The sequence below is a fragment of the Xanthomonas citri pv. mangiferaeindicae genome (genome assembly GCA_002240395.1).
Lineage (GTDB): Bacteria > Pseudomonadota > Gammaproteobacteria > Xanthomonadales > Xanthomonadaceae > Luteimonas > Luteimonas citri_A.
Genome location: CP016836.1, coordinates 2,964,313 through 3,079,655, shown reverse-complemented (window position 1 = coordinate 3,079,655; position 115,343 = coordinate 2,964,313). Strand labels below are relative to the sequence as shown.

Below are 115,343 nucleotides of genomic sequence, written 5' to 3'. Positions count from 1 at the left end.
ACCCAGAACAACAGGAACGGCCAGCTGCGGGTCCAGGCGTAGACCAGGAACGTGCTCTTGAATGGCTCGATCTCGGCTAACCGCTCGGCCAGCGCCATCGAGTGGAACGAGGCGGCCACCAGCACCGCCAGCACGACGTACTTGAGCCAGCGCAGCCGATGGTGCCAGCGCGCGGGCAGCGCGAACTGCCAACGCCGCAGCCCCAGCCGACCGGCCGTCTTGTGCAGCAGCTCGCTCAGCGAGCCGTACGGACACAGCCAGCCACAGAACACGCCGCGTCCCCAGATCACGATGGTGATGGCGATGAAGATCCAGAACAGGAAGATCAGCGGATCACTGAGGAACAGATCCCAGCGCCAGCCCTCGACCACGGTGTGGATCAGCGTCAACACCTGGACCACCGAGGGCTGCGCCATCTGCCCGAATCCGACGAACAACAGCGCGGCCAGCCAGACCGCGATATGGGGCCACAGGACCCAGCGCTTGTCGGTGCGACGCGCGCGTGCGGCCCAGACCCGATGGGTGGCGTAGAACGCAGACGTGAACAGCAGCAGCGCGACAAATGCGGCGATCTCCCACCGCTTCGCACGCCAGATATTCTTCCAGGCAGGCTCCGGTGTGTCGATCGTCGGCCGTCCGCCTTCCAGGTAGCGCCCCGGCAACCAGTACTCGGCATCGAAGTTGGCGAACGCATCGCTGCCGTCGAGCTTGGCCAGGAACGTCAGCTGCCAGGGGTAGGCGGCCGAAAAGCTGCCGCCATGCAGCACGAAGATGCCCGACTCGCCGTACGCCGGCGCGCCTGCGGCCTGGACCGAGTGGAGATTGCGATAGTCGCTGTCGCGGAACGTGTAGAGATCGGGGGACTGCGACACCTGGATGCGGTCGTAGATGCCGCCGCGCACGAACGCCGAGCCCTTGAACGAACTGGCACCGCTGCCGATCACGAAGATCGCATGGTCGTCCGGACCCAGCTCGTCCATCAGCCGGCGCCATCCCGTCTCGCCGAGCACGCTGATGCCCACCGCGGGCGCATTGAGGTAACCGAACCACAAGTCGATGAACGGTTCGCCGCGATCGTCGGCGCCGACCTGCGCCGGCGTGACCACCAAGTGCTGCACGCTGCCTTCAGCGACCAGGCTTGCCCAGTCGCGCGGAGTGGTGTCCTCGATGAAGCGTGCCTGTGGGCGAGCCACCGCTTCGATCAATCCCACCTGGCGCGCCACCGCATAGCTGCCGCGGCTGATCATCTGGTTTTCGGCGATGACCGTGACCGTCGCACCGCTGATCGCCTTCATCGCGATATGGTCGCCCTCTGCGCGGCCGAGCTCGTAGCGCGCGCCCGGCGGCGTGCCGGTGTACTGGGCGATGTAGCTGTCCAGCCGCGACTCGGGAATGCCGGCCAGCAGGATCGGTTCGCTGTGCTTGAGGATTCGCGCACCGGCAATGCGGCCCTGGGCGTCCATGCCCACCAGGGTCACGATCGGCTTGCCGGAGTACCCGACCACATCCGGCGCCACGTCAGTGGACAAGAACACATAGCCGACGGTCCGTTCGCCGTCCGTCTCGTCGCGCACGCCGCGGACGAAGGCCGGATTGCCCTCACGCAACGAGAACCGCTGCGCGTCAGGCAACACGCTCGCGCACGGCGCGTGCCGGCACAGATCAGGGTCGACGAACAACGCCTGGGCCAGTTCGGCCTCGTAGGACGAGCCCGCGTGCGCGACACCGGCGACGACCGCCCATAGCCCCAGTACGATCCAGGCCAGCCGCCTGGCGCAGGCATGCCACCTGCGTTGCGTCGCCATCGCGTCGCCCTCCTTCAGTCTGCCGCGCTACTGCGCCTTCGACACCATGTGGTCGACCGCAGACTTGACCTCCTCATCCGACAGCGCCGGATTGCCGCCGCGCGCGGGCATTGCACCACTCTCGCCGACAAAGCCCTCGAGTGCGTGCTGATACAGCGTATCGGTGCCCTTCGCGATGCGCGGCGCCCACTCCTCCTGGTTGCCGACCACGGGCGCGCCCATGCCAGGGGTGGCGTGGCAGAGCGCACAGGCCTTCTGGAACACCTCTGCGCCCGGGCCATCGGCAGCAGGCGCCGCGGCGGGCGCAGCCGCAACTTCGGGCGAGGCCGGAACAGGTGCAGGTGCAGGCGATGCCTCTGCATTGGCCGGGGCAGGTGCCGTCGAGTCGGTGGTTTCAGCCCGATCGCCGCCACAGGCGGCCAACGCGAGGGCGAGGATGGCGCAGACAGCGAGGCGGGGCGACGACAGATGCATTGCTTTCTCCGGAAACCGATTGGGCGATGTCCGCGCCACGTCGGGCGCCGGAGATCGAGCGAGAGATTGGCGTCCTCACACCCGATTCACCTTGATCTGGATCAGGGAAAAGTGAATAGGCCGTTCATAGACTCCGTCGCGCATATCCCCGATGCCCACAGGAGGCGTCATGACAAGCAGCGAAGACGTAATGAACAGTCCCGGGAGACGTAAGTTTCTCGGCACCACAGCGCTGGCCGGGCTCGCAGGCACCGGCCTGAGCTTGATCGGCTGCGCAAAAGACGGCGCACCGGCCGCCGGTACCGCGACGTCAGGCACGGCCGCTTCGGCCGGCAGTCCCCACGGCCGGTACGAAGTTCCTCCCGGCAAGCTGGACGAGTACTACGTGCTCTCGTCGGGCGGTCATTCGGGCGAGATGCGCATCTACGGGTGCCCGTCCGGACGCACGCTCAAGCGCATCCCGGTGTTCAACATCGATCCCATGGTCGGCTGGGGCATCACCAACGAATCGCGCGCAATCATGGGAACGCGGCCCGATGGCCAGCTCAAATATTGGACCGGTGACACGCACCACGTGCACGGGTCGTACGCCGACGGCACCTACGACGGCAAGTACTTCTGGGTCAACGACAAGCTGCACAGCCGCATTGCCCGCATCCGCGGCGATACCTTCGAGGTCGACCGCATCACCGAACTGCCGAATGTGCAGGGCCACCACGGCATCTTCACCGACAAACGCGACCCGGTGGACGCTTCGGTCAATCACACCACCCGGGTATTCGCCGGTGCCGAGTTCCACATCCCGCTGCCCAACGACGGCCGCGACATGGATGCCCCCGACAAGTACGGCTGCCTGTTCTCGTGCGTCGATGCGGAGACGATGGACGTGCGCTGGCAGTGCCAGGTCGACGGCAACATGGATCTGGTGGCCACGTCCTACGACGGCAAGTACGCCGCATCGAACCAGTACAACACCGAAGGCGGAATCCACTACGAGGACATGATGTCCGCCGAGCACGATGCCTGCGTGTTCTTCGATGTCGCGCGGATCGAAGCGGCAGTCGCCGAAGGGCGCTTCATCACCATCGGCGAATCCAAGGTGCCCGTGGTCGATGGGCGCAAGGCGGCCAATGCGGACCCGAAGACGGCACTGACCTGCTACGTCCCGGTCCCGAAGAACCCCCACGGCGTGAACGCCAGCCCGGACGGCAAGTACTTCGTATGCTCGGGCAAGCTCTCGCCGACATGCTCGGTGATCGACCTGTCGAAGGTCGAACAGTGGTTCGCCGGCAGCCTGACCAACGCGCGCGATGCGGTGATCGCCGAGCCCAACGTCGGCCTCGGTCCGCTGCACACCGCCTTCGACGGACGCGGCAACGCCTACACCACGCTGTTTCTCGACAGCAAGATCGTCAAGTGGAATGTCGATGCTGCCATTGCCCAGTTCGCCGGCGATGCCAACGCGAAGGTGATCGTCGACAGCGTCGATGTGCACTATCAGCCGGGCCACGGCTACACCTCGATGGGCGAAACGAAGAACGCCGACGGCAAGTACTTCAACTCCGGCAACAAGTTCTCCAAGGACCGCTTCCTGCCGGTCGGCCCGCTGCATGTGGAGACCGAACAGCTGATCGACATCTCGGGCGACAAGATGGTGCTGATTCACGACCACACCGCCTACCCCGAGCCGCACGATGCGCTGCTGGTCCATGCCTCGGTCATCAAGACGCGGCAGATCTACGATATCGATGATTTCCCCAACGCGGTGAAGACCGAAGCCGATGTCGGCATCGAACGCAACGGCAACAAGGTGCACGTACGGATGAACTCGCGTGCACCCGCCTTCGCGCTGCGCGAATTCACGGTCAAGAAGGGCGACGAGGTCACGCTCACCCTGACCAACCTCGACAAGGTGGAAGACCTGACGCACGGCTTCGGCATTCCGCGCTACAACATCAACTTCATCGTCAATCCCCAGGAAACCAAATCGGTGACGTTCATCGCCGACAAACCTGGTGTGTACTGGTGCTACTGCACGCACTTCTGCCATGCACTGCACCTGGAAATGCGTTCGCGCATGATCGTCGAGGGCTGATCCCCCCTGGCCGAGCCCAACGCCCCCGCCCCCGGCGGGGGCGTTTTGCGTGGTGGCCCGGAAGAACAATGCACGCGCACCTCACGCCTTGCGACGCAATGCCTCTGCGTTGACCAAGATCATGGCGACACGCATCACCGAAGCAGAAGGTGCGCATACCCCACACGAAGACACCGACATGTCGCCTTGCACCCTCCGCCGCCGTGCCCTGCCGCTGCTGCTCGCCGCCCTGCCCCTGGCCGCCATGGCCGCCGACGGCCCCGGCCCGTCCCTTGACCTTCGCTATCGCTACGAGCACGTCGAACAGGACGGCCTGGCGCGCAATGCCGATGCGCACACGCTGCGCGCGCGCGTAGGCTATCTGACGCCGCAATGGCACGGCTGGTCTGCGCTCGGCGAAATCGATGGCGTCGCCCACCTGGGATCGGACCGCTTCAACGACACCCGCAACGGCGCGCGCGCGTACCCCGTGGTCGCCGATCCCGATGGCGCCGCGGTCAACCAGGCCCTCGTGCGCTGGGCCTTCGGCGGCGGCAGTGCCACCTTCGGTCGCCAGCGCATCAACCTCGGCAACCAGCGCTTTGTCGGCGGCGTGGGCTGGCGCCAGAACGAGCAGACCTACGACGCCGTCCGGTTGCAGCTCGCGCCGCTCGACCGGCTCACGTTCGACTACACGATCATCGGCCGCATCCACACCATTTTCGGCCCCGACGACGGCCGCTTTGCCACCCGCGCCAACCCCGCGAAAATCGATGGCCGCAGCCACCTGCTGCAGGCGGGCTTGCGCATCGCACCGGCGCTGTCGGCGACGGCCTACCACTACCGCCTCGATCTGGACGGCATCGCCGTGTCGGCGTCCGCGCCCCTGGGCACCCTGTCCAGCCACACCACCGGCCTGCGCCTGGAAGGTGCGTCCGGCGCCTGGCGCTACGCGGCCGAAATCGCGCGCCAGCGCGATCTGGGCGACAACCCCTGGGACCTCGACAGCCGCTATGCACTCGGCGAGCTGGGCTACCAATGGCGCGGCACGATGTTCAAGGCCGGCTACGAATCGCTCGGCGGCGGCGACGGCAGCGGCAACCGTGCCTTCCAGACCCCGCTGGCGACCAAGCATGCCTTCCAGGGCTGGGCGGATGTATTCCTGACCACACCCGCCGCCGGCGTGGTCGACCGCTACGTCGGCGCAACCGTCCCGCTGGGCGGCGGCAGTCTGCAGGCCTGGTACCACGACTTCTCACCCGAACGCGGCGGCGGCGACTATGGCAACGAGGTCGACCTGTCCTACGCGCACGCGATTCCCGGCGTGAAGGGCCTCAACGGCCTGCTCAAGCTGGCGCGCTACCGCAGCGACGACGCCACGCGGACCGCCGACACCGACAAGCTGTGGGTGCAGGTGCAGTACACGTACTGAGGCGTTGGCGGCCCGTGCGCGGCGGATGGACCGCCGCGCAGGCGGCAGCATCAGCCCAGCGTTGTCTTGAGCGAGTCGGCGGTCGCGCGGTCGATCACGCCAGCTGCCGCGGCATCGTCGATCGCCGAGGCCGCCGCCTCGGCCCATTTGCCGCCGTACCCGGCGAGGTGGTCGACCCACATCTCCAGACGTCCATCGCGCGCGAGCAGACCGATCATCTCGGCGCGATAGGCGGGGTCGTCGTTGCGGATGAGGTTGTTGGCGAGCGTCAGTTCGAAACTCGGGCTGGCGCCGTCGCGCTCGTAATCGACCCGTGCGTTCTCGCGCTGTCGTGCAGCGTCGCCGAACAGCTCCGGCGACGCGGTCTTCGCCAGTTCGAAGGCCTGCGGGTAGTTGGCTTCGAGATAATCGCGCAGCATCGCGTCGCGGCCAGAGGGCGAGGCGGGCAACGACGACTGGATGCCGAACAGGTCCCAGGCGAAGTTGGGATTACTTCGCGCCAGGGCGTTGGCGAAGTCCTGTACCTGATCGGAGGGAATCCCCGCCGCGGTCGCAAGGTCTGCGAAGGCGGCAAGATGGCCCGGCGATTCCGCGATCTCGGGATGCGCAGCGATCAACGCCTGAAACGCCTTCGCATCGAGGCCGAGGTCGGCGGCCACTTCGTGCGCCTTCTCGCCGGCGAACAGCATCTGCTCGATCACATCGGGCGCGACGCCAGCCGCTTCCAGGTAGCCGCGCAGCTCCTCGCGCGTCTGGTGCTTGTCGATGGCATCGCCGATGAAGCCGCCGAGTGTCGAGATCACGGTGCCGATCGCGTTGACCAGCACACCGGGCGCTTGCCCGCCCGGAAATGCGGACACCGCACTGCCCATGACGCTGAAGGCATCACCGATCGCTGCGATGGCGAAGCCAACGTTGTGGTGCTCACCGGCCTTCTGCGCATTGAGCACCATCGAGGTCGCGCTGGCGACCACGCCCAGTGCAGGAGCCAGACGTGTGGCGAACGCCGCAAAGCGTGCCGCGTCGTCGCCGTACTGCGCCAGCCGGCCTGCGTCGGCGAAGTGCTTGGTCGCACCGGCCAACAGGTTGAGACCGCTCTCGCCTGCCGACGCGAAGCCCTGCACCGCTTCGAGGTAGTTGCCGTCCGATCCGTTCTCGGCGGCCTTGACCGCGCCGATGACCACACCGGCTGCCGACAGTGCGCGCTGGAACGGCGAGGCGTCTGCAAAGCCATCGGCCAACTTCTTGAGCGCATCGAAATTGCCGTCGCCGGCCTGCTCGAGCAGGCGGAAGCCCTCGACGAAGCTGTCGACGCCCCCCTTGAGGTTCTTGAACAGCGAGTGCGCGTCCTTGAACGGCTCGAACAGCGCCTTGAGTTCGGCAATCGCCGCATCGAGGTCGCCTTCGTGCTTGCCGACGATCTCGATTGCGGCGGCGCTCGAGATCCGCTCGAACAACTTGCCCTGCAAGGTCTCGGCATGCGCGGCGAACGCCTCCCCCAGCGCCGATGTCGGCGCAGCACCGATCTGGCTCAGCAGTTCGAGTGCCATCTCGCCATGGCCCGAATCGGCCAGCCGGCCGAGCATGTCGACCACCTGCTGGGCGACAGCGGGATCCCGGATCGCGCTATCGAGCAACGCGTCGCGATGCTGCTCCACGTACTGCGCCAGTGCGTTGCCCGCCTCGATCTCGGCCGCATAGACCTCCGCATGGCCCTCGGCGCTACGGAATGCCTCGATGAAATCGGCCTGCTGCTCCGGCGTCAGTGGCCCGGCTCGTAACAGGAACGTATTGAGCTCCTCATCGAGCTTGTCGACCGCCTTCTTGGCGTCGTCGTAGTCCTTGCCCAGCGACTCGAGCGTCGCCGCCGCGTCATTGCTCGCCTGGGTGCGCCCGACGTTGTCGATGCCCAGCCGGCCCGCGACATCCGCCCAACCCGCACTGTCGGCGGCAGCATGCCGAATGCCACCCTCGCTGAGCACGCCACGCTCGACCGCGACGCCGAGCGCATGCGTCATGGCCTCGCGCGCGGCATCGCCGTCGGCGCCGCCGAACGCGTAACCGCCTCCGGAGTCGCGGCTGTAGAGCCCGTGGAGCGGCGCAACGACCGACGCCAGCAGATCGGCATCGTCCGCCAGCCGGACCAGTTCGGCAAGGTAGGCGGGCTCGGTCGCGTGTGTGCGCGCCAACTCCGACAGCTGATAGGGCCCGCTGATCGCACCAGTGTCGAGACCGGCCGCCGCGAAATCGTCCTGCGCCCGCTGGCGCTGCTGTGCCTCGATCCGCGCGATGTCCATCGGCGGCAGCGCGGGGCCCGCAGTGGACGCCGCGGGCGTCGTCCCGCCCGACGTCGCCTGGTACGCCTCGCGAACCTCGGCCGGCGCGCGCATGTCGACGGCCGATGCCACCGCGTCCTGTCCGAAAACATCGTGCAGGCGTGTCAGATTGCCGGCGTCGAGCCGGGTCACCAGTTCGTTCAGCAGCCCCTGCCGCTCACTGGCCGGCAGTGCCTGGACGTCGCTGCGCAGCGTATCGATCGCGGCGGCGTCCATGCCGGCGACAGCGGCATTGGCGGCGTCGCGGGACGCCCCCTGCAATGTATCGACAGCCGGCGACGGCGGATCGAAGGAACGGTGGGCCGAGACCTGGGCATTCATGGCGAACTCCGCGAGACGGACGCCCGGGTCTGGAGCGAATGCCGGGCCTGGAACCCGGACGGTAGCAACCGTGGCCCCGCCGCTCCACTGGGGACGACCCTAGCAGCTCGTCTGGGCAGGCCCGTGCCCCCACCCGGCGCCGGAGGCGCCGACCTCCCCCGCCCTGCGGGGAGGTAGCGGCTCGGTGGCACTACCCCCTCCCCCGCACCGCGGGGGAGGGTTGGGGTGGGGGCGCTGTTCGCCGCGCCGCTCAGTCCAGCGTGCGTTCCGGCAGGTCCAGCGTCGCTGCTCCCTCCCCGCATCACGGGGGAGGGTTGGTGTGGGGGCGCTGTGCGCCGCGCCGCTCAGTCCAGCGTGCGTTCCGGCAGGTCCAGCGTCGCCGTCTCGGCGGTGTCGGCAGCCGACTGCCCGAGCGCAATGCGGTAGCGGCCGGCGGGAATGCGCCAGCTGCGCGTGGCCGGGTCGTAGTCGGCGAACAGGCGCGGCGCCAGCGCCACCTCGATGCGGCGCGACTCGCCCGGCTGCAGCTCGAGCTTGTCCCAGCCGGCCAGTCGCAGCGGCGTCGGGTGGCCTTCGGGCAGGTGCACATACAGCTGTGGCACCGCGGCGCCGGCACGCGCGCCGGTGTTGCGGACGGCGAAGCGTGCGATCAGGCGGTCGCCGTCGGCATGCACGGTCAGATCCGACAGCGCGAACTGGGTATACGACAGGCCATGGCCGAAGGCGTAGCGCGGCGTCAGCGCTTTGGCCGCGAACCAGCGGTAGCCGACGTTCGCGCCTTCGATGTCGTAATCGATCGTGTCTTCGGGCTTCTGCGGCGGATTGAACCCCAGCCCGGGCACGTGCGGCCGTGGCAGTTGCGCGACATCGACCGGCCAGGTGACCGGCAGGCGCCCGGATGGATTGGCCGCGCCGGTCAGCAGGCGCGCGATCGCCTCGCCACCGCGGATACCCGGGTACCACGCCTGCAGGATCGCCGGCACGCGATCGGCCCAGGGCAACGCGACCGGGCCATTGGTCTGCAGCACCACCACCGTCCGCGGATTGGCTGCGGCAACGGCGTCGACCAGCGCGTCCTGGCCATCGGGCAGCCGCATGTCCGGCAGGTCCACCGACTCGGCCGACCACTGAGTCGCGAACACGATCGCCACATCGGCCTCGCGCGCCAGCCGCGCCGCGGTGGCGCGGTCGCTGCCGTCGGCGTAGTCAACGCGCGCCTGCGGTGCCGCCTCGCGCAAGGCCGACAGCGGCGAGGACGGCTGGAACATCACCGGCCCGGGCCAGGTGGTCGGCTTCACGCCCGGCACCGCGTTGGGCCCGCGCGAAGTCCAGCCGACCATCGATGAGCCTCCGCCGGCGATCACGCCGCGGTCGGCATGGCCGCCGATCACCGCGATCCGGCGCACATCGGCGCCGAGCGGCAGCAGCTCGCCCGCATTGCGCAGCAACACGGCGCCCTCTTCGGCGGTGCGCTGCGCGACCGCAAAGCCCGCCGCGTCGAGTTCGGCATCGGGCGGCTGGCGCTGCGGCGGATGGTCGAACGCGCCGACCGCGATCAGGCTGCGCAGGATGCGATGGGCCATATCGTCGACCCGCGCCTGCGGCACGACGCCGGCATCGACCGCCATGCGCAGCGGGCGGTCGAAGTACACCGCCTTATCGAACACCTCACCTGCAGATTGCTGGTCCAGCCCGGCGAGCGCCGCCTTCGACGCGCTGTGCACTCCACCCCAGTCCGACATCACATAGCCGGGGTACTTCCAATCGCGCTTGAGCACATTGTTGAGCAGCTCGTCGTGCTCGCAGCCATAGACGCCATTGATGCGGTTGTAGCTGCACATCACCGAGCCCGGCTCGCCGATCTCCAGCGCGATGCGGAACGCGAGCAGGTCGGATTCGTGCATCGCGCGATCGCCGATCTGCGCACTGTGGAAATTGCGATGCGTCTCCATGTCGTTGAGCGCGTAGTGCTTCATCGTCGAGAGCACGTGCTGCGACTGCACGCCGCGGATCGACTCGCCGACCAGCGTGCCGGCCAGCAGCGGATCCTCGCCGGCGTACTCGAAGTTGCGCCCGTTGCGCGGATCGCGCTGCAGGTTGACGCTGCCGGCCAGCAGCACATTGAAGCCTTGCCGCCACGCTTCGCGGCCCATCGTCTGGCCGCCCAGGAATGCGACCTCGCGGCTCCAGGTCGATGCGGTCGCCGGGCCCGATGGCATCGCGGTGGCATGGTCGCCTTCGCGCGCGCCACCAGGGTTGGTGACGCCCAGGCCCGCATCGACGAGCCCCTGGGACGGGATGCCCAGGCGCGGGATCGGCGCCACATAGCCGGCTGCAGTCAGCGCCTCGGCCGGCTTGTTCTCGCCGATCGCGAAGCGGCTGCGCAGCAACTGAAACTTCTCGTCCTGGGTCATCGCCGCGACCAGCAGCGCGGCGCGCGCATCCGGCGACTTGTCCGGGTCCATCCACGGCATGGCGGCCGTTGCGTCTTGCGCGGTCAGCGCCGGGCCGGGAACGGCAATGGCCAGCGCGCACAGCAACGCGCGGCCGAGTCTGGTGGTGGTCATCCCGCCGATGTCTCCTCGTGTGATGTCAGCGATCCCCACGATGCGTCGCGCAGCGCGGGGAATGATGCAGTGGGTACGGTCGTGGCTCAGGGCGACGCGGGAATCTGCACGCGCACCCGCGCACCCGCGCGCGCGATGCGCAGTTCATTGCCCTGCCAGTGCGCCGCCTGGCCGTCGATGGTCGTCGCCCCGGGCACGTTCGGATACGGCCACTGCAGCACCAGGCCGCCGGGCGGCAGGCCGGCATCGGCATCGACGTCGAGTGCCAGCACGTCGTGCTCGCGCCGCAACCGGTAGCCGAGCTTGCCCCGCGGCGTGCGCATGCCGTGCAGCCGCACCCCAATGCCGTCGAACCAATCCGCCGGCACGCCTGCCGCCAGCACGATGCTGTCGTCGACTTCGCGCACGTAGGCGAACATGTCCAACGCCGAGCGCACGAAGTCCGACCCGACCCAGGCGTGCGGCAGGTCGCCGAGGAAGAACGGCTTGCGCGGCGTCGGCGTGACGACCTCGCCCCACTGGTTCCACGCCAGCGGCGCGCGATGGCCGAAGAACCATTCGCGCACTTCGTTGGCGCGCTCGCGCCAGCCCAGCCGCACGAACGCCGCGACGTTGCGCCACTCGTACGGCGTGTAGTCCTTCCACGGCTTGCGGCCGTCGCGGCGATCGGCGAACAGCGTCCAGTAGCGCTCGAAGGTGTTGACCAGCAGGTCCTCGGGCAGCCGCCCCTGCTCGCCACCGGGCGCCAGCGCGATCGTCGTCGAGGTGGGATCGAAATCGCCGAGTTCGGCCGCGCCGGGGAGATAGTCGATCCCATGCAACCTGGCCGCGGCGCGCAGCGAAGCGTCGAGGTCGGCGCGGAACTCGTCGCGCGCGGCGGTCATCCTGGCCACGTCCTCGGTCTTGCCCAGCGCCTGTGCGATCTCGACTGCGTCCTTGTAGCCGCGCAGTGCCCAGAAGTTGTCCCAATACGAGTGCATCGGCTTGGCCGAGTAACCCTCGTGGCTGATCGAGACCGGCATCATGCCGTAGAAGGCCTCGTTGACCTTGCGGTTCGCCTCGGTGCGCTCGCTGGCGCGCAGCGTCTCCATGTAGTCGAATGCGCCGAGCACGTGCGGCCACATGCGCGTCAGGAAGGCGTCGTCATGGGTGTAGCGCCAGTACTCGGCGATGTTGAAGATCAGCTCGCCGTGGCTGTCGTTCTCGGGCACCGGATCGCTGCCGCGGTCGTCCACGCAGCACGGCACCATGCCATTGTCGAACTGGTAGGGGGCGTACCACTCGACGTAGTCCTTGACGACTTCGGGCCGCCCCATCCGCAGCAGGCCTTCGGAGATCATCGCGCCATCGCGGATCCAGCTGCGCGCATACGAGCGCGTGCCCGGCTGCAGGCGCGGTCCGATGCGCGAAATCAGCATGTGCGCCAGCGAGGTGCGCAGCGTGTTGGCCAGATCGCGCCCGGCCTCGGGCACCTCGATGCCGACCTCGCCGAGCTTGCCGTGCCAGGTGCGCGCCATTTCGTCCTGCCATGCCTGCGGCTGCCACTGGCCTGCCGCGAGCGAGGGCGCGGCGCCGGTCATCGGGATCAGCAGGTCGAACTCGCGCGCCTGTCCCGGTTCGAGCCGCACCGTGTAGACCAGCGCGCCGGAGGCCAGCCCCTGTGCGTCCTCGACTTCGGTCGTCGCCGGCAGTGCACCGGCGGCCAGATGCTCGATGTCCATGCCGCTGTCGAAGGTCGTCGCGAACACCTGCTGCGCCGGCTCGCGTGCGAACACACGCGGCACGCCGTCGACGCTGACCCGGTCGGGCGCGACCGCCAGCCTGTGCAGCGGGCTCACACCGCCCTTGATGTTGAGAAACTGCGTCGGCGGGTTGACTTGCATCGGCCGCACCGCCAGCGCGAACTGGAAATCGCGCGGCTGGCGGCCCGAGTTGGTCAACCGATAGCGGGCGACCAGCTGCGATGCCTCGGGTGTACCGCGGGCAAAGCCGGTCACGCGCAGCGACACCGCGTCGTGGACCCAGTCCACGCTCGGAATCGGCAGATAGCCATCCTGCAACGACTGGGTGATCCGGGCATCGGCCCACGTCACCAGACCGTCGCCGGCGCGGATGAAGGGCTCGATCGAGAAGCCACCGGCCGCAACCTCGATCGCACCGTCCTCGCCGATCAAACCCTGCTCGGTGCCGCCGTCCAGACCCAGGATCGTCCAGTACGGCTGTTCACCGCTGAAGCCACGCGGGAACTGGCCCTTCGGTCGCTCGGCCGCGACCGCCTTGAGGAAATCGTTGGGATGGTTGGACACCGCGACCGGTTGCAGCGCCGCCTCGGCAAGCGCGAAGCCCTGCCCCGGACCGGCCTGCAGGTCCAGACCGACATAGCGGGCCTCCGACTCGGGCAACGACAACCAGTCCACGCCGCCATTGCCGCCGGCGACCTCACGCACCTGCGTCCACTGCTCGCCGTCGGTCGACAATGACACCGTGTAGTCGGCCGCATGGCGCCCGTCGAGCCACTGCAGGCGCAGCGCACCGAACTCACGCACCTTGCCCAGATCCAGCACCAGCTTCTGTGGCGCGGCGCCGGCCTCCCACGCGGTGCCGGCATTGCCGTCGACCGCCTTGCCGGTGCCATCGGGCGTGGTCGTCGAGGCCGCGCTGACCGTCAGCGGCGAGTCGTCGTCGGCCGGCAGCGGCTCGAAAGTCAGCGTATCGAAGCACACGCTGCCCTTGCCGCCGGCGTTGTTGTAGATCGTGAACTCGACCTTGTGGCTCGCGCGCAAGGTCTTGTCCGGATCCGGCCCCCAGGCCTTGTCGATATGGCGCTTGCGGTACTGGACCTGCGTCCACTCGGTCGGAAAATCGTACCTGGGCCGGTTGACCCACCACACGTTGTCGCCGCTGGCGTCGATCAGCTTGAACTGCAGATCGTTGGCCGGCGACTCGCCGCGCAGCCGGAAGCCGAAGCGGTAGTTGTCCGGATACTCGAGCGGCAGTTCGCGCTGGATACCGACATGGCCGGACACGCCGTTGTAGTCGTAGTCCAGGCACAGCGCGCCGCCGTCCTCGCCGTCGACCCTGCGCAGCGTGCCGGTGACCTGGTTGGAGGTGACCACCGTCCAGGCGGACAGGTCCTCGAACTCGTCCAGCACACGGGCACCCGCGTCGCCCGTCGCGCCGGTCTCGCTGCCCGGCGACGGTGCCACGGAACAGGCCGCCAACGCGGCGGCCAGCATTGCCATGGTGGCGGCTCGGCGCGACAGGACGGCGTGGGACCGGCCATCGACTGAAAGGACGTCGCCGGCGGGCGTCATGTCGGTATCGGCAGGCGCGCAATCGGCGCGGGTGTCGAGGATCTTCATGCGGGACGGTGACTCCGTGGTTCGCGTGTTGCGGTGATCGGATCAGACGCGCGTGCGCGCGTGTCGCAGCGGCATCCGCATTGCAGATGCGAGGCGGGCGTTCGGGCGCATGCGAAGCAGTGCTTCGCAAGCATGCGCCCTCACCCCTTCACGCTGCCGAGCAGCAGGCCCTGGATGTAGTAGCGCTGCAGCGCGATGAACAGTACGAGCACCGGAATCACGGTCACGACCGCACCGGCCATCATCATTTCGACGTCCTGGATGTGCTCGCGCGACAGCGCCGCCAGCGCCACCGGCAGGGTGTAATTGCTCTGGTCGGTCAGCACGATCAGCGGCCACATGAAGTCGTTCCAGGCGGCCATGAAGGTGAAGATCGTCAGCGTCACCAGCACGGGCTTGAGCATCGGCAGCACGATCTGGAAGAAGATCCGCAGCTCGCCGGCCCCGTCGATGCGCGCAGCCTCGAGCAGTTCGTCGGGGATCGAGCGCGCGTACTGGCGCACCAGGAAGATGCCGAACACCGTCGCCAGGCCTGGGATGATCACCGCACCGAAGCTGTTGACCAGGCCCATGCCCTTCATCATCAGAAACAGCGGCAGCATTGCGACCTGCGCCGGAATCACCAGCGCGGCCAGCAGCAACTGGAACAGCCGCTCGCGCCCGGCGAAGCGCAGCTTGGCGAACGCGTAGCCGGCCATGGTGTTGATCAGCAACGCGCCGAGCGTGATCGCGCCCGAGACCAGCAGGCTGTTGGTGAAGTAGCCCACCATGCCCCCGCGCAGCAACAACTGCTCGTAGTTGGCCGTGGTCAACGAAGAAGGCAGCAACGGCGGCGGAAAGCTGCTGGCCTCGCCGGTGGGCATGAACGAAACCGACAGCATCCACAGCAGCGGCGCCAGTGCGATCAGCGCCAGCACGACCAGGCCACCATTGACCAGCCAGCCCGACCAGCGCGACGCGCCGACTTCGCGTTGCACCGCGCTCATACCATCTCCTTGCGCCGGCCGGCGCGCAGCAGCAGCGTGGTCACGCCCAGGATGATCAGAAACAGCATGAAGGCCACCGCCGAGGCACGGCCCAGGTTCCACCACATGAAGCCTTCTTCGTACATGAAGTACAGCACGCTGACCGTGCTCTGCAGCGGATCGCCGCGCGTCATCACGTAGGGCTCTGCGAACAACTGGAAGTAGCCCGAGACCGTGATCACCGCCACCACCAGCAACACCGGCCCCAGCATCGGCAGCGTGACGTGGACGAACTGCTTCCAGCGCGATGCGCCGTCGATGCGCGCGGCCTCGTACAGGTCTTCGGGAATCGCCGCCAACCCCGCGACGAAGATCACCATGTTGTAGCCGAAGTTCTTCCACACCGCGAACAGAATGATCGTCGGCATCGCCCAGGTCGGATCGCCCAGCCAGTCGATCGGCGCGATGCCGACATGGCCCAGCGCCCAGTTCACCAGGCCGTAACTGGTGTGGAACAGATAACGCCAGATCACCGCGACCGCGACCAGCGTGGTCACCACCGGCGCGAACAGCGCGGTGCGAAACAGCCCCTTGAACCGCGCCACCTTGGCATTGAGCAGCAACGCCGCCCCCAGCGACACCGCGATCGACAACGGCACGCCGATGACGACGAAGTACGCCGTATTGCCCAGCGACTTCCAGAACAGCGGGGTCTGCAGCAGATCCAGATAATTGCCCAGCGCGACGAAGCGCAGGTTCGAAGTATCCGACAGCGCGTAGAGATCGAAGTCGGTCAGGCTCAGCAGCAGCGCCGAGGCCACCGGGATCCCGAAGAACACCCCGAGCAGGATCAATGCCGGCCCGGCAAACACCCAGCCTGCGGTACTAGCGCGCATGGGCGGCCTCCGCGCTCGGATGTGCCGCGCCTTCCGCCGCCTGCGCGCGCACCCAACGCCGCTTCTCGAGCAGCGTGTCCACGCGCGCGTCCAGCCCCTGCAGCGCCTGGTCCTGCGGCATGCCACCGCGGACCACGCGCTCACTGGCCAACCGCATCTCCTGCACGATCCGCTCCCATTCGAGGACCTTCGGCGTGGGCCGCACGCGTTCGAGCTGTTCGCGGAACGCCAGCGCCTCCTCCCCGTACTGCATCTCACCCGACGCCCAGGTGCTGCGCCGCGGCGGCAGGTTGCCGATCATCTGGTAGAACCGCGCCTGGATATCGGGCCGTGACAGGAACTCGACCAGCTGCCAGGTCGCTTCCTTGTTGGGCGAATCGCGGAACATCACCAGCGACGTGCCGCCTGCGATGCCCACACCCGGCCCCTCTGGCCCAGGCAGCGGCGCGGTCGCCCACTTGTCCTGCAGGTCGGCCGGCAACCGCGTGCGGAACTCGCGGATGTTCCAGGGGCCCGACACGTAGAAGGTGAAGAAGCCGCGGCCGAACTCGTCCCAGACATTGGAGATCTGCGTCTCCGACATCCGCGGTGCCCAGCCCTGCTCGAACATGTTGGCGTAGAAGCCCAACGCGCGGCGAAAGCCCGGGCTCTGGAAGTTGCCGCGGCCATCATCGTCGCGCAGCAACGGGTCGTTCTGTTGCAGGCCGAACGACAGCAGCTGCTCGAACTCGTTGAGCGGCAGCATCACCGCATAGCGCGACGGCCCGACGTGGCGCTTGACCGCCGCCATCGCCGTTTCCCATTCGGTCCAGGTCTGCGGGAAGCGCGTGACACCGGCCGCCTCGAGCAGGTCGCGGCGATAGAACACCAGGCGCGTGTCGACGTACCAGGGCACGCCGAGCAGCGTGCCGTCGACGACGTTCGTATCCCAGATGCCCGGGAAGTAGTCCGCCTGGTCGATGATCGCCGAGGCGTCGACCCGCGATTGCAGCGGCTCGAGCGCACCGAGCACCGCGAATTCCGGCACCCAGGTATTGCCGAGCTGGCACAGGTCGGGCAGCGCGTCGGCCGCGTAGGCGGTCAGCAGCTTCTCGTGCGCAGAGGTCCACGGGATCTGCTGGATTTGCACCCGGATGCCCGGATGCTGATCCTCGAATTCACGCACCAGTTCGGCGACCACCTCGGCCTCTCGGCCCATCGCCCAGAACCGGATCACGGTCTCGTCGGACCGCCGCGCGCAACCGGCCAGAACCAGCACCAGCGCACACAACAGCCAGGTACGGCGGATCAGGGACGTCATGCCCGCCCTGCCCGTGCACGCCACGCGCGGCGCCCGACGCGACTCACTCGACCGGCACCGGGTCGGACGCGCGCGCAGGCGCGGGCGCCGGCGCCGGCGCATCGCGCGGCGGCGTCTGATTGGCACCGCGCGACTCGGCGATGCCGACTGCACGCGCCGTCGCCGCATCGGCATCCGGCGGCCCGGAGTCCTTCGGCTCGTCCTCGCCGGCGAGCCAACCGCCGGTGAACCCTGCCCGCTCCAGACCGGCGCGGATGTAGGGGTTCTTCTTCATCACGTTCCAGACGAAATCGTTGCGGTAGTTGGCGATCATCGCCAGGATCGGCCCCTGGTCGATGGCGATGTAATCGCTGGCCACCCAGCCCTTGCCCGGCACGATGCGGCCCGTCTTCAGCGGCACGTCCTCATAGGTAAAGCTCGGGTTGAACGCGTCCAGGAAGCCGTAGCTCGAGTACAGGAAGTCGCCGTAGCGACGGTGCATTTCCTCGGTCGCCGGGATCACGATCTCCGGCGCGAACGCGATCGAGGCGATCGCTGCGGTCGGCGCGATCGTGCCGTCATCGAACGCGCCGTCCAGGCCTGCGCCGCGTGCGGTGTAGTGGCGGAACTCGCGCTGCTCGCCGTTGTAATCCTGGTCGGTGCGCTGCGGCCCGTCGCTGGCGGTGAGACCCCAGACGTTCTCGCCATAGTCCTTCCAGCCCATCGGATTGTCGATCGCGTACTGGCGCTGCGCATAGGTCGCCCGGCGGCTGTTCTCGAAATAGTCGATGCCGCGGCGGCGCATGTAGTCATCACGGATACCGCGGAAATCGACCCAGACATGGCTGTACTGATGGCCGAAGTGCGGCGCGAAGCTCAGGTACTCCTGGCCGCGGAACACACCCCACAGCCGGTCGTAGGTGCGCGTCCACACCTCCCACGCCTCGGGACCGACCGGATGGGTCGGCGAGCCGAGCGCGAGGATGTAGACCAACATCGCCTCGTCGTAGCCGGTCCAGTCGTGCTCGATGAAGCCGCTTTCGGGGTACCAGCCCATCGAAATCAGCGGCTTGCGCTGCTGCAGGAACGGCCAGCGCACATTGCGGTAGAGCTGATCGGCGAGCTTGCGGATCTCGGCTTCGCGCGGATCGTCACGGTCGTAGTACGACTGCGCGAACAGCACGCCCATCATCATCAGGCCGGTGTCCACACTCGACAGTTCCACCCACGGCTCGACCCGGTGGCCCTTGTCCATGTCGATGAAGTGATAGAAGAAGCCCTGGTGGCCACCGGTACCGGTGGCCTGCGGCCCCATCTTCACGTCGCGGAAGAACCGCAGCGTGGTCAGCGTGCGGTCAACCGCCTGCGTGCGGCTGACCCAGCCGCGCTCGATGCCGATCGGATACGCCGTCAGCGCATAGCCGACCGCGGCGACGCTGGAGAACGGCCGCGACGGGAAGCGGTCAGGCGTCAGGCCGTTGACCTCGTTGGTGGTGTCCCAGAAGTACTGGAACGTCCGGCGCTCGATATCGGCGAACAGCGGCGGCAACTCCGGCGGCCCCTTTTCTTCGGGTTCGGGCTCGGGTTCGGGCACCTGCGCGATGGGTCCCGGCTTGGGCGGCGGCACCGCCGGTTCGGCAGGCTCCTGTTTGCCGCAGGCGGCCAGGAACAAGGCCGCGATTGCGACGAGCATCAGGAGTTGGAACGCACGGAGACGGGATCGCATCGTGAAGGAAACCTCGCGGTGAAATCGTTTTCAGGGTGGAGTATAAAACTGCCGGTCTCCCGAGGGGGACCGGCAGCGGGGTGACTTACCAGTCGATGCCGAACGACAGCTTGAAGGTGCGGGTCGGCAAGCGGATCGCGAGGTTGTGCTGACCGAAGTTCGCGCTCGTCCAATCGTCGTTGTACGACTCCCAGTTGTAGCGGTTGGTCACGTTCAACACGTCGGCGCGCACACGCAGGCTGATGTCGTCGGAGGCGTGCCACACCTTCTGGGCCGCCAGGTCGAGCTGCAGATGGCCGAAGGTGCCATCGGGGCGATACGAATCGAAGAAGGCCTCGCCCTGGCTACGATTCACACCGACGCGCTCGCGCTGGCTTTCGAGCGTCAGCTTGCCCGAGTACGTGATGCCGCCAGGACCATCCCAGATGCCGGTCGTGACGAAACGGTGCCGCGGAATCTGCGAAACCGGCAGGTAGCCGTAATAACCCGCGTAGGGCCAATCGAAGATTCCGGCGCCGTCTTCATTCGAGTTCCGCTCGGCATCAGTGTACGTGTACGCGGTCGTGACCCCCAGCCCGATGCATTGGTATAGGGCTTGTCGAACTTCACCAGCAACGAGTTGGTGCGGGTCTCGAGCCCATTGTCCAACAGCACCAGGCGGCCGAACGGCGGATCGTAGTTCCACGGCGGACCGAAATTGCTCCCCGGCTCGAAGAAGCTGCCGTCCGGGCGACGGTTGCCCAGGCGCACGGACAGGCCGTCGCGACTCCGGACATGGGCGACGGCGACCTCGCTGTTCCACGTCGTTTCGCCGAAGTCCCAGGCGTTGCGAATGCCGAGGCTGAACTGGTCGGAGTACGGCACCTTCAAATCGTTGTTGATCAGGTAGTACTCGCGCGAGACCTGGCCCGAATTCACCAGCTGGTCGCGGCCGGCCTCGGTCAGATAGCTGTCGTCCCAAGCGACGCATCCGCCGCCATTGCGGCACTGGCCATCGACATCGGTGAACCACACGCGATACGGCGCGGCGTAGGAGACCGTCTGCTCCTCCTTCTGCAGATTGGTGAACAGGTTGCGGTCGTACGACCGACCTGCACCACCGAAGATCACATGCCGCTGGTCGCCCGCCAGATCGTAGGAGAAGCCCAGGCGCGGCTGCCATGCGCCCTTGTAGGCGCTGCGGTTGCTGCCGTTGCTGATGTAGTTCTCGACATTGATGTCGGAGTTCTGCAGGTTCGGATAGTTGCGCAGGTTGGCGGCCAGACCAGCCGGGGTCACGTAGTCCTCGTAGGCCGGCGTGGTCTCGTAGTCGTAGCGCAGGCCGAAATTCAGCGTCAGGTGTTCGTTGACCTCCCAGTCGTCCTGGACGTAGATGCCGAACTGCTTGTTGTCCGACTTCGAGACGCCACCAGGCGTGCCGGGAATCGCGCGACCGAACTCGATCCGGTACGGCTGGTCGGTGCTCTGCGCGATGTCGTAGTACAGCTGCGGGTTGGTGAAGTTGCGCTCGGTCGACAGCAGATCCACCTGCTTGAACTTCACGCCCATCTTCAGGGTGTGCGCATCCCAACCACTGAACGTCAGATCGTTCTGGAACGACCAGCCCTTCTGGCCCTTGTCCTGGTTGCCCGAGCCGGGACCGGAGCTCACGATGTTGCGCGTGTTCTCGCGGAACCCGCTCGTGGCGTTGTAGTCGGACACAGTCAGGATGTACCCGTTGCCGCCGACCAGCGGCTGCTGCACCCAGGCCGAATCCTCGTAGGTGAGGTGCATGTCGTTGAGCCAGCGGTCGCCGCTGTACTGCCAGCGCAGGTCGTAGCGGCTGACATCGTTGTCGATGAAGCTGGCACGGTCGACAGTGAACTCGCCGTTGTTGCGGATCGTCTCCTCCTCGCGGCGGATCTGCGTCGACAGCTCGATCAGGTTGTAGTCGTCGACCGACCAGCTCAGCTTGCCGAAGTACATGTCCTGCTTGAACGGCGAGTTCGCCGGGCCGATGCCGGCGACGAGTTCGGCCGGAACATCGGCCTCGTCGTAGCGGCTGTCATCGAGCAGTTCGAGCGTACGCGGGGTGTTGTATTCCTTTGCCTCGTAGGCGACGAAGAAGTGCAGACGATCCTGCAGGATCGGTCCGCCGAACGACACACCGTACTGTTCTTCCTTGGACTCGGACTTGGTGCCGTTGTCGAGCTCGGCCGGGGTCCGGGCCCGCCATTCGGCGGCGGTGTGATCCCAGAAGAAGCTGCCTTCGAACTCGTTGGTACCGCTGCGGGTCGCAGCCACAACTGCAGCGCTGCTGATCTGGTCGAACTCGGCCTTGTAGTTGGACGTGATGACCTTGTACTCACCGATCGCCGACTGCGGGAACGGGTTGCCACGGCTCGAGTCCTGGCCGGGCACGCCGCCGGGCATCGTGTAGCTCTTCTGGCCGACGCCGTCGATGAAGACATTGATGTTGTTGGCCGACTGACCGCCCGAACGCAGCTTGGCGTTGCCGTTGCCATCCTGCTGGAACACCATGCCCGGCACGGTGTCGGCGAAGGCGAGGAAGTTGCGCGTCGCCTGCGGCAGCGACTCGATCTGCTTCTGCGACACGTAGGTCGCCACTTCCGAGGTCTTCGTCTCGACCAGGGCTTCGGCGGTCACGCGCACGGCATCCATGTCGGTCGCCTCACCCGCGGTGGCGGTCTCGGCGACACCGCCCACGCCCAGATTCAGCGTGGCGGTCTGGCCGACGGCCACGGTCACGTTCTGCGAGCTGCTCTGCCCATTGGCCTCGACCTGCAGCCGGTAGGTGCCCGGCGGCAGGCCGGCGAGGTTGTAGCTGCCGTTGGCGCCGACCGCGACGCTGCGGGTCAGGCCGGTCGCGGTGTTGATCGCGGTCACGCGCGCGTCGCTTGCCGGCGCCGAATCGACCGTCACCTGGCCGCGGATGGTCGCCGCCGTGGACTGCGCCAGCACGGCCGGCGCGGCCATCGACAGACAACCTGTCAATGCGATGCTGAGGAGGGAACGCGAGATCAGACGCGAGCGTTGGCGAAGGGGTTTCATCTGGGATTCTCTGAAGAAAGGATCGGGGATTCGGAGAGCAGAAACAAAAAAGCGGGGGGCAGCGGCCGGATGCGCGGTCATGCGCAGGGCGCGAGAGACCGTCACCCGGACAGGAAATGGCCGGGCAGGTCTCGTGAGTGCGTGCGGATCGTCATCGGCGCCCCTCCCAAGGTGCCTTGCATGGCGTGGCGGTCATTGCGGCGACCGGCTGCCGCAGGAATCGCGGACCACCAGCACGGGGCGCAACAGCGCGTCGTCGCCGGGCGGCGCGCACTCGACATGCGCTTCCAGAGCCACGAGCGCCTTGAGCGCGCGCGCGCCGAGTTCAGCGATGTCGACGCGCATCGTCGTTAGCGCCGGGTGAACGTAGCGTGCAAGCGGGATATCGTCGAAGCCAACAATTGCGACCTCGTCCGGCGTGCGGACCCCACCCCGGCCCAGCGCATACAGACAGCCGATCGCCATCATGTCGTTGGCCGCGAACACCGCGTCGGGGCGCTCGTCCATCGCCAACAAGGCCTCGCCGGCCCGGTGGCCGGAATCCTCGTCGAACTGGCCCTTCAGTTCCCAAGGATCGTGCCCGAGGCCGGCCGCGGCCAGACCGTCGCGATAGCCGCGCAGGCGCTCGCGCGCATCGTCGTTGTCATCGGGACCGGTGATGAAGGCGATGCGGCGGTGCCCCGCGGCCGCCAGGTGGCGGACCATTTCGCGGGCGCCGCCGTAGTTGTCGATGCCGATCGAGCGGTAGGCACTCTCGCCTGCGGCGTTCATCAGCACCAGCGGCAGGCTGATGTCGACGTTGCGCTCCAGGAAGTCGGCGTCGTGGACATAGGGTGACATCAGCAACAGCCCGTCGACGCGGCCGCGCATCGCCCGCAGCGCCGCCCCCTGCGCTTCCGGATTGCCGTGATAGCTCGAGACCAGCAGATGCAGCCCCCGCGTGCGTGCGACCTGGTCGACGCCGCGCATCAGTTCGGAGAAGAACTCGCCATGCAGGTCGGGCAGCACCACGCCGACGGTCTGCGTGCGCCGGCTGCTCAGGCTGCGCGCCGCGTGGTGCGGGCTGTAGCGCAACTGGGCCGCCGCCTCGGCCACGCGCCGACGCACCGCATCGGCCACGTTCTGATGGCCGTTGAGGGCGCGCGACACCGTGGCTACCGACACGTTGGCGGCCTTCGCGACGTCCTTGATGGTGACGCTCATCCCCACTCCGCTATACGCGATTGCCGCGGAATGTAAGCGTTTTCATCCACTCGTGTAATGCTGCGGCGCAACAGATACAGGGCGCGCGGCGGACGCGTGACGACCTGCAGCCTGCCTCTTGTTCGCACGCTCCGTTATCTCCGCGCCGGATCACCTCGGGCCAGTGCGTGTGCCATGAGACATAGGGCGCTGGACACGGCCGGGGCGCTGCGCGTACCCTGTGCCCAGCAACCCCGGCCCCGTTCCGCCGCGGCGGCGCGTCGCTCCAGACGCCAGCCCGCCCGCGGTCGTCGCACCGGTCCGGGTCCGACGCCTTCCGATCTCCGCGCCTGTCGCCTGCAGACGCGCTTCGCGCTTGGCGTACGGTCCGAAGACGTCCTCGCAGCACCGTAGTCCCTCGCGCCGGCCGATGCCGCGCACCCGATCGGACCCGCGCCGCAGTGGCCGCCGTCCTGTCGCCACGCCCTGCCAATGATGCCTCGCCAGTGATCCCGCTCCCGAGCGACCCGATGCGGCCGCGCCCCGAATGAGCCAGCCCGAGACCGCGCCCGCGGCCCCCGGCCCCTCGCCCCAGCAGCAGGAAATGCCGCTGGCGCTGGTGCACGGCCAGCCGGTGCTGCAGATCCCGCAGGACCTGTACATCCCGCCGGACGCGCTCGAGGTGATCCTGGAGGCCTTCGAAGGGCCGCTCGACCTGCTGCTGTACCTGATCCGCCGCCAGAACCTCGACATCCTCGACATCCCGGTGGCCGAGATCACCCAGCAATATGTCGATTACATCGGCGTGATGCAGGAACTGCGCTTCGAACTGGCCGCCGAGTACCTGGTCATGGCCGCGATCCTGGCCGAGATCAAATCGCGGATGCTGTTGCCGCGGCCGGCGATCGAGGAAGGCGACGAGGGCGACCCGCGCGCCGAACTGGTCCGGCGGCTGCAGGAGTACGAACGCTTCAAGCAGGCGGCCGAAGACATCGACCGCCTGCCGAGACAGGACCGCGACACCACCCCGGCGCAGGTCGCCCTGCCCGAGCGCCCGGCCAACCGCGAGCCGCCGCAGGTGGAGTTGCGCGAGATGCTGCTGGCCCTGCACGACGTGCTCAAGCGCGCCGAGCTGTTCACCGGCCATGCGATCCGGCGCGAGGCGCTGAGCGTGCGCCAACGCATGGGCGAGGTGCTGACCCGGCTGGCCGGCGGCGCGTTCCACCGTTTCGAGTCGCTGTTCGAGCCCGAAGAAGGCCGGCTGGGCGTGGTGGTGACGTTCCTGTCGATCCTCGAGCTCACCAAGGAACGCCTGCTCGACATCGTGCAGGAAGCGCCGCTGGCGCCGATCTACATCAAGTCGCTGGCCAGCGCCGACGGCGAAGCGCCGCCGACGCGCTTTTCCAGCGAGTTCGACGACGACGTCCCCGACGCGCCGCAGTCCTGACCCCTTCTTTTTCTGGATCTTCCGACCGCCCGATGGACCAGACCCTGATCAACCGCATCGTCGAGGCCGCCTTGCTGGCCTCCACGCAGCCGCTGACTGTCGCCCAGCTCGGCGCGCTGTTCACGCTCGACGAGGCGCCGCCCGACGAGCGCCTGAAGCAGGCCCTGGCCGAGCTGCAGGCGGCTTGCGCCGAGCGCGGCGTCGAGCTGGTGGAGCTGGCCTCGGGCTGGCGCTACCAGGTCAAGAGCGACGTCCACGGCTGGGTGGCGCGGCTGTGGAGCGAGCGCCAGACCAAGTACACCCGCGCCACGCTCGAAACGCTGGCGCTGATCGCCTACCGCCAGCCGATCACCCGCGGCGAGATCGAACAGGTCCGCGGCGTGGCGACCAACAGCAACATCATCAAGGCCCTCGAAGAGCGCGAGTGGATCCGCGTCGTCGGCCACCGCGACATGCCCGGACGCCCCGAACTGCTGGGCACCACCAAGGCGTTCCTCGATTACTTCGGCCTCAAGCGGCTCGACGAACTGCCCCCGCTGTCCGAGCTCAAGGATTTCGCCGAGCTCGACCCGCAGCTGCGCCTGGCCGGCGCCGAGGGCGACCGCGACGAGGGCGCGCGGGGCATCGGCGGCATCGCCGGGCACGACGACGCTGCCGATCCCGCCTCCAGCGACGATGCCGACAGCGCCCCGGCGCCCGAGGCCTCGGACGCCGCCCCCGACCCATCGGACGAGGCCTCGGCCTCGTCGCAGGACGCACCGCAAGACCTTCCGCCGGACGCCCCGTCCGACACCGCACCTTCCACGAACACTGACGAAGACCCCGCCCTCGCCGCCGACGGCGACAGCGACCGGAGCCCCACATGACGCAGCAACGCAACACCGAAAAACCCGCACGCACTCTGTCGCTCAAGCGCGGCGAGACGCCTGACGCCGAGGCCGCGCCGCGCCTGGAAGAACGCCTGCACAAGGTGCTCGCACAGGCCGGGCTGGGCTCGCGCCGCGCACTCGAGCAGCGCATCGCCGACGGCTTGGTCAAGGTGAACGGCGAGGTCGCACAGACCGGCATGTCGATCAAGGGCGGCGACCGCATCGAGCTCGACGGCAAGGTCTTCGTCGCCAGCGCGCTGACCGAGCCGGCGCGCGTGCTGATCTACAACAAGCCCGAGGGCGAAGTCACCACGCGCGAAGACCCCGAAGGCCGGCCGACGATCTTCGACGCCCTGCCCGCGCTCAAGGGCGCGCGCTGGATCGCGATCGGCCGCCTGGACATCAACACCACCGGCCTGTTGCTGCTCACCACCGACGGCGAACTCGCCAACGCGATGATGCACCCCTCCTACGAGGTCGAGCGCGAGTACGTGTGCCGCGTGCGCGCCCCCGAGGGCGAGGACACGGTGTCGGAGAAGATCGTCGACCGGCTGCGCCGCGGCGTCGCGCTCGAGGACGGGCCGGCGAAGTTCGACGAGATCGAGCGCATCGGCGGCACCGAATCGCACGACTGGTTCCAGGTGCTGCTCAAGGAAGGCCGCAACCGCGAGGTTCGCCGGCTGTGGGAATCGCAGGGCTGCCAGGTCAGCCGGCTCAAGCGCGTGCGCTACGGCCAGGTCGTGCTGCCGCAGCCGCTGCTGCGCGGCCAGTCGCAGGAACTGCCCGACGCGCAGGTCGAGGCGCTGCGCAAGGAGCTCAAGCTCGAGGAAGGCCCGCCGCCGGCGCTGACGCTGCAGCCGGTGATCGGCCAGCGCAAGGCTGCCAAGTCGACGGTGCACCTGGGCAAGGGCGGCGCCGGCAAGGCCTATGTGAACGGCCACACCAGCGGCGCCGACGAAGGGCGCGAGCTGCGTCGCTTCGACCACGTGCGCGAGGATCGCGGTCGTGGCCGTGGCGGCCCGCGCAAGCCCCATGGCGGCCTGACCGTCAGCGGAGACGCCGCCGCCAAGCAGTCGCACAAGCCGTTCAAGCAACGCGCAGACAAGGGTGCGCGCGCCCTGCCCGAGGGCAACCCGGCCGCGTTCCGCACCTGGTACGTGCCCGATGGCGTGGAGACCGGCCCCAGCGGCCATCGCAACGCCGACGGCCGCGGTCCCAAGAAGCCCTACGGCGGTGCCGGCGCGAAGAAGCGCGGCCCCGGCGGTCCGGGTGGACAAGGTCCGCGCGGCGGCGGCCAGGGCCCCTGGTCCTCGAAGCCGGCCGGCGCCGGCGCAGGTCGTCCGCGCGCGCCGTATGGCCATCCCGACAGCGCCCCGACGTTCCCGTCCGACCACGCCAACCCCGGCAGCTTCAACCCCAACGCCGGCCCGCGCGGCCCGCGTCCGGGCGGCAACCGCGGCCCGAAGGGGGCAGGCGCCCGCGGTCCGGGTGGCGGCAATCGCGGACCGGGTGGCCCAGGCGGCGGCCGCGGCCCCGGCGGTCGTCCGCCCGGCGGCGGCAATCGCGGTCCGCGCGGTGGCGGTCGCTGAGGCCAGCGACCAGTACTGCGTCAAACACGGGGCCTTCGGGCCCCGTGTCGTGTCTGGACCCTATTAGCGGCCGGAAAGCCTCTCTCCCTCCCGCGCTTGCGGGGCATTGCGCCCTTTACAGGTGGAGGGCTGGGGTGGGGGCCAGCTTTCCAGGCAAAGCCCGTGCCCCACCCGACGCGCGCTGCGCGCCGGCCTCCCCCGCCCGCGATCGGCACCTCCCTGCGCGCGATCAATACCCTCCCTGCGCGCGCGATCGAAGCCCTCCTCCGCTTGCGGGGCATTGCGCCCTTTACGGGTGGAGGGTTGGGTGGGGGGCGATTTCCAGGCAAAGCCCGTGCCCCACCCGACGCGCGCTGCGCTTCGCCTCCCCCGCTCGCGGGGGAGGCGAAGCGCATCGGGCATTTGCGCTGGGAGCCTCGCGTCGCCCTTCCCGCTTGCGTAGCATCGCCCTCCTTGGCGAGCGCTCGCGACGATCAGGCGTCGAGGATCTCGAAGCGGTCCGCGTCGAGCATCGCGGGGAACCGTTCGCGGTGTGCGGCCAGTTCCGATGCCAGCAGCGTCGTGGTCGAGACGACTTCCGCATCCGTGCACTCGCTCAGCGGGGTGCCGAGGAAATCGAGCACGGCACTGTTGCCGCTGTAGTCCAGGCCGTTGCCGTCGCGGCCGACCCGGTTGACGCCGACCACGTAGCACAGGTTCTCGATCGCGCGTGCGCGCAGCAGCGTCTTCCAGGCATAGGCGCGTGCCGCTGGCCAGTTCGCCACGAACAACTGCAGGTCGAAGTCCAGTTGCCCCGGACGCTCGACATCGAAGCGGTTGCGGCAGAACACCGGAAAGCGCAGGTCGTAGCAGACCTGCGGATTGATCCGCCAGCCTTTGAGTTCGACCGTCAGCCGCGCCCGGCCCGGCGCGTAGCGCTTGTGCTCGTTGGCGTAACGGAACAGATGCCGCTTGTCGTACCACTGCAAATTGCCATCGGGCGTGGCCCAGAGCATGCGGTTGTAGACGCCATCGCCGTCGCGCAGTTGCACGCTGCCGGTCACGGCCGCATCGAGCGCGGCGGCCTGCGCGCGCATCCAGGCCACGGTGGGCCCGTCCATGTCCTCGGCGCGCTCGATCGCGTCATTGCTGAAGCCGCTGGTGAACGTCTCGGGCAGCACCACCAGATCGCTGAGGCCACGCAGCGGTGCGATCAGGCCGCCGTAATACTCGCGATTGGCCTCCGGGTCGTGCCAGATCGTGGCGCCCTGGACGATGGAAACGCGGAGGTTGTGCATGCTGCGGCCCTGTCGACGACCGCGACGCGGCCGGACTCCCGATTCTCGTCCGCGCCGCCTGCCGACTCAAGCCAGCAGGCAGCAGCGGCGCCTGCGATCACTCAGGCGCGGCAACGCGTAGTGGCTGCTCGGCCCAGCGCTCGATCGAGCCGTCGCGGCCGACGATCTCCAGCCCCAGCCAGTACAGGCCCGGCGGCCGATCGCGCAGATCGAGCGTCGCGGTAAAGGCGATGTCCGGCTGCCCAGGATCGCGCGAGCGTCCCTGCAGGAAGCCGCCGACGAACGTGTTGCGCAGCCCATAGTGGGTGGTGGCGACAGGCGCGCCGTCCAACGTCACCACGACCGACTCGACACCGGCCACGTCCTTGATCGCCCAGCCACTCACGTCGACCTGCCCGGCCACGCGGGCGCCCGGCGCCGGCGCATCGATATGGGCCACGGCAGGCGTGATGCAATCAGCGGCCGGCGCAGCGTCGCGATCGAAGCGCAGCAACACGAAGCGCTGTCCCCCGCGATCGACGTTGACCACACGCGTCACCGGCAGGCTGCCCAGCGTTGCGCACAACTGCTGATAGCGCTCGAGCAGCGCGCTGAACTTCACGTCGGTCGCGCCGACCACCACCAGCGCCGGGCGACCATGCAACTGCGCGCGGTCATCGAGTTGCAGCCCCCACAGTTGGAGCTGCGGCGCGCGACCGTGATGGCGGTTGAGCGGGTGATCGAGCACGCGGATGTCCGGATCACCCAGCGCGAAGCCGAGCTCCGCGCCGATCTTGAAGTTGTCGGCGACCAGCACCGTGTCGTCGGGCATCTGCGCCCGCGTCTCGCGCACCGCATCGGCCAGTTGGTCCCAGCCGGCGAAGTTCGATGGATACCACTTCAGCGCCGTGGCACGCTCGCGCACCTGTGGCGAGGACACCGCGACGTAGTAGCCATTGACCAGCAGGAAGCCGGCGACCAGCGTCACCCAGGTCAGCATGCGCAGCCAGCGCGGCCAGCCGACCAGCACGAAGCCGGCCAGCGGCAACAACGCCAGATAGCCCGGCAGCGGCCAATGGAAGCTGACGCGCTCGGTATCGGCGACGAAGCCCAGCGCGAAGAACCCGACGACGATCAACGCGCCGCACAGCGCGAGGAAGCGCGCGGCATCGTCGGGCATGCGGCGCATGCGCCAGGCCGCGAGTGCGAGCACCGCGAACACCAGCGGCGTCACCAACCCCGCCTGGATCACCAGGAATTGCCAGCCATCGAGGTGGAACGCCCACGGGTGACGGTCGACCATCTGGAAGCGCAGCCCAGCCTCGGCGTTGGCCAGATTCCAGGCCAGCAGCGGCCCCCAGGCCGCGGCGCCGAACGCGATCGCGATCCACACCCGAGGGTCCCGCAAGGCCACACGGCCGGACGGCAGCGAGGCCAGCGCGACGATGCCCACGGCGATCACCGCGATGAAGCGGTAATGGCTCAACGCGCCCAGCGCCAGGCCGAGCGCGAGCAACAGCGACGCGCCGTAGGTCACCCCGCGCAGCAGCCGCGTGCCGGCGTCCAGGCACAGCACCGTCGCCAGCGCCAGCACCGCATCGGGCAAGGCCATCACGCCGAGCGAGCCCAGCAGGGGCAGCAACAGCGCCAGGCAACCGGTGGTCCACGCCGCATCGGCGTCGAACTCACGCGCGGTCAGGCGCACCAGCAACCACGGCACCAGCGCCGAGATCGCGACGAACGGCAGGCGCACCGCCAGCAGCCCATCACCGAACAGCTCGGTGCCCAGCCGGATCAACCAGGCGGTCAGCCCCGGCAGATCCGAGTACGCCCAGGCCAGCCGCTGCCCCTCGAGCCAATAGAAGGCCTCGTCGACGAACAGCGGCAAGCGCATCGCGATCGCCAGCTTCAGCGCGACGACCAGCACCCACAGCGCAACGAACACCGTGCGCATTTCGATCCGCCGCATTGCACCCGACCTCGCTACACTCGGAGAAGAACGTCGCAGGGAAGACCGCGCATGCCCGATCCGTCCACGACCCGCGCCATGCTAACCGACGCACAGCGCAACGCTCTGTCGTCGGCGCGCGCCCAGGTCAATCGCCTGGTGCTCGGCAAGGAGACCGCGGTCACCATGACCTTCGTCGCGCTGCTCGCCGACGGCCACCTGCTGATCGAGGACCTGCCGGGCCTGGGCAAGACCACGCTCGCGCATGCGATCGCCGCGACCGTCGGGCTCGGCTTTCAGCGCGTGCAGTTCACCTCCGATCTGTTGCCGTCCGATGTCGTCGGCGTCTCGGTCTACGACGGCGCCGCGCGGCGCTTCGAGTTCCACGGCGGCCCGGTGTTCACGAACGTGCTGCTGGCCGATGAGATCAACCGCGCGCCACCGCGCACGCAGAGCGCGCTGCTCGAGGCGATGGCCGAGCACCAGGTCACCGTCGATGGCACCACGCACGCTCTGCCCGACCCGTTCTTCGTCATCGCCACGCAGAATCCGGTGGACCTGTCGGGCACCTATCCGCTGCCCGACTCGCAACTCGACCGCTTCCTGATGCGGCTCAACCTCGGCTATCCCGACCGCGACGCCGAGCGTGCGCTGCTCGCTGGCGAGGACCGGCGCATCCTGATCGCCGGCACGCTGCCGCAATTGGGGGAAGCCGACCTGCATCAGATGCGCGCAGCCGCCACCGCCGTCCACGCCAGTGCTGCGCTGATCGACTACGTGCAGGCGCTGCTCGCGCGCAGCCGCCACCACCCCGGCGTCCGTGTCGGCCTGTCACCGCGCGCAGGGCTGGCCCTGCTGCGCGCCGCACGCGCGCTGGCCTTGCTGGAAGACCGCACGCACGCGTTGCCCGACGATGTGCAGCGGCTGTTTCCGGTGATCGCCGCGCACCGGCTGGTCGCCGACGACGCCGGCGATGGCGATGCGTTGGCGACCGGCATCCTGCAGGCCGTGCCGGTCGACTGACGCGATGGCAGCCACCGGCCTGCGCCGTCGCCTCGAACGCTGGATGCGCCCGCGTCACGCCGAAGCGCTGCCGGTGCGCATCGACCGTCAGCTCATCTACGTGCTGCCCACCCCGTTCGGCGGCTTCGTCATCGCGCTGCTGGCGACGATGGCGGCCGGGGCGCTGAACTACAACAACAACCCGGCGCTGCTGCTGTGTCTGCTGCTGGGCGGCGCGACGCTGGCCAGCCTGCTGTGGACGCAACTGCAACTCAGCGGCCTGGAGGTGCGCACCGTGCGCGGCGAACCGGTCCCGGCCGGTCGGCCGATGTTGCTGCACGTGCACGTGGACGCCGCGCCAGGGCGCGAGCGCCGCGGCCTGCGGGTCGATTGCGAGGACGCCGTTGCCGCGCCGCTGTCGCTGGACGAGACCGGCGGCGAGGCCACACTGGCACTGCCGACGCAGCGCCGCGGCTGGATGGCCGCGCCGCGCCTCCGCATCTCCAGTACCCGCCCGCTGGGTCTGGCCCGCGCCTGGGCCTGGGTGCGCCCGGATGTCCCGCTGCTGGTGCATCCCACACCCGAGCCGCACGGTCCGCCGCTGCCGCTGGGCGCCGGCGAGGATGCACAGGCGCGCCTGCACCCGGCCGGCGACGACCTGCACCACCTGCGCGACTGGCGCCAGGGCGATGCCCGGCGCGCGATCGCATGGAAATCCTCGGCCCGACGCGACGCCCTGGTCGTGCGCGAGTTCGAGCGGCCGCAGGGGACCGACGTCGTGCTCGACTGGGCGACGCTGGGTGGCCTCGCTCACGAGGCACGCATCGGCCGGCTCGCGCGCTGGGTCGACGCCGCCGAGCGCGACGGCGTGCGCTGGCTGCTGCGCGTGCCCGGCCATCCGCCGCTCGGCCCCGACCGCGGCGCGCACCACCGCCAGGCCTGCCTGCGCGTACTCGCGCTAATGCCCGACCGCCCATGACACGCACTACGGGCCAGCTGCTGGACGACCGCGGACGCCACCGCACGCTGCTGGCCGCGGCGGTGTGCCTGCTGCCGTTGCTGCTGCAGCTTGCGCTACCGGTGGCGATCGTCGTCGCCGCGGTCGGGGTCCTGGTCACGTCGGTCTCCGGCCGCCGCCAGCTGCCGGCCTGGCTGCGCGGCGCCGCCGCCCTCGCTCTGCTCGGGTGGGTGCTCGCCCAGGCCGGCGGCACGGTCGGACGCGAGACCGGATGCGCCCTGCTCGCGGCGATGCTGGCGGTCAAGCCGTCCGAGCTGCGCACGCTGCGCGATGCCCGCAGCCTGCTCGGCTTCGCGCTGTTCGCGCCGTTCGCCACCTTCCTGCTGGATCAGGGCCCGCTGTCGCTGCTGCTGGGCCTGGCCGGCACGCTGCTGGTGGTGGTCGCCCTGCTCGCGCTGTCGGATGCGGAATCGGGCCTGGCGCCGGACAGCGACCGCCGCCGATGGGGCACCGCGCTGCGCCTGATCGCGCTCGGCCTGCCGCTGGCGCTGGCGGTGTTCTGGTTGTTCCCGCGGCTGTCCACGCCGCTGTGGGGCGTGCCGGACCGCGCCTCGGCCACGCCGGGGCTGTCGGACGAGATGGGCACAGGCCAATGGCTCGACCTGCTGGCCGACGACTCACCGGCGCTGCGCGCGGCCTTCACCGGCCCCGAGCCGGCGGTCTCGCAGATGTACTGGCGCGGGCCGACGCTCACCGACTACGACGGCCGGACCTGGACGCGCTCACGCCGGCGGCCACCGCCCACCCCGGACCTGGTCGTCCACGGCACGCCGACCTGGGACTATGAGGTCGTGATCGAACCGACCGGTCGCGACCTGCTGGTCGCGCTGGATCTGCCGACCGCATTGCCCAACGGCGTGCGCGGTACGCGCGACTACACCCTGCGCAGCCCGCGCCGGCTCGACAGCGTCAGCCGCTGGCGCCTGCGCTCGGCGCCGCCGCAACAGTTCGAGGCCGAACTGCCCGCGCTCGCACGCGCCGAGGCCCTGCGCGTGCCGGCCGGCCTGAACCCGCGCACCCGCGCGCTCGCCCGGCAGTGGCGCGCCGACACCCCCGACGACGCGGCGCTGATCGCGCGCGCGCTGGCCTGGATCGAGCGCGATTTCGCCTACACCCTGGACACCCCGCTGCCCGGCCGGCACGCGATCGACGACTTCCTGTTCGACCAGCAGGCCGGCTTCTGCGAGCACTTCAGTTCGGCCTTCACCGTGCTGATGCGCGAGGCCGGGATTCCCGCACGCGTGGTCACCGGCTACGTCGGTGGCCGCCGCAACGCCTACGGCAACTACTGGCTGGTGCGACGTATGGACGCCCACGCCTGGAGCGAAGTCTGGCTCGCCGGCCGCGGCTGGGTGCGGGTCGACCCGACCGCCGCGGTCGCGCCCGAACGCATTTACGACACGCTCGAGGACCGCCTCGCGGCCGGACGCATCGGCGGCGCACGCTTCGCCCCGATCTTCGACCTCGGCGACTGGGCCAGACGCGGCTGGAACGACTTCGTCCTCGGTTTCGATGCCGACCGCCAGCAGACGATGCTGCAACGGCTCGGCCTCGGCGCCCTGGGCGCGAGCGGCCTGGTCGTGCTGCTCACCGTCGTCGCGCTACTGGCGCTGGGCGCAATGGGGTGGCTGATCGCCCGCAGCGAACGCGAGCGCGACCCCGTGCTCCGCGCCTGGCACCAGCTCGGCCGGCGCTATGCCCGCCGGGGCCTTGGCCGCCTGCCGCACGAGCCCGCCTCGGCCTGGGCGGCGCGCATTGCGCCGGCCACCGGCGACGCCGTCGAATTGGCTGCACTCACCCGCCGTTTCGTCGCCGCACGCTACGCTGCCGCCCCGGCCGACCCCACGCTGGCGCGCGACCTGCGCGCGCATCGCCCCACCGCAACGCCCGCTGCGAAGGAGACTTCCCGATGAGCCCCGCCCGTCTGTTGCCCATCAGCGCCCTGGCCCTGCTGCTGGGCGCCTGCGCCTCGCAGCCCAGGCCGCTGCAGGGCGGCTTCGCCGAATCGCCCACGCCGCATGCCGCCGTGCAGGGCGACTACACCGGCACCGCAGTGCGCTGGGGCGGACGCATCGTCCAGGTCGAACCACGACCCGACGCCACGTGTTTCGAGATGATCGCCACCCGGCTCACCGCGACTGGCCGCCCGTACTGGGCCAGCGACGACACCAACGGCCGCTTCATCGCCTGCCGCGCCGGCTTCTACGACCCGGCGGTGTTCGAGAAGAACCGCGAAGTCACCTTCACCGGCCGCATCGCCGGCTATGACACCCGCCGGATCGGCGAGTACGACTACCGCTTCCCGCGCCTCGACGCCGACGTGGTCTACCTGTGGCCGGTACGCGAGACGGTCGACGTGCTGACCCGCCCCGCGCCCTGGCCGTGGTGGGGCTACTGGTAAGCCCGCGCCCACGCGCTTACGCGGGCGTGCCGAACCGCCCAAGCGGCGCGCCGGCGAGCAGGTGCAGATGGATCTGGTACACCGTCTGCCCGCCGTGGTCGTTGCAGTTCATGACGATGCGATAGCCGTCCTTGTCGAACCCCTGCGCCTTCGCATAGCGCGCGGCGGCGAGCGCGAGCCGGCCGATGACTTCCGGCGCGTCCTCGGGCACATCGTTGAGCGTCGCGTAATCCTGCTTGGGCACGAACAGCACATGCACCGGCGCCTGCGGGCCGATGTCGCGGAACGCGATCAGGTGCTCGTCCTCATAGACGATGTCGGCCGGGATCTCGCGGCGGATGATCTTGTGGAAGATGGTCATGAAAGCCGTCACTCGTGATTCGCGATGGCGCAGAGCATACCGCTGTCGCGCCTTCGGCTCAGACCGAACGCAGCCCCGCGCGTGGATTACGAATCGCCGATTTCGCTGCGGCTGCCGAACGCATGCGACAGCGTGCCGCGATCGACGAACTCCAGTTCGCCGCCCAGTGGCAGGCCATGCGCAGGACGGCTGGGCCGCACACCGTGCTGGCGCGCGATCTGCGCCAGGTAATGCGCAGTCGCCTCGCCCTCGACTGTGGGATTGGTGGCGATGATCAACTCGCGCACCTCGCCCTCGGCCAGCCGCGCGGCCAACAGATCCAGGCCCAGCTCGCGCGGGCCGATGCCATCGAGCGGACTCAGCCGGCCCTGCAGCACGAAGTAGAACCCGCGGTAGCCGGTGGCCTGTTCGATCGCCAGCCGGTCAGCCGGCGTCTCGACCGCGCACAGCGTCTGCGCATCGCGCGACGCGCTGGCGCAGGTCGGGCACACCGGCGTCTCGCTGAAGTCGCGGCACCGCGCGCAGTGGCCGATCTTCTCGACCGCCTCGGCCAACGCCGCGGCCAGCCGCGCGCCGCCCTCGCGCCCGCGTTCGAGCACGTGATAGGCCATGCGCTGCGCCGACTTCTGCCCAACCCCGGGCAGTACGCGCAACGCATCGATCAGTTGTTCCAGCAATGCGGACATGCGCGACGAAGGTCAGAAGGAAGGGCCACGATGCGCGTGCCGCAGTGAACCGCGGTGCGCCTCGGCGAACGGAGCGCGCCGAGGCGCCCCGCCCTAGAGACCGCGGGCCTTAGAACGGCAGCTTCATGCCCGGCGGCAGCGGCATGCCGGCGGTGGCGCCCGCCATGCGCGCCTTCGATTCCTCGTCGACCTTGTTCGACGCGTCGTTGAACGCCGCCGCGATCAGGTCTTCGGCCATCTCCGGGTCCGACAGCACCGACGGATCGATGCGCACCTTGCGGCAAGCCTTGGCGCCGGTCAGCGTGACGCTGACCATGCCGCCGCCGGCACTGCCCTCGACCTCGAGGTTGGCCAGCTCTTCCTGCACGCGCTGCATGTTTTCCTGCATCTTCTGGGCCTGCTGCATCAGCTGGCCGATATTTCCACGCATCATCAAAGTCCTTGTTCGTCGTAGGGGCGAATGGAATCCGGCACCACGCGCGCGCCCTGCTGCGACATCAGGCGCTGCACGTCCGGATCGGAGAGGAAATTCTGCTCGGCCGCCGCCTGCAGCGCATCGCGCTGCTGCGCATTGCGCTCGTGCAGCGTCGGCGCGGTGCGCGCGGCCGCGGTCTCGAAGCGGATCTGCGGCGTCGCGCCCAGCGGCCCGGCGAGCGCAGACGCCAACTGGTGGACCATGATCGGCGCCTTCAGGTGCTCGTCGGATTCGGGCAACGCCAGCTTGAGCACATCGCCGTCGAGCGCGACGAAGGCCGCACTGGCCGCCAACTCACGCACCGGGCCGCGCAACGGCAGATCGGCCACGAGGTCCAGCCAGCCGTCGGCATCGAGCGTCATCGACGGCTTGGCCGCCTGCGGCGCCGGTTCGGCGCGCGGCGCGGGAGCCGCAGGCGGCTCGGCACGCGGCGCAGGGCTAGGTTCGGGGACAGGTGCAGCCGGAGCGGCCGGCGGCGCCTTGCGCGGCATGTCGATGCCCTGGCCGGCAGCCGCCATCGGCACCGCATCGACCGGCGCACGCGGCACCGGACGCGCCAGCATTGCGGCCTCCGGCGCCGATGCGGCCGCCCGCGGCGCCGCCGCGGACGCATCGCCCAGCGCGGCCCGCGCCGCAGCCGGCCCGGATGCCCGGCCCTGCCCGGCACCGCCGCCCGTCGGGGCACCGGCATTGCCGCCTTCGGCCGGGCGGAACGCGAACATCCGCAGCACCGTCATCTCGAAGCCCGCACGCGGACTCGGCGCCAAAGCCAGATCACGGCGGCCATTGAGTGCCATCTGGTACCACAGCTGCACGACCTCCGGCCGCACCGACGCGGCCAGCGTATCCAGATCCAGACCATCGGCCTCGATGCCAACCTCGGGCACCAACTGGCGAACCTGGATGCGGTGCAACGCTTCGGACAGCGCATCGAGCACGCCCGACCAGTCCGGCGAGAACTCGGCCAGCGCCGCGACCTCGGCCATCAGCCGCGCGCCATCGGCCTGCGCCAGCGCGGACAACAGGTTGCCCACCCGTGTGCGGTCGACACTGCCGAGCATCGTCGCCACCGCCGCATCGGCGAGCGCACCGCCCTCGCCGCCCGCACCGGTGTAGGCGATCGCCTGGTCGAGCAGCGACAGCCCGTCGCGCAGGCTGCCATCGGCCGCCTTGGAGAGCTGCCGGATCGCCGCCGCATCCGCCGCGATGCCCTCGGCCGCGAGAATCCGGGTCATCTGGCCCTGGATCTGGTCCTCGTCCAGCCGCTTGAGGTTGAACTGCAGGCAGCGCGAGAGCACGGTGACCGGCAGCTTCTGCGGGTCGGTCGTCGCCAACAGGAACTTCACATGCCCCGGCGGCTCCTCGAGCGTCTTGAGCAGCGCATTGAACGCCGACTTCGACAGCATGTGCACTTCGTCGATCAGGTAGACCTTCACCCGGCCGCGCGAGGGCATGTACTGCGCGTTGTCGATGAGCTCGCGCACATCGTCGACGCCGGTGTTGCTGGCCGCGTCGATCTCCAGCAGGTCGATGTAGCGCCCCGCGTCGATCGCCAGGCAGGTCTCGCACTCCCCGCAAGGGTCGGACGAGGTGCCCCGCTCGCAATTCAGACTCTTGGCGAAGATGCGCGCGATCGTCGTCTTGCCGACGCCGCGGGTGCCGGTGAACAGGAAGGCGTGATGGACGCGGCCGGTCTCCAGCGCGTTGGTCAGCGCACGCACGACGTGCTCCTGCCCGACCAGCTCGGCAAACCGCTTCGGACGCCACTTCCGGGCGAGGACGAGATAGGACATGCCGCTATTCTGCCACGGCCGTCCCCCTTCCTTGTGACCGGGCCCCGGCCCAGCTAGAATGGCCGGCCCGCGGCGGTCCAGCCGTCGCAGCGTGCCGCCCCGCGGCCCGCGCGGGACAGATCCGGAGAGGTGTCCGAGTGGTTGAAGGAGCACGCCTGGAAAGTGTGTAAGCGTCTAAACCGCGCTTCGGGGGTTCGAATCCCCCTCTCTCCGCCAGAAATGCAAAGCGCCCCGCAAGGGGCGTTTTGCGTTTCTGGGTGTGCGGGGACTTGATAAGAGCCCCGGCTCGACGGGTTCGCCTGGAGCGAGTACGGACAGCCGAATGAGCTGTCCTTCGTAGTTCTTCGTCCCGAAGGGGGCGCGACGCTTGAATTGAGCTAGTCGAACATTAACGCCGTTCCTCTCAGTGCTTCACAGGACGCTCCACGAGCAACCCATTTCGAAGCTCCAAAACCCCGCCCGCTACAAGCGACTCAGCCCTCTCCACCAGCGCTGCACGCAGTTGCGCGCTTGTTGTTCGGAATCCCAGTCGGCGCGAAACGTGAAGGGCAATCTCGTGCAGCGAAGCGCCCAGGTTGTTACGCACCAATTCCAAGATAGCGATATCCATCTCTATAGGTGGAAGCAACTCGGGGCGTCGCAGGGTGAGCGACTGAACGTCGCTTCGGTCTCGAACCCGGACAGAGCGGCCTGGCCACATAAGGAACTCACCGTCCTGCAGCACCACACCATCCTCGACGGCACACCTGATGCCTTCTTCGACTGCACTCTGTATGCGCCCTCCCGTCCGCTGTAGGCCCCACAGAGACCGTATGCGCACCACGACCTCTGAGCGATGGATGGGGCCCTCAGCACGCACCACTTCCCGAACGAAGTCCGCCATTCGTATTGCCGGGACCGTGTGCAGTTCCTGCTGCGGGTTGGGCACTGAGAAATTGGCTTCCACGTAAGGATCGGTGTCCGGCAACGCATCAGAGCTCACCAGTCCCACCTCAACGAAGTCGTCGTGATCCACGCTCTCGATGTCGATCGGAACAGCTCGCGATCGGGAGGCAGCTTCGACCTCGAATGAATCTGGTTCTAGTTTCGCGGCCTCAATGACCCGCACCAGTGCATCGAGTTCCGCAGCGGGCCGCAGGAACCACTCGGCACTCCACACCCGGTGGACCTGCCAACCCTTGTCGCGGAGCGCCTGCTCCCGCAGACGATCTCGATCGCGCGCGCCCTTCGACCTTCGGTAAGAGTCTCCGTCGCACTCGATGCCGATGACATAGCGTCCTGGCTTCTCCGGGTCCGCGATGGCGATGTCGACGAAGAACCCGGCTACGCCTACGTGCATATGGAGGTCGTAGCCGCGGGCAATGAGCGCCTTGGCAACCTCCTGTTCGAACGTCTTCTTGCGCTCCTCAAGGGCTTCGGTCGCAATGTGGAGGCGTCCCGTGCGGGCGTAGTGCAAGAACAGCTTGAGCGCAGCCGTGCCTTTGCCCTTGCCTCGGGTGAGATCGATGTCTTCGTCGGTGATGGACGAGAAGACCTCGCAACGCGACTTGGCCCGGCTGATGAGCACGTTGAGCCGACGCTCGCCGCCCTCGTTGCTCACCGGCCCGAAATTCATGCTCACTCCGCCCCGCGCATCGCGTCCATACCCGATCGAAATGAAGATGACATCGCGCTCGTCGCCTTGGATGTTTTCCAGGCTTTTGACAAAGAATGGCTCGTGGGCGTGGGCAGTGAAAAAACCTTCGGTCTCGGGATGTTGGCGTCGCAGCAACTCCACTTCATCAAAGATGGCGCGCCGCTGTTGGGTCGAGAACGCCGCAACGCCCAAGGTGAGGTGTGGGGTCGTTTGTGCATGGGCGATGACCGCCATGGCCACCGTCTTCGCTTCACGAGCGTTGGTGCTGGTGCCACCACGGTCGTAAACGGCGTCCGGCAGGTGGTGGAATCGAAGACCGACCCCCGCCTCGCTCGTGTAGGGGCTCGGAACGATCAGCAGCCTGTTCTCGTAAAACTGGCTGTTGGACACCGCGATCAAGGACTGGTGGCGGCTCCGGTAATGCCACTGGAGCATTCGGTCCGGCAACCCACGCGCCAAGCACAGGCCCAGGATGCTCTCGACGTCGGCCGGCGCCGCGGCGTCATCCAGCGGTGCTGAGGAATCGCCCAAGGCTCTTGAGAAGAACCGAGTCGGTGGCAATTGACGCTCGTCGCCCACAATGACCAGTTGCTTGGCACGCGCGATGGCACCTAACGCATCGATCGGCTGAACCTGGCTAGCCTCGTCAATGACCAACAGGTCGAACTCCAGCACACCGGGCGGCAGAAACTGCGCCACCGACAGTGGGCTCATCATGAAGACGGGCTTGAGCGCCTGGATGGCGGGCGCTCCCCGTTCCACGAGCTGCCGAATAGGCAGATGACCCCTCTTCTTCGCCATCTCGCCAAGAAGCACCGCCACCGGTCCCGCCGCCCCGCTTTTCGAAGGGATACGTTCTCTGTGGGATTGCGACACCTGACGTCGAGCCAAGTCGATGCGTCCCCGGTCCAGCTCGCAGAACGACTCGACGAGCTCGGTTTGCTTCTTGCCGTCGAACGTTGCGAGCTCGGGTTCCCTGGCCACCATCGCCGACAGGACCGCCTCGTAATAGGCCAGATCGAACGTCCCTCTGGCCTCGTCGGGTACCAGGGTGCCCGTCGCCAACGCATCGACGAAGTTCCTCAGCCCACGGCGCTTGGCTACCTTTGCTTGGGCGATGTATGCGACCCACTGCGGGAGACCTTCCGGGTCCGCTTCCCACGCCCGAAGCTGGCGTATTGCGGCATCCACAGAGACGTGGGCAGGGTCCGATGCAACCTCATCGTTTCCGGCAAAGCGCAGGGTGGCGAACAATTCGGACAGTTTTCCACCCAGCCTCCCGCTTCTTTCAAGGTGCTGGGTCGCCTGATCCAGCTTTCGCTGAGGGTCGACGATGCGCGACGCCAGCATCCTCAGGCCCGCGTTGGTGATCATCCAGCGAGAGGCTTCTTCGAGCGCAGCGACGTCCGAAGCAAGGCCTCCCCACAGGCCACCAAACGCGGCTGAGCCTTGCGAGTCGATTTGAGTGAGTGCGGCAAGCGCTGCCTGGGTGTCGGTCAGGGTGTTGATGCGCTCCAACGCCTGCGCTGTGGTTAGCGCCTCCGCGTCTTTCAGCGAATCGCAGGCTTGGATGGTCTGCGCGAAGGGCGCTGTGACGTCTGTCAGTCGACGCAGCGGCACCTTCGGAAGCGAAGACTCCTCCCCGCTCCACAGCATCTGTCCTCCGGCCAGCAGCGACTCGTGGACTAGCGAGAGGTGAGCCTGCACTTCAGCAAGCGCAGGCCGCAGCCGAGCCGCCAGTTCGGCTGCCAAGCCACGGTCACCGATCGCGGCGACTTGATCGCGAGCGCCAAGCCCGAGCGGACGCATGCCACGCATCCAAGTTACCACTCCTCTCAAGAACGCCGTATCGGAGCGATCGCGCTCCCAGTTGGCGCCAAACGCTTCCTCGCCCTGAGCATTGCCCTCCTCGACCCGACGAAGTGCCGCCTGTGCGTCGAGGAGCTTGTCCAACGCCGGCAGCAATTGATCGGCCGGGAGCTTGGGGTTGCGGAGCTGCGCACGAACCAGCCGATTTGCGGCCCGCCACTCGCCACTAAAGAAGCGGAAGAAGCTCCCACTGCGGCTGGCGATTTGAAGCCGAGCATCTTCCAGATCAGTCGACCACGCAGACTCGCGAAACACCTCGCTCAGTTCACGGCGAGCCAACTGAACCTGCTGGACCCAGTCGACCAGGTTCTGGACCGAGTCGACCCCTCGATCCCAGATGCGGGCAACCAACGCGTCGCGGTCGATCTGGGGCGCCGAACTCGCGCGCTCCGCGAGTGCGCACATGTGGGCCACGACTTCGAACGTTAGTGGTCTCTGTTCGCCCACCAACTGGGCGAGCCGAGCAAGGTCGGACTCCGTGCCCGAAAGCTTCTGGTGGGCGTCGCGCAGCACCAACACTTCCTTGCCGAGAACAAAGTTGCTAGGAACCTTAGTCAACTCGTGGCTCGTCTGTCCCCAGGTCTGTTCGAGCGCAGACTCAGCTGCCAATTCCAAGCACGCTTGGCGCAGGTCCTGCCCCCGTCGCAAGTCTTCGATAAGGCCTTCTGGGCCAGCGGGGTCCTCCCACGAAGGGTGCGCGAGCGCCTCGGCCCCAAGGGGCGGCGCCGTCAACAGCAACTTGGCTCGGTCGATTGCCGCTTGTGGGGCATCGAGCCGGTCCGAGAACTGCAGGTCCAGCACGTCGGTCAGCTCTGCGGCGCTTTGCCGCCAGTCGTCCAGTTTCCTGGCGAGGTCAGCGATTTCCCGAATCAGGCGATCCCGATCGTTCGGAAGCAGCGTTTCGTTCTCCACCCCCGCCCAGGCGTGCTGGTCTGGGACACCCATGGTGCGCACGCGATCGCAAAGGTCTTGAAGCAGTTTCTGATTTTCGCCCACCCTGTCCCACGCCCACTCCAGCGGCGATTCGAGGCGAATGCGTGCCGTGACGTGGCCCTCTCGGCGCAGTCGAACGAGGTTGCCGAACACCTCGTAGGGCGTCAGCTTCGAAGGAAGCAACTCTTGGTGGAGGCGTTGCGCGTGCGCGTTGAGGGCATCGCGCCGCTCAGTTAGCTGGCGAACGATGGGCCCGCCGTCTTCGGGAGCTAGCGGGTTCAAGTTCCACGTAAGCCGCAGTTCTTCGAGCAGGGCGCGTTTGTTCGCCTTGTTGCTGTGCAGCTCGAGACAGGCCGCGCCGAGGCGAACTTGATCCAGGCGTCGCTTGACGACTTCAAGGGCCGCCAGCTTCTCCGCCAGGAATAGCACGCGCTTCTTCTCGGCGATTGCTCCCGCGATGATGTTAGCGATGGTCTGGGACTTGCCGGTGCCCGGCGGCCCTTGAACAACGATGCTCCGCCCCTTGAGCACGTCGTGGACGACGAGGGACTGGGAACTGTCGCTGTCGACGACGTGGCGCATCCGCTCCGGGCTGACCGTCGCGTCAATGTCCTCGTCGTTCGTTGAAATAGCCGCGCCGGGGAAGCCGTCCGATACAACGCCTCGAAGCGTGGGGATGGCCTCCAAACCGCCAAACTGCTCCCAGCTAGCAGGATCCAAGTCCCGATACATCATGAATTTGGCGAACGAGAAGAGGCCCAGAACAGCGTCGTCCGGAACCACCGCCCAATCCGGCTTGCCCTCGATCAGCGCGGCAACCTTTGCCAGGTAGTCATCGATATCGAGGCTCTCGAACTCCTCGATCTCGGGAAGCTTCATCTCGAACTGGCGTTGCAAGAAGAGCTGGAGCGAGAGGTTGGCGACGATCTCGTCACCCTGCCAACGCAGGTGGAACTTTTCGCCCGCGTTGCTGCGCTCTAAGGCGACGGGCACCAGCACGAGCGGCGCATACCGGTCGATCTTAGGCGTGGTCGGCGCTCGCCATTTCAAGTAGCCGATGCCGAGGTAGAGCACGTTGATGCCCTGCTCTTCCTGAAGCGTCCGGGCGTCGACGTAGAGGTCCAGAAGGCGCTTCTGGAGCCCTGTCGGCGTCAAGCGCGTCATCAGCTGAGCATCCCAGTGACTCAGTTGGCGCCCTTGCTCGTCCAGTTCGAGATTCGGCTGCGCCAGCAGCTCGGGGTCGTCCGGCTCTTCTTCGAGCAGTGCGTGGTCGGCTTCTGCGTCGACGGCACTGGCCTCAGCCAGACCGGCTTGGCCCGGCCCGCCGCCTTCCTCCCCTACCGTTTCGTCTGCAGCCGTCTTAGGGTCGGCCCTGCCGGCGACGAAGGTGAAGCGCTTTCCGTCGATGACGAGCGTCTGATACATCGCTCGCGCAAGCTCGTTGACTACCTCCACGGTCTTGGCATGCCCGGACCGGGGGACGCTCAGCAGCCGGTTGCGGGTCGACAGATCCAATAACTCCAGGCGGGCTCGATTGACCTTATCGATCAGCGAGCCGCGCTCCCGGAGCACAGACCCGCTCTCCGGCGCATCGACCGTCCCTTCTTCCACCGAGCTTTCCATGCCTTCCCCCTGTGGCCCGCATCTGGGGCGCCAACGCTATAGTGCCGCCATCTGGGTCGGCCTTCCAGCCGGCGAGAGAGGGGCTCCATGGACGGCCTGCGTCCGAGTGAAATCCACTGGATCGTCAACCATTACATCGGGGTATCCGGCGGCTACCTGGGCGATTTCAGCTACGCGTCCCACCGGGAGTTCTACGCTGCCTACTGCGATCTGAAAATTGATCCGGAGGACTACCCGGGCACGACGCGTCAGCGCTTCTTGGCCGTGCTGTCGTCCGCAGACCCTCGGTGCCAGGCGGCGATCGTCCGAGGGGTCGCTAGGCGCTTTCCTCATGGGTCAGAGGTCCAGCGAAGCCAGGAAGCGCACGCCAAGCTGTTAGCAATAGCCAATCGCTGCGGCCAAGTCGCTGCCGTGGAGCCGACCTCCCCGAAGGTAGCCAGCGAGCTTGTGCGTCAAGCATTGGCAGACGCGCAATCATTGCTGGAGGCGCAGGGACCTACGAGCGCCCTGGATCGCGTCCACACCGCTCTTCATGGCTACCTGAAAGCGGTATGCCGGTCGGCGGGATTGGATCTGACTGTCTTGCCAGCAGACGCTGGAATTACCCAAATCTTCAAGTTGATGCGCGAGCGACATCCAGCGTTACGCAACCTGGGCGTTCAAGACGAGGCGATGCGCAAGGTCATCTTCTCGATCGGAAACATCTTCGACGCGCTGAATCCGCTTCGAAATCGGGGGAGCCTGGCACATGCCAACGATCAACTACTCCATCGTGATGAGGCACTGCTTGTGGTCAACCTAACGCGCAGCATCATTCAATACCTGGACGCGAAGGTGACCGGATTACCTTCCACTGCTGAGGAAGTTGCCTGATGGAAAACCCGGTTGGTGCAACCGATGCATCCGTCGCTGTTCTTGTCGACTGCGACAATGTGCCACCCGAAATCGTAGAGCACGCGCTCTTGATGGGTGCTCAGTTCGGGCGCGTCGTTCTCCGTCGGGGCTACGGGAACAGCGGAACCTTGGCGCACAGATGGCAGGAAGTATTAGTGAGGCAGGCCTTCACTCCCTGCCTGCAGTATCAATACGCTTCCGGGAAGAATACGTCTGACCTGGCCTTGGCTCTGGACGCTCTTGAAGCGCTCTTCGACAAGCGAGCCGATGTGTTCTGCATCGTGACGAGCGACTCAGACTTCGCCTACTTGTGTCGCAAACTGAGAGAGCGCGGCGCTGCGGTATGCATCATCGGCGAGCCAAAAACACCCGACGCACTGCGTAACGCTTGCGACCAGTTCTTCGAATGGTCTCGCCCCACGTCCGGAGAGCCTGTTACGCCCACAGTCGAGCCCAAACATTCAACTGATGCCACGCCTTCGCCGGATGAGCCGCCGAAGCCGCTCCCGAAACGCCGTCCGCGTTTCGTGGTTGAAGCCGTCGCCCTTCTTGCGGATGACACCTATGAAGGCGAGGTTCGCCTTAGCGCGTTGGGGGCCTATCTCAAACGCGCTGATCCCGCCTTCTCGCCCAACGCACACGGCCATTCAGGCTTGCTGAGCATGATCAAGACTTACGATCTCTTGAGCGTTCGGCAGGATGGACAGCATTGGTGGGTAAGGCTTGCGGACCCTGTTTCGAAGGACGATAGCCAGCCTTAGTGAGGCATAGCTGTTAGGCACTTCACCATCGATCTGCCTTCGCTCAAGCGCGCTCAGCCTTGAACCCCCATTTCCTGATTGAAGATCAATACAATGGCGGGACACACCTCCAGGACACCTCCTGGTTTGCGTCTTGCTAGGAAAGTCAGGGACTTAGGTCGACACCGATCCGATCCCCTCTCTCCGCCAGATCGATCGAAGAACCCCGCTCATTGCGGGGTTTTTCGTTTCTGACGCCAAACATCCCCATCCACCTACCCATCCAGCGTCACTGAGTCTGACGCAGCCTGTTTTGGCGATCACAGCGCACTATCTTGCCCGCGGTTCCATTGCTCTGCAGCCGGAAGTCGATACCGACACGAAGGAGCGCGGTGCCGACAAGGGGCATCCAACCGGACTCGTTACTGACTCGATGGCGAGTCTGTACGATCACGACATTCCCATAACCGAGCGTGCAAATGACTGAGCCATTATACAGCGGGCGACCAACGCTCTCTTCGGCGATGGTCGCTCTTGTCGCCTCGGCGACCCTGGCGTACGGCTACATGATCGGAGGGCTCTACCTGATTGTTTATTGGGGTCGGTTCGGGCTGAGGCCGTTCCAGCATGGCGGCGCTGCTGACATGCTCCCAGCTGGAGTTGCCGCAATGGCAGTGACGCTCGTAGGCGTTTTCTCGGGTGCATGGGTGGGCACCCTGATAGGAAAAGGTCTCGCACACGAGAGGGTTCCGCGTTGGGTACCAATCGCGGTGCTGATCGTGATAGCCCTAGGGTTTGTATCGTTTCTGATTTGGGGGCCAGCCCAGCGTTTCTGGGTAATCGCGGGGATCGCGTTGGTTTTCGCGCTGGTAGCAATGATCAAGCGAACCATTGCACTGCCGGAGAAGCTTCGTGCTCATGATGCCGCGATGGGCATTGCCGTCGTGTTGGTCTATGCCCCCATGGTGGCCGCGTACATCGCCCACCTCGATGCCGACCGCGTGGTTTCCCTAGATAAGGGAACAGTCGTCGACTTGAAGCTGAGTGCTCTGGAATTGGCACCAGGCCTCACTAAGTACGCGGGCCGGCTTCAGGGCGAAACTGTGGTCTACCAACCGTGCACGCAAATGACGTGGATTGTCCCGGCTTCAGCACACAGCTCGCTCGCTCTGCGACGTGGCGACGTATCGGACAGTCAATGTGAGACCGAGAAGCAAGCGAAATAAGCTGGGGATCAATTAGGAACGGGTGATGGGCGCCTCTCCCCTTGATTCTGCGGCGCGCCAGTGAGGCGTCGAACCTGTAACGCTCGCACAGTTCCGGGTGGGCGTGCTCCGGCGACGTTCCCCCGACGCCCCCCCCAGTTGAGTAGCGCGCCGCGTCGGAGTCCAACCCGACCGAGCTTGTTCCGCTGCGCCAATTCTGCGCATCGGCGCGAGCGCAGGTTTTCTTCTCACCGTCCAGACTTCTTCGTCAGTGCTCCATATCGCTTGACAACCGCGAATTCCGCTAGCAATATCAACCCCGGAGCGTAGAAACTCCTCAGACAGCGGTGCCCACCTCCGACAACCTGGTGGGTTTTTTGTGTCCGGCACTTTGCGGACACAACCGACGCGATGCCTGCGTCGGGAGGGCGGCTAATACAACACCCTTCGGGGAAATACGCCCGCCGTCTGTCTGCGGTTTCTAACCTCCCGACTTCCCGTCCGCCATTCGGTGGGCGGGTCACTTCGATGGAATGAAGGAGGCAACATCATGTCGAACCGCGAATCGAACGACGACAACGACACCCTACGGGCTGGCTATTTCCTGCCGGAAGACGACAGGACGCGGCTGACGAAGCTGCGCGACCACATGGAATTCCTGTCGCGCCTGGCGGAGCCGCGCACCTACGACGAGGAGCAGGACGATCCGCCCGAAGTCAGTCACGGCGAACTGGCCACATGCCTCGCCATGCTGGCCGAGCAGGCGGAACTGGTGCTGGAGGCGATGGCATGGCGGCCGTCGCCGAGCGCGCGGCCTGAGAGGCGGGCAGCCGCCGAAGCAGACGACCCGACGATTGACGCCGACGAGACGCCACACGCGAGGCAGGAGACAGCGGCCGCACAGCCGACGCCGGCAGCCAGCGTGCCGGATGGCTACGTCTTTGGCGTCACGATGGACCAGGCCGACGCGCTCGACCGGCTGGTCCAGATGCTGATGGCGCACGGCGATGTCATCGCATCCGGGCATGAAGACGACCTTGCGGATGACACCGTGCCGGCCCTGGGGCTGGCGATCTCGGAAGGTGCGGATGCAGTGCGAGAGATCCTGGATCAGGTGCAGGAACAGTTGATCCAACCTGCAACGACATCGCGTTGCAGCGTACGTGAGGAACGGGCGGCGTATGGCCCGGTACCGAAGCAGGTCACGCGTCTTTCGCTGCACTAGCTGAGTAAGGGTGGCGGGCTCGCTGGCGGCAATACTCAGCGATTGCCGACCGGCGTGCCCGCCCTCCCAGGATGCGAGCGAAGCCAGATCCCTACTCTTCAATACTGAATTGCGGGGCCGGCATAACTCGTTCCGGCTGCTCCTCTTGACTCGCATCCTTCTCTGGCGGAGGCGCATGCATCGTGAAGTGCTCTGCCACCACGAACGCCGGCGGCTGTATCGGCGGCGGCTCCAGGGTGGCCGACGTTTGAAGCACCATGCTGAGCATGCTCTGCAGCGCGGCCTTGTCGATCGATTCATTCATCGCCATTTGGCAGATGTAGAACAAGCCAAACGATAGGAAGGTCGTCCGCTCTGTCGCAACAAGTGCCGATGTCGCATCCGATCTGAAGTCGCCTGCGCCACCGCCGCCTGCGTTGACCTCCCCCGGCACATTGATAGTCCCCGCGCCGCCCCCAGACGTACCAAGGTTGACCAGTCGCGTCGGCAACTGCATGCACGCCTTGTCACCCAATACGACTGCGGCGGCTTTATCAGGACTCCAAGTCGTGACTGTGCCGATCGTCCATTCATTCTTGCCATAACCCCGAACGATCGGCTCGCTTTTAAGGGTCGAGCATCCCGCACTCGCTATCGCAACAACAACCACAGCCGTGATCGCTTTCATGTTGCCCCCTGACCGGCAGCGTCATGCCACCGCTGAGGCGTTTTACCACAGCCGGATCCGGCGTTTTGGCGGTTCTGCGGGGCCACTTTTGCAAAACCGTCTTGCCCCTGAAATCAGGCTTCTCGCGCTACTAGACACCTCCGCCCTCAATCCCCCCGCCCCGAACGCCCCTCCCTGGGCGTTCGATCGAGCTTGGCGCTTACTCTTCTTCTTCACTCTGTCCCGGCTGGCCGGGCTCGCGCTGGTTGTCGTCCTGACGCTGCTCGCGGCCACCCTGCTGCGGGTTCTGATTCTGGCCTTCGCGCTGGTTCTGATTGTTCGGACTCATGGTCGTCTCCTTGCGGCGGACATTCGCCACAGTCGCGACGCTGCGCCGCCGGGTGTTATCCGGGTGCGAGGGCGCCGCATTCATCGGCTGCGGGTTTTGCCGGCTTTATGAACCAGCGTGAGCGCGCGAAGCACAGTCGTCCGAGGCTACGGACAAGGGTGGCGATCTTGCCGACTACGCCGCGCACACGCCTGACCCGCTCACACCGCATTGCGGCCGTGCTTGGTTGCATCCGGGCTTTGCCCCAAGGAGATGCAATGAAAGCCCTGACCTATCACGGCACGCGGGATGTTCGGGTCGAGACGGTGCCCGACCCCGCCCTGCGCGAGCGCGACGACATCCTGCTGCGCGTCACTGCGACGGCGATCTGCGGCTCGGACCTGCATCTGTATCGCGGCAAGATCCCTGAAATCCACGACGGCGACGTCCTGGGCCATGAGTTCATGGGCGTGGTCGAGGACGTCGGCGCCGATGTGACCTCGGTGCGCAAGGGCGATCGGGTGGTGATCCCGTTCGTCATCGCCTGCGGCGACTGTTTCCATTGCCGGCTATCGGAGTTCGCGTCCTGCGAGACCACCAATACCGGTCAGGGCGCGTCGCTCAACCGCAAGGGCATCCGGCCGCCGGCGGCGCTGTTCGGCTACAGCCATCTGTATGGCGGCATCTCCGGCGGCCAGGCGGAGTTCGTGCGCGTGCCCAAGGCCAATGTCGGCCCGCTGGTGGTGCCGGAGGTGCTCAGCGACGAGCAGGTGCTGTTCCTGTCGGACATCCTGCCCACCGGCTACCAGGCAGTGATCGATGCCAAGGTCACCAAGGGGTCGACGGTCGCGATCTTCGGCGCCGGCCCGGTCGGGTTGATGGCGGCCGCATGCTGCCGGATGCTGGGCGCCGAGCGCATCTTCATGGTCGATCGTTATCAGTATCGGCTCGACTTCGCGCAGGCGACCTACGGCGTCATCCCGCTGAACTTCGAGGAGATCGACGATCCGGCCGATGTGATCGTCTCGCAGACCGAGGGGCGCGGTGTGGATGCGTCGATCGATGCGGTCGGTTTCGAGGCCAAGGGCAGCAAGGCCGACACTGTGCTGACCGGGCTCAAGCTCGAGACCAGCAGCGGGGCTGCGATCCGGCAGTGCATCGCAGCGACGCGGCGCGCGGGCACGGTCAGCATTCCGGGCGTGTATGCGGGCTTCATCCACGCGTTCATGCTGGGCGATGCGTTTGACAAGGGGCTGACCTTCAAGATGGGCCAGACCGATGTGCAGCGCTACATGCCCGAACTGCTGACGCGCATCGGCAATGGCGACCTGCAGCCAGACGTCATCATCTCGCACCGGATGAAGCTCGAAGACGCGGCGCGCGGGTACGAGATTTTCGACGGCAAGGACGAACGCGATGCCTGCCGCAAGGTGGTGCTGACGCCTTGAGCCGGCTGTGGCGCCGGTCCGCCGGCGCCGCGATGCGTAGCCCTGGACAAGGCGATGGCCCCGCCGACTGACCTCGGCGCCCGCATCGACCGATACCGTTGCTGCCTTCCGGCCCTGGCGGGATTTTCGATCTAGCGTCGCGAGGGGCCGACGGGGCCACCATGGAGACACGCGCCGGCCGAGCCGGCCCCGCAGCAGCGGGACGGGGATTCTAGCAGGGCAGGCGCGCTTGCGCCTATCGGCTGTGCGTCATTCGCTGCGCTCGACCACCGGCACGCCGTCGTGCTGGCGGAATCGGATTGCGTACGAGAGCCGGACCGGGGTCAGCGTTTCGGTCACGCCCGGCGCGGCGCAGGGGTCATCGCCATCGAAGCTGTCCGGCGCGGTGCACAGCGCCGCCGGCCAGTACGTCCAGGCGCGGATGGCGGCCAGCGTGGGCGTCACGAATGCGGCGCGATCGGGCACGCCGTCCGGTGTCGCGCAGCGCGCATCCGGGCGCTCGGCCGCGGCGACGACCTGCCCGTCCGTGCCGACGACGACATCCACGCAGATTTCGATCGGCGACAGGCGCAGCGGGAGCAGGTCTGCCGGATAGTCGGGCAAGGCGGCGGGTTGTTCGAGCGTGGGGTAGACGAAGCGCTGGTGGCGGGCGAGCGCCATGCGGTTGCTGTCGCCGTCGGGTGCCAGCAATGCCGCACCGACTTCGCCGTGCGCAGCCGGCGCGGGTAGCGGTTCCGGCGGGACAGGTGCGCTGGCACACGCGGCCAGCAGCACCGCGAGGATGCCGGCCGACACAGCGCGACTCATCGCGGCGCCCCGCCCTCCCCGGCTCGGGGTGCAGCCAGGTGGCATCGCCGTCGGCGTAACGCTCGTGCTTCCAGATCGGCACGCGGTCCTTGATCTCGTCGATGATGTAGCGGCAGGCGTCGAACGCCGCGCCCCGGTGCGGGGCGGAGACGCCCACCCACACCGCCATGTCGCCGATCGCCAGGTCGCCGATGCGATGCACGCACACCGCCGCGCACAGTGCGAACCGCTCGCGCGCCTCGGCGATCACCTTCGCGCCTTCGGCCTGCGCCAGTGCGACGTAGGACTCGTAACGCAGGCCGAGCACCGGACGGCCGTCGTTGTGGTTGCGCACCCAGCCCTCGAAGCTGGCGAAGGCGCCGGCGCGGTCGTGTTGCAGACGCGCGCGCAGCGGTGCCAGGTCGAGCGGCGCATCGGCCAGCCAGAAATCGCGGTCGTCCATCGTCAGCCTCCGCTGACCGGGGGAATGAAGGCGACCTCGCTGTCGCCTCGGACCGCATCGTCCCAGCGTGCGAAGGCACCGTCGACCGCGACCCGCAGCCGCTCGGCCGGCAGCGCGAAACCGTGCTGCGCACGCACTTCGGCGTACAGCGCGCGCAGGTCGGGCGCGGTGGTCTGCCAGGTTTCCTCGCTGCGGCCGGCGGCATCGCGCAGGCTGGCGAAGTACAGCAGTCGGACATCGGTCATGGCGTGGCGCCTCCTTCGATGGTGCCGACGTCGCGCTTGCCGCCGCGCTTGCCGACCAGCTTCGCCGGTCCGAGCACGATGGCGTGCGAGAGCGCCTTGCACATGTCGTAGACGGTCAGCGCGGCGACGGTGGCGCCGGTCAGCGCTTCCATCTCCACGCCGGTGCGGTGGGTGGTCTTGACGGTGCAGTCGATGCGCAGCTCACGCTCGCCGCTCCAGTCGATCGCGATCCGCACGCCGTCGATCGGCAACGGGTGGCAGAACGGGATCAGCTCATGGGTGCGCTTGACCGCCATCGTGCCGGCGACGATCGCGGTATCGACGATGCCGCCCTTGGCGCTGCGCAGGCCGCTGGCGCGCAGTTGCGCGGCCACCGGCGCGGGGAAGCGGACGCGGCATTCGGCACTCGCGGCGCGGGCGGTCACGGTCTTGGCCGAGACGTCGACCATGGTCGGTCGGCCGTCGGGGTCGATGTGGGTCAGCGCCGGGGATGCCGGGGATGTACTGCGGGCCATGGCGCCTGCGTCGTGACTGCGGACCTCAGATGGTACCGGCCCCGGTGTCCGGCGTCCCCTGATGGAAGACCATCCGCCAGGCGCCATCGGCATCGCGACGCCACCACGAGCCGCGCAGCGAGCGGCGCATGTCGGTGCCGGCGCGGCGAGTGACGCCGTACGCCACACGCACCACGTCGTCGGTCACCGCATGCACGCGCATCCGCCCGGTCTCGAAGGCGATGCCGTGCTGGTCGGGCAGTTCGCCGAGGACCTCGGCCTTGCCGAAGACCGCGCCCGAGGCGCCGATTTCCATGAAGTCGTCCGCGATCAAGGCGTCGAGGCGCGCGTGATCGGCGCGCACGCCCGGGTCGAGCAATGCGCGCTCCAGCGATTCGAGCAGCGCTGCGGTCTCCGGTGCCACGCTCAGCCGCCGACCAGGAACATCTCGACGTGTCGGCGCGGCGCGCGCGTGCTGCCGCGCAGCTCGCTGTAGCGGTCGGCGCGGCGCGACCACAGGTCGGTCAGGCGCGAGGCGAACGCGGCTTCGCCCTCGGCCAGCCAGCCGCGCAGCGGCTGCCCCTGGCCGGCGAACAGGCAGGTGTAGAGGCTGCCATCGGCCGAGACGCGGGCACGGTGGCAGTCGCCGCAGAACGGCGCGGTCACCGAGCTGATGAAGCCGATCTCGCCGGCGCCGTCGGCGTAGGCATGGCGCTCGGCGACCTCGCCGCGGTAGTCGGCATCGAGCGCGCGCAGCGGCCAGTGCGCGGCGATGCGCGCATGCAACTCGCGCGAGGGCACCACCCGCGCGCGGTCCCAGCCGTTGCAGGTGCCCACGTCCATGTATTCGATGAAGCGCAGGACGTGTCCGGTGCCGCGGAAGTGCGCGGCCATGCGTTCGACTTCGTGGTCGTTGACGCCGCGCTGGACGACGCAGTTGAACTTGATCGACGAAAAGCCTGCGCGCTCGGCCGCGGCGACGCCGGCCAGCACTGCGTCGATGTCGCCGCGTCCGCCCGACAGCTGATGGAACAGCGCAGGGTCGAGCGCATCGAGACTGATTGTCAGCCGCCGCAGGCCGGCATCGCGCAGCGCCTGGGCCTGGCGGGCGAGCAGCGCGCCGTTGGTGGTCATCGCCAGGTCGTCGATGCCGGGAATCTTGGCCAGGCGCGCGATCAGGGTGGGCAGTTGCTTGCGCAGCAGCGGCTCGCCGCCGGTGATGCGCAGCTTGCGCATGCCCAGCCGCGCGAAGCCGCGCACCAGGGTCTCGATCTCGTCGAACGACAGCCGTCCGGCTTGGTCGAACCCGTAGTCGTCGGGCACGCGGTCGGCCGGCATGCAGTAGCCGCAGCGGAAGTTGCAGGCCTCGATCACCGACAGCCGCAGGTCGTGCAGCGGGCGGCCGAGCCGGTCCAGCGGGGCCTGGGGCAGTTGCGGCAATGCGCTCATGCGCCGACATCCTGCACCGGCGCCGGTGCACGCAGTGCGAACCGCTCGCCCGGGCGGGCCACGCGATGGCCGCGCGCGCGCAGCGCCTCGCCGTCGGCGTCGCAGGCGTAGTGGTAGAGCACGCAGCGCGCCAGCAGCGCTGGCGGGTACTCGCGCTCGAGATCGTCGACGCCGCTGTGCGAGGGGTTGCCGTGCAGGCCGCAGTCGTGGGCGATCAGCTCGTCGCGATCGGCATACCGGGCCAGCATCTCGGGAATCGGCCGGGTGTCGCCGCTCCACACCAGGCTGCGCGGCAGGCGCAGGCCGTAAGCGGTCTCCGGCCAGTGGTGGCGCACCGGGAACACCTCCAGGCGCACACCGTCGTGCCAGAACGCATCGCCGACCGGGATCAGCCGGAACGCGTCCCAGAAGTTCGCTCCGCCCTCGGCGAGCACATTGGGATAGTCGGCCACGCGCCGGTGCAACAGCGGCACCACCGGCGCCGGGACGTACAGCGGCATCGCGCCGCGGCGCGCCGGGTCGAAGTAGCGGTCGACGAACAGGCGCTCGAAGCCGCCGACGTGATCCAGGTGCACATGGGTGACGAACAGCGCGCGCGGCGCCTCGCCGTAGCGATCCAGGTGCGCGGTCAGGCCTTCATTGCCGCAGTCGATCGTCAGCCACGGCGCGCCATCGCGCTCGATCGTCGCCATCGGTGAGCCCAGCGCCACCGCCGAGGCGTTGCCGACGCCCAGAAACCGCAAGGCCCAGTCCATCAGATGCCCCGACTCCAGAGCACGTCGTAGGAGCGGCGCAGGCGTGCGAAGTCCGCCGCCACCGCGTCCTCGCTGCGCGCCCCGCGCAGTTTCTGCAACGAGCGCTCCAGCCGCGCGAGGTTGCGCGCGCGCCAGCGGGTCTCGGGAATCCGCAGACGGCCGCGGTCGAGGTCGATCAGCCAACCCTTGCCCAGGCTGTCGAACAGGATGTTGTGGGCATTGAGGTCGGCGTGGTCCAAGCCTGCGCGGTGGAAGCGCGCGATCAGGCGGCCGGTCTGCTCCCACGGTGCGTCGTCCGGCGATTGCGCCACCAGCTCGGCCAGCGACCGCACGTCCACCAGCCGCTCCATCAGGATCCAGGCGCGGTAGGTCAGCCCGCGGCGCAGGTAGCTCGCGGCGATGGGCTGCGGCACCGGCAGGTCGCGCCGCATCAGCTCGCGCAGCAGCCGGAACTCGACGAAGCTGCGCACGCGCGGACCGCCCCGCCACAGGTGCCGCTCGTGGTTGACGCGGCCGACCATGCCGCCGCGCAGGTACTGTCGCAGCACGCAGGGGCCGTGCGAGGCCTCGATGAACCATGCGCCGCCACGCCCGCTGCCCGAGACCCGCTGCGCGCGCTCGCCCCATTTGGCCGGATCGAACCAGCGTGGGTCGGCTTGCCGCAGCTGCGTGCCGTCGAACAGAATGGCGCCGTACTCGCCCGTGCGACCGTCCGCCGGAATCGGCGTCAGGCTTTCGCTGGGGTCGAATCTGCTCATCCAGCGAGTCTATCAAGCCTTGGCCCCTGCCCCGACCGTCGTTTCTCCCGTGCCCACCGGCCAGGCGCCTGCTTTCAGGCCCCAATCGGTGTGTCTGCTGCGCCTGTCGGCGCTCGGCGATGTGACCCATGTGCTGCCGTTGATCGCCACGTTGCGCCGGGCCTGGCCCGATCTCGCGCTGAGCTGGGTCATCGGCAAGGGCGAGCATCGCTTGCTCGAAGGCCTGCCCAACGTCGATTTCGTTGTCTACGACAAGAAGAGCGGGCTGGCCGGCATGCGCGCGATGCGGCGCGAGTTGCGCGCGCGGCTGGGCGATGCGCGCCGGTTCGACGCGCTGCTGCAGATGCAGGTCGCCGCGCGCGCCAATCTGCTCTCGGGTTTCGTGCCGGCGCGTCGCCGCGTGGGCTACGACCGGGCCCGGTCCAAGGACCTGCACGGCCTGTTCGTCAACGAGCGCATTCCCGACCGACCCGGCATCCACGTGCTCGACGCGATCGGCAGCTTCTGCGAGCCCTTGGGATTGCGCCAGGACACCGTGACCTGGGAGATGCCGGTGCCCGACGACGCGCACGCCTGGGCACGGGCGCAGTGGGACGACGATGGCCGGCCGGTGCTGATGATCTCGCCGTGCTCAAGCCACGTGCGTCGTAATTGGTATCCCGACCGCTACGCCGCCCTCGCCGACCATGCTGCGGACGCCGGCTGGCGGGTGGTGCTGTGCGGCGGGCGCAGCGAACTCGAACGCAGCACGGCCGACGCGATCCTGGCGGCGATGCGGCACGAGGCGCTGGACCTGGTCGGCAAGGACACGCTCAAGCAATTGCCCGCGCTGCTGGCGCGCGCGCAGTTGCTGGTCACGCCCGATTCGGGGCCGATGCACATCGCCAATGCCATGGGCACCAAGGTGTTGGGCCTGCATGCGGCCAGCAATCCGGTGCGCAGCGGCCCGTACTCGGACCTCCGGTTCTGCGTGGATCGCTACGACGACGCTGCGCGCCGCTTCCTCGGCAAGCCGGCGGCCGATCTCAAGTGGGGCACCAAGATCGAGTTCGACGATGTCATGGCGCTGGTGACGGTGGACGACGCCATCGCCGCGTTCGAGCGGCGGCGCGCCGACCTGGGGCAAGCCTGAGCGGCGAGAGAATCAGGGGGCGGCGTCGCCGGTGCGGTAGTCGGCGTAGGACTTTTCTTCAACGTAGGCTGAGCCCAGCGCGAGGTTGATCGCCTTCTTGATGCGCGCGCGTTCGTCGTTCTCGATGTAGACGCTGCGCGCCAGCCGCACGAAGTCGGCGTCAAAGGCCTGGGCCTTCTCCTTGAGCCGGATCTCGTCCTCGATGTCCCACAGCCGCTCGTTGACTGCCTTGAGGTCGGCACGCAGGCGCACGATGTCGTGCCCGGCGCCCGGATGCGCCATCCAGGTCTGCTCGAGTGCGGTCAACTCGCGGCGTACATTGGCGAGCTTGGCGGCATCGGTCATACGCTCGGACTTGATCTGCAGGATCGAGATCTTGTCGAGCAGTTCGCCGAAGGACACGGGCACGGAAATCTCGGACATGGGGACTGCCGGAACAGATGGGCCGGCCAGTGTACCGCTGCCGCGGATGGGCCGACGGCGGGCGCTGCCCCACCCAACCCTCCCCCGCTCGCGGGGAGGGCTGTTCGCGGTCTCGATCAGAGATCGCGAGCGTTGGCAGCGCACCACCTCCCCCGCTTGCGGGTGGAGGTCGACGCCGAAGGCGGCGGGTGGGGGCCGGGGCTTTAACGACCAAGGCCGAAAACATCGCGTCGACCTGCGCCCCCACCCAACCCTCCCCCGCTTGCGGGGAGGGCTTCAACGAAAAAGGGCTGCGTCCAGGACGCAGCCCTTGTCGATTCTGGCGGAGAGGGGGGGATTCGAACCCCCGAGGCGCTATAAACGCCTGCCTGATTTCGAGTCAGGTACATTCAACCACTCTGCCACCTCTCCGGTGGTCCCGGGCCTGCGTGCAGAACCCGGGGGCGCAATCATACGGGGGCGGTGCGTGGCCGACAAGCGGGCGACGCCGAATGGGCGGTCGATGGCCAATGGCTGGCGGCGACGTCGGGGCAGTCGGTCGAACGGCTGCCCTCTTTGCATCAGCGGCAAGCGCCGTGCACCGCACCCCCGTCGCCGCCTCTTTGTCGCCACACGCGGCGTTGCGCAGCGCATTCACACTCAGGCGCTGACCTGCCCTGCCCCTCGACGCCCCATTAACTGCGCTCTGCCTAGAGTCGAGATTTTCCCAGTACGGACCCCTGCCATGCCGCAACCTACCGTGCTGATCCTCGACGACGATGGCACGTTCTCCCGTGCCGCCGGTCAACTCGCGTTCGCCGCCGGGCTGCGCGTGCAACTGGCCGAGACACTCGCCGAGGCCCGCGGTTATCTCTCCCGCGCCCGCGCCGATCTGATGCTGCTGGACCTGCAGTTACCCGACGGCTCGGGACTCGACTTGCTCGACGACATCGACCTGGCCGAGCATGGCCAGATCGCGATCGTCACCGGTCGGCCGACGGTGGAATCGGCCGCTCGCGCGGTCGCATCGCCGGTGATCGAATACCTGGTCAAGCCGCTGGATCCAGCGCAACTGCGACGGCTGATGGAGCGCGTGGTTGCGCGCTATCAGCCGCCACCGTCTTCCGACGTACCAGGCGCAATCAGCGAGATCGCGGGCAACTCGCCGCAGATCCGGCGGGTCGTGGATCAGGTGCTGCGCATCGGGGCCACCGACGCGCCGGTGCTGGTGTGGGGCGAGCGCGGGACGGGCAAGACGCTCGTGGCGCGTGCGCTGCATACCGCGAGCGGGAGGCAGGGGCCGCTGGTGACGGTGGACTGCGGTGCGACCGACCCCGACCAGCTCGCCGCCGAGTTGTTCGACAAGGCAGGCGGTCTGGGCGATGCGTTCTCGCGGGCGCGGGGCGGCACGTTGCTGCTGGCCGACCTCACGGCGATCCCGATGGCCTTGCAGGCCCGATTGCTGCGCGCACTTGAAGCCGGTCCGGCGCTGGCCAGTCCGCAGACGCGGTTGATCGCCAGCACCCATCGCGATCCGCACGAGGCGATGCGCGACGGCTCGCTGCGCGACGACCTCTATCACGTGCTGGCGCCGCTGCCGCTGCCGCCGCTGCGCGACCGTGGCGAAGATGCGACAGTGCTCGCCCAAGTGTTTCTCGACAAGCTCAACGCGCATTACAGCCGCAACAAGCGGCTGGCCGCCGGGGCTGAGTCCACCTTGCTGCGCCACGATTGGCCGGGCAACGTGCGCGAGTTGCGCAGTGCGGTGCAGCGCGCCTATCTGTTGCAGCAGGACGACGACCTGTACATCCGCCCCACCCTGCCCAGCGAAACCGTGCTCAAGGAGTCGGAGACGTCGATCATGTTCTCGGTCGGCACGACCCTGGCTGAGCTCGAGCGGCGCGCGCTGCTCAAGACGCTGGCGCATTTCAACAACGACAAGACCGCTACGGCTCGTGCGCTGGGCATCAGCGTGCGCACCGTGCACAACCAACTGGCGCGGCTGGCCGGGCAGGATGCGGACGTACGCAAGGCCGCCCCGTGAGTGCGGCTGTGCTCGAACCGGGGGCGGTCGATCCCGAATGGCTGCACGCGCTGCGCAATGCCGCCAACGCCGCGACCATCGCCGCGGCCGCGGTGCGCAGTGCGCTGGATGCGGGCGACCCGGCGCGCGCGTCTCAGTTCCTCGATGAGGCCGATGCGGCCTGTCGACGTCTGCGCACGCTGCTGACGCCGCCCGCACACCACCGCTGACATGCGCTGTGGGCAACGCCGCAACGCTCAGAAGCCCAACTGTTGGAGCGCTTGGTCGAGGTCCACCGGCTTGAGGCAATGCGGGGACGCGGCGAATTCGCTCGGCAGCATGGCCAGGTCGTAGCCGGAGGCGAACACGAACGGAATCCCCACGCGCTGCAGGCGTTGCGCCAACGGGTAGCTCTTCTCGCCATCGAGGTTGACGTCGAGGATGGCCGCGTCGAAATCGGGCTCGGGCTCCAGCAATGCCAACGCCGCGCCGAGCGTGGCGACCGGGCCGACCACCTCGATCCCGCGCGCGCACAGGCCGTCGTGCAGGTGCATCGCCAGCATGTACTCGTCCTCGACCACGAGGATCCGCGGCGTCGTCATGCTGCGCGTTCCCGCAGCACCGCGCGCGTGCCGTCGAGCGGCACATCGATGCGGCACAGGATGCCGTCGGCCAGCAAGCGGTGGGTCGTCCGCGCGCCCAGCTGATAGGGCAAGGCGTGCTCGATCAGTTCGCGGCCGTAACCGGCGACGCTATCGGCGACCGCCATGCCGGCCACGCCGTGTTCGTGCCAGGTCAGCCGCAGCTCGGTCGACTGCTGGGCTTCACCGGGCACGATCTCCCAGCGGATATCCAGCTGCCCGCCCGCATCCGATAGCGCGCCGTGCTTGAAGGCGTTGGTCGTGAGTTCGTGCAGTGCGAGCGCGAGCGTCTGCACCACGCGCGAGCGCAGCGGCACGCCTGCCGGTCCAATGCGTGTGACCCGGAGGTCGTCCTCGCCCACGCCGTGGGCCTCGAGCTCCTGGCGCAACAAGGCATCGAACGTGACACGGTCCAGCGCGGCGCCCTGCGACAACAGGCCCTGGACCCGCCCGAGTGCGTCGAGCCGGGCGCGGAACCGGCTCGCGAACGCGGCCAGGTCCGGGCTGCCCTGCAACGTGCGGCGCGCCAGCGACTGCACCACCGCGATCAGGTTGCGGGTGCGGTGCTGGAGCTCGGCAACGAGCGTTTCGAGCAACACCGCGTGCTCGCGCTCGGCGGTGATGTCGCGGCCAATGCCTGCAATCCGTTGTACGCGACCGGCATCGTCGAACAGCGGGAAGGCGGTGTTGCGCACCCAGATCGTGCGGCCGTCGCAGGGGCGTTGCACGCGGAACTCGAAGTCGGCGCGGCCGCCATGGCGCACCTTGCGCATGCGTGCGCGCACCTCGGGCAGGTCGTCGGCATGCACCGTCGACATCCACAGGCCCGGGTCGCGGATGGCAGCCTCACGCGCGACGCCGTAGATCGCTTCGAACGCCGGGCTCAGATACTCCAACGCCAATGTCTCGGCATTGCGAATCCACAGCACATCGGACGAGGCGTCGCTGAACTGCCGGAACCGCGCTTCGCTTTCGCGCAGCGACAGCTCGGCCTGGCGCCGACCGGTGATATCCATGCTGACCGCCAGGCTGCCGACGATCGCGCCGTCGGCATCACGCCACGGCACCACCGACAGCCGCAGCCAGTACGGCTTGCCGTCGACGACGATGCGCTTTTCCACGGCGTTCGCCGCGCCCTCGTCCAGCACGCGCTGCAGCAGCGCGGCGCTCTCGGGCCAGTCCTCGGGATGCGTGAGCTCCTCGATCCGCTTGCCGACCAGCGCTTCGCGCGGCGCGCCGACCGTCCGGCAGTACTGCTCGTTGACGTAGACCAGACGGGTGTCGCGGTCGGCGATCGCCACGCCGATACCGGCCTGCTCGACGACTGCGCGATAGCGCTGCTCGCTGGACGTCAGCGCGATCTCGGCAGCGGCCCGCTCGGAGGCCGCGCCCGCGCGCTCGCCGACTTCGCGCAGCAGGTTCAACTCCGCGGTGGTCCAGTGCCGCGGCGTGCGCGCAGCCGCAACGAAGACCGATGCGCCCTGCTGTCCGCGCCCGGCGCGCACGGTCATCACCAGCGCGGCGACCTCCTGCATCCGCAGCGCCGAGCGCGACGCCGCATCGAACGTGGTGTCGCGTTCGACGTTGTGGCTCACCACATCACCGTGACCGGCGACCCAGTCGGGCAGCCGCAGCACCGGCGCACGGGGATCGCGGCTCCAACCTTCCCGCACGCGCAGGCCGCCCACCGGATCGGCGGTCGCCAGGCCGACGCGATCGAGGCCGAGGTGCTCGCCGATCCTGCGCGAGGCCACGCGCAGGATCTCCGCCGGTGCAGACAGCCCGCGCAGTTCGTCGCCCAGCGCCAGCAGGAAGGCCTCGTGCCGGCCCGCCTCGCGCGCGGCGGCCAGCATGGACTCGCGGGTCAGCTCACGAATGATCGCCAGCATGCCGGCAGGTCGCCCCTGCTCGTCGCGCAGCGGCGAATAGTCCGCGTCGAACAACGCTCGCTCGGGCACGCCGTTGCGCATGAGCTCCAGCGGGTGGCCGCGCAGTTGCAGCGAACGCCCGGCCAGGGTTTCGCTCAGGATATGGTCGACGAACGCTTCGGCCTCCGGCCAGGCCTCGATCAACGGCAGGCCAAGCTGGCGCGGATGGCGGGTGCCGGCCACGTCGCGATGGGCGTCGTTGTAGAGCAGCAGTCCACTCGGGCCCCAGGCGATCGCCATCGGCGCTGGCGAATCGAGCATCGTCGCGACCGCCTGGCGCAGCGCCGCGGGCCAGCGCTCGATGCTCCCGATCGGCGTGGACCGCCAGTCGAACGCGCGGATGCGCGTGGCCATCTCGCCATCGTTCCAGTGCCACGGGACATCGGGTGCTTGCATTGCGGGGTCGGGGACAGACAAGGCCATCACGATACGGCAGCCGGCTGCGCCCGCAAGCCCGCCTACACGGGATCGGTACAGGTGCCGGCCTATGCTGGCGGGCCGACCGGCGCCACAATGCCCCATGCGCGCCCTCACCCCGCCTCCGAGCCTTGCCGCCCGAGCCCTTTCCTGCCCCGGTCCGCGCCCGGCCCGGCGGCGTGGAGACCCCGCATGATCGAATTCGGACATCTGACCCACGTCGGCCTGCGCCGCGAGCTCAACGAAGACACCTACTACGGCGACAGCGAGCTTGGGCTCTGGCTGGTCGCCGACGGCATGGGGGGCACGAGTACGGCGAGGTCGCCAGCGCGCTGGCGCGCGAGGCGATCGTGCGCGAGATCCGTCAGGGGCGCTCGCTGCCGCAGGCGATCCGGTTGGCGGACGAGGAGATCATCCGCGCATCGCGGCGGCGTAGCGACACCCTGCCGATGGGCACCACCGTGGTCGCCGCGCGCGTCACCGGCAGCCGTTTCGAGGTCGCCTGGGTCGGCGACAGCCGGGTGTACCTGTGGCGCGACGGGCAACTGGCGCAGCTGTCGCAGGACCACAGCTATGTGCAGGCGCTGATCGCCCAGGGCGCGCTGAGCGTGGACCAGGCGCGGACCCATCCGCAGCGCAATGTGGTCACCCAGGCACTGGGGGTCACCGACCCGCAGACGCTCAATGTCGAAACGCTGGCCGGCGAACTCGCGCCGGGCAACCAGTTGTTGCTGTGCAGCGACGGGTTGACCGAAGAAGTCGACGACCGGGCCATCGCGCAGGTGCTGGCGCATGCCGAATGCAGCGCGCAGGAGTGCGTCGACGGTCTGGTGGCCGCGGCGCTCGACGGCGGCGGCTCGGACAACATCACCGCGATCCTGATCCGCCGCCACTGAGCGGCGCGGCCGAGCCGGTCGCCGCCTTAGACGGCCTCGGCCACGACGGGCGCGTCCCACAGGCACTGGCCGGCCTTGCGGCGGATCGCCTCCACCCGCGCGGCATGCAGTGCGAGGTCGGCCTCGGGCACCACCAGCGCCGGCCGCACGCCGGTCGGCTGCACTGCGGTCACCTGCACGGTCGCCCGGGTCTCGACTGGCGCGGCGAAGCCGATCTCGTGCTGGCCGGCGGTCAGCGCCAGGTAGACCTCGGCCAGCAGCTGCGCGTCGAGCAGTGCGCCGTGGAGCTGGCGGTGGGTGTTGTCCACCCCCAGCCGCTTGCACAGCGCGTCGAGCGAGTTGCGCTGGCCGGGATAACGCTGGCGCGCCAGCAGCAGGGAGTCCTCGACCGTCACCCGGCTGCGGATGTCACCGTAGTGCGGGCCCAGCCGGGACAGTTCGTAGTCCAGAAAGCCGATGTCGAACGCAGCGTTGTGGATGACCAGCTCGGCGCCGTCGATGAAGGCCAGGAAGGCGTCGGCGATCGCCTCGAACGGCGGCTTGTCGGCCAGGAACTCCAGGCTCAGGCCGGTGACCTCGGCGGCGCCCTGCTCGAAATCCACATCGGGTCGGATGTACTGATGGTAGGTGCGGCCGGTCGGGCGGCGCTCGACCAGTTCCACGCAGCCGATCTCGACGATCCGGTTGCCTTTTTTCCACTCCAGGCCCGTGGTCTCGGTGTCGAGCACGATCTGTCGCATCGGTCGGAATTCCTTCTTGTCGTCGGTCAGGCGACCGCGGCGCGTTGGGCGCGCGCGGCGGCGGTGGCGAGCGCGTCGGCACGCTCGTTCTCCGGGTGACCGGCGTGGCCCTTCACCCAGTGCCAGGCAATCTCATGGCGTTGGCAAGCCTGCTGCAGGCGCTGCCACAGGTCCTGATTCTTGACCGCGCCGCCGCCGGCGGTCTTCCAGCCACGCCGTACCCAGTTGGCCAGCCATTCGGTGATGCCCTGACGCACGTACTGCGAATCGGTATGCAGATCGACACGGCAGGGCTCGGTCAGCGCCTCGAGCGCGGCGATCGCGGCCATCAACTCCATGCGGTTGTTGGTGGTCTGGGGCTCGCCGCCACTCAGCTCGCGCTCGGTGCTGCGGTAGCGCAGCAGCGCGCCCCAGCCGCCGGGGCCGGGATTGCCGAGGCAAGCGCCATCGGTATAGATCTCGATCGACTTCATCAATGTCCTGTTGCGGATAGGTCAGGCCGCCGGCGCGGCGGCCGGCAGGGCCAGCGTGCGCGGCTGGCGGACCGGGGTCAGCGGCAGATGCCGCTTCTGGCAACGCATCGCGTAGGCGGCACGAAAGCCGGGGCCGTGCTGGAGGGTCGGTGACACCACCGGCCGCCAACTGGGGCCGACGCCGCGCGAGACGGCGTCGGGTGCAAGCCCGGCTTCGCGCAGCCGCCGGCGCCAGGCCAGCGGCTCGGCGCTGGCGATGCCGCTGCCACGCCAGCGCCAACGGTAGGGCGTGAGCGGGTTGAGCAGCAGCAGCCACAGGTGACCACCAGGGGCGAGCACGCGCGCGGCCTCTTCGAGCAGGCCACGATCCTCGCCGTGCGGGCCGACCACGTGCTGCAGCAGCACCGCGCCGAAGGCCTCGCTGGGCAGCGGCAACGGCCAGGCGCAGCGCACCGGGCCGTGCAGGCCGCCGCCGCCGCGCACCAGACACAGGCCGCGCCCGTCGATCTCAATCTCGGGCGCGACTGGCGTCAGCCACAGCCAGGGCAACCCGGGATGCCCGCCCAGCGCCTCGGCCACCAGGGCGTGTTCGCTGTCGAGCACCGCGCGTCCGGCCGGGGTCTGGAACCAGTCGCCGACGCTGCCGGGTTGACCGGATGGAGAAATCGCGGGCATGGTCCGCATTGTAAGGCCTCCGGCCGCCACCGCCTTCCCGACCGATGCAACTGCAGGCGCTGCGTGCGTTCGAGGACAACTACATCTGGACGCTCGCGGCCAACGATGGCGCCGCGGTGGTCGTCGACCCCGGCGATGCCGGGCCGGTGCTGGCGGCCGCGCAGCAGGGCCTGCGCCCGGCGCTGGTGCTACTGACGCATCACCACAACGACCACATCGGCGGCGTCGCCGCCCTGCGCGAGCGCTGGCCGTCGCTGGAGATCGTCGCGCCCGACGACGCCCGCATCCCCCTGGCCACCCGCCGGGTGGGCGACGGCGAGCGGCTTGAGATCGGCCCCTGGGCCTTCGACGTGCTGGCCGTGCCGGGCCACACCCGCAGCCATATCGCCTTCGTCGGCCACGGCCACCTGTTCTGCGGCGACACGCTGTTCAGCCTCGGCTGTGGGCGGATGTTCGAAGGTAGCGCGGTCCAGATGCTGGCCTCACTCGACCGCCTGGCGGCGCTGCCCGCCGATACGCTGGTTTGTTGCGGCCATGAATACACCCGGTCCAACGCGGCATTTGCCCGCGTTGTCGATCCGGACAACGCGGCGCTGCGGCGCCGCGAACAGGAGATCGTCTCGATGCGCAGTGCCCACCGGCCCACGCTTCCCGTTCCCCTGCAGGCCGAGCTTGCCTGCAATCCGTTCCTGCGCGTCGACGCCCCGGCCGTCCGGGCCGCGGCCTGCGCGCATGCCGACCTCGCCCCGGGCGCCGGCCGCGCCGACGTGTTCGCCGCGCTGCGGCACTGGAAGGACGGCTTCCGCGCATGAGGGCGGGCCCTCGTACCCGGCTCGTGGCGGGCCTGCTGGCCGCCGCGGTCTCGGCGCTGTGCCAGGCCGGCAACGCCCCCAGCCCCGCCGAGCCGCCGTCCTCAGCGCCTACCGGTGCCCTGGCGCACCTTGCGACGCCCGCGGCGCCCCCGGCGCCGCCTCAGGCGACGACGCGCACCGGCCGGGAGATCTACCTGCGCTTTCGCGACGGACTGGCCGAACAGGATTGCAGCGACGATGCCAGTGAGCGCTGGCGCTCACAGTTCGCGCATGTCCCGCGTCAACTGGTCTCGCGCAACACCGATGTCCTGCCGCTGTTCGGCTACGTGGTCGATGCGGTGCGCGAGGCGCACCTGCCGACCGAGTACGCGCTGATCCCGTTCGTCGAGAGCGGCTATCGGCCCGGCGCCCGCAGCGCGGCCGGGCCGGCCGGACTATGGCAGTTCATCGCGGTCACCGCGCGCAACCACAAGATCCCGATCCGCGCCGGCTATGACGGCCGGCTGTCGCCCGCCGATTCCACGCGCGCGGCGGTGCGCTATCTCAAGACCCTGCACGGCATGTTCGCCGGCGACTGGCGGCTGGCGGTGATGGCCTACAACGCCGGCGAGTACCGCGTCTTCGGTGCGCTCGAGCGTGCCGGCCAGGTCGCGGCCAATGCCGACCCGGAGGCGCTGCCGATGCCCGCGCTCACCCAGGCTTACGTGCGCAAGCTGCATGCGCTGTCGTGCCTGATCAAGGAAGCCGAGACGCGCGAGGACTGGATGGCCGCGCTCGATCGCGAAGTGCCGATCCTGCAGGCAATCCCCGTCCCCGACGGCATCCGCGACCTCGACGGGCTCGCATCGCGGCACGAGACCGACGCCGCCCAGCTCAAGCGACTCAACCCGGCCCACACCGACGGCCGCATCGCACGTATCGGACAGCCCACCCAGGTCCTGGTGCCACAGGCCGCGGCGACCCCACCGGTGTTCCTGGCTGAAGCGCCGCCGGAGTTCGAACCGCTGCCGCCGGCCACAGGCGCGTCGCAGGCGGCACCGACGCGCAGTGCAGCGCCGTCGGTGCATACGGTGACGCGCGGCGATTCGGTCTGGTCGATCGCACGCCGCTATGGCCTCAGCAGCCAGGAGCTGCTCCGCCGCAACGGGCTCGATCCGCGCAGCATCCTGCGTCCGGGCATGGAATTGCACATCGGCGAGGCGCACTAGGCGCCAAGGTGCATGGCCTGCCTGCGGGCTCGGTCACCCGGATGCGTGCACATTCGCGCATATCCGGCATCGATGCGCACGTGCGTGCTGCGCCCTCGGCCGAGGGCTGTCGCTGGACGCGGCGCGTAGCCCGACGCACGAACATCTCCGCGGCTGTGCAATCGCGCATCTCAACCGAATCGAAGCCGTCGCCTGCCGTCTGCTCCATGCGGTGACGGCATCGCGATGCACACGGCGCGCCCAACCGAGCTTGTGAAGCACATAGCAAAACGCCCGGCATGGCCGGGCGTTTGCTCGATCTCGGTGCCCGGACGGCGCATGCGCCGCCGGGTTCGAAGGGTAACGTCAGAGCCGCTCTTCGTTGACCGTGATCTTCATCTGCCGGCGCAGGGCCCTCTGCAGCACATCCGCATCCTCGTTGCCGAGCAATGCGCCGAGCTGCTGCTTGAGCATCGCCTGCTGCTGCGGCGGCGCCTGCGCCGGATCGCCCGGCACCACGCGCTCGACGACGAACACCACTGCGCTGCCGTCGGGCCGCAGCGTGCGGCCGGCTGCCGTCTTGCCCTCGGCCGGCGGCATCGTCTGGAAGTAGGCCGTGTTCGACGCCGGGTCGGGCACCGGCGCGCCACGCGGGATACCCGGCACCGACTGCGGCTCCAGGCCATGCGCCTGCGCCACCGCCTGCAGGGTCTTGCCGGCCTTCAGCTCGGCGACCATGGCATCGGCCGCCTGTTCGGCCTGCTGGCGCATGCGATCGGTGCGGACTTCTGCGGTCACGCGGTCGCGCACCTCGTCCAGCGTCTGCGCGCGCTCGGGCGTGTGTGCGGTGACGCGGATGAAGACCGTGTGGTTGGGCGCGATCTCGATCGGATCGCTGACCGTGCCGTCCTGGGTCAGCGCCTCGGAGAACGCCGCCTGCTCCACCGCGCGGTTCGCCGCGATGCCGGTGCCGGCGCCGCGCGCGAACGGTGCGACCGTGTGCACCTCGAGCTGCCCCGCGGCCGCAGCCTGCTCGAGCGACATCGGGTGGCGGTTGATCTCGTCCACGATCCGGCCGACCTGCTCGTTATAGGCACGCGCACCCTCGCCGTCGCGGACTTCGCGTTCCATCTCGTCGCGCACGTCCTCGAACGCGACCGGCTTGCCGGCCTCGATCTCGCGCAGCTGCAACACATGCCAACCGAAGTCGGTCTTCACCGGCTGGCTGACCGTACCGGCCTGCATGCCGAACAGCGTGTCCTCGAACGGGCCGGTCATCATGCCCTTCTCGACCCAGCCCAGATCGCCGCCGTTGTCGCGCGAGCCTGGATCGTCGGAATGCGCACGCGCCAGCGCGGCGAAATCGGCGCCCGGTTGGGCGGCCTGCGCGGCAAGATCCGCTGCTTCCTTCTGCGCCGCCTGCTGTGCGGCCGCGTCGGCACCGGCCGGCACTTCGACCAGAATATGCGAGGCCAGACGGCGCTCGGTAGCCGCAAACCGCGACTTGACCTGCTCGAAATGCGCGCGCGCCTCGGCTTCATCGACCTCGCCGGCACCGGCCTGCGGCTGGGCGAGCACTTCGATGTACTCGAGCGCGACCTTTTCCGGTTCGCGGTAACGGTTGGCGTTCTTCTCGAACCACGCCTGCAGATCCGCATCGGCCACCGGCGCCGCATCGACCGCCGGCGGCGGCACGACCACGAACGCGACGTCGCGACGCTCGTCGAGCAGACGCATCATGCGTTCGGCTTCCGACGGCGTGACGAATGCCGATTCGGCGATCGCCTGCGGCACCAGCGCACGCTGCAGGTCGCGACGGATCGATGCCTGGAACTCGGCCGGAGTCCGCGGCGGCTGCCCGGACTGCAGCGTCATCTGGTAGCGCTGCGCATCGAAGCGGCCATCGACCTGGAAGGCGGGAATCGACGCGATGATCTCGCGCACCTGCGCATCGCCGACGACGATGTTGGCGCGCTCGGCGGCCAGGCCGAGCACCGCGCGGTCGATCAACTGCTCGAGCACTTCGCGCTTGCTGTCCAGGGTCTCGAACGCACGCGCATCGAAGTTCTCGCCTTCGTCCTGACGGCGCTGCTCGCGGACCGAGTCGAACGCCTGGCGGAACTCCTCGGGCGTCACCTCGGTCGAGGTCCAGGCCAGCTTGCGCACCAGCCACATGTCGGGCGCCGAGCGCCACCAGGTCGGCGGCGCCTCGACCTTGGCCGCATAGTCGGCATTGTTCTGGAACAGGTAGTGCTCCATCCCGAAGAACGCGAACGGCACCGCCAGCAACGCAACGATGGCGATGGCGATCCAACCACTGGTCTTTTCTCGAAGCGCTTGCAGCATGAGTCGGGGCACGGGATGGGCGAGCCGGGCAGTTTACCCGCAAGCACGGACCCGCGCAGGACCGGGCCCCGCCGCGTCCTCGGCGGCCCCATCGGGCAGCCATTCAGGCCGGCACCCGCAAGGTCGTAATCGACCGGGGGATCGCGTACCATGCGCGTCCGACCGGCGCCGCCCGGCCGGCGGCGCCGTGCATGCCGGCTCAGCGTCCAGACGCTCAACGTCGAATAATTAAAAGAGGAATTCACTGATGGCCCTTAGCAAGAACGATGTCCTGGCTTCCGTCGCCGAGAAGGCCGGCCTGTCCCGCGCCGACGCTGGCCGTGCGGTCGACGCGCTGCTCGACACCATCACCGAAGCGCTGAAGAACGGCGACGCGGTGAACTTCGTCGGCTTCGGTTCGTTCGTCGCCCGTCCGCGCGCCGCGCGCACCGGCCTGAACCCGCAGACCAAGGAAACGATCCAGATCCCCGCCTCGACCGTCCCGGCATTCAAGGCTGGCAAGGCGCTCAAGGATGCGGTAAAGTAAGCGGCTAGGCTGTTCCGCATGGGTGCTTAGCTCAGCGGTAGAGCGTCTCCCTTACAAGGAGAGGGTCGGGGGTTCGAAACCCTCAGCACCCACCAAGCAACAGGTTTCCAATGTGGAGCGGTAGTTCAGCTGGTTAGAATGCTGGCCTGTCACGCCGGAGGTCGCGGGTTCGAGTCCCGTCCGCTCCGCCACTGGTTGAAGAAGAACCCCGCCTTGGCGGGGTTTTTTTTGCGCGTCTGATGTGGAATGCAGGCGTGGCGCGATGTTGAATATGGGCGTCGAGTCCGACTTCGCGTGTCCTGCCCCCACCCAACCCTCCCCCGCACGCGGGGAGGGCTTCCGCGCTTTCGATCGGATCGCGTGAGCGTCGAATTGCGCGACACCTCCCCCGCGTGCGAGGGCGGGCTTTTTTGCGGTTGGATCAAAGGGCACGGGCGTCCGATGGCGCATCACCTCCCCCGCTTGCGGGCGGAGGTCGACGCCGAAGGCGTCGGGTGGGGGCGCGGGCTGTTTGCGCTGTGGCAGATTCGAGACGCGCACTCGCATGACGCCACTCTCGACGCGCGTACCGAACAGCGACCACGCCAACGCGGCGACCTCGCCCCCCGGACCGACGATCCACATATGCAGTGACATCGCCCATCGCACCACCTGTCCGACACCGCGGACCGTTGGCACATCACGCAGGCCACGCACGTCGAGCAACGCAGCGCATGTGTCTTGCAGACGCGTTGAACGGGCAGCACGCGCATCGACGAAGACACGATGAAAAAAAGATCGCGCCCCCCCCCTTCCCAAGCGCGTGAATTCGCGTAGAATCTCGCGCCTCGGAGCGGTAGTTCAGCTGGTTAGAATGCTGGCCTGTCACGCCGGAGGTCGCGGGTTCGAGTCCCGTCCGCTCCGCCAGTGTTACGAAAACCCCTGCAGCGATGCAGGGGTTTTTTCGTTCTGGTCCGCGCATGCAGTATCGCCGCCGACAACGATGCCGCGCCTCGCTCAATTGCAGTCGCCGATGCGCACCAGTGCCAGGTCTTCGAAGTCGTAGCTGAAGTCCGCATCCGGATCGACCTTGGCCATCTGCAGCGAGACCGTGCGGTCGTTCGCCGACGTCGGTCGCAGCCAGGCATCGACGTCGACATCGGGCGCGCGCCAGCGCACCTGGAGCCCGCCATCGACCGCGACGACGTCGCCATCGAGCTTCGGCGAACGCATCGAGATCCAGCGCAGGTCGCCGTCGCGCGGACACAGCGCCACATCGCCGAACCACGGATCGCGGTAACGGCCGGCAAGCGAGACCGCGACTGTTGGCGCCACGGCAACCGCATCGTCGGTCTCCGGCTGCGTTGTGGGGTCCAAAGTGCCCCGCTCCGCCTCCAGCCGGCCGGCATAGTCGTCGATGTCGTGCGCGCCGCCGTCGGTGGCGACGAACTGCTTGACCAGCGCTTGGGTCAGCACGGTGCGCGCCTCGTCGGCATCGCCGTTGATCAGCACCACGATACCGACGCGCTGCTCGGGCAGCAGCGCCAGCGAGGACACCATGCCCGACAGCGTACCGGTGTGCGACACCTTCGCGGTGCCGTCGACATCGGTCAGCCGCCAGCCATAACCATAGGCCGAGAAATGGCTGCGGTCCCAGGCACGCATGCGTGCGGTCAGCGGCATCGGCATGTGCGCGGTCCAGGCAGTCTCGCGCTGTGCGGCCGACAGCCAGGGCCGGCCCGGCGCACCGACCTCGGGGTCGAGCCAGGCCTGCGCCCAGCGCAGCATGTCATCCAGGCTGCAACGCAGTCCGCCGGCCGCCATCATCGGTTCGTCGGGAATCGTCGCGTCGTCGCCACGCACGACGGCATTGCGGCCCTCCAGGCGGGCATGCGGCTGGGCGACGTTGCCGACCGCATCGCGCTCCCAGGCGCCGGCCTGGCAGCGGGTCATGCCGAGCGGCTCGAAGACCTCGCGGCGCACCAGCACGTCGTACGGGGCGCCGCCGGCCGCGGCCGCGACTTCGCCGGCGACGATATACAGCGTGTTGTCGTAGGCGTAGCGTGCGCGGAAACTCCAGCGCGGCCGCAGGTGGCGCAATCCCTCGATCACCTGCGCGCGGGTGAAGGCGTTGGGCGACGGCCACAGCATCAGGTCGCCGGCCCCCGGGCCCAGGCCGCTGTTGTGGATCAGCAGGTCGCGGACCTGGATCTCACGCGTGACCCAGTCGTCGTACATACGGAAATCCGGCAGGTACCGCACCACCGGATCGTCCCAGCGCAGCCGCCCGGCATCGACCAGCCGTGCGAGCACAGCACCGGTCATCGCCTTGCTGTTGGAGGCGATCTTGAACAGCGTTTCGGCGTCGACGGCCTCGCCCTCGCCCGCACGCAACTCGCCGCGCGTGTGCCGCAGCACGACCTCGCCATCAACTACGACGCCGACCGCGATGCCGGGCAGCGTGTAGCGCTCGGCCGCGGCGTCGACCAGCGCCGCCAGGCGCGCAGGTGAAACGGGGGCAGCGGCGGCTGCGGGCAGGCCGGCGACCAGCCAACCCGCCAGCGCCCAGCCTAAACGCGCGGCGCGCATGTCTCAGAAGTCGAAGGTGATGTTGGCGAACACCTGGCGCCCGATCGCGCTGTAGGAACTGGCGAAGTACGGCCAGGCGGTGTGCGAATCGTCGCGCGGCGGCATCTCGTCGAGCAGGTTCAGTACGCTCACGCCGAGCGTCACGTTGTCGGTGATCGCATGCGACACATCGGCGTTCCAGATCACATAGGCCGAAGTCCTGCCCGGAATCGCGGTGCCGTTGTAGTTCGGACGACTGCCGTAGCGGTAGCCGTAGAGACTGGCGTTCCAGTCCGCATTCGACCAGGCGGCGCGCCAGTTCGCACGACTGCGTTGGCTGTTGTACTCGACCGTGCTGCGCACATCGCGCGGCGCCTCGTCGCCGAACTGCGCGACCTCGAACTCGAGCACGTGGGTATAGCCGGCCTGCAGGTTCAGATCGCCCCAACCGCCAAGATCGAGCCCGTAGCGTAACGACGCATCGAGCCCTTCGGTGCGCATCAACGCAGCATTGATCGGATAGGTCGCAAAGCGGGTGATGCGGCCGTCCGGGTTGAGGTCGGAGACCACGCGCTCCACCGCGCTGGCATAGAACTGGCACGACTGCGACCCGGTGTCGACGGCATTGCCGTTGCGGTCCCGGCCGAGCCGACAGTTGGCCTCCTGCTCCAAGTAGTAGCTGTTGGACAGCGCCTGTACCCGGCCTTCGAGTTCGATGCGGTACCAGTCGACACTGACCGACAGATTCGGCAGTGCGTCCCAGACCACGCCCAAGGTCGTGGACTTGCCCTTCTCCTCTTCGAGCAAGGGATTGGAGGACTGGGTCATGTAGGTCTGGTAGTTGTACGCGGCCGTGCACTCGGGCGTTTCGGCGGCGATGCCGTTGAGGCGACACAGGTACTCGTCGTCGACGAAAGGATTGGAGCCGGTCGTGCCGGCGTACACCCAGAGCAGATCGGGGGCGCGGAAGCTCGTTGCGTGCGCGCCGCGCAGCAGCAGCGTCTTGAAGGGACGCCACTCCAGACCGGCCTGCCAGGTGATGGCGTCGTCGACCGAGGTGATGTCGTCGTACTTGTCGTAGCGACCGGCGAGCGTGGCCTCCAAGCGCGAGAAGACCGGCACGCGGAGCTCGAGGCCAGCCGCGTATCGGTTGCGCGGGCCGCCACCCGGCGTACTGGTCAGATTGTAGACACGGTCCGGACCGGTGTAATCGACGGTGGTGCGCGGGTCGGGCGTGAGCGAATACGACTGCTTCGCCGCTTCGACGACGGCCGCCATCTGCAGTGGGCCGGCCGGCAGATCGAACAGCGGACCACTGAAGACGAACTGCGCCTGGTCGGACTTGGACACGCCGCTGCTGACCACGGTGGTGGTGAGCTGGTCGTACAGCGCGGCCGAGCCCGGCGCGAACAGGCGGTCGGTGTAGAACTCGCGGATCTCGGTGCCATCGGCGGCGTGGCCGAGCACCGGGCCCATGTAATGATCGCGCACCGCGCGGGTCAGGAAGCGGGGGCGCGTGGTGGTGATCTCGAAGCGCGACGAGGTGACACTGGCGTCCCAGTCGAAGCGGCCGTCGCCGAGTGTGCCGCGCAGGCCGGCGTTGATGGACCAGGCGCGCTCGTCGTATTCGATGTACTTGGTGCCGCCGACTTCCTCGGGCAGGAAGATGCGCTGCGCAGTCACCAGGCCACGCGTCGGGTCCTGCACGGTGAACGGCCCTTCGCCGATGTAGTAGTGCGTCTGGCTCGAACTCTTGTCGTTGGAATCGCTGCCGAGCAGTTGTACGTAGCCGGTCAGCGTGTCGCTGAAATCGAAGCTGCCCGACAGATAGCCGGAGGTCTTGCCGTAGGCGTTCTGGATCGAGCGTGCGTTGTAGTAGTCGAGCGCGCCGCAGCGATTGGGCACGGCGACGCTCGATGCCGAATGGAAGGGCACGAAATTCGGGTTGGTCGCCTCGCAGGCCTCCAGCATCGCTGGGTAGGATGGCGACAACGCGCCCGCATCGGTCCGCCATAGATAATTCTGCCCGGCCCGGAAATACACACCGCTGATCGATGCCGTCGGACGCTCGGGATTCGTGCGGTACTGCGGATGCGCCAGATAGGTCAGATCGCGCTGCGAGGCGACGATCTCCTCGCGATCCAGCCGCTCAAGCGCATAGGTCAGGCTCCAGCGATCGCCGGTCCGCCCGCCGGTCCACTGGAACAGCCCACTATCGCCGCCGCCCCCGGACGTGGTGCCACCGCGCAGGCGGATGGTGTCGCCGCTGAAGTTCTCCTTGGTGATGATATTGACCACACCGGCGACCGCATCGGACCCGTAGATCGCCGACGCGCCGCCGCTCATGACCTCGATGCGCTCGATCGCCGCCGCAGGAATGCTGCCCAGGCTCACCGCAGTGCCGTTGGAGCCGTAGGGCTGCGGATAGTCGGCCAGGCGCTGGCCGTTGAGCAGGATCAGCTGGTAGCCCGGGCCCAGGCCACGCAGGTTCATGAACTGGCCGTTGGGCGCGTTACCGGTCTGATCCGACTCGTTGAGCGTATTGCCGGTGAACTGGGTGAGCGTGCCCAGCGACTCCCAGACCGTGCTGAAGCCTTGCTTCTGGATGTCCTCGGCGGTGATCACCGTGACCGGCGCCGGGCCTTCGATCTCGGTCCGGGCAATGCGCGAACCGGTGACCTGCACCTGGTCGAGCGTGTTGACGCGGGCGTCGGTCGATTGCGCCGCAGCCGGCATCGCGATGGCCGCCAGCAACGCAAGGGCGAGCGGACAACGGCTCGAGCGGAGGTGTCTGGACGATACGGGCATGCGGCATTCCCCTGGCGATGGCGTGGCGGGCGCAGCCGGCGGCAACGCGCGCGTTCACGCATCGATGCCGGCCTTCCGTGTATGTGTCCGCTCCCCACGGCGCGACACGATGACATCGTGATTACACCGCGCCCTTGGACCTTGTCAATCGCCGTCGGCCGGCTTGTCGCCCGCACCAAAACACCTATGCTCGAATGCGTCCCCGCAGCCCGCGCGGCCGCCACGCAGGAGCTTTGGATGCACACGACAACGGTCACGACACAGACGCGCCGCGGCGCCTCAGCCGCACGCCTGCGTCCATGGCGGCGTGTGACCGGCGCGATCCTGGCATCGCTGCTGGCGGCGGGCGCATCGGCGACGACGCCGGCGATTCCCGGCATGACGCGCGCGCAGCTCGATCCGCAGTACTGGATCGACCGGCTCGACGCACCCGACGCCCGCCTGCTCGATCGCGAGGCGATCGCAGCCCAGAACGCCGCGATGCGGCGCGACGATCCCTCGATCCACGCCGTGCTCGCGCTGCCCGCCACGCTCGACCGCGCCACGGTCACCGGTTGGATCGAGGCAGTGTCGACGCGCCCGTCGCAGCCCCGCTACACCCTCGATGGCCGCGTGCTGGATGCAGCGGCGCTCGACCGCCTGGTCGCCGATGTCGACCTGGCCGCCCTGCCCGCCGCGCCATCGCCCCGCTTCGGACTGGTCGTGCGCCGCGCCGACCTGCGTGCATTCCCGACCCGCACGCGGGTGTTCAGCCGCCCCGACGACACCGACATCGACCGCTTCCAGGAAGATGCCTTGTTTCCAGGCACGCCGGTCGCGGTGGTGCACACGAGCCGCGACGGCGCCTGGTACTTCGTCGTCAGCGAGCGCTACGCGGCCTGGATCGACGCCACGCAGGTCGCCCTGGGCACACGCGAGGCAGTCGCCGACTACGTCGCGCGCGCAGCGCGCGGGCCGATCGTCACCGGCGCGACCGCGCGAACCGTCTACACGCCGCAGGCGCCCGAGGTCTCCGATGTGCAGTTGGAGATGGGCGTACGCGTGCCCGCGCTCGACTGGCCGGGCAACCGCGTGCTCAATGGCCAGATCCCCTGGTACGGCCGCGTCGTGGAGCTGCCGGTGCGCACCGCGACCGGCGATCTCGCGTTCGCACCTGCGATGCTGCCGCAGTCAGCCGACGTCGCCGACGACGCGCTCGCGTTCACTCGTGCGCAGTTGATCCGGCAGGCGTTCAAGTTCCTCGGGGAGCGCTACGGTTGGGGGCATTCGTACAACGCGCGCGACTGCAGCGGCTTCGTCTCGGAGATTTACCGCAGCATGGGCATCCTGCTGCCGCGCAACACCAGTGCGCAGGCCACGAGTCCGGCGCTGGACCGGGTCGCGTTCGCGCCGACGATGTCGCCCGAGGCGCGCCTGCGCCTGCTGCGGCAGACCGATGTCGGCGACCTGGTGTTCATCCCGGGCCACGTGATGATGGTGATCGGCCACGTCGACGGCGATCCCTACGTGATCCACGACACCGCCGGCACTTCGCTGCGCAGCGCCGACGGTCAGCTCGCACGGCTGGCGCTCAATGGTGTGGTGGTGACCCCGCTGCTGCCGCTGCTGAGCGGCGACGGCGCGCCGACCATCGAGCGCATCACCAGCCTCCAGCGCGTGCGCTGACCGCCCTGCCCGGACCTGCCGCCATGAAGATCACCGACATTCGCCTGCACATGTTGCGCGTGCCGCTGCGGACGCCGTTCAAGACCGCGCTGCGCACGGTCGAACGGGTCGAGGACGTCGTCGTCACGATCCACACCGATACCGGTCACGTCGGCCACGGCGAAGCCGCCGCAACCGCGGTGATCACCGGCGACACCCACGGCGCGATCGTCGCGGCGATCGCGCAGGTCATCGCGCCCCGGCTGGTCGGCCAGGAGATCGGCGACCTCAACCGCCTCGTGCGCCTGGTGCAGACCGCGCTGGTCCGCAACACCAGCGCCAAGGCCGCGGTCGAGATCGCGCTCTACGACCTGTTCGCACAACTGCACGGTGCGCCGCTGTACCGCATCCTCGGCGGCGGCGGTGAGCCGGTACTGGCCACCGACCTCACGATCAGCGTCGGCGATGTCGACACGATGGTCGCCGACGCCCAGGCCGCGCTCGCGCGCGGTTTCCGCGCGCTGAAGGTCAAGGTCGGTCAGGACACCGCGCTGGACCTCGAGCGCATCCGCGCGGTCCACGCCGCGGTCGACGGTCGCGCCACGCTGCGGCTCGATGCCAACCAGGGCTGGTCGCCCAAGCAGGCCGTGCAGACGATGCACCGGCTGGAGGCGGCCGGCATCCAGCCCGAACTGCTCGAGCAACCGGTGCCGGCGCACGACCTGCAGGGCCTGAAGTTCGTCACCGACCGCGTCGCGGTTCCGGTCATGGCCGATGAAAGCGTGTTCGGCCCGGTCGAGCTGATCGAACTGATCCGGATGCGCGCGGCCGACATCGTCAACATCAAATTGATGAAGACCGGCGGGCTGTCGAACGCGATCCGACTGGCCGACATCGCCGCTCTGCATGGCATCGATTGCATGATCGGCTGCATGCTCGAGAGCAGCATCAGTGTCGCCGCGGCCGTGCACCTGGCGGTTGCCAAGGCCGATGCGATCACCAAGGTCGATCTCGACGGCCCGTCGCTGTGCGCCTACGACCCGGTCGAGGGCGGTGTCCGATTCGATGGCCCGAGCATCACCCTCGGCGATGCGCCGGGCCTGGGGATCGTGTCGATCCGCGACCTCGTCCCGCTTCCCGCCTGAGTCCATTCGCCTCCGGGCGACAATAGGGCGTCCTGCCCTTGTGTGGAGTTGTCCGATGGTGCTTCCTGTCGATCCGGTGCCCGCCGCGCGCGACGCGACAGCCGCCGATCGCGCGCATGTGCTGGCGATGATGCGTGCGTTCTATGCGGAGGACCGCCTGGTGTTCGATCCGGTCCGCGTCGGCGCCGGGCTCGATGCGCTGTTGGCCGACCCCACGCACGGCGCGGTACTGCTGCTCGGCGATGACGGCGACGACGGCTATCTGGTGCTCACGCGGGGCTTCAGCCTCGAACAGGGCGGCGCGTTCGCGCTGCTCGACGAACTCTATGTCGCGCCACAGGCGCGCGGCCGCGGCCTGGGGGCGCAGGCGCTGGCCCTGGCGGCCGAACGCAGCCGCGCCTGGGGCGTGGCGATGCTGCGGCTGGAGGTGCATCACCACAACCCGCGCGCCAAGGCGCTGTACCTGCGGGCGGGCTTCGTCGACGACCATCGGGACATGCTGACGCTGCCGCTGGACGCAGCCACGGCGCGATGACCGACCGGCATCGCACACGGCCGTCGACATGGCATGCTCGCCGGGCCCGCCCCTGCCGACTCGACCGATGACGCCCAGCCCGTCCGCGCCCGCCCGCTTCCGTCTGTCGATGCCCGCGCGCGTGCTGCTCGCGCTGCTGGCCGGTGCCGTCATTGGACTGGCGCTGGCCGCCTGGGACCCCCAGGTTGCGGTACGCACCGCCGACATCGCCCAGCCGATCGGCACGCTATGGCTGCATGCGCTGCAGATGACGGTGGTGCCGCTGGTCGCGGCGCTCGTGGTCGTGGGGGTCAATGCCGCGTCCGATGCCGCCGCGTCCGGGCGCACCGCGCGCCTGGCAATGGGCACCTTCGTTGTGATGCTGGCGCTGTCGGCAACGTTCGCCGCACTCGCCGCGCCGGCGCTGCTGTCGCTGGTACCGCGCGACGAGTCCCAGGCCGCGCTGTTCCGCGCCGCGATCGGCGCGCCCGAGGTGCTGCCGCAGGCTCCGGCGTTCGGCCTGTGGATCACCAGCCTGATTCCCAGCAACGCGATCGCCGCCGCGGCCGCCAGTGCGATGCTGCCGCTGGTGGTGTTCTCGATGTTCTTCGGTTTCGCGCTGACCCGTCTGGAAGCCGCGCGCCGCGAACGCATGCTCGAGCTGGTGCGCACGATCGCCGATGCCATGATCGTGGTCGTGCGCTGGGTGCTGGTCGCGGCGCCCTTGGGCGTGTTCGCGCTGGTGTTGTCGGTCTGCGCGCATGTCGGCCTGGGCGTGTTCGCCGCACTGGGCACCTATATCGCGCTGCAGTGCGTGCTGTATGTGGCGATCACGCTGCTGATGTACGTCATCGCGGTCGTCGTCGCCGGCGAGCGGCCGGCGCGCTTTGCCGCGGCGTTGTTACCGGTGCAGGCAATCGCGGCGAGCACCCAGTCGTCGCTGGCCGCGCTGCCGGTGATGGTCGACAGCGCGCGCAGCCGCCTGGGCTATCCACTGGCGGTGACTTCACTGGTGTTGCCGATGGCGGTCTCGTTGTTCCGCATCGCCAGCCCGGTGCAGTATTTGAGCGTGGTGAGCTTCATCGCCTGGATCTACGGCATCGAGCTGGGCGCCGGCCAGTTGGCGATCGCGGTCGCGCTCGCCATCGTGATCAGCATGGGCTCGGTGGGCCTGCCCGGGCAGGTCAGCTTCATGACCAACAACCTGCCGGTCACCCAGGCCGTCGGCCTGCCGGTGGAGCCACTCGGCGTGCTGCTGGCCGTCGACACCCTGCCCGACGCCTTCGCGACCGTCACCAACACCACCGCCGACGTGACCGCGACCGGTGTGGTCGCACGGCGCAGCGGCGCGCATCCCCCTTCTTCCGATAGCGAACCTCCCGCGACATGAGTGATCCCTTTGTCCTCTATCACAACCCCCGCTGCTCGAAATCGCGCGCCGCGCTCGAGCTGCTGCAGGCACGCGGCATCGCGCCGCAGGTGCTGCACTATCTGGAGACCCCACCCGATGCCGCTGCGCTGCGCGAGTTGCTGCAGCGCCTGGACCTCGCCCCGCGGGCACTGCTGCGCACGGGCGAGGCGGTCTATGCCGACCTGGGCCTGGCCGACCCGGCGCTCGACGACGCGGCAATCATCGCGGCCATGGCGGCCCATCCGAAGCTGATCGAGCGCCCGATCCTGGTGCACGGCGACCGCGCGGTCATCGGCCGACCGACCGAACGCCTGCTCGACCTGTTGCCCTGACCCCACAGCGTTGGCGGCCCACCAAGCGAGGCTGTGTCAGTCCAGCGCCTGGGCGATGTGCGTGCGGTTGCGGCCTGCGCGCTTGGCGAGGTAGAGCGCGGTGTCGGCCCGCCCGAACCAGTCCTGCCAGTCGTGCTCGGTGGCCAGCATGGCGCCGCCGATCGACACTGTGATCGGGCCGGCGGGACTGCGCAGGCGCCGTTCGACCTCCCCCCGCACGCGCTCGGCCGCGGCCTTCAGCGCCGCATCGTCGTCCGCGGGCAGCACGAGCACGAACTCCTCGCCACCGAAGCGGTAAACCGCGTCGTCCTCGCGCAGCGTGTCGCGCAGGATCGCACCCAGCTCGACCAGCACCGCATCGCCGACCGCATGACCGAAGGTGTCGTTGACCGCCTTGAAGCGGTCGAGGTCCAGCACCAGCAGGCCGATCCCGGGCTGCCGGCGATCGTCGACCAGACTACGCAGATGCGCTTCCATCGCGCCGCGGTTGGGCAGTCGGGTCAGCGGGTCGAGCATCGCCCGACGCTCCAGCGAATCGCTGTAGTCGCGCAGGCGGCGCGAGAAGGCGAACGAGAACGCGTACACCAGCGACCAGGTGATCGCGGTCGCCAACTCGCCGAGGCTGGCATCGGGCACGATCAGCAGCGCGGTCGCGACCACGATCAGCGCACCGCCGCACCACGCGGCGATGTCGGTGCGCGTGATGTAGAAGTTAGTCATCAGCACCACGTAGACCCAGCCACCGGCGGCATTGCCGATCAGCACGCAGGCCGCGACGCAGAAGCCGGAGTTGAGCACCGCCATCAGCCCGCCGGCCGCGTCGGTCCGGCCGGTGCGCCAAGCGCGCCCCACGACCACGGCAATCGCCAGGATCACGAGCGCGTCGAACGCGGCCAGCGTCCATTCCCCGCACAGGCTGCGCCAGAGCATGAAGCCCGACAGCGTCAGCAGCGTCGTGAGCCCGAGCAGGGACACGATCGCGAGCTGGAAATCGTCGCGGACTCTGGAGGCGGCCATACCTTGCATCGCATCCGCGGTCGCGATGCGCCTCGATCCCCTATGAGCGTCACCGAAGAATCTAGGGGCCGCCGGGTGAAGGCGACATGACACGATGCACAGGCGCGACGCGTGTTCACGCGGCAGTCGCCTACGCTGCCTGCGATGGTGCCCGGAGCCGGAATCGAACCGGCACGGCCTTGCGGCCAACGGATTTTAAGTCCGGTGCGTCTACCAGTTTCGCCATCCGGGCGGCGGCGCCAAGCGTGCCTGAGCGCCCCGGGAATTGAAACCCAAGCGTGGCCGACCGGCATGACCGCATGTCGCACATACGAAAAACCCCGCTTGCGCGGGGTCTTTCTTCGAACTGGAGCGGGAAACGAGACTCGAACTCGCGACCCCGACCTTGGCAAGGTCGTGCTCTACCAACTGAGCTATTCCCGCATGACTTCAATTGTACCCTGCCTGCGACCCGAGTGGTGCGCCGGCTGGAGGCCTGGGTCGGAATCGAACCGGCGTACACGGATTTGCAATCCGCTGCATAACCACTCTGCCACCAGGCCGGTGACCGTCGTCGGGATCCGCAGACCCTGCCGACAAAACGAAACCCCGCGTGCCACCCGGGGTTTCGCGTTTGAAACTGGAGCGGGAAACGAGACTCGAACTCGCGACCCCGACCTTGGCAAGGTCGTGCTCTACCAACTGAGCTATTCCCGCTTGGGAGGCGAAATTCTACCGTTCGCCGGCGGGGTGTCAATACTTGCTGCGTTCGGCCGCGCGCATGATCGGCCAGGCCGCGCGCAGATACGCCAGCCCCGACCACAGCGTGAGCAGCGCGGCGAGCGCCAGCAGCCAGTCGCCGATGACGAAGATCTCGCGCCCCAGCCACGGCAGCGGCGGCGCGGGCCGCTCGGGCGAGACCGAGTACAGCAGGCACAGCAGCGCGACCATCTGCGCGATCGTCTTGATCTTGCCGATCGCCGCAACCTTGACCGTCGCGCGCTGCCCAAGCTCGGCCATCCACTCGCGCAGCGCCGAGACCGCGATCTCGCGCCCCACGATCACCGCCGCCCAGATCGCCATCCACGGCGACGGGTGCCCCTGCACGATCAGAAACAGCGCCACGGCGACCATCAGCTTGTCGGCGACCGGATCGAGGAACGCGCCGAACGCCGAGGACAGGCCGTAGCGACGCGCGATCCAGCCGTCGAGCCAGTCGGTGACCGCGGCCAGCCCGAACACGAACGCGGCGGCGAAGTTGGTCCATTTGAACGGCAGGTAGAACACCAGCACCAGCACCGGGATCATCAGGATCCGCAGCAGCGTGAGCCAGGTGGGAATCGTCAATTTCATCGCAAACTCGTGGCAATCAGTCCTGGCCGGCGCCGGACGTGCCGGCATCGAGCCCGTGTAGGGTCGCATAGATGCGCTGCGCGAGCGCTGCATTGACGCCCTCGACCTGCGCGATCTGCTCCGCGCCGGCTGCCTTCAGACCGCCGAGTCCGCCGAAATGCTTGAGCAGGCTCGCGCGGCGGCGCGGGCCGATGCCGGGAATGTCTTCCAGCCGGCTGGTGTTGCGCGCCTTCTGGCGCCGGCCGCGATGGCCGGTGATCGCGAAGCGGTGCGCCTCGTCGCGCACCTGCTGCACCAGTTGCAGCCCGGGCGAGGCAGCGCCGGGCTTGAGTTCGCGCGCCGGCTGCCCGTCGGTGGCCGGCAGCAGCAAGGTCTCGTCGCCCGGCTTGCGCGCCTCGCCCTTGGCCACGCCCACCAGGCAGATGCCGGTGATGCCGTAGCCGTCGAGCACCGCGCGCGCCTGGGCGACCTGGCCCGCACCGCCGTCGATCAGCAGCACGTCGGGCATCACCCCGCCCTCCTCGGCCACCTTGCGGAAGCGCCGGGTGAGCGCCTGGTGCATGGCGGCGTAGTCGTCGCCCGGCTCGATGCCGGCGATGTTGTAGCGCCGGTACTGGCTGCGCACCGGCCCCTGCGCATCGAACACCACGCACGAGGCCACGGTGGCCTCGCCCATCGTATGGCTGATGTCGAAGCACTCGATCCGCTGCGCCGGCTCGGCCAGGCCCAGCATGGCGCGCAGCGACTCGGCGCGTGCCTGCTGCGCGGCCTGGCTGCCGAGTTCGCTGGCCAACGCGATCTCGGCATTGCGCCGTGCCAGGTCGACGTAGCGCGCGCGATCGCCGCGCACGTTGCACTTGAGCTGCACCCGGCGCCCGGCGGCCTCGCTGAAGGCCTGTTCGAGCAGCGCGACGTCCTCGATCGTGCGATCGAGCACGATCTCGCGCGGCGGCACCTGTTCGGCGTAGTGCTGGGACACGAACGCGGCGAGCACCTCGGCCGGGTCCTCGCTGCCGTTGGTGCGCGGGTGGAACGCGCGGGTGCCGAGGTTGCGGCCGTCGCGGAACGACAGCAGCAGTACGCAGGCATGGGTGCCGCGCATCGCGCAGGCGAGCACATCGAGTTCGGCGACCTTGCCGTCGACGTACTGGCGCGCCTGCATGCCGCGCATGTTGCCCAGCAGGTCGCGCAAGCGTGCGGCCTCCTCGAAATCCAGGCGTTCAGCCGCCGCTTCCATGTCGCGCGTGACCTCGTCGGTCAGCGCATCGCTGCGACCTTCGAGGAACATCGACGCGCGCCGGACCGCGTCGGCGTACTCGCGCTCCGATACCAGCCCGACGCACGGCGCGGTGCAGCGACCGATCTGATGCTGCAGACAGGGCCGCGAGCGGTTGCGGAACACGCTGTCCTCGCAATTGCGCAGCTTGAACAGCTTCTGCATCAGGTTCAGTGTTTCGCGCACCGCGGTCACGCCCGGGTACGGCCCGAAGTAGCGTCCGGGCACGTTGCGCGGGCCGCGATGGACGGCGATCCGCGGCCAGGTGTCGCGGGTGACCAGCACGTAGGGATAACTCTTGTCGTCGCGCAGCGAGACGTTGTAGCGCGGCTTGAGCGACTTGATCAGCTGGTTTTCCAGCAACAGCGCCTCGGCCTCGGTGCGGGTGACGGTGACTTCCATGCGCGCGATCTGCGCGATCATCGCCATCGTCCGCGTCGCCTTGGGCGTGGCGTTGAAATAGCTCGCCACGCGCTTGCGCAGATCCGCCGCCTTGCCGACGTAGAGCACCGCATCGTCGGCCGCGATCATGCGATAGACGCCCGGCGCGGTGCTCAGGCCTGCGACGAATGCCTTGCCATCGAATGTCGGACGCGCGCCGCGCGCTTTCGTCGTGCCGGTCATTCGCCCACCGGAACGTGGCGCAGCGCGCCGGTGCTCGGGTCCAACTGCAGTACGGCATGGGCATCGGTATCGGCGATCCACACCCGCCCGTCCGCAACGGCCAGGGCCGCGGGCCCATGCAAGCGCTGGGGCAGCGCGACCGTCGACAGCGCGCCCCCGCCCAGACGCAACTGGCGCAAGGTGTCGTTGCCGCTGTCGGCGATCCACAGCACCGGCGACTCGGGATCGAGCGCCAGCGCCTGGGGCGCCTGCAACTGCGCGTCGTCGCGCGCGCCGTCGAGGGCGCCGAACTGCCACGGCCCACCGCCGACCAGCGTGGTGACGCGCCCGGTCGGCAGGTGGACGCTGCGGATCGCCGAGCCCGCGGCATCGCAGACGTAGAGCGTGTGTTGCACGCAGGTCAGCGCCACCGGTTCGGCGAATGCCGCCGCCTCGCCCACGCCGTCACGGATGCCCAGTGCACCGCTGCCGCACAGCGGCGCAATCCGGGCCTGGCCCAGGTCCAGTTGCCAGATCCGGTTATCGCCGGCGGTCGCGACGTACAGGCGGTCGCCCGACAGCACGGCGGCGCGCGGCTGGTCGAGCACGACCGCGCGCGGGTCGGCCAGCGATCCCGCCAGGGTGTCGCCGGGCCGGCCGGCACCGCAGACGGTGGACACATCGCCGCTGCGCAGGTCGATCCGGCGCACCGCATGGTTGCCGGTATCGGCGACATAGAGCGCGCCACCGGCCAGGCACAGGCCGTGCGGTCGGGTCAGCGCGGCCAGTTCCATCGGGCCGTCGATGAAGCCGGCGCTGCCGCTGCCGAACTGGCGCAGGAGACGCCCGCGGGCATCGCATTCGAGCACGCGGTGATGGCCGCAGTCGGCGACATAGAGCAGATCGCCCGAGACCGCCAGTCCCGCCGGGAACCGCAGCGGCAGCGCGGGGTCGCTGTCGCGGCGCAGGCGGATCGGATCGCCAGCAAGTGCTTGCGGCGTCAGCGCCTCGACCAGCGTGCCGATCCGCGCATCGAGGTCCCGGATGCCGTTCTCGCCCACGATGCGCTCGCGCACCCACCCGTCGCCATCGATCAGCAGCACCGTCGGCCAGGCATCGAGCCCGAAGTGCTGCCAGGCGGTCCAATCGCCGTCGTGTGCGACCGGGAAGTCGTACTGCTGCAGGTCGACGCGGTGCGCGCTGCGCTTGGCGTCGCGTTCGGCGTCGAAACGCGGGACGTGGACGACGACCACCTGCAGGCGGTCGCGATGACGCGCGCGCAGGTGGCCCAGATCGGCCAGCCGCTGCTGGCACCAGGCCGACCCCAGGTTGACGAACGCCAGCGCACAGACCCGCCCGCGCAGCTGCGCCATGCGCAGCGGATCGCGCAGGTTCAGCCACGCCAGGCCGGCGGGAAACTCGGGCGCTGCAACGGCGTCGTTCATGCCGCGATTATGCGGGATGCGCCGCCGTTGCCCTGTCGAGAGCGCTGGTGGCACAGCAGCGCAGTCGCTCAGGTGCCGGGGCGGGCGCCGGTCGCACGACCGACATCGGTCGCCGACAACAGGGCCTGGGCACGCGCCAGGTCCTCAGGGGTATCGACGCCGGGCGGGAACGGCGCGGGGGTCGGGCCGACGGCGACCCGGAACCCGGCTTCGAGCACACGCAGTTGCTCGAGCATCTCGATCTGTTCCAGGTGCCCTGGCGCCATCGCGGCGAACCGGCGCAGGAAGCCGGCGCGATACCCGTAGATCCCGATATGCCGCCACCACTGGCCCGGCGGCATCGTGGTCCGGTCGCGGGCGAACGCATCGCGCGGCCATGGCACCGGCGCCCGGCTGAAATAGAGCGCGTTGCCGCCCGCGCCGAGCACGACCTTGACCGCGTTCGGGTCGAGCAGCGTTTCGACATCATCGATCGGCGCGGCCAGCGTGGCCAAGGCGACCTCCGGCTGCGCCGCGAGCGCGGCGACCGCGCGGATACCGGCAGCCGGCGCGAACGGCTCGTCGCCCTGCAGATTCACGACCACCCGCTCGTCCGCCCAGCCCGCGAGCGCGGCGCATTCGGCCAGCCGGTCGGTGCCCGACGGATGCGCGGGCGAGGTCATCGCCACACGGACTGGGGTACCCGCCAGCGCGTCGCGGACGCGGGCATCGTCGGTGGCCACCCAGACTTCGGCCGCGCCGGCCTCCAGCGCACGCTGCGCCACGTGCAGCACCAGCGGGGCATCGCCCAGCGGTTGCAGGGGCTTGCCGGGCAGGCGGGTCGAGGCATAGCGGGCCGGAATGGCGACGATGAAATCAGCGGGGACGTCCATGGCGCGATTCTCGCATGGCGACCGGGACGCAACGCCGGGGCGGCGACGGAATCAGGTACACGCGATCGGCGTTGCCTCGCGTCGCGTCCGGATGCTGGCGCCACGTCCGCAACCGGGCGTCGCTTGCGGACGGTGCGAGGGCACGCAATGCCCACGGTGCTGCCGGTGATCCGCACGCCCAGGACTGCACAGGCGAGTACCGCGTTACGCTCAGGACCGTATGCCGGCCGCCTGTACGCCCGAGCGACGCTCGTTGCGCGCCGCGCCCGCCGCCGAATCGACCCGCATCTGCGTCCACAACGCCCGTCCGGCGGACGCGCGTCGGCCATCGGCCGCGCGGATCCTGGCATTGCGCACCGCCCGACGCATGGTCGCCATCCGCCGACGCCAGCGCAGCAGCCCGGCAACGACCAGCAACACGGCCAACGCGCCTGAGACCACCAGCGCCCAGGGGGCGAGTGCGGCGAGGCCACCGATGATCGACCCCTGGGTGCGGGCCAGCGCGAATGCAAACACCGCACCCGCCAGTACCACATAGGCCGGCAATACCAGGACCCGCCAGACGGCACGTGCAGGCATCAGTGCGTCTCCTCGTCGGATGGGCGCGGCATCGGCGACACGGCCGCAGGGCCGGCCTCCGGGCACCGCGTGCGGTGCTCATCGCCGGCCGTCCAGGCGGCGATCTCGGCGGCGTGCATCGTCGGCGACAGCACCACCGCTGGGCACGGGTACTGGTCGCCGGACCGCCAATGCGTGGCAGCCTGGGGCCGCACCTGCTCCCAGCTCGCACCGCGCGATGCTGATTCCCAGACCTGCCGCATCAGCGGCTCGACCTCGTGCCAGTCCGCATCGGGATGTCCGGCCCGGGTCGCACGCGCCAGTTCGGCGAGGATGACCTGGTGCTGGGCGGTGGGAACGGAAGCGGCGCGGCGCATGGCTCGAAGGCGGTCGAAAAGCGTGGGCTCAGCCTAGGCAGCCAAGCGCCAATCCGCCGTGAAGCCATCGCCCAGTCGGCGAACCGTTCAGATCCGGGGTGGCCGGCCGGTCGCCCCCTCTCCTACCATGGCCGTCCGCATCGGGACCGGCGCCGGCCGGGCCGCACGAAGGAGTCCGATGGTTCGTTACCTGACATATGGCGTCTCGGTCCTGATGGCGGCGGTCGCATTGGTCTGCGCATGGACGCTGCATTCGGGCGCGTGGGCGGTCGCCGCGGCGGTGTTCCTTGCGCTGGCGTGCCTGGGCACGCTGGATCTGCTGCAGCGCCGGGCGACACTGCGTCGGCTCTATCCGCTGACCGCGCATTTCCGTTACGGCCTGGAGTCCTTCCGGCCCGAGATCCGCCAGTACTTCATCGAGGACGACCAGGACGAGGTGCCGTTCTCGCGCCAGCAGCGTGCGCTGGTCTACCAGCGCGCAAAGAACGTCAGCGACGTGGTGCCGTTCGGCAGCGAGTTGCCGATGTACGGCACGCAATACGAATGGATCAACCACTCGTTGGTACCCGCGCACGCCCAGTCGCACGACTTCCGCATCCCGGTCGGCGAGGAAAGCGCGCAGCCCTACGCGGCCAGCGTGTTCAACATCTCGGCGATGAGCTTCGGTTCGCTGTCGGCCAATGCGATCCGCGCGTTGAATCTGGGCGCGCAGCGCGGTGGCTTCTATCACGACACCGGCGAAGGTGCGATCTCGCCCTACCACCGCGAACACGGCGGCGATCTGGTGTGGGAAATCGCTTCGGGCTACTTCGGCTGCCGCGACGAGCAGGGCCGCTTCAACGAGGACCGCTTCGCCCGGCACGCGGCCGAGGCGCAGGTCAAGATGATCGAGATCAAGCTCTCGCAAGGCGCCAAGCCGGGCCACGGCGGGCTGCTGCCCGGGGCCAAGGTCACGCCCGAGATCGCCCAGACCCGCGGCATCCCGGTCGGGATCGATTGCGAATCGCCGGCGGCCCATTCGACGTTCTCCACCCCGCTGGGCCTGTTGGACTTCGTTGCGCGGCTGCGGACGCTGTCGGACGGCAAGCCGGTGGGCTTCAAGCTGGCGATCGGCCATCCCTGGGAATGGTTCGGCATCGCCAAGGCGATGCTCGAGAGTGGCATCCTGCCCGACTTCATCGTCGTCGACGGCGCCGAGGGCGGCACCGGCGCGGCGCCGTCGGAGTTCATCAACCACGTCGGCCTGCCGCTGCAGGAAGCGCTGATGCTGGTGCACAACACCCTGGTGGGCATCGGGTTGCGCGAGCGCATCCGGGTTGCCGCGGCGGGCAAGATCACCAGCGGCTTCGATATCGCCCGGCAACTGGCCATGGGCGCGGACTGGTGCAATGCCGGTCGTGGTTTCATGTTCGCGCTGGGCTGCATCCAGTCGCGCAGCTGCCACAACGACCGCTGCCCGACCGGTGTGGCGACCCAGGACCCGCGCCGCTGGCGCCTGCTCGACGTGCCCGACAAGGCCGAGCGTGTGTTCCATTTCCATCAGAACACCCTGCGCGGGCTGCGCGACATGCTCGGCGCCGCCGGACTCGAGCATCCGATGCAGATCGGGCCGGAACACATCCTGCGCCGGGTCTCGCCGACCGAGGTCCGCTCGCTCGCCGCGCTCTACCGGTTCCTGGAACCCGGCGAACTGCTGACCGGCGTGCCCGAGCATGCGGTGTTCCGGACGTTCTGGCCGGTGGCGCGCGCCGACAGTTTCGCGCCGCCCGAGCGGGCACGTGCGATGGCGGCGGTCAAGCGCGCGTCCTGAGCAGCGCTTCGGCCTGCAAGCGCGCTCAGGCCTTGCCGGCCGGGCTGCGGACCGCCTCGAGGCGGTCGAGCAACGCGATCCAGAACGCCTCGGGCAACCGCGCGGTGACCGGCACGCTGTAGTGCCGCTCGCCGGCAAACCGCATGCACTTGACTGCGTCCTTCTCGGTCATCAGCACCGGCAGATCGCTGCCGAAGCGCAGGTCTTCGGGCGTGTAGCGATGGTGATCGGCGAACGCGTGCGGTACCACGGCGATGCGCTCACGCCGCAGCGTGTCGAAGAAACGCTCCGGATCGCCGATGCCGGCGACCGCATGCACGCGCTGCCCGGCAAACGCCGACAACGGACGCGCACGGCCACCGGCCAGCGGCAGTGCATGCGCGGTCTCCAGGCGCATCGGCCACTCGCCAAATCCCGGCTCGAGACTGTCGTCCATGCCGGCGTTGAGCACGCGAAAATCACAGCGCGCGCCACGCTCGACCGGCTCGCGCAGCGGTCCGGCCGGGATCAGTGCGCCGTTGCCGTAACGACGGCGGCCGTCGATCACCTCGATCTCGACATCGCGCTGCAGGCGGTAATGCTGCAGGCCGTCGTCGCAGACCACGATGTCGCAGCCCGCTTTGATCAGTGCGTTTGCGGCCGCGACCCGGTCGGCATCGACACGGACCTTCGCCCCGGTGCGGGCGGCAATCAACACCGGCTCGTCGCCCGACCAGCGCGGATCGCTGACCGGCTCGACCCAGCGCGGGGTCCCCGCTTCGTCACGACCGTAGCCACGGCTGGCGACGCCGGGCGTCCAGCCAGCGGCCTGCAGGCGCTCGACGATCGCGATCGTCAACGGCGTCTTGCCACTGCCGCCGGCGATCAGGTTGCCGATGACCAGCACCGGCCGCGCGACCTTGCGGGTGCGCAGCCACGCGCGGCGCCAGGCGCTTGCGCGCGCGTACACGCGCGCAAGCAGTCGCGCGTGCAGCGGCGGGCGGCTGCCGTCGAACCAGTAGCCCGGCGCCTTCACGCGTCCTGCTCCGCCGACGGCTCGACCTCACGGAACTGCATGCGATGCAGGTGTGCGTACAGGCCACCGCGCGCGAGCAGTTCGCGATGGGTGCCGCGCTCGACCAGCCGGCCCTGGTCGAGCACCAGGACCTGGTCGGCATGCTCGATCGTCGCCAGCCGATGGGCAATGACCAGCGTGGTGCGGTCGGGCATCAGATGCTCGAGCGCGTCCTGCACCAGGCGCTCGGATTCGGCGTCCAGCGCTGCGGTCGCCTCGTCGAGGATCAGGATCGGCGCATCCTTGAGCATCGCGCGGGCAATCGCCAGGCGCTGCCGCTGTCCTCCTGACAGGCGGCCGCCGCGATTGCCGATGCCGCTCTGCAGCCGGTCGGGCAGTTTGTCGACGAACTCCATCGCATTCGCGCCGCGGATCGCGCCTTCGAGCGCCGCGACTGGCGCGCCCGCCATCTCGCCATAGGCGACATTGGCCGCGACGGTGTCGTCGAACAGCATTACCTGCTGGCCGACCAGCGCGATCTGCCGGCGCACATCGGCCAGCCGGTACTCCTCCAGCGGATGGCCGTCGAGCAGGATCTCGCCAGTCTCGTGTTCGTAGAAGCGCGGCAGCAGCTTGATCAGCGTCGACTTGCCGCTGCCCGAGCGGCCGACGATCGCGGTGACGGTGCCCGGGCGCGCGACGAAGCTGACGTCCTCGAGCGCCGGCTCGGCCTGCCCCGGATAGCGCGCGCCGACGTGACGGAACTCGATCTCGCCGCGCGCGCGCGTCAGCGGCCGCACACCCGGGTCGTGCTCGTCGGGCGCATCGAGGATCTCGAACAGCCGCTCGGCCGAGGCCACCCCGCGCTGGAGCATGTTCTGCACATTGGTCAGCTGCTTGAGCGCGGGAATGATCGCCATCATCGCGATCATCAGCGCCACGAAGCCACCCGCGGTCAGCCGGCCCTGCGAGGCTTCGTAGCCGGCGATCAACAGCAGCAGCGCCAGGCCGATCGAGCCCATGAGCTGGACCACGCCCGAGGAGATCGCGCGGGTCGCCTCGACCTTGAGGTTGAGCCGCATGTGCCGCTCGGCGACTTGCGCATAGCGCGCGTTCTCGGCCGCCTGGGCGCCGTAGATTTTCACTTCCTGCTGGTTGCTCAGCGACTGGTCGGCGGTCTGCATCAGCAGCGCGGCGCTGTCCTGGATGCTGTGGCTGACGCGGCGGTAGCGACGTGCGACCTTGCCCATGATCCACGACAACGGCGGCGCGATCGCCAGGATGGTCAACGTGACCTGCCAGCTGGTCATCAGCATCACGATCAGCGAGGCGATGATCTGCAGTGACTGCTGCAGCATCACCTTGGCCGCATCGATCGCGGCCTGAGAGACCTGGTCGCTGTCCGAGCCCAGCCGGACCAGCATCGACGGCACCGGCTCGGCATCGAAGCGCATGCCCGGCAGCCCGAGGTACTTGGCGAGTACGCGCACGCGCAGGTCCCGCGCGATGCCACGCCCGGACTTGGCCATGTTGTAGTCGGCCAGATAGCCGGCCAGGCCGCGGACCACGAACAGCGCGATGATCGCCGCCGGCAACCACAGGTTCACGCCGGCATTGGCCGACACGAACGTCTCGTCGATGATCGGCTCCATCATTTTGGTGAAGGCGCCGCCGGCCGCGGCTTCGATCAGCATGCCGACCAGCGCGACCGACAGCAGCCCGCGGTAGGCACCGGCGAAGGTCAGCAACCGGCGGTAGACCGGCCAGGCGCGATCGGCGCGTGTCGCGCCTTGGGGAGGAGAAGCCATAAGGTCAACGTTCCTGTGAAGCGGGGTCGTCCACGCGTCCGGCTGTCTGCGGCGCGGTCGCGTTGGCGATGCGGGTGAAGCCCAACTGGCCGAGCGCATCGTAGGCGGTGACGACCGCCTGCCACGGGGTGCGGGCGTCGGCACGCAGCAGCACCACGCGCGCGCGATCGTCGCCGGCGACCTCGACGATCGTGCGCTTGAGCGCATCGACATCGGTGCGCAGCGCCTCGCGGTCCTCGACGAAGTAGCGGCCGTCGGCGTTGATCAGCAGCGTCAGCGTATCGGCCTGGGCGTCGTTGCGCTCGCCCGTGGCCTGCGGCAACTCGAGCTTGAGCACCGAGCGCGCGTCGAACGTGGTGGTGATCACAAAGAAGATGATCAACACCAGGATCACGTCGATCAACGGCACGAGGTTGATCTCGGGCTCGTCGCGCGCACGCCGATCGCGGATGCGCATCGCTCAGCCCCGCCCCGGCGCGGCGTACGGCGAGCGACGCGCCGTGCGCGGGTCGATCGCGTCCATCAGCAGGATCGCCTCGTGCTCCATCGCCACGATGTAGCCATCGATCCGCGCGCGGAAATGCCGATGGAACATCAGCGCCGGCACCGCGACGATCATGCCCGTCGCCGCGCACACCAGCGCCTTGCCGATCCCGCCGGCGAGCTGGTCGACATCGCCGATGCCATGGTCCATCACGCCCAGGAACATCTGGATCATGCCCACCACCGTGCCGAACAGGCCCAGCAGCGGCCCGGCCGCGGCGATCGTGCCCAGCGCATTGAGATGGCGCTCCATCGCGAACGCGACATGGCGGCCGACATCCTCGACGCGCTCGCGGATCTCCTCGCGCGGCCGGTCGCGAACATCGAGCGCGGCCGCCAGCAACGCGCCCAGCGGCGCGGTCGCGCGCAGCGAGGCGATATGCGCCGGATCGAGTGCGCCGCGCGTGGCCCAGACCCGGACCTCTTCGCCCAGGCCGGGCGGCAGCACCGCACGCCGACGCAGGGCCCAGAAGCGCTCGACGATGATCGCCAGCGCGAACGCCGACAGCAGCAGCAGCGGCATCATCGGCCAGCCGCCGGCCTTCACCAGTTCGAGCACGCAAACCCCTTCGGCCACGGGGCCGGTCCACTCGGGCGACTAGGATAACGTAGCGCGACTCAGCCCCCGGCGGCGCGCTCGCTGCGGCGGACAGCGTCCCACAGCCGCGGTACGCGTGCGCGCTCACCGACCACGCGGACGCCACCGGGCCCCAGGCGCACCCGCAGCGCGCCGGCCTCGGCCGTGCCCGGCGTGGCGGCGCCCTGCTGGGTCCAGCGCGCAAGCGCCTGGGCATGCGGATGGCCGAACCGGTTGCCGTGGCCCGCCGATATCAGCGCATGCCCCGCCCCGGTTGCGGCCACGAACGCCGGATCCGACGATCCGCCGCTGCCGTGATGCGCGGCGACCACGACCTCCGCCGCCAGTGCCTCGGCGTCACGGTGCACCAGCAGCCGCTCCACGACGGTATCGATGTCGCCGGGCAGCAGCGCCGCGCCATGCGCGGTCTCCACGCGCAGCACGCAGCTGGACGGATTGCGGAACGGCGGGAAGTACAGGTCTGGATGCAGGAACCGGAACACGACGCCATCAGCCGTCCAGGCCGAGTCCATCAGGCACGGCGAAGCGCCGGGCACCCGGTCCCATTGCGGTGCGAACACCACCGGCGCGGCGAAGCGCCGCTGCACCGCGCCCAGGCCTCCGGCGTGGTCGGCATCGCCATGGCTGACGACGATCACATCGAGCCGGCGCACCCCCAAGGCGTGCAGTGCCGGCACCACGACCCGTTCGCCGGCGTCGTAGCCATCGGGCATCGCCGGGCCCGTGTCGTAGAGCACGGCATGGCCCGCGGTGCGGATCAGCACCGCCAGCCCCTGTCCGACATCGAGCACGACCAGCTCGGCTTCGCCCGGCCCGGGCAGGTCCCGGTCCGGCCACAGCAGCGGCAGCCAGAGCAGCGCAGCGAGGCCTTTGCCCGGCACGCCGCGCGGCAGCAGCAGCCAGAACGCGGCCAGCAGCGCCAGCGGCAGCGCGAGCCGATGCGGGGCAGGCAGCCACCACAATGCGAACGGCGCGGCCGCAAGCCAGTCGAACAGCCGCCAGCTCGGCGCGAACGTCCACGCCGCCAGCCGCCAGGCCCAGTCCCCGGCGCCGGCATGCAGCGCTTCCAGACCGGTGCCAAGCACCGACAACGGCACCACGACCAGGCTCCACCACGGAATCGCGACCAGATTGGCCAGCGGACCGGCCAGTGATGCCTGGCCGAACAAGGTCACGGTCAGCGGCAGCAGACCCAGCGTCGCCACCCATTGCGAGGCCAGTAGCCCGCGCGTCGCCGACAGCGCGCGGGCGTCGGGCAGGCACCAGACCAGCCAGGCGACGCCGGCGAAGCTGAGCCAGAAGCCGGCTGAGAGCACCGCCATCGGGTCGACCAGCACCACGGCGATCGCGGCATAGGCGAGCGCATCGGCGATGCGCAGCCGGCGGCGCACCAAGCGGGCGACCACCACCACTGCGATCATCAGCACCGTGCGCACGGTCGGCAGTTCCCAGCCGGCCGCAGCGGCATAGACGCTGGCAGCCGCCAGCGCGACCAGTGCGGTTGCCTGCGGCCGGGGCAGCAGGCGACCCAACGATGGCAGACACCACCACACCGCGGCCGCCAGCAGCGCGAACGCGCCGCCGACCATCCCGACGTGGAAGCCCGAGATCGCGATCAGATGGGTCAGACCGGTGGCGCGCAGCGCTTCCCAGTCGAGCTCGCCGAGGCCGCGCGTGTCGCCCACCGCCAGTGCCCGGACGAACCGCGCGGCGTCCCTGCCGACCACCCGCTCGATCCGTTCGGCGGTGCGATGGCGCCAGCGGTCGATGCCGCCGGTCGCCTCGAGCCGCGTCATCGGCTCACCGGTGCGCAGATAGCCCACAGCGGCCACACGCCGGGCCATTGCGTGTTTCTCGCTGTCGATCCAGCCAGGATTGCGCAGGCCACGCGGCGCGCGGATGCGTGCGGTGAAGCGCCATCGGTCGCCGGGCTCGAGCGCCAGCCGCCGCGGATCCGGAGCCGCGTCGCGGGCATCGAACCACGACAGCCGCAGCAACCGGCCACGCAATGCCGCAGGCCCGACATCAGCATCGACCCGGAATTCGAACCAGCTCCGCTGCGCCTCGTGCACGGGCAGGCCGACGAGGCGTCCGGACACGACGACATCGCTGCGCCCCATCGTGGCCGGCCACTGCAGCGACAGCGCGTGCGCCGCATGCAACCCGCACAGCGCGAGGCCGAAAATGCCGGCGCCTGCCACACGCAGCCCCAAGCGCCCCAACCCCCACGCCCCCGCCCCCAGCGCAAGCGCGAGCCCCAGCGCCCACACCGGCAGCAGCGCCGACCACGCGAGGCAGGCAGTCGCGCCGAGCACCAACGCCGCGCCGGTCGCGGTGCCGAACATCGCGACAGACGGGCGTATCGGCCTGACCTCGGTCCGGCTCGATCTGCCGCCGCTGCGGCCGCTGTCGCCATCAATGGTGTCGGCGCCGCCCCCCCGCCCGGCGATCGCACTCTCGCCCTGTTCCATCCGCGCGTCCTGCACTGGCCTGCCGACAGCCTGCCGTGCGGTGCAGCCTTGCGCCGTCCGGCGACTGCGCGGCCGCGGGTCGGGAATCGCCGCATCCGATCCCATGCGCCATGGCGTCTGCACCGACCGCCACCCCACCGGGGCGATGGCGCCCCGCCGCGCCCCGCGACGCTACTGCCGGTAGTACGCCGTCCAGCGCCAGCAGCCGGACTCGCGCGCGAATTGCAACGCGCCGATGCGCGCCTGATCGTCGACGCCCGGCGCGATCCGCCAGTCCGGTGCTGCGCTGTCGGGCGAGGCCGCGTAGTCGGCCAGCGGGCGCGAGGCCCGTGGCAGGCCCGCATCGGCGTCGAGCCACGCCGGGCACGCCGCCAGCAACGCGGCGCGGTCGAGGGTCTGGACCGGATCGTCGTCCAACAGGCCCGGCGCGCGCAGTGGCAGCCGGGCGTGGGCGACCAGCGCAGCGCAGTCGCGCCGCGCGAGCGCATCGCGCAATGCCGGCCACGCGGCGTCGAACGGGCCCGCCAGGCAAGACGCGGTGTCTTCACCGGCAGGCAGGCAGGCGTCCGAAGGCGCACTGTCGGCGACCTGGATCAGCACCTCGGTGTAGTGGTGGCCAGTCTCGGCGGCAAACAACGTGCCGCGCACACGCCAACATCCCGGCGCGAGTCCGCTGGCGCCGCTGCCGGCGAGCTGCAACGCGTCGACCCGCCGCGTCGTGGCGCCGTCCTCGACCTCGATCGGCGCGTCCAGCTGCAGCACCGGCACCCGCACCACCGGATCGTCCGGCGATTCCCCGAAGCCGGGCGGGCCACGTTCCTCGCGCATCGCCACCCGGCCAGTGAGCACCGAGACCTCGGGTTCGAGGTGATAGCGCACGCGATCTGCGGACCCAGAGACGGCATCGGTCGCGGCCTCAGCGCCGTAATCGGACTCTGGGGCGTCAGGGGACGCCGGCGACACGGACGGTGCGTGCGTCGGCATGGCCGGCTGCTGCCCGCACGCCACGAGCCCGGCCAGGGCCAGCATCCAGACGAATCTGCGGTCGCGCACGGCCATGCGGTGGGGTCCGAACGGGGCGATGGCCCAGCCTAGAGCCCGACGCGCTGCTGCGCCAGATCCCGGCCGCGGTGCGCCGCATGTACCGGCCGGGCTGCCGGCAACGCATGCAGCGCCGTCATGGCGTGCGGGTCACGCGGCCTTCCTGCCAGCCCTCGACCACCTGGATCGCACCGACCACGCGCGAGAGCTCGGCGGCCGACAGACTGGCGATGCTGCGGCCGCTATCGAGCCCGGTCAGGCGTTCGATGGTCCGTTGGTAGGCGTTGGTGTCGTTCTCCACCGGCGGCGCGTAGCGATGGATCGCGTCGTTGATGCTCAGATTGCGATAGCTCGGCCCCTGCAGCAGCGCACCGATGGCGCGTTCGCCGGTGGCGCGGTCCGGGAAGACCGCAAAGCCGCCCGGCCCGGTGCCGAGCGCGCCATGGGCGTTGGCAAAATCGCCGGCGCGGATATTGCCGGGATTGTGGTTACGCCAGGCCAGCGTGCCGCCGCTGCGGGTCTCGACCGTGCCATCGGCATGGGTGATGACGGTATCGCGGCCCTGCGCGCGGGCGCTTGCCCCCCCCTCACCCGCCGTCGCCGTCGGATCCGCGCCGGACGCGGTGGCGGTGGACGACGTGGACACCGCGCCGCTGGGCACGCGGACGAACTGCCCGGGATGGATGAGGTCCGGGTTCGCCGCCAGGTGCGGATTGGCCTGCAGCAGCGCCGGCAGGCCAACGCCATGCCGCCCGGCGATCCCCGACAGGGTGTCGCCGTCGCGCACGGTCACCGTGGTGCTCGCCCCTGCCGGCAATGCAACCGTGTCGCCCGGATGGATCCGGTCGGGCGCGGCGGCGAAGCGCGGATTGGCCGCCAGCAGTGCATCGAGCCCGACGTCGTGACGACGCGCGATGCCCGACAGGGTGTCGCCCGCGACCACCGTGACTTGGCCGCCGCGCGGGGCCGGCGATGGATCGGGCGCGGGCCCTGTGGCGTCCGGCGTCGGCGACTGCGCGATCGGCGCCCCGCTGGGACGCCGGATCGCGATCGCGTTGCCCAGGTCGTACGGGGCCACGTTGACCGCATTGCTCTGATTGCCGCCGAGCAGGTGCACGGTGTTGCCCTCGACCCGGTCGACGAAGCCGACATGGTTCGGGAACACGACCACGTCGCCGCGCTGGATATCGGCGCGCGGCACCGCCTCGCCCCAGTTCGCCCACTCGCGCGCGCGGTAGGCCTCGTTGGCGATCGGGTGGCCTGCTTGCTTCATCACGAAGGCGACGAACGAACCGCACCAGGCGTTGTCGCGGCCGCTGTCGTCCTTGCCCCAGAAACCGGACGCAGCGTGGTATTCCATGATCCGCGGGTTCGCCCGCGTGCCCGAGACCTCGGCCTGCCCCAGCTCGCGCTCGGCGATGGCCATCCAGCCGGCGCCACTGTCGTTGGCGGCCGGCAACTGCGCACGGATGCTCGGGTGCACGCTCGACAACGGCTCGGAGTTGGCATGCGCCGCCGGCGCCGCGGTCCCGGCGACCGGCTCGGGAATCGACAGCGTCTGGCCGCCGGCGATTCGGTCCGGATCGCGGACCTGGGGATTGGCGGCCAGCAGCGCATCGAGGCTGACACCGTGCTGCTGCGCGATTGCCGACAGCGTATCGCCGGGACGCACAGCGTAGTCGCTGCCGGCACCGGCGGAAGCGTGGCTGGAGAGCGATGAGATGGCGTTGACCATGGCGGCAGGCTCGCGACGGGATAGCGCCACCCTCGGCGACCGGCCCGGCCAGGGCAATCCGGGGCCGACCCCAGCCCGGGTCGACCCCAGGTGCCCGGACACCATCCCGGACGTGGCAGCATGCGGACCCCGCCCCCCATCTGTCCCGATGCCAGATCCGGTACTCCGCAGCTTTGCCCCCGTCGTCGGCCCCGGCGCCCGGGTGCTGGTGCTCGGCAGCATGCCGGGCGTGGCCTCGCTGGACGCGGGCCGCTACTACGCGCATCCGCGCAACCTGTTCTGGCCGATCATGGGCGTCCTGTTCGACGCCGGGCCCGAGCTGCCCTATGCGCAGCGACTGGCGCGTCTGCAACAGGCGGGGATCGCCTTGTGGGACGTCGCTGGCGAATGCGTGCGTCCCGGCAGCCTGGATGCCCGGATCGAGGCCGGCAGTGTCGTTGCCAACGACATTGCCGGCCTGCTGGCGGCCCATCCGGGCATCGACCGCATCCGTTTCAACGGAAGCGCCGCGCAGACCCTGTTCCGCCGACACGTGCTGCCGGCACTGCCGCGCGTCCCGGACCTGGCGCGGCTGCCCTCGACGAGCCCGGCGCATGCGGCGCTGCGATTCGACGCCAAGCTCGCGGCCTGGCGCGCCGGGCTATGCAACGAGTGACGGGCGATCGGCCGGCGCAGGCCTGTCGCCAACGCGCGATCTTGACCGCCACAGTGCGGACCATCGGAAGACGCGCAGGTCTCCGATCTGTGGATGCGCCGCAATCCGACGCGGGTTCTCTTCGTTTCCGATACTCGCCCGCCGGCCCCTGCGCTATGGTCTGCCCAGGTCATACAGGGAGCCGATGATGCATCGCATCCGAACGCTGACGTTGCTTGGCGCATTGTGCTGCGGCGCCGCCGCCGCGCACGCCGAGACCGCCAGCGCCTGCCCGCAGTTGCCGGTCATCGCCAACGTGCAATGGAGCGTGCAGGAGAGCGAGGATTTCGTGTTCTGCCGCGCGATCGAGTTCGACACCCAGCGTCAGCCGTTCGCGGTGGCGATCGGGCGCACGCCGACGTTCCGGCCGCGCCGTGGCGAGCGGATCGGCCAGCCGGTCCGCATCGACGGACTGTCGGCATGGTGGCATGCGCCGCAGAACGACCTGACCAGCGCCATCGTGCGCGAGACGCTGCTGGAGCTGGCCTCGGGCCACTACGCCCACATCATCGTGCGTGCCGACGACCCGGCGCAGCTGGCGCGCACGTTGCGCCAGGTCGAACAACTGGAGTTCGCCGACGTCCGCCTCGGCAATTGAGGCGGACGTGCACGGGGCCGGTTCTAGAACCGGCCTTCCTGGAAATCCACGAAGGCCTGCATCAGTTCTTCGCGCGTGTTCATCACGAAGGGGCCGTGGCGGGCCACCGGCTCGCGCAGCGGACGGCCGCCCACGACGATCAGCTTCGCGCCCTCCTCACCAGCGCGCAGTTGCAGCCGCGCGCCACCGCCGAGCACGCCCAGCTCCTGCGCGACGAGCGGGCGCATCTCCTCGCCCTCACCCACCGTCGTCTGGCCTTCGTAGACGTAGGCGAAGACGTTGTGGCCGTCGGGCAGGTCGAACGCCCAGGCGCTGCCCGGCGCCAGCGCGATGTCCAGATACAGCGGCTCGGTCGCCGGCTGCGCGATCGGGCCGGCGGTGCCGTCCACGCAGCCGGCGATGAGCTTGACCGTCACGCCGGGCGCAGGCTCGACCACCGGCAACCGGTCGGGCGCGAACTCCTGGTAGCGCGGCGCGGTCATTTTCTCGCGCGCGGGCAGGTTCACCCACAGTTGGAAGCCGCGCATGCGTCCGGCCTGCTGTTCGGGCATTTCCGAATGCACCAGGCCGCGTCCCGCGGTCATCCACTGCACGCTGCCGGGGACGAGCAGGCCCTCGTTGCCGTGGTTGTCGCGATGGCGCATGCGCCCGTCGAGCATGTAGGTCACGGTCTCGAAGCCGCGATGCGGGTGGTCGGGGAAGCCGGCCAGGTAGTCCTCGGCGCGATCGGTGCCGAACTCGTCGAGCATCAGGAACGGATCGAGATCGGGCAACTGCGGCGTGCCGATGACGCGGGTGAGCTTGACGCCGGCGCCATCGCTGGCGGGCATGCCGCGCACGGTGCGCACGACGCGGGCGGTCTGGGAGGAGGCGGTCATCGGGAAGCTCCGAACGAGGTCTGAGCGCACACGATGCGGGTGCGACAGGCCGATTCCACCGGCGTGGATGGAACGCAGGTTTCCGTGGGCACCTGATGCAGCGCGTCTGATCGTCGTCATGGCCAGATCCACCCCGCCCCGCCCCGCATCGCAACGGCCCAGGACCGGGCGCGATCGCACGCCCGGCTGCGTCAGCGCGCGGTCAAGCGCCAGGCGCGGTGGATGCGCGGGTTGCGCTCGAAGTCGGGCGCGATCGTCGCCGGGGTGATGTCCTCGCAGTGCGCGAACGCGGCCACCGCCTCGGTGTCGAGCCGGAACCGACGGAAGTTGTTGGAGAAATACAGCGCGCCACCCGGCGCCAGCCGCGCGACGGCCGCGCGCAGCAGCCGCACGTGCTCGCGCTGGATGTCGAAATCCTTCGCCCGCGCCGAGTTGGAGAACGTTGGCGGGTCGCAGAAGATCAGGTCGTACTGCGCGGTCTCGGCTTCCAGCCACTGCAGCGCGTCGGCCTGCACCAGTCGATGCCGGGCGCCGCCCATGCCGTTGGCGGCAAGATTGTCCGCGCACCATTGCAGGTAGGTCGCCGACAGATCGACAGTCGTGGTCGTGCGCGCGCCGCCGGCCGCCGCATGCACAGTCGCAGCCCCGGTGTAGCCGAACAGGTTGAGAAAGCGCGTGTCCGCCGCTTCTTCCGCGATGCGCAGGCGCATCGGGCGATGGTCGAGGAACAGCCCGGTGTCGAGATAGTCGAACAGGTTCACGCGCAGACGTACCTGGCCCTCGTCGACCAGCATGAACGCATGGCGCGCGTCGAGGCGGCCGTACTTACTGCCGCCCTTGCCGCGGCTGCGGGTCTTGATCGCGATGCGCTCGCGCGGAATGCGGAACACCTCGCGGGCCGCGTTCAGCACGTCGCCGAAGCGGCGCCGGGTCGTGGCTTCGGGAATCTCAGCCGGCGCGGCGTACTCCTGGACGTGCAGCCACAGCGGCGTGCCGTCGGCACCCGGATCGGATGCGGACTGGATGTAGACGTCGATCGCGGCCGCGTACTCGGGCAGGTCGGCATCGTAGACGCGATAACAGGTCACCGCTTCGCGCTCGCGCCAGGCCTTGAACCTGCGCAGGTTCTTGCGCAGGCGGTTGGCGACCATCGTCGCGCCCTCGCTCAGCACCTGCGGCGCGTCGTCGGCCTCGCGCTGGGGCGGGCGCACCGGATCGCAGACGATCAGGCTGCACTCGAGCGCGCCGTTGAACACCTGATACTTCTTCTTCGCGCGCAGACCGGTCGCGTGCGCAAGTTCGGCATCGCCGCACAGCAGGCTCGCGCGCCAGTCCGGCACCGCGCGCGCCAGCGCATTGCCGAGGCTGCGGTAGAGCGCAGCATCGGCGGCCAGGCGCGCGTCGTAGGGCGGATTGCAGACGACCAGGCCGCGCGGCGCGGCGTCGTTCGGTGCGGCATCGTCGGACAGCGCGGACGACGGCGGCGCCTGCAGGGCGACGACGTCGCCGACCTGCCAGTCGATCGCGTCGCGCAGCCCGGCGGCGGTGGCGTTCTCGCGGGCGGCATGGATCGCGTGCGGGTCGAGATCACGGCCGAAGAACGCCTTGCGCAGGCCCTCGCGGCCGCTGCGCTCGCGCGCCAAGGCCTCGTCACACAGGGTCCGCCAATAGGCGGCATCGAAGCCGTGCCAGCGACTCGGCGCCCGGCCGGCAGTCGCCGCGCCGCCGTCACGGGCCAGGCCCGGCGCGACATCGGCGGCCATCAACGCACCTTCGATCAGCAGCGTGCCGCTGCCGCACATCGGATCGAGCAACGCGCCGCCCGCGGCATACAGCGCCGGCCAGCCGCCGCGCATCAGCACCGCGGCGGCGAGGTTTTCCTTCAGCGGCGCCTCGCCCTGGGCGCGGCGCCAGCCGCGGCGGTGCAACGGCCCGCCCCCCAGGTCCACCGAGAGCAGCGCGCGCCCCTTGCGCACCACCAGGCTCAGGCGCAGGTCCGGCGCCTCGACATCGACATCCGGGCGCGCACCGGTGGCCTCACGCAAGCTGTCGACGATCGCATCCTTGACCCGCTGCGCGGCGTAGCGCGCGTGGGTGATCGCACTGCCCGAAACGTGGGCATCGATCGCCAGCGTCATCGACGGATCGAGATGGGCCGCCCAGTCGACCGCGCGCGCGCCGGCGTACAGCGCGTCCTCGTGCTCGCAGGCGTAATCGGCGATCGGCCACAACACCCGGCTGGCGAGCCGCGACCACAGCACCGCGCGCTGCGCGTCCTGCAGCGTGCCTTCGGCATTGACCCCGGCGACGGTGGCGGTGGCCTGGGCCGCGCCCAGCGCGAGCACCTCATCGACGAGCAGATATTCCAGGCCCTTGGCGCAGGAGACGAAAAATTTCACGGACAGGTGGACCAACGAAAGGGGAAGGAGGACGCGGCGCACGCCGCGCGCGTGCGCATCGCCAGCAGCCGCGCCGGATCCTGGGCGGCCGCAGTCGTGACCACGGATCGGGAATGCGTGCAACGGACGGCACGACGATGGCGCGCAAAATACCACAGGGCCCTGCTTGCCCCGGCCGCGGGGCGATGCGTAAGCCGCCAGCCATCCCGAAGACGCCCGCGGCATCACACCCGGAAGATCCCAGCGCGGCCATGCAGCCGACCGCCTCGCACACTCCCGTGCCAGGCCCATGATGTGCGTGAGCGCGGCCCGATCGTAACGCGCCGACCGCGCACGGTGATCGCGCGCGGCGTCACTCAATGCGAGGCGACGAAACCACCGCCGGGCGCAGCCGGCGGCACCGCGAAATCGGCGCGCATGCGCGCGACCTCCGCCCGCGGCGGCCGGCCGAACAGCCGTTTGAACTCGCGGTTGAACTGCGACGCACTCTCGTACCCCACCGCATGACAGGCGGCCGAGGCGGTCATCCCGTCGCGCGCCATCAGCACACGCGCCTGGTGCAGGCGGATCGACTTCAGATACTGCATCGGCGCGACCTGGGTCACCGCCTTGAAATGGGCGTGGAACGACGGCGCGCTCATGCCGGCCGCCTGCGCCAGTTGCGCGACGTCGAGCCGCCGGGCGTGATCGCGATGGATGCGCTGCAGCGCCCGGCCGATGCGGCCGAATTGGCCCTGCTGAGCCAGCGCCGCGCGCAGCGTCTGCCCTTGCGGTCCGGTCAGCACGCGGAAGTACAGCTCGCGTACGAGCGCGCGGCCGAGGATCGCAGCGTCCAGCGGCCGGCTCAGCACCTGCAGCAGGCGCTGCAGGGTCTGGCGCAGCGTGTCGTCCATCGGGCTCGACACCAGGCTCTTGGGCGCCTGCGCGGGGGCACGCCGCCGGCGTGCTCGATCTCGAGCATCAAGCCCGCCGCGAGCGGCACGTCCAGATGCAGGTACAGCGCCAGCAACGGCCGGTCCGCGCTGCCCTCGGACTGCATGGTGAAGGGCACCGGCACCGAGACGGCGAGGTAATGCTGCTCGTCGTAGACGAACACCCCGTCGCCGAAGTACCCCCGCTTGGCACCCTGGCACACGAAGACGATGCCGGGGTCGTAGAGCACCGGCGTGAGCGTCAGCGGCCGGTCCGACCGCAGCACCCGCACCTCCGGCAAGGCGGTCAGGTTGTAGCCCTCTCGCGGCGCCAGGGCGCGCAGCAGCGCAACGGAATCGAGTGCGGCATTCATAGGAATAGGCAAGCAAAGAAGACGATTCGGCGTCGTGACTGCATGGCGCTCATAGCATCCTACACCCCCATCTCGAGTCCCGGGGCGTGCCATGGCGCAACCGAAAACCTTGCTCATCACCGGCGTCAGCAGCGGCTTCGGCCGTGCGCTCGCCCAAGCAGCGCTGGTCGCCGGCCATCGCGTCGTGGGCACGGTCCGCAGTTCACAGGCGCGGCAGACGTTCGAGGCGTTGGGCCCCGGCGCGGTGGGTCGGGTGCTGGATGTGACCGACTTCGATACCATCCCCGGCCTCGTCGACGCGATCGAGGCCGACATCGGACCGCTGGATGTGCTGGTCAACAACGCCGGCTATGGCCAGGAGGGCGTGCTGGAGGAATCCCCACTGGACGCGCTACGCCGGCAGTTCGACGTCAACGTGTTCGGCGCGGTCGCGATGGTCAAGGCGGTGCTGCCCGGGATGCGACGGCGGCGGCGCGGACACATCGTCAACATCACCTCGATGGGCGGCTTCATCACGATGCCCGGTATTGCCTACTACTGCGGCAGCAAGTTCGCGCTGGAAGGCATTTCCGAGACGCTGGGCAAGGAAGTCGCGTCGCTGGGCATCCACGTCACCGCGGTTGCACCCGGGTCGTTCCGCACCGATTGGGCGGGCCGTTCGATGGTGCGTACGCCGCGCAGCATCGCCGACTACGACGCGCTGTTCGACCCGATCCGCGAGACGCGCCAGTCCAGGAGCGGCCACCAGCCGGGCGACCCGGCCAAGGCCGCACGCGCCATCCTGGCCATGCTCGACGCGCCACGCCCGCCGACCCACCTGCTACTGGGCAGCGATGCGCTCGAGCTGGTGCGCGGAAAGCTCGCCGCCCTGGAGGCCGAACTGGCCGCCTGGGAAACGGTGACTCGATCGACGGACGGCTGATTGCGCACCTGACCGGGCCGTAGCCTGGCGTGCGGCGCCGGCCTTGCGCGCGCCGCCTAAAGCCGTACCAGCAACTCGGCAAAGGCCTGCGCCGAGGCCGCGACGTGCGCGCCCAGGCGGTGGTCGTCGTCGACCAGCAGCAGGCGACCACGGCACGCGCGGGTCCAGTCAACGACATCGGCCGCTGGGATCAGTTCGTCGTGCCAGCCGTGGATCACCGACAGCGGCACCTCGGCGGCCTGCAACGGATGCGCGGCATCGAGCCGGACCGGCGGCGCCATCAGAAACAGCGCCGCGACCGGCACCCGTTGCGAGACGTGTCCGGCGATCCACGCACCCAGGCTCGAGCCGGCCAGCACCACCGGGCCGCGCGCAGCCGCGGCGGTCGCGGCCTGCATCAGCCGCTCGATACGCGCACCGACATCGCCCAGCGGACTCACCTCGCGCCGCGCGTCCAGGTCGGTGTAGTCCGGGCGCTCGTGGGTCCAGCCCAGCGCCTCGGCCGCCTGCGCCAGCGCGGTCACCTTGGTCGCGTCCGGACCGCTCTCGAAGCCGTGCGAGAGGATGCAATGGCCTCGCAATGGCGCGCGCCGCGCGCTCATGCGGCCACCTCCCAATGCACGGCGTCGCCGACGCGCAGCGTGCCGCCCTGCACGATCCGCGCGCACAACCCGCCCATGCCTCGCATCGCGTTGTAACCGCCCGCGCCCAGCGCAGTCTCCATGCGCGAACACGGATCGCAGGGATCGGTGCCTTCGAATACAACCTCGCCGATGCGGAAACGCTGGCCCTTGAACGCGATCAGCGGAATGCCCGAGACCACCAGATTGCGGCGCAAGATCGCCGGCGCGACCGCGTCCCGGCCGCTGAACGCGGCGATCGCCGGCAGGTGCTCGGCCTGGATCAGGGTCGCGCCGCGCTTGCCGCTGCCACCGGCATAGCGGTCACCGGCCAGCCCTGCGCCGGTGTGCGCCTGCGCGGTCTCCACGACCGTCATCGGGACATCGCGCGCCGGACGCAGCCCGATCCAGTCGAGCCGGCCGGTGCGGGGAAACTGCGTCATCAAGGCGTGCAGCGGGGAATCGGGCGGCGGAAGTCTCATCCGGTCAATGGTAGCCCGAACCCCCTTGCACACGCGCACGTGCCTGCGCCGAGGCGCGGTCGTGCTGCGCGATCCGGGCTACCATCCGCGCCATGTCCGCTGCCGCGCCCCTACCGACCCTCGTGCCGCAGCCGCTGCCCTATGTCGACCGGCTCACGCGGCGCGCGCGTGCCGACATCACGCTGGTGGTGATCCATTGCACCGAGCTGCCGGACCTGGCGACCGCGCGCAGCTACGGCGAGCGCGTGCTCTACGCCGCCGGCACCGGCAACAGCGGGCATTGGTACATCGACCGCGACGGCACGATCGTCGAATACGTGCCTGCCGAGTATGTCGCCCACCATGTGCGCGGCCGCAACGCCGAATCGGTGGGCATCGAACTGGTGAACCGCGGGCGCTTCCCGCACTGGTTCGACTCGCGCCACCAGGCGATGGACGAGCCTTATACCGATGCGCAGATCGAGGCGCTGATCGTGCTGCTGCGGCAGTTGTGCGACACACTGCCGTCGCTGCGCGCGATCGCCGGCCACGAGGACCTCGATGTCGAGCAGGTCCCCGCCAGCGACGATCCGCAACTGCGCGTGCCGCGCAAGCGCGACCCCGGTCCGCGCTTCCCCTGGGACAGGGTGCTGGCGCAGGTGCCATTGCGCCGCATCGTCGCCTGAACGTCGCGATCGGGGCCGAGCGCCGGGCGCCCCCTATAATCGTCCGCCCGGCGCTGCCCGCCACGACTCTGCCGCGATGACCCCGCCCGTTTCGGAACTGATCGACCTGCTTTCGCTCGAGCGCCTCGAGGACAATCTGTTCCGCGGCCAGAGCCGCGACATCGGCACCAAGTACGTGTTCGGCGGCCAGGTGCTCGGCCAGGCACTGTCGGCCGCGCAGGCGACGATGACCGCACCGCGCCCGGCGCATTCGCTGCATGCCTACTTCCTGCGCGCCGGCGACGTCGATGCGCCGATCGTCTACGACGTCGACCGCACCCGCGACGGCGGCAGCTTCTCGGTGCGCCGCGTCACCGCGATCCAGCACGGCAAGGTGATCTTCTTCTGCGCGGCCTCGTTCCAGGAGGCCGAAGCCGGCGCCACACACCAGCTGACGATGCCCGAAGTGCCCGCGCCCGAGGACATCGCCCCGCAGGACCCGCTGCCGGCCGAGGTGCTGGCCCGGTTGCCGGTCAAGGTCCAGCGCTGGCTCGATCGCAGCGGCCCGTTCGAGTTCCGCCATGTGTATCCACGCGACGAACTGCAGCCGCCCAAGCGCCCGCCCTTCCAGCAGGTGTGGTTCCGGCTGTCGGAGCGCGTCGGCGACGCGCCGTCGCTGCACCGCGCGCTGCTCGCCTACGCCTCCGATTTCCACCTGCTCGGGACTGCGACCTTTCCGCACGGCATCAGCTACTACCAGCCGAATGTGCAGATGGCTTCGCTCGACCACGCACTGTGGTTCCATCGTCCGTTCCGGGTCGACGACTGGCTGCTGTACTCGCTCGACAGCCCGAGCGCGCAGGATGCGCGCGGCCTGGCCCGCGGCCAGATCTTCGACCGCACCGGGCGCCTGGTCGCCAGCAGCGCGCAGGAAGGCATGATCCGCGTGCGCCCCGACACCCCGCCGGCGGCCGACTGACATGCGCCAGGTCTTCTCCAGCGCGCGCCTGGAAAATGTCGAGCGCGTCGCCGACATGCTGCGCGCCGAAGGCATCGAGGTGCAGATCAGCAACGGCCGCTCGTACAAGGGCAACCGACGCGGCACCTTCAGCTATCGCGACCAGGCCGCCGGCCCCGCCCCGCGGTGTGGGTGACGCGCTCGGAGGACCAGCCCCGCGCGCGCGCGCTGCTGCGCGACACCGGCCTGCTGCAGACCCAGCCCTCGACGCGCAGCTACCTGGCGCAGGGCGAGCTGACGTTCGCGGCCGACAATGCACCGCCACCGCGCCGGGGCCTGAGCCGGGCGGCGAAGATTCGCTATGCGCTGCTGGGTGGTGCGGTCGTGGTGATCGGGCTGTCCTGGTGGTCGCGGCCCTCGCCCGACGCGCCGGCCCCGACGCCCGACATCGCGCCGCCCGTCGCGCAGGGACCGTCGCTGGACATGCTGCCGCAGACAGTCGAGGCCGGTGTCCACCGCATCCCGGTGCCGCAGGCGCTGGCCGCCACCCTGCTCGCCGACGCGCTGCGCGCGCAATCGGGGCCGGTCTGCGTGGCCGTCGACGGCGACACCCCGACCGCCCCGCTGCTGGCCGAGCTCGAGGCCGGCTATGCGCAGGTGCTGCCGGCCTCGGCCTGCACAGGCGGCGACGGCCAGGCCGCGTGGCTGGAGATCCACAACTACCGCACCGACGGCTCGGGCCGGGGCACGGTCGAGTTGTCGAACGGCGGCAGCGACGCCGCCCAGGGCGTGATCACGCGTACCTTCGATGTCCAGCGACAGGACCGCGACTGGCGCTTCGCGCCGGCGAAGTAGCGCAGGTCTCACCGCCAGCCGCTGCGCGCGGCCGCGTGGATGCGGCATGATCGGCCGGCCGGTCACATCCGGCCGCCCGGATGCGTCCTGGGTAGACCCTCAGCTGGAAGCGACCGATGTCCGCGATTGCCGCCGACCCGAGCCTCGAAGACCGGATCCATCTGGAACTGCCGGCCGCGCGCGGCGGCGACCAGGCCGCGTACGGGCGGATCGTGCGGCTGAGCCAGAACGCGACGACCGCGATCGCGCTGGCGATCACCCGCGACGTACAGGCCAGCCAGGACATCGCCCAGGAGGCCTATCTCAAGGCCTGGCAGCAGCTCGGACGGCTGCAGAACCCGACCAGCTTCCTGCCGTGGCTGCGCCAGATCACCCGCAACCTCGCACGCGACCATTTGCGCGCGCGCCGCGACCGGCTGGTCGCCGGTGAGGTCGCAGACCTTGCGATCGCACAGGCCGCCGATCCCGATAGCTGCCCGATGCAGCGGATCATCGACGACGAAAGCGGGCGCGTGGCTGCCGACCTGATCTCCGAGCTGCCCGACGACAGCCGCGAAGTGTTGCTGCTGTACTACCGCGAGGGCGGCAATTCCCGGCAGGTCGCCGCGCTGCTCGGTCTGTCGGACGCAGCCGTACGCAAACGCCTGTCACGCGCGCGGCGCAGCCTGCGCGAGGACCTGATCGCACGCTTCCGCGATTTCGCCGAAGGCTCCGCGCCCGGCACCGCGTTCACCGTGCTGGTCGTGGCCGGACTGGGCAGCTTCGCCAAGCCGGCGCTGGCGGCGGGCGCAGCCGGCGGCACGATCGGCGGCGGCGTCGCCGGCAAGGCACTGTTCGGTTCGGCCGGTGCCGCCGGCGCCAGCCTGGTGTTCGGCGCGCTGACCTGGTGGCTGTGCCGCAAGCTGCTGCTGCAGTACACCGACACCGACGACGAACGGCGCGCGCTGCTGCGCTTCTACGATCGCTGGATGCTGGCCTCGGTGATCGGCGGTGCCTTCGTGGGCCTGGCGTATGCGGTCTCGGGCAACAGCTACACCGCGTTCTGCATCGCGACCGTGACCTTGTTGGCCGCGATCACGTTGCCGGCATTGACCCGGTTGCCGCGGCTGATGAATCCCCTGCTCGCCCGCGATGCCGCGCGCGACCCGGCCGGGGCGCGGCGGCGCGCACGGATCTATGAGCTGACCTTCGGCCGCACCGGCATGCTGCTGGGCAATCTGATGGTGATCGGGATGCTGGTGATCGTCGGACTGCGCGGGCATTGATCGCAGCGGCCGCACTTGCCGGCCGCGTTCGATGGCGTGCCGGCCGATCGTGCACGCCGATGCGCATGCGCTTGCATGCCGTGCACATGGCCGCCCCGAAGGCGTCGCGTGATGCGACGCCTCCGGCTCGGCTTCTTCAGCGCTGCGGCCGAGCGGCCCGAAGTTCCTCCCGGCTCAGCGTGCCGTCGCGGTTTTCGTCGAACCAGGCGAAGCGCTCGGCCAGCCGCGGCATCGCCTCGTCGACCTCGACCCGACTCAGCCGGCCGTCGCCGTTGAGATCGGCGGCGCGGAACATCGCATCGAAGCGACGCTCGCCCTCGGTGCGACGTTCGGCCCGCTTGGCGTCATGCCAGCGTCGCAGTTCGCTGCGGGTCAAATAGCCATCGCCATCGCGGTCGATCGACGCGAAGTCGGCGACCAGATCGAAGCCACGTCCGCCACGCGCATGCGCTCCGTGCGGTCCGCCGTGCGGCTTGCGTGCACCGCGGTCCGCCGGCCGCGCCGCATCACCCTCGCGCGCTGCATGCGCGGCCAATCGGGCCTCGTGTCGCGCCTGCCAGGCCTGTTGCCCCGCCTCGGCCTCGGCCCGGCTGATGCGGCCATCGCCATCGGTGTCCAGGCGCGCCAACGCGTCGACCGGATCGCGGGGCAGTTCAGGGCGGCCATGGCCGCGATGCGCTGCCGCCTCGGGGCCGGAGGGCGTCGCGCCCTCGGCCACGGCCGGCGAACGGGCCGACGCGATGCCGGCAGCGAGGGTCAGTGCGGCGAGCAGCGCCGCCGAGAGCAGGGTCTTGTGCATGTGGGGGTTCCCGTTGTGGACGGCACGGCGCCGCCCTGTGCATCGATCAACGCGCCCGCCGCGTCTGACGTTGACGCCGCCCCGGGCCGGTTCAGCCGGCAGACGGCGGGCACAGTCGCATCCGTTGCGACGACCGGCGCTATCCTGACCCGATGCCGTCACAGCCCCGCCCCCACCCTCCGGATGCCGCGGTCGCGGACGAGCTGCGCCTGTTCCACAGCGGTGCGCACGCCTGCGGCTACTGGCCCGAGCGCGTGGCCCGAGATCTGGTGCTCGACCCCGAGGATCCCCGCCTGCCGCTGGCCTATCCGCAAGCGCTGCGCTGGGGCTTCCGCCGATCCGGCGACCTGCTCTACCGGCCGCACTGCGGGGCGTGCCGGGCCTGCGTCGCGGTGCGCATTCCGGTCGCCGCCTTCGTGCCCAATCGCAGCCAGCGCCGGACCCTGGCGCGCAACGCCGACATCACCGCGCGCATCCTGCCGGCCGGGCGCAACGACGAGCGTCTGGCGCTGTACCAGCGCTACCTGCGCGCGCGCCACGTCGACGGCGGGATGGACGACCACGGCGCGGCGGAGTTCGACCAGTTCCTGATCGGGCGCTGGAACGAGGGCCGCCTGCTGGAACTGCGGCTGCACGGCCGGCTGGTCGCGGTGGCGGTCACCGACCTGGCCGACGATGCGCTCTCGGCGGTGTACACCTTCTTCGACCCCGACGAATCGACACGTGGCCTGGGCACACTGGCGATCCTGCAGCAGATCGCCTGGGCCCGCCGCGAGGGACGCGCGTATCTGTATCTTGGCTATTGGATCGAAGGACACCGCAAGATGGACTACAAACGCAATTTCCAGCCGCTCGAAGGCTTCGACGGGCGCCAGTGGCGCGCGATGACGGCGTGGGCGCGATGAGGCGCGGCATGCTTTGGTTGCTGCTCGTCGTCGTTGCGCTGGGGCTGGCCGCCTGCGTCCGGGTCCATGTGCACGGCGACCGCCCGACCACGACCTCGCCGCCCGCGCCGGCCGCCGGCGCGCTGCGCATCGCCACCTACAACACCTCGCTCAACAGCGACGCACCCGGCGGCTTGCTGCAACGCCTGCAGGGCGAAGACGCAGGCGCGCGCAAGGTCGCCGCGGTGCTGCAACGGGTGCGCCCGGACATCGTGCTGCTCAACGAGTTCGACTACGTCGCCGACGGCAGCGCGGCCACCCTGTTCCAGTCCCGCTGGCTCGAGCGCGCACAGCCCGGTGGCGGTGCGCCGCTGCACTATCCCTACCGCTACCTCGCGCCGGTCAACACCGGCGTGCAGAGCGGGCTGGACCTCGACGGCAACGGCACGGTCGGCGGCGAGGGCCGCGACCGCGGCAACGACGCCTGGGGCTATGGCCTGCATCCCGGCCAGTACGGCATGCTGCTGCTCTCGCGTTATCCCATCGACACCGAAGCCGCGCGCACGTTCCAGTTGCTCAAGTGGAGCGCGATGCCCGATGCGCGGCGCCCGCGCGACCCGGCGACCGGCGCACCGTTCCATCCCGACGCGGTGTGGGCGCAGTTGCGGCTGTCGTCCAAGTCGCACTGGGACGTGCCGGTACGCACCCCCACCGGTGTGCTGCACGTGCTCGCCTCCCATCCCACGCCGCCCGCGTTCGACGGGCCGGAGAAGCGCAACGTCGCACGCAACCATGACGAGATCCGCTTCTGGCAGGACTATCTGTCGCCGGGCGCACACGCGTGGCTGTGCGACGACGGGGGGCGTTGCGGCGGTCTGACCGCCGATGCCCGGTTCGTGATCCTGGGCGATCTCAACAACGATCCGGTCGACGGGGCCGGCGCGCACGAGGCGATCGTTGGCCTGCTGGAACACCCGCGGGTGTTGCGCATGGCCACGCCGCGCAGCGAAGGCGCGATCGAGGCGGCCGCGCGCGATGGCGGCGCCAATCTCGAGCACCGCGGCGCGGCCGCACACGACACCGGCAGTTTCGGCCCGCGGGTGGGCAACCTACGGCTCGACTACGTGCTGCCGTCGGTGGGCCATGTCCCGCTCGCCAGTGGCGTGTTCTGGCCGGCTGGCGCCGCGCCGCATGCCGAGATCGTCGACGGCAGCGACCACCGCCTGGTCTGGGTGGATGTGGCCGACGGCGGCTGACGCTGTGGTGTCCCGGCAGGGTGTCGGCCGGCGATAGAGGGACTGTGACCGCCGCCCTCATGCTGGCGATCGGCGCGCCGCCCGTGCACCATCGGGGGATGCCGCCCGCCGCCCTACCCCGCCAGCACGCGTCCTGCGCCCGATGAGCGAGGGACTGTTCCGCGACGAGGTGCTGCGCGCGCGCCGCGAGGCGTGGCTCGGCACCGTCAGCCTGCCGGTGCCGCGGCGCGGCTGGCTGCTCGCCGCACTCGGTGGCGCCGCGCTGCTGGTGATCGCCGCGACGCTGGCATTCGGCAGTCTGCATCGAACGGTGCGCGCCTCGGGCACGCTGCAACCCGCCGAGGGCCTGCAGCGTGTGCAGGCGCCCGAGGCCGGTGTCGTCGTCCGCGTCCACGTGACCGACGGCGCGACCGTCGCCGCCGGAGATCCCTTGCTCGACATCGCGGTCGATCGCGATCTCGCCGATGGCGGCGCGCCGCTGTCGGCACGGGTGGCCGAGAGCCTGGAGGCCGAACGCACCCGCCTGCGCACGGCGCTGCAGGCCTTCGACGTTGCCCAGCCGGCCCGCGAGGCCGACCTGCAGGCGCGGCTGGCGACGCTGGTCGACGAGGCCCGCTCGGCGCGCGAGGAGATCGCGCTGCGCGAGCGCCAGGCCGCCAATGCCGAAGACGTGTTCGCCCGGCTGCAGCCGCTACGCGAGGCACGGATCGTCAGCGAGGTCCAGGTCCAGCAGTACGAGAACCAGGCCCTGGACGCGCGCGCCGCGCTCGGCGCCGCCCGACGTGCGGGCCTGGAGGCCGAGCGCCGGCTCGCCGATGGACGTCGCAACCTGCGCGAGCAGGCCTTGGCCCAGGCCACCGAGCGCGGCACGCTGGCCCAGGCGCTGGCCGATCTCGACCGCGGCGATGCCGAGAACCGTGCACGCGGCACGATCCGACTGCGTGCCCAGCGTCCGGGCGTGGTCAGCACCTCGGGGCTGTCGACCGGCAGCCCGGTCGCCGCCGGCGAGCCCTTGCTGACGATCGTGCCCAGTGATGCGCACTTCGTCGCCGAGTTGTGGGTGCCCGCACAGGCGGTGGCGCACCTGGCGCCGGGCCAGCGCGTGGAGATGCGCTACGACGCCTTCCCGCACCGCCGCTACGGCCAGCAGCCTGGCGAGGTGGTCAGCGTGGCGCGCGCCGCCCAGCCCGCGCCGGCACATGCACGCACCGGCGCCGATCCCGGCGTACCGCTGTATCGCGTGCTGGTGCGGCCCGACCGCCAGGACGTGCCCGGCGCCGACGCCGCGCTGCGCACCGACATCGGCGTCGACGCCGACCTGATCCTCGAACGCCAGCGGCTGTACCAGCGCCTGTTCGGCGATCGTTTCGCCCGTCCCACCGCCGCCCGAGCCGACTGATGCCCCTGTCTTCCCGTCGACGCGTACCGGTCGTGCAGCAGAACGAGATCGCCGAATGCGGGCTGGCCTGTCTGGCGATGGTCGCGGTGCATCATGGCCACGATCTCGACCTGGCAGCGATGCGCCGGCGGTTTCCGATTCCGATCCAGGGCGCGAGCCTGTCGCGACTGATGGCGATCGCCCGTGAACTCGGGCTCGAGGCGCGCCCGTTGCGCACCGAACCCGAGCATCTGCACACGCTCCAGGCGCCGTGCGTGTTGCACTGGGACCTCAATCATTTCGTCGTGCTGGTGCGCGTGTCGCGCGGTCAGGCGCTGATCCACGACCCGGCACGCGGCGCGGTGACGATGCCGCTGGCCGAGCTCGGCCGGCATTTCACCGGCGTGGCGCTGGAACTCACGCCGGCAGCCGATTTCGCCCCGGTTTCCGATCGCACCCGCGTGCCGCTGCGCGCGCTGTTCGGCCGGATCTCCGGCATCGGCCCGGCGGCCACGCAGATCCTGCTGCTGGCGCT

General features: G+C 69.2%; 90 protein-coding genes, 9 tRNA genes, 1 other RNA gene and 3 pseudogenes (2 of these 103 only partly in view). 41 read left to right on the top strand and 62 right to left on the bottom strand.

Annotated elements, in window-relative coordinates:
• On the bottom strand, window positions 1–1,805 hold the 5' portion of the coding sequence (locus BEN78_13390; protein ASR44211.1) for a 4Fe-4S binding protein. The gene continues 352 nt to the left of window position 1, outside the view; the window shows 1,805 of its 2,157 coding nt (coding positions 1–1,805); it begins with the start codon at window positions 1,803–1,805; its stop codon lies off the left edge, out of view.
• Window positions 1,806–1,832: 27 nt separating this feature from the next.
• Window positions 1,833–2,279: a cytochrome C gene (locus tag BEN78_13385; protein ID ASR44210.1), complete on the bottom strand. Its 447-nt coding sequence runs from the start codon at window positions 2,277–2,279 to the stop codon at window positions 1,833–1,835.
• 169 nt (window positions 2,280–2,448) lie between these two features.
• Here BEN78_13385 and BEN78_13380 point away from each other — a divergent pair, with 169 nt between their 5' ends.
• Both BEN78_13380 and BEN78_13375 read left to right on the top strand, forming a co-directional pair.
• Window positions 2,449–4,374: a nitrous-oxide reductase gene (locus BEN78_13380; protein ID ASR44209.1), complete on the top strand. Its 1,926-nt coding sequence runs from the start codon at window positions 2,449–2,451 to the stop codon at window positions 4,372–4,374.
• A 178-nt stretch (window positions 4,375–4,552) separates the two neighbouring features.
• Complete coding sequence (locus BEN78_13375) at window positions 4,553–5,785, top strand: hypothetical protein (protein ID ASR45137.1); 1,233 nt, start codon at window positions 4,553–4,555, stop codon at window positions 5,783–5,785.
• Window positions 5,786–5,835: 50 nt separating this feature from the next.
• Here BEN78_13375 and BEN78_13370 read toward each other — a convergent pair whose 3' ends face one another.
• The 9 genes and pseudogenes from BEN78_13370 to BEN78_13330 all read right to left on the bottom strand — a co-directional run bounded on the left by BEN78_13370 (window position 5,836) and on the right by BEN78_13330 (window position 23,491).
• Complete coding sequence (locus BEN78_13370) at window positions 5,836–8,442, bottom strand: hypothetical protein (GenBank protein ID ASR44208.1); 2,607 nt, start codon at window positions 8,440–8,442, stop codon at window positions 5,836–5,838.
• Between the two features lie 344 nt (window positions 8,443–8,786).
• Window positions 8,787–11,009, bottom strand: a complete 2,223-nt coding sequence (locus BEN78_13365) for a glycosyl hydrolase (protein ID ASR44207.1) — start codon at window positions 11,007–11,009, stop codon at window positions 8,787–8,789.
• 86 nt (window positions 11,010–11,095) lie between these two features.
• Window positions 11,096–14,215 carry a coagulation factor 5/8 type domain-containing protein gene (locus tag BEN78_13360; GenBank protein ASR45136.1) on the bottom strand — a complete coding sequence of 1,040 codons (3,120 nt, stop codon included), beginning with the start codon at window positions 14,213–14,215 and terminating at the stop codon, window positions 11,096–11,098.
• Between the two features lie 296 nt (window positions 14,216–14,511).
• Entirely contained in the window at window positions 14,512–15,348 is an 837-nt protein-coding gene (locus BEN78_13355) for a sugar ABC transporter permease (GenBank protein ID ASR45135.1), read from the bottom strand.
• Window positions 15,349–15,353: 5 nt separating this feature from the next.
• The gene (locus tag BEN78_13350; protein ID ASR44206.1) at window positions 15,354–16,232 is read right to left on the bottom strand and encodes a sugar ABC transporter permease; all 879 of its coding nucleotides are present in this window, start codon (window positions 16,230–16,232) and stop codon (window positions 15,354–15,356) included.
• Window positions 16,222–17,532, bottom strand: a complete 1,311-nt coding sequence (locus tag BEN78_13345; GenBank protein ASR45134.1) for an ABC transporter substrate-binding protein — start codon at window positions 17,530–17,532, stop codon at window positions 16,222–16,224. Before BEN78_13345 ends, BEN78_13350 begins: the two co-directional genes overlap by 11 nt.
• 43 nt (window positions 17,533–17,575) lie before the next feature.
• Entirely contained in the window at window positions 17,576–19,237 is a 1,662-nt protein-coding gene (locus BEN78_13340) for a hypothetical protein (GenBank protein ID ASR44205.1), read from the bottom strand.
• A gap of 85 nt (window positions 19,238–19,322) precedes the next feature.
• A pseudogene (locus BEN78_13335) lies at window positions 19,323–22,288 on the bottom strand (hypothetical protein).
• Window positions 22,289–22,480: 192 nt separating this feature from the next.
• Window positions 22,481–23,491, bottom strand: coding sequence for a LacI family transcriptional regulator (locus BEN78_13330; protein ID ASR44204.1), 1,011 nt, complete (start codon window positions 23,489–23,491; stop codon window positions 22,481–22,483).
• 526 nt (window positions 23,492–24,017) lie between these two features.
• On the opposite strand from BEN78_13330, the gene BEN78_13325 reads away from it, so the two are divergent.
• The 3 genes from BEN78_13325 to BEN78_13315 are packed head-to-tail and all read left to right on the top strand — an operon-like array spanning window position 24,018 to window position 27,375.
• On the top strand, window positions 24,018–24,917 hold the full coding sequence (locus BEN78_13325) for a rifampin ADP-ribosyl transferase (GenBank protein ID ASR44203.1): 900 nt from the start codon (window positions 24,018–24,020) through the stop codon (window positions 24,915–24,917).
• A 32-nt stretch (window positions 24,918–24,949) separates the two neighbouring features.
• On the top strand, window positions 24,950–25,783 hold the full coding sequence (locus BEN78_13320) for an SMC-Scp complex subunit ScpB (protein ID ASR44202.1): 834 nt from the start codon (window positions 24,950–24,952) through the stop codon (window positions 25,781–25,783).
• On the top strand, window positions 25,780–27,375 hold the full coding sequence (locus BEN78_13315) for a hypothetical protein (GenBank protein ASR44201.1): 1,596 nt from the start codon (window positions 25,780–25,782) through the stop codon (window positions 27,373–27,375). Before BEN78_13320 ends, BEN78_13315 begins: the two co-directional genes overlap by 4 nt.
• A gap of 473 nt (window positions 27,376–27,848) precedes the next feature.
• On the opposite strand, the gene BEN78_13310 is transcribed toward BEN78_13315, so the two are convergent.
• Together BEN78_13310 and BEN78_13305 are read right to left on the bottom strand one after the other, a co-directional pair.
• A complete protein-coding gene (locus BEN78_13310) occupies window positions 27,849–28,652 on the bottom strand; it encodes a carbon-nitrogen hydrolase (GenBank protein ASR44200.1) in 804 nt (267 codons plus the stop codon).
• Between the two features lie 97 nt (window positions 28,653–28,749).
• The gene (locus BEN78_13305) at window positions 28,750–30,600 is read right to left on the bottom strand and encodes a hypothetical protein (GenBank protein ID ASR44199.1); all 1,851 of its coding nucleotides are present in this window, start codon (window positions 30,598–30,600) and stop codon (window positions 28,750–28,752) included.
• Between the two features lie 51 nt (window positions 30,601–30,651).
• Here BEN78_13305 and BEN78_13300 point away from each other — a divergent pair, with 51 nt between their 5' ends.
• The 4 genes from BEN78_13300 to BEN78_13285 are packed head-to-tail and all read left to right on the top strand — an operon-like array spanning window position 30,652 to window position 35,000.
• Window positions 30,652–31,602, top strand: coding sequence for an ATPase (locus tag BEN78_13300; protein ASR44198.1), 951 nt, complete (start codon window positions 30,652–30,654; stop codon window positions 31,600–31,602).
• Between the two features lie 4 nt (window positions 31,603–31,606).
• On the top strand, window positions 31,607–32,560 hold the full coding sequence (locus tag BEN78_13295) for a hypothetical protein (protein ID ASR44197.1): 954 nt from the start codon (window positions 31,607–31,609) through the stop codon (window positions 32,558–32,560).
• Complete coding sequence (locus tag BEN78_13290) at window positions 32,557–34,512, top strand: hypothetical protein (protein ASR44196.1); 1,956 nt, start codon at window positions 32,557–32,559, stop codon at window positions 34,510–34,512. Before BEN78_13295 ends, BEN78_13290 begins: the two co-directional genes overlap by 4 nt.
• Window positions 34,509–35,000, top strand: a complete 492-nt coding sequence (locus BEN78_13285) for a hypothetical protein (protein ASR44195.1) — start codon at window positions 34,509–34,511, stop codon at window positions 34,998–35,000. Before BEN78_13290 ends, BEN78_13285 begins: the two co-directional genes overlap by 4 nt.
• A 16-nt stretch (window positions 35,001–35,016) precedes the next feature.
• On the opposite strand, the gene BEN78_13280 is transcribed toward BEN78_13285, so the two are convergent.
• The 4 genes from BEN78_13280 to BEN78_13265 all read right to left on the bottom strand — a co-directional run bounded on the left by BEN78_13280 (window position 35,017) and on the right by BEN78_13265 (window position 38,315).
• Window positions 35,017–35,361 carry a histidine triad nucleotide-binding protein gene (locus BEN78_13280; GenBank protein ID ASR44194.1) on the bottom strand — a complete coding sequence of 115 codons (345 nt, stop codon included), beginning with the start codon at window positions 35,359–35,361 and terminating at the stop codon, window positions 35,017–35,019.
• 86 nt (window positions 35,362–35,447) lie between these two features.
• A complete protein-coding gene (locus BEN78_13275) occupies window positions 35,448–36,047 on the bottom strand; it encodes a recombination protein RecR (GenBank protein ASR44193.1) in 600 nt (199 codons plus the stop codon).
• A gap of 109 nt (window positions 36,048–36,156) precedes the next feature.
• Complete coding sequence (locus BEN78_13270; protein ASR45133.1) at window positions 36,157–36,477, bottom strand: nucleoid-associated protein; 321 nt, start codon at window positions 36,475–36,477, stop codon at window positions 36,157–36,159.
• A 2-nt stretch (window positions 36,478–36,479) separates the two neighbouring features.
• Complete coding sequence (locus BEN78_13265; GenBank protein ID ASR44192.1) at window positions 36,480–38,315, bottom strand: DNA polymerase III subunit gamma/tau; 1,836 nt, start codon at window positions 38,313–38,315, stop codon at window positions 36,480–36,482.
• A gap of 123 nt (window positions 38,316–38,438) precedes the next feature.
• Here BEN78_13265 and BEN78_13260 point away from each other — a divergent pair.
• Window positions 38,439–38,531: transfer RNA gene (locus tag BEN78_13260), tRNA-Ser, on the top strand.
• Window positions 38,532–38,718: 187 nt separating this feature from the next.
• Here the strand turns inward: BEN78_13260 and BEN78_13255 are convergent.
• Window positions 38,719–44,376: a DNA helicase gene (locus BEN78_13255; GenBank protein ID ASR44191.1), complete on the bottom strand. Its 5,658-nt coding sequence runs from the start codon at window positions 44,374–44,376 to the stop codon at window positions 38,719–38,721.
• Between the two features lie 87 nt (window positions 44,377–44,463).
• Here BEN78_13255 and BEN78_13250 point away from each other — a divergent pair, with 87 nt between their 5' ends.
• The 3 genes from BEN78_13250 to BEN78_13240 all read left to right on the top strand — a co-directional run bounded on the left by BEN78_13250 (window position 44,464) and on the right by BEN78_13240 (window position 48,440).
• Window positions 44,464–45,249 carry a hypothetical protein gene (locus BEN78_13250; protein ID ASR44190.1) on the top strand — a complete coding sequence of 262 codons (786 nt, stop codon included), beginning with the start codon at window positions 44,464–44,466 and terminating at the stop codon, window positions 45,247–45,249.
• A gap of 1,285 nt (window positions 45,250–46,534) precedes the next feature.
• Window positions 46,535–47,236, top strand: coding sequence for a hypothetical protein (locus BEN78_13245; GenBank protein ID ASR44189.1), 702 nt, complete (start codon window positions 46,535–46,537; stop codon window positions 47,234–47,236).
• A 529-nt stretch (window positions 47,237–47,765) separates the two neighbouring features.
• Complete coding sequence (locus BEN78_13240) at window positions 47,766–48,440, top strand: hypothetical protein (GenBank protein ID ASR44188.1); 675 nt, start codon at window positions 47,766–47,768, stop codon at window positions 48,438–48,440.
• Window positions 48,441–48,531: 91 nt separating this feature from the next.
• On the opposite strand, the gene BEN78_13235 is transcribed toward BEN78_13240, so the two are convergent.
• Together BEN78_13235 and BEN78_13230 are read right to left on the bottom strand one after the other, a co-directional pair.
• A complete protein-coding gene (locus BEN78_13235) occupies window positions 48,532–48,768 on the bottom strand; it encodes a hypothetical protein (GenBank protein ASR44187.1) in 237 nt (78 codons plus the stop codon).
• A 538-nt stretch (window positions 48,769–49,306) separates the two neighbouring features.
• Window positions 49,307–49,519 (bottom strand): hypothetical protein, encoded by a 213-nt coding sequence (locus BEN78_13230; protein ID ASR44186.1) that lies wholly within the window; start codon window positions 49,517–49,519, stop codon window positions 49,307–49,309.
• Window positions 49,520–49,692: 173 nt separating this feature from the next.
• Here BEN78_13230 and BEN78_13225 point away from each other — a divergent pair, with 173 nt between their 5' ends.
• Window positions 49,693–50,862 carry a glutathione-dependent formaldehyde dehydrogenase gene (locus tag BEN78_13225; GenBank protein ID ASR44185.1) on the top strand — a complete coding sequence of 390 codons (1,170 nt, stop codon included), beginning with the start codon at window positions 49,693–49,695 and terminating at the stop codon, window positions 50,860–50,862.
• 57 nt (window positions 50,863–50,919) lie between these two features.
• Here BEN78_13225 and ffs read toward each other — a convergent pair.
• The 8 genes from ffs to BEN78_13185 all read right to left on the bottom strand — a co-directional run bounded on the left by ffs (window position 50,920) and on the right by BEN78_13185 (window position 55,812).
• An RNA gene (gene ffs, locus BEN78_13220) (signal recognition particle sRNA small type) lies at window positions 50,920–51,016 on the bottom strand.
• A gap of 95 nt (window positions 51,017–51,111) precedes the next feature.
• Window positions 51,112–51,669 (bottom strand): hypothetical protein, encoded by a 558-nt coding sequence (locus BEN78_13215; protein ID ASR44184.1) that lies wholly within the window; start codon window positions 51,667–51,669, stop codon window positions 51,112–51,114.
• 444 nt (window positions 51,670–52,113) lie between these two features.
• Window positions 52,114–52,356 (bottom strand): molybdopterin synthase sulfur carrier subunit, encoded by a 243-nt coding sequence (locus tag BEN78_13210; GenBank protein ASR44183.1) that lies wholly within the window; start codon window positions 52,354–52,356, stop codon window positions 52,114–52,116.
• Window positions 52,353–52,871: a molybdenum cofactor biosynthesis protein C gene (locus tag BEN78_13205; GenBank protein ID ASR44182.1), complete on the bottom strand. Its 519-nt coding sequence runs from the start codon at window positions 52,869–52,871 to the stop codon at window positions 52,353–52,355. Before BEN78_13205 ends, BEN78_13210 begins: the two co-directional genes overlap by 4 nt.
• A gap of 25 nt (window positions 52,872–52,896) precedes the next feature.
• Window positions 52,897–53,280 carry a hypothetical protein gene (locus BEN78_13200; GenBank protein ID ASR45132.1) on the bottom strand — a complete coding sequence of 128 codons (384 nt, stop codon included), beginning with the start codon at window positions 53,278–53,280 and terminating at the stop codon, window positions 52,897–52,899.
• On the bottom strand, window positions 53,277–54,299 hold the full coding sequence (locus BEN78_13195; GenBank protein ASR44181.1) for a cyclic pyranopterin phosphate synthase: 1,023 nt from the start codon (window positions 54,297–54,299) through the stop codon (window positions 53,277–53,279). The genes BEN78_13200 and BEN78_13195 overlap by 4 nt, the downstream gene beginning before the upstream one ends.
• Window positions 54,296–55,054, bottom strand: a complete 759-nt coding sequence (locus BEN78_13190; protein ID ASR44180.1) for an MBL fold metallo-hydrolase — start codon at window positions 55,052–55,054, stop codon at window positions 54,296–54,298. The genes BEN78_13195 and BEN78_13190 overlap by 4 nt, the downstream gene beginning before the upstream one ends.
• Complete coding sequence (locus BEN78_13185; GenBank protein ID ASR44179.1) at window positions 55,054–55,812, bottom strand: 3-deoxy-D-manno-octulosonic acid kinase; 759 nt, start codon at window positions 55,810–55,812, stop codon at window positions 55,054–55,056. The genes BEN78_13190 and BEN78_13185 overlap by 1 nt, the downstream gene beginning before the upstream one ends.
• An 88-nt stretch (window positions 55,813–55,900) precedes the next feature.
• Here BEN78_13185 and BEN78_13180 point away from each other — a divergent pair, with 88 nt between their 5' ends.
• The gene (locus BEN78_13180; GenBank protein ASR44178.1) at window positions 55,901–56,944 is read left to right on the top strand and encodes an ADP-heptose--LPS heptosyltransferase; all 1,044 of its coding nucleotides are present in this window, start codon (window positions 55,901–55,903) and stop codon (window positions 56,942–56,944) included.
• A 12-nt stretch (window positions 56,945–56,956) separates the two neighbouring features.
• Here BEN78_13180 and BEN78_13175 read toward each other — a convergent pair whose 3' ends face one another.
• Window positions 56,957–57,367 (bottom strand): hypothetical protein, encoded by a 411-nt coding sequence (locus BEN78_13175; GenBank protein ID ASR44177.1) that lies wholly within the window; start codon window positions 57,365–57,367, stop codon window positions 56,957–56,959.
• A gap of 320 nt (window positions 57,368–57,687) precedes the next feature.
• A tRNA-Ser gene (locus tag BEN78_13170) sits at window positions 57,688–57,778 on the bottom strand.
• A gap of 313 nt (window positions 57,779–58,091) precedes the next feature.
• On the opposite strand from BEN78_13170, the gene BEN78_13165 reads away from it, so the two are divergent.
• Together BEN78_13165 and BEN78_13160 are read left to right on the top strand one after the other, a co-directional pair.
• Window positions 58,092–59,390, top strand: coding sequence for a hypothetical protein (locus BEN78_13165; protein ID ASR44176.1), 1,299 nt, complete (start codon window positions 58,092–58,094; stop codon window positions 59,388–59,390).
• Window positions 59,387–59,599 (top strand): hypothetical protein, encoded by a 213-nt coding sequence (locus tag BEN78_13160; protein ID ASR44175.1) that lies wholly within the window; start codon window positions 59,387–59,389, stop codon window positions 59,597–59,599. Before BEN78_13165 ends, BEN78_13160 begins: the two co-directional genes overlap by 4 nt.
• A 27-nt stretch (window positions 59,600–59,626) precedes the next feature.
• Here BEN78_13160 and BEN78_13155 read toward each other — a convergent pair whose 3' ends face one another.
• Together BEN78_13155 and BEN78_13150 are read right to left on the bottom strand one after the other, a co-directional pair.
• On the bottom strand, window positions 59,627–59,971 hold the full coding sequence (locus BEN78_13155) for a hypothetical protein (protein ASR44174.1): 345 nt from the start codon (window positions 59,969–59,971) through the stop codon (window positions 59,627–59,629).
• The gene (locus tag BEN78_13150; GenBank protein ID ASR44173.1) at window positions 59,968–62,334 is read right to left on the bottom strand and encodes a hypothetical protein; all 2,367 of its coding nucleotides are present in this window, start codon (window positions 62,332–62,334) and stop codon (window positions 59,968–59,970) included. Before BEN78_13150 ends, BEN78_13155 begins: the two co-directional genes overlap by 4 nt.
• 213 nt (window positions 62,335–62,547) lie before the next feature.
• Here BEN78_13150 and BEN78_13145 point away from each other — a divergent pair.
• A pseudogene (locus tag BEN78_13145) lies at window positions 62,548–63,251 on the top strand (protein phosphatase).
• 26 nt (window positions 63,252–63,277) lie between these two features.
• Here the strand turns inward: BEN78_13145 and BEN78_13140 are convergent.
• The 3 genes from BEN78_13140 to BEN78_13130 are packed head-to-tail and all read right to left on the bottom strand — an operon-like array spanning window position 63,278 to window position 65,130.
• Window positions 63,278–63,991, bottom strand: coding sequence for a DNA polymerase III subunit epsilon (locus tag BEN78_13140; protein ID ASR44172.1), 714 nt, complete (start codon window positions 63,989–63,991; stop codon window positions 63,278–63,280).
• 26 nt (window positions 63,992–64,017) lie between these two features.
• On the bottom strand, window positions 64,018–64,464 hold the full coding sequence (locus BEN78_13135) for a ribonuclease HI (protein ASR44171.1): 447 nt from the start codon (window positions 64,462–64,464) through the stop codon (window positions 64,018–64,020).
• 21 nt (window positions 64,465–64,485) lie between these two features.
• Window positions 64,486–65,130 carry a hypothetical protein gene (locus BEN78_13130; protein ASR45131.1) on the bottom strand — a complete coding sequence of 215 codons (645 nt, stop codon included), beginning with the start codon at window positions 65,128–65,130 and terminating at the stop codon, window positions 64,486–64,488.
• A 53-nt stretch (window positions 65,131–65,183) separates the two neighbouring features.
• Between BEN78_13130 and BEN78_13125 the strand changes: the two genes are divergently transcribed.
• Complete coding sequence (locus BEN78_13125; protein ID ASR44170.1) at window positions 65,184–65,951, top strand: hydroxyacylglutathione hydrolase; 768 nt, start codon at window positions 65,184–65,186, stop codon at window positions 65,949–65,951.
• Window positions 65,948–67,159: a hypothetical protein gene (locus tag BEN78_13120; GenBank protein ID ASR44169.1), complete on the top strand. Its 1,212-nt coding sequence runs from the start codon at window positions 65,948–65,950 to the stop codon at window positions 67,157–67,159. The genes BEN78_13125 and BEN78_13120 overlap by 4 nt, the downstream gene beginning before the upstream one ends.
• A gap of 345 nt (window positions 67,160–67,504) precedes the next feature.
• On the opposite strand, the gene BEN78_13115 is transcribed toward BEN78_13120, so the two are convergent.
• On the bottom strand, window positions 67,505–69,484 hold the full coding sequence (locus tag BEN78_13115) for a peptidylprolyl isomerase (GenBank protein ASR44168.1): 1,980 nt from the start codon (window positions 69,482–69,484) through the stop codon (window positions 67,505–67,507).
• A 247-nt stretch (window positions 69,485–69,731) separates the two neighbouring features.
• Here BEN78_13115 and BEN78_13110 point away from each other — a divergent pair, with 247 nt between their 5' ends.
• The 4 genes from BEN78_13110 to BEN78_13095 all read left to right on the top strand — a co-directional run bounded on the left by BEN78_13110 (window position 69,732) and on the right by BEN78_13095 (window position 70,916).
• Window positions 69,732–70,010, top strand: a complete 279-nt coding sequence (locus BEN78_13110; protein ASR44167.1) for a DNA-binding protein HU — start codon at window positions 69,732–69,734, stop codon at window positions 70,008–70,010.
• A gap of 20 nt (window positions 70,011–70,030) precedes the next feature.
• Window positions 70,031–70,105: transfer RNA gene (locus BEN78_13105), tRNA-Val, on the top strand.
• A gap of 19 nt (window positions 70,106–70,124) precedes the next feature.
• A tRNA-Asp gene (locus BEN78_13100) sits at window positions 70,125–70,201 on the top strand.
• 638 nt (window positions 70,202–70,839) lie between these two features.
• A tRNA-Asp gene (locus BEN78_13095) sits at window positions 70,840–70,916 on the top strand.
• A 90-nt stretch (window positions 70,917–71,006) separates the two neighbouring features.
• On the opposite strand, the gene BEN78_13090 is transcribed toward BEN78_13095, so the two are convergent.
• Window positions 71,007–72,578, bottom strand: a complete 1,572-nt coding sequence (locus BEN78_13090) for a penicillin-binding protein (protein ID ASR44166.1) — start codon at window positions 72,576–72,578, stop codon at window positions 71,007–71,009.
• A 3-nt stretch (window positions 72,579–72,581) separates the two neighbouring features.
• Window positions 72,582–75,365: a TonB-dependent receptor gene (locus tag BEN78_13085; protein ASR44165.1), complete on the bottom strand. Its 2,784-nt coding sequence runs from the start codon at window positions 75,363–75,365 to the stop codon at window positions 72,582–72,584.
• Window positions 75,366–75,602: 237 nt separating this feature from the next.
• Between BEN78_13085 and BEN78_13080 the strand changes: the two genes are divergently transcribed.
• From BEN78_13080 to BEN78_13060, 5 genes are all read left to right on the top strand, one after another.
• Window positions 75,603–77,030, top strand: a complete 1,428-nt coding sequence (locus tag BEN78_13080; protein ID ASR44164.1) for a hypothetical protein — start codon at window positions 75,603–75,605, stop codon at window positions 77,028–77,030.
• 23 nt (window positions 77,031–77,053) lie between these two features.
• Window positions 77,054–78,154 carry a dipeptide epimerase gene (locus BEN78_13075; protein ID ASR44163.1) on the top strand — a complete coding sequence of 367 codons (1,101 nt, stop codon included), beginning with the start codon at window positions 77,054–77,056 and terminating at the stop codon, window positions 78,152–78,154.
• Window positions 78,155–78,209: 55 nt separating this feature from the next.
• Window positions 78,210–78,689 (top strand): GNAT family N-acetyltransferase, encoded by a 480-nt coding sequence (locus BEN78_13070; protein ASR44162.1) that lies wholly within the window; start codon window positions 78,210–78,212, stop codon window positions 78,687–78,689.
• Window positions 78,690–78,792: 103 nt separating this feature from the next.
• Entirely contained in the window at window positions 78,793–80,058 is a 1,266-nt protein-coding gene (locus tag BEN78_13065; protein ID ASR45130.1) for a sodium:dicarboxylate symporter, read from the top strand.
• Entirely contained in the window at window positions 80,055–80,411 is a 357-nt protein-coding gene (locus BEN78_13060; GenBank protein ID ASR44161.1) for an arsenate reductase (glutaredoxin), read from the top strand. The genes BEN78_13065 and BEN78_13060 overlap by 4 nt, the downstream gene beginning before the upstream one ends.
• A 36-nt stretch (window positions 80,412–80,447) precedes the next feature.
• Here the strand turns inward: BEN78_13060 and BEN78_13055 are convergent, their stop codons facing one another.
• The 11 genes from BEN78_13055 to BEN78_13005 form a co-directional block, all read right to left on the bottom strand.
• Complete coding sequence (locus BEN78_13055; protein ASR44160.1) at window positions 80,448–81,428, bottom strand: hypothetical protein; 981 nt, start codon at window positions 81,426–81,428, stop codon at window positions 80,448–80,450.
• Between the two features lie 145 nt (window positions 81,429–81,573).
• A tRNA-Leu gene (locus BEN78_13050) sits at window positions 81,574–81,660 on the bottom strand.
• Between the two features lie 115 nt (window positions 81,661–81,775).
• Window positions 81,776–81,851, bottom strand: a tRNA-Gly gene (locus BEN78_13045).
• Between the two features lie 45 nt (window positions 81,852–81,896).
• Window positions 81,897–81,970 (bottom strand) — tRNA-Cys (locus tag BEN78_13040).
• A 78-nt stretch (window positions 81,971–82,048) separates the two neighbouring features.
• Window positions 82,049–82,124: transfer RNA gene (locus BEN78_13035), tRNA-Gly, on the bottom strand.
• A gap of 36 nt (window positions 82,125–82,160) precedes the next feature.
• A complete protein-coding gene (locus BEN78_13030; GenBank protein ID ASR44159.1) occupies window positions 82,161–82,760 on the bottom strand; it encodes a CDP-diacylglycerol--glycerol-3-phosphate 3-phosphatidyltransferase in 600 nt (199 codons plus the stop codon).
• Between the two features lie 16 nt (window positions 82,761–82,776).
• Entirely contained in the window at window positions 82,777–84,660 is a 1,884-nt protein-coding gene (locus tag BEN78_13025) for an excinuclease ABC subunit C (protein ASR44158.1), read from the bottom strand.
• The gene (locus BEN78_13020; protein ASR44157.1) at window positions 84,657–86,084 is read right to left on the bottom strand and encodes a hypothetical protein; all 1,428 of its coding nucleotides are present in this window, start codon (window positions 86,082–86,084) and stop codon (window positions 84,657–84,659) included. Before BEN78_13020 ends, BEN78_13025 begins: the two co-directional genes overlap by 4 nt.
• Window positions 86,085–86,152: 68 nt before the next feature.
• Window positions 86,153–86,956, bottom strand: coding sequence for a 3-deoxy-manno-octulosonate cytidylyltransferase (locus BEN78_13015; protein ID ASR44156.1), 804 nt, complete (start codon window positions 86,954–86,956; stop codon window positions 86,153–86,155).
• Window positions 86,957–87,166: 210 nt separating this feature from the next.
• Window positions 87,167–87,535, bottom strand: coding sequence for a hypothetical protein (locus BEN78_13010; protein ASR44155.1), 369 nt, complete (start codon window positions 87,533–87,535; stop codon window positions 87,167–87,169).
• Window positions 87,535–87,891 (bottom strand): hypothetical protein, encoded by a 357-nt coding sequence (locus BEN78_13005; protein ASR44154.1) that lies wholly within the window; start codon window positions 87,889–87,891, stop codon window positions 87,535–87,537. Before BEN78_13005 ends, BEN78_13010 begins: the two co-directional genes overlap by 1 nt.
• Window positions 87,892–88,069: 178 nt before the next feature.
• Here BEN78_13005 and BEN78_13000 point away from each other — a divergent pair, with 178 nt between their 5' ends.
• Window positions 88,070–89,701, top strand: a complete 1,632-nt coding sequence (locus BEN78_13000; protein ID ASR44153.1) for a glutamate synthase — start codon at window positions 88,070–88,072, stop codon at window positions 89,699–89,701.
• Window positions 89,702–89,726: 25 nt separating this feature from the next.
• On the opposite strand, the gene BEN78_12995 is transcribed toward BEN78_13000, so the two are convergent.
• From BEN78_12995 to BEN78_12965, 7 genes are all read right to left on the bottom strand, one after another.
• Window positions 89,727–90,716 carry a tetraacyldisaccharide 4'-kinase gene (locus BEN78_12995; protein ID ASR44152.1) on the bottom strand — a complete coding sequence of 330 codons (990 nt, stop codon included), beginning with the start codon at window positions 90,714–90,716 and terminating at the stop codon, window positions 89,727–89,729.
• A complete protein-coding gene (locus BEN78_12990; protein ID ASR44151.1) occupies window positions 90,713–92,503 on the bottom strand; it encodes a lipid A export permease/ATP-binding protein MsbA in 1,791 nt (596 codons plus the stop codon). Before BEN78_12990 ends, BEN78_12995 begins: the two co-directional genes overlap by 4 nt.
• 4 nt (window positions 92,504–92,507) lie before the next feature.
• A complete protein-coding gene (locus tag BEN78_12985) occupies window positions 92,508–92,960 on the bottom strand; it encodes a biopolymer transporter (protein ASR44150.1) in 453 nt (150 codons plus the stop codon).
• A gap of 3 nt (window positions 92,961–92,963) precedes the next feature.
• Complete coding sequence (locus BEN78_12980) at window positions 92,964–93,605, bottom strand: biopolymer transporter ExbB (GenBank protein ASR45128.1); 642 nt, start codon at window positions 93,603–93,605, stop codon at window positions 92,964–92,966.
• Between the two features lie 59 nt (window positions 93,606–93,664).
• Window positions 93,665–95,989 carry a DNA internalization-related competence protein ComEC/Rec2 gene (locus tag BEN78_12975; GenBank protein ASR45129.1) on the bottom strand — a complete coding sequence of 775 codons (2,325 nt, stop codon included), beginning with the start codon at window positions 95,987–95,989 and terminating at the stop codon, window positions 93,665–93,667.
• A gap of 297 nt (window positions 95,990–96,286) precedes the next feature.
• Window positions 96,287–97,174: a hypothetical protein gene (locus BEN78_12970; GenBank protein ID ASR44149.1), complete on the bottom strand. Its 888-nt coding sequence runs from the start codon at window positions 97,172–97,174 to the stop codon at window positions 96,287–96,289.
• 118 nt (window positions 97,175–97,292) lie between these two features.
• Window positions 97,293–98,891: a hypothetical protein gene (locus BEN78_12965; protein ASR44148.1), complete on the bottom strand. Its 1,599-nt coding sequence runs from the start codon at window positions 98,889–98,891 to the stop codon at window positions 97,293–97,295.
• A gap of 148 nt (window positions 98,892–99,039) precedes the next feature.
• On the opposite strand from BEN78_12965, the gene BEN78_12960 reads away from it, so the two are divergent.
• Complete coding sequence (locus BEN78_12960) at window positions 99,040–99,546, top strand: DNA-deoxyinosine glycosylase (GenBank protein ASR44147.1); 507 nt, start codon at window positions 99,040–99,042, stop codon at window positions 99,544–99,546.
• Between the two features lie 184 nt (window positions 99,547–99,730).
• Window positions 99,731–100,183: a hypothetical protein gene (locus BEN78_12955; protein ID ASR44146.1), complete on the top strand. Its 453-nt coding sequence runs from the start codon at window positions 99,731–99,733 to the stop codon at window positions 100,181–100,183.
• A 23-nt stretch (window positions 100,184–100,206) separates the two neighbouring features.
• On the opposite strand, the gene BEN78_12950 is transcribed toward BEN78_12955, so the two are convergent.
• From BEN78_12950 to BEN78_12940, 3 genes and pseudogenes are all read right to left on the bottom strand, one after another.
• The gene (locus BEN78_12950) at window positions 100,207–101,061 is read right to left on the bottom strand and encodes a hypothetical protein (GenBank protein ASR44145.1); all 855 of its coding nucleotides are present in this window, start codon (window positions 101,059–101,061) and stop codon (window positions 100,207–100,209) included.
• 191 nt (window positions 101,062–101,252) lie between these two features.
• Complete coding sequence (locus tag BEN78_12945; GenBank protein ID ASR45127.1) at window positions 101,253–103,460, bottom strand: 23S rRNA (guanine(2445)-N(2))/(guanine(2069)-N(7))-methyltransferase; 2,208 nt, start codon at window positions 103,458–103,460, stop codon at window positions 101,253–101,255.
• Window positions 103,461–103,816: 356 nt separating this feature from the next.
• Window positions 103,817–104,745, bottom strand: a pseudogene (locus BEN78_12940) (AraC family transcriptional regulator).
• A gap of 91 nt (window positions 104,746–104,836) precedes the next feature.
• Here BEN78_12940 and BEN78_12935 point away from each other — a divergent pair.
• Window positions 104,837–105,667, top strand: coding sequence for a short-chain dehydrogenase/reductase (locus BEN78_12935; GenBank protein ID ASR44144.1), 831 nt, complete (start codon window positions 104,837–104,839; stop codon window positions 105,665–105,667).
• 56 nt (window positions 105,668–105,723) lie between these two features.
• Here the strand turns inward: BEN78_12935 and BEN78_12930 are convergent, their stop codons facing one another.
• Together BEN78_12930 and BEN78_12925 are read right to left on the bottom strand one after the other, a co-directional pair.
• On the bottom strand, window positions 105,724–106,269 hold the full coding sequence (locus BEN78_12930) for a hypothetical protein (protein ASR44143.1): 546 nt from the start codon (window positions 106,267–106,269) through the stop codon (window positions 105,724–105,726).
• Window positions 106,266–106,769, bottom strand: a complete 504-nt coding sequence (locus BEN78_12925) for a molybdenum cofactor sulfurase (protein ASR44142.1) — start codon at window positions 106,767–106,769, stop codon at window positions 106,266–106,268. Before BEN78_12925 ends, BEN78_12930 begins: the two co-directional genes overlap by 4 nt.
• Before the next feature lie 92 nt (window positions 106,770–106,861).
• Here BEN78_12925 and BEN78_12920 point away from each other — a divergent pair, with 92 nt between their 5' ends.
• The 4 genes from BEN78_12920 to BEN78_12905 all read left to right on the top strand — a co-directional run bounded on the left by BEN78_12920 (window position 106,862) and on the right by BEN78_12905 (window position 110,491).
• The gene (locus tag BEN78_12920) at window positions 106,862–107,434 is read left to right on the top strand and encodes an N-acetylmuramoyl-L-alanine amidase (GenBank protein ID ASR44141.1); all 573 of its coding nucleotides are present in this window, start codon (window positions 106,862–106,864) and stop codon (window positions 107,432–107,434) included.
• Window positions 107,435–107,510: 76 nt separating this feature from the next.
• A complete protein-coding gene (locus tag BEN78_12915; GenBank protein ASR44140.1) occupies window positions 107,511–108,392 on the top strand; it encodes an acyl-CoA thioesterase II in 882 nt (293 codons plus the stop codon).
• A 171-nt stretch (window positions 108,393–108,563) separates the two neighbouring features.
• Entirely contained in the window at window positions 108,564–109,226 is a 663-nt protein-coding gene (locus BEN78_12910) for a hypothetical protein (GenBank protein ID ASR44139.1), read from the top strand.
• A gap of 116 nt (window positions 109,227–109,342) precedes the next feature.
• Window positions 109,343–110,491, top strand: coding sequence for a hypothetical protein (locus BEN78_12905; GenBank protein ASR44138.1), 1,149 nt, complete (start codon window positions 109,343–109,345; stop codon window positions 110,489–110,491).
• A 136-nt stretch (window positions 110,492–110,627) separates the two neighbouring features.
• On the opposite strand, the gene BEN78_12900 is transcribed toward BEN78_12905, so the two are convergent.
• Window positions 110,628–111,290: a hypothetical protein gene (locus tag BEN78_12900; protein ID ASR44137.1), complete on the bottom strand. Its 663-nt coding sequence runs from the start codon at window positions 111,288–111,290 to the stop codon at window positions 110,628–110,630.
• Window positions 111,291–111,442: 152 nt separating this feature from the next.
• Here BEN78_12900 and BEN78_12895 point away from each other — a divergent pair, with 152 nt between their 5' ends.
• The 4 genes from BEN78_12895 to BEN78_12880 all read left to right on the top strand — a co-directional run.
• Window positions 111,443–112,195 carry an arginyltransferase gene (locus BEN78_12895; GenBank protein ID ASR44136.1) on the top strand — a complete coding sequence of 251 codons (753 nt, stop codon included), beginning with the start codon at window positions 111,443–111,445 and terminating at the stop codon, window positions 112,193–112,195.
• Window positions 112,192–113,430, top strand: coding sequence for an endonuclease (locus BEN78_12890; GenBank protein ID ASR45126.1), 1,239 nt, complete (start codon window positions 112,192–112,194; stop codon window positions 113,428–113,430). The genes BEN78_12895 and BEN78_12890 overlap by 4 nt, the downstream gene beginning before the upstream one ends.
• A gap of 142 nt (window positions 113,431–113,572) precedes the next feature.
• Window positions 113,573–114,829, top strand: coding sequence for a hypothetical protein (locus BEN78_12885; protein ASR44135.1), 1,257 nt, complete (start codon window positions 113,573–113,575; stop codon window positions 114,827–114,829).
• A protein-coding gene (locus tag BEN78_12880) for an ABC transporter (protein ID ASR44134.1) crosses the window boundary here: on the top strand, window positions 114,829–115,343 show its beginning. It continues 1,594 nt past the right edge of the window; 515 of the gene's 2,109 nt are visible here — the first part of the coding sequence; it begins with the start codon at window positions 114,829–114,831; its stop codon lies beyond the right edge, outside the window. The genes BEN78_12885 and BEN78_12880 overlap by 1 nt, the downstream gene beginning before the upstream one ends.

Coding starts and splice junctions, on each gene's coding strand:
- BEN78_13385 (ASR44210.1), bottom strand. CDS start 2,279: ATGCATCTGTCGTCGCCCCGCCTCGCTGTCTGCGCCATCCTCGCCCTC.
- BEN78_13380 (ASR44209.1), top strand. CDS start 2,449: ATGACAAGCAGCGAAGACGTAATGAACAGTCCCGGGAGACGTAAGTTT.
- BEN78_13375 (ASR45137.1), top strand. CDS start 4,553: ATGTCGCCTTGCACCCTCCGCCGCCGTGCCCTGCCGCTGCTGCTCGCC.
- BEN78_13370 (ASR44208.1), bottom strand. CDS start 8,442: ATGAATGCCCAGGTCTCGGCCCACCGTTCCTTCGATCCGCCGTCGCCG.
- BEN78_13365 (ASR44207.1), bottom strand. CDS start 11,009: ATGACCACCACCAGACTCGGCCGCGCGTTGCTGTGCGCGCTGGCCATT.
- BEN78_13350 (ASR44206.1), bottom strand. CDS start 16,232: ATGCGCGCTAGTACCGCAGGCTGGGTGTTTGCCGGGCCGGCATTGATC.
- BEN78_13345 (ASR45134.1), bottom strand. CDS start 17,532: ATGACGTCCCTGATCCGCCGTACCTGGCTGTTGTGTGCGCTGGTGCTG.
- BEN78_13340 (ASR44205.1), bottom strand. CDS start 19,237: ATGCGATCCCGTCTCCGTGCGTTCCAACTCCTGATGCTCGTCGCAATC.
- BEN78_13330 (ASR44204.1), bottom strand. CDS start 23,491: ATGAGCGTCACCATCAAGGACGTCGCGAAGGCCGCCAACGTGTCGGTA.
- BEN78_13325 (ASR44203.1), top strand. CDS start 24,018: ATGAGCCAGCCCGAGACCGCGCCCGCGGCCCCCGGCCCCTCGCCCCAG.
- BEN78_13320 (ASR44202.1), top strand. CDS start 24,950: ATGGACCAGACCCTGATCAACCGCATCGTCGAGGCCGCCTTGCTGGCC.
- BEN78_13315 (ASR44201.1), top strand. CDS start 25,780: ATGACGCAGCAACGCAACACCGAAAAACCCGCACGCACTCTGTCGCTC.
- BEN78_13310 (ASR44200.1), bottom strand. CDS start 28,652: ATGCACAACCTCCGCGTTTCCATCGTCCAGGGCGCCACGATCTGGCAC.
- BEN78_13305 (ASR44199.1), bottom strand. CDS start 30,600: ATGCGGCGGATCGAAATGCGCACGGTGTTCGTTGCGCTGTGGGTGCTG.
- BEN78_13300 (ASR44198.1), top strand. CDS start 30,652: ATGCCCGATCCGTCCACGACCCGCGCCATGCTAACCGACGCACAGCGC.
- BEN78_13295 (ASR44197.1), top strand. CDS start 31,607: ATGGCAGCCACCGGCCTGCGCCGTCGCCTCGAACGCTGGATGCGCCCG.
- BEN78_13290 (ASR44196.1), top strand. CDS start 32,557: ATGACACGCACTACGGGCCAGCTGCTGGACGACCGCGGACGCCACCGC.
- BEN78_13285 (ASR44195.1), top strand. CDS start 34,509: ATGAGCCCCGCCCGTCTGTTGCCCATCAGCGCCCTGGCCCTGCTGCTG.
- BEN78_13280 (ASR44194.1), bottom strand. CDS start 35,361: ATGACCATCTTCCACAAGATCATCCGCCGCGAGATCCCGGCCGACATC.
- BEN78_13275 (ASR44193.1), bottom strand. CDS start 36,047: ATGTCCGCATTGCTGGAACAACTGATCGATGCGTTGCGCGTACTGCCC.
- BEN78_13270 (ASR45133.1), bottom strand. CDS start 36,477: ATGCGTGGAAATATCGGCCAGCTGATGCAGCAGGCCCAGAAGATGCAG.
- BEN78_13265 (ASR44192.1), bottom strand. CDS start 38,315: ATGTCCTATCTCGTCCTCGCCCGGAAGTGGCGTCCGAAGCGGTTTGCC.
- BEN78_13255 (ASR44191.1), bottom strand. CDS start 44,376: ATGGAAAGCTCGGTGGAAGAAGGGACGGTCGATGCGCCGGAGAGCGGG.
- BEN78_13250 (ASR44190.1), top strand. CDS start 44,464: ATGGACGGCCTGCGTCCGAGTGAAATCCACTGGATCGTCAACCATTAC.
- BEN78_13245 (ASR44189.1), top strand. CDS start 46,535: ATGGTCGCTCTTGTCGCCTCGGCGACCCTGGCGTACGGCTACATGATC.
- BEN78_13240 (ASR44188.1), top strand. CDS start 47,766: ATGTCGAACCGCGAATCGAACGACGACAACGACACCCTACGGGCTGGC.
- BEN78_13230 (ASR44186.1), bottom strand. CDS start 49,519: ATGAATGCGGCGCCCTCGCACCCGGATAACACCCGGCGGCGCAGCGTC.
- BEN78_13225 (ASR44185.1), top strand. CDS start 49,693: ATGAAAGCCCTGACCTATCACGGCACGCGGGATGTTCGGGTCGAGACG.
- BEN78_13215 (ASR44184.1), bottom strand. CDS start 51,669: ATGAGTCGCGCTGTGTCGGCCGGCATCCTCGCGGTGCTGCTGGCCGCG.
- BEN78_13210 (ASR44183.1), bottom strand. CDS start 52,356: ATGACCGATGTCCGACTGCTGTACTTCGCCAGCCTGCGCGATGCCGCC.
- BEN78_13205 (ASR44182.1), bottom strand. CDS start 52,871: ATGGCCCGCAGTACATCCCCGGCATCCCCGGCGCTGACCCACATCGAC.
- BEN78_13195 (ASR44181.1), bottom strand. CDS start 54,299: ATGAGCGCATTGCCGCAACTGCCCCAGGCCCCGCTGGACCGGCTCGGC.
- BEN78_13190 (ASR44180.1), bottom strand. CDS start 55,054: ATGGACTGGGCCTTGCGGTTTCTGGGCGTCGGCAACGCCTCGGCGGTG.
- BEN78_13185 (ASR44179.1), bottom strand. CDS start 55,812: ATGAGCAGATTCGACCCCAGCGAAAGCCTGACGCCGATTCCGGCGGAC.
- BEN78_13175 (ASR44177.1), bottom strand. CDS start 57,367: ATGTCCGAGATTTCCGTGCCCGTGTCCTTCGGCGAACTGCTCGACAAG.
- BEN78_13165 (ASR44176.1), top strand. CDS start 58,092: ATGCCGCAACCTACCGTGCTGATCCTCGACGACGATGGCACGTTCTCC.
- BEN78_13155 (ASR44174.1), bottom strand. CDS start 59,971: ATGACGACGCCGCGGATCCTCGTGGTCGAGGACGAGTACATGCTGGCG.
- BEN78_13150 (ASR44173.1), bottom strand. CDS start 62,334: ATGCAAGCACCCGATGTCCCGTGGCACTGGAACGATGGCGAGATGGCC.
- BEN78_13140 (ASR44172.1), bottom strand. CDS start 63,991: ATGCGACAGATCGTGCTCGACACCGAGACCACGGGCCTGGAGTGGAAA.
- BEN78_13135 (ASR44171.1), bottom strand. CDS start 64,464: ATGAAGTCGATCGAGATCTATACCGATGGCGCTTGCCTCGGCAATCCC.
- BEN78_13125 (ASR44170.1), top strand. CDS start 65,184: ATGCAACTGCAGGCGCTGCGTGCGTTCGAGGACAACTACATCTGGACG.
- BEN78_13120 (ASR44169.1), top strand. CDS start 65,948: ATGAGGGCGGGCCCTCGTACCCGGCTCGTGGCGGGCCTGCTGGCCGCC.
- BEN78_13115 (ASR44168.1), bottom strand. CDS start 69,484: ATGCTGCAAGCGCTTCGAGAAAAGACCAGTGGTTGGATCGCCATCGCC.
- BEN78_13110 (ASR44167.1), top strand. CDS start 69,732: ATGGCCCTTAGCAAGAACGATGTCCTGGCTTCCGTCGCCGAGAAGGCC.
- BEN78_13090 (ASR44166.1), bottom strand. CDS start 72,578: ATGCGCGCCGCGCGTTTAGGCTGGGCGCTGGCGGGTTGGCTGGTCGCC.
- BEN78_13085 (ASR44165.1), bottom strand. CDS start 75,365: ATGCCCGTATCGTCCAGACACCTCCGCTCGAGCCGTTGTCCGCTCGCC.
- BEN78_13080 (ASR44164.1), top strand. CDS start 75,603: ATGCACACGACAACGGTCACGACACAGACGCGCCGCGGCGCCTCAGCC.
- BEN78_13075 (ASR44163.1), top strand. CDS start 77,054: ATGAAGATCACCGACATTCGCCTGCACATGTTGCGCGTGCCGCTGCGG.
- BEN78_13070 (ASR44162.1), top strand. CDS start 78,210: ATGGTGCTTCCTGTCGATCCGGTGCCCGCCGCGCGCGACGCGACAGCC.
- BEN78_13060 (ASR44161.1), top strand. CDS start 80,055: ATGAGTGATCCCTTTGTCCTCTATCACAACCCCCGCTGCTCGAAATCG.
- BEN78_13055 (ASR44160.1), bottom strand. CDS start 81,428: ATGGCCGCCTCCAGAGTCCGCGACGATTTCCAGCTCGCGATCGTGTCC.
- BEN78_13030 (ASR44159.1), bottom strand. CDS start 82,760: ATGAAATTGACGATTCCCACCTGGCTCACGCTGCTGCGGATCCTGATG.
- BEN78_13025 (ASR44158.1), bottom strand. CDS start 84,660: ATGACCGGCACGACGAAAGCGCGCGGCGCGCGTCCGACATTCGATGGC.
- BEN78_13020 (ASR44157.1), bottom strand. CDS start 86,084: ATGAACGACGCCGTTGCAGCGCCCGAGTTTCCCGCCGGCCTGGCGTGG.
- BEN78_13015 (ASR44156.1), bottom strand. CDS start 86,956: ATGGACGTCCCCGCTGATTTCATCGTCGCCATTCCGGCCCGCTATGCC.
- BEN78_13010 (ASR44155.1), bottom strand. CDS start 87,535: ATGCCTGCACGTGCCGTCTGGCGGGTCCTGGTATTGCCGGCCTATGTG.
- BEN78_13005 (ASR44154.1), bottom strand. CDS start 87,891: ATGCGCCGCGCCGCTTCCGTTCCCACCGCCCAGCACCAGGTCATCCTC.
- BEN78_13000 (ASR44153.1), top strand. CDS start 88,070: ATGGTTCGTTACCTGACATATGGCGTCTCGGTCCTGATGGCGGCGGTC.
- BEN78_12990 (ASR44151.1), bottom strand. CDS start 92,503: ATGGCTTCTCCTCCCCAAGGCGCGACACGCGCCGATCGCGCCTGGCCG.
- BEN78_12985 (ASR44150.1), bottom strand. CDS start 92,960: ATGCGCATCCGCGATCGGCGTGCGCGCGACGAGCCCGAGATCAACCTC.
- BEN78_12975 (ASR45129.1), bottom strand. CDS start 95,989: ATGTTCGGCACCGCGACCGGCGCGGCGTTGGTGCTCGGCGCGACTGCC.
- BEN78_12970 (ASR44149.1), bottom strand. CDS start 97,174: ATGGCCGTGCGCGACCGCAGATTCGTCTGGATGCTGGCCCTGGCCGGG.
- BEN78_12965 (ASR44148.1), bottom strand. CDS start 98,891: ATGGTCAACGCCATCTCATCGCTCTCCAGCCACGCTTCCGCCGGTGCC.
- BEN78_12960 (ASR44147.1), top strand. CDS start 99,040: ATGCCAGATCCGGTACTCCGCAGCTTTGCCCCCGTCGTCGGCCCCGGC.
- BEN78_12955 (ASR44146.1), top strand. CDS start 99,731: ATGATGCATCGCATCCGAACGCTGACGTTGCTTGGCGCATTGTGCTGC.
- BEN78_12950 (ASR44145.1), bottom strand. CDS start 101,061: ATGACCGCCTCCTCCCAGACCGCCCGCGTCGTGCGCACCGTGCGCGGC.
- BEN78_12935 (ASR44144.1), top strand. CDS start 104,837: ATGGCGCAACCGAAAACCTTGCTCATCACCGGCGTCAGCAGCGGCTTC.
- BEN78_12930 (ASR44143.1), bottom strand. CDS start 106,269: ATGAGCGCGCGGCGCGCGCCATTGCGAGGCCATTGCATCCTCTCGCAC.
- BEN78_12925 (ASR44142.1), bottom strand. CDS start 106,769: ATGAGACTTCCGCCGCCCGATTCCCCGCTGCACGCCTTGATGACGCAG.
- BEN78_12920 (ASR44141.1), top strand. CDS start 106,862: ATGTCCGCTGCCGCGCCCCTACCGACCCTCGTGCCGCAGCCGCTGCCC.
- BEN78_12915 (ASR44140.1), top strand. CDS start 107,511: ATGACCCCGCCCGTTTCGGAACTGATCGACCTGCTTTCGCTCGAGCGC.
- BEN78_12905 (ASR44138.1), top strand. CDS start 109,343: ATGTCCGCGATTGCCGCCGACCCGAGCCTCGAAGACCGGATCCATCTG.
- BEN78_12900 (ASR44137.1), bottom strand. CDS start 111,290: ATGCACAAGACCCTGCTCTCGGCGGCGCTGCTCGCCGCACTGACCCTC.
- BEN78_12895 (ASR44136.1), top strand. CDS start 111,443: ATGCCGTCACAGCCCCGCCCCCACCCTCCGGATGCCGCGGTCGCGGAC.
- BEN78_12890 (ASR45126.1), top strand. CDS start 112,192: ATGAGGCGCGGCATGCTTTGGTTGCTGCTCGTCGTCGTTGCGCTGGGG.
- BEN78_12885 (ASR44135.1), top strand. CDS start 113,573: ATGAGCGAGGGACTGTTCCGCGACGAGGTGCTGCGCGCGCGCCGCGAG.